The sequence below is a fragment of the Vibrio tubiashii ATCC 19109 genome (assembly GCF_000772105.1).
GTDB lineage: Bacteria > Pseudomonadota > Gammaproteobacteria > Enterobacterales > Vibrionaceae > Vibrio > Vibrio tubiashii.
Genome location: NZ_CP009354.1, coordinates 3111853 through 3227195, shown reverse-complemented (window position 1 = coordinate 3227195; position 115343 = coordinate 3111853). Strand labels below are relative to the sequence as shown.

The window sequence follows — 115343 nt, the reverse complement described above, 5'->3', positions numbered from 1 at the left end:
AAAGACACTGCTTTATGTTGAAGGTTTGGGCCGCCAGCTCTACCCGCAACTTGATTTGTGGGAGACAGCTAAGCCATTCTTAGAAGAGTGGATGATGAACCAAGTTGGTCCACAAGCGGTAATTAATGCGGTTAAAGATCGTGCGCCGTTTTGGGCCGAGAAACTACCCGAGTTGCCAGAGCTTCTCTACGATAGTTTGCGCCAGGGTAAAATGATGAACCAGCGTATGGATCAGCTTTACCAAGGTTATCGCTCAAGCAAGCGTCAGCAGGCGACAGGTAAATTTTTATTTGGTGTTGGAGCCACATTAGTCGTATGCTCGGCAATATTGGTCAACAGCACTTATGAGCAACTTTCACTGGCCAGTGCCCTAGGTGGGGTCACATTTTGGTTGCTTAGTTGGCGAGCTTACCGTCAATAGACGTTAAACTCTTGAAATAAATTTGTTTAATAAGACCCGAGGTAAAAAGAATGGGTGGTATTAGTATTTGGCAACTTCTGATTATTGCTGTCATCGTCGTTCTACTGTTTGGTACTAAGAAGCTACGTGGTATCGGTGGCGATCTAGGTGGAGCAGTAAAAGGCTTCAAGAAAGCAATGAGCGAAGATGAGTCGGACAAAGATAAGAAAGACGCAGACTTCGAACCTAAGAATTTAGAGCAGCAGAAAACAGACGCAACTGCTGAAACTAAGAAAGACAAAGAGCAGGCGTAGATCGTGTTTGATATCGGTTTTTGGGAACTGGTATTAATATCTGTCGTTGGGCTGGTGGTTCTTGGTCCGGAGCGTTTGCCTCATGCCATTCGTAGTGTTTCCAAGTTTGTTGGTGCGGCGAAAAACATGGCAAACAGTGTGAAAGATGAACTTTCACATGAGCTTAAGGTTCAAGAGCTACAAGAAAACTTGCGCAAAGCCGAGAAGATGGGCATGGAAGATTTATCTCCAGAGCTCAAATCTTCGGTGGAGCAATTAAAGCAAGCTGCGCAAGATGTTCAACGCCCATACGCGAGCAAAAGCGAATCAGCGACGAACAGTGCTGAAGCGGCCAACGAAGTTGAGCCTGCTCAGAACGCCAATGACTCAGTAGGGGTGGTTGAGAGTCTAAACACTCAATCAGCGCCGCAGGCAGATAAAAAAGCCGAATAGTCTCGCATATAGGAGGAGCTGCTATGGAGTAGCTCCTTTTCGATCTTTATGAGTAGAGGTTTCCATGTCTTCTGTTGAGCAGACACAACCTTTGATCAGCCATTTACTAGAGCTGAGAAATCGCCTGTTACGTGCAATTGTAGCGGTATTGGTGGTTTTCATCGGGCTGATCTATTTTGCCAATGACATCTATGAGTTTGTCTCTGCACCTTTGGTAGAGCGTCTACCTGAAGGGGCAACCATGATTGCTACTGATGTGGCATCACCCTTCTTTACCCCGTTAAAGTTGACCTTGATTGCGTCTATCTTTATCGCCGTTCCGTTTATTCTCTATCAGGTATGGGCATTTGTCGCACCTGGCTTATATAAACATGAACGCCGTTTAATCATGCCACTAATGTTCTCTAGCTCACTGCTGTTCTATTGCGGTGTCGCGTTTGCGTATTTTGTGGTGTTTCCACTGGTGTTTGGCTTCTTTACCGCCATTTCACTGGGTGGAGTAGAGTTCGCCACGGACATATCGAGCTACCTCGATTTTGTTCTCGCGTTGTTCTTAGCCTTTGGTATTGCCTTTGAAGTGCCAGTGGCCATCATCTTGCTATGTTGGACTGGTGCCACTGATCCTAAGAGCTTAAGTCAGAAGCGCCCGTATATTATTGTTGGTGCGTTTGTGGTCGGGATGATGCTGACACCGCCAGATATGATCTCGCAAACGCTATTGGCAATTCCTATGTGCCTACTGTTTGAGGTTGGTTTGTTCTTTGCGCGCTTTTATGTGCGTAAAGGGGATAGTGAGGAACAGGTGGAAGAGTAGAGTTTCCACTAAGCCATATAGAGCAACGGGGTTGATAGCTAGCTATCAACCCCGTTTTGTTTATGGAGAGCTGGAGAACTAAAGACTAAACAGCGTTTTGGCATTGTCAGTGGTGAGGTCATCCACTTGTTCGATGCTTATTTCTCTTAGGTCAGCGACGCGCTGAGCAACAAGTGAGGTATACGCAGGTTCATTGCGTTTGCCACGATGAGGAACCGGAGCGAGATAAGGGCAGTCAGTTTCTAAGATAACGTAATCCATATCTAGATGCGGAATTACTTTATCCATGCCACCATTTTTAAACGTCGAAACGCCACCAAGCCCAAGATGAAAGCCGAGATCATTGATCGCTTGGGCTTCTTCAACACTGCCACCAAAACAGTGGAATACTCCGCTTAATGAACCATCTTGTTCTTGGCGAAGTAGTGTGAGGGTCTCTTCTATAGAGTCTCGTGTGTGAATGACCACTGGCAGTTTCATCTCTTTTGCCCAATTGAGCTGAGTAATAAACGCCATCTCCTGCTCGGCTTTGAAGGTTTTATCCCAGTACAGATCGATACCAATTTCACCTACGGCGATGAAGTTGTGCTTATCAAACCAAGAATGAATGATGTCTAGGCTCTGTTTAACATTGGCGTCGACGTAACATGGGTGTAGTCCCATCATCGAGCGGCAAACGTCTGGATACTCAGCCTCGGTGCGCAACATCGGCTCAATCGATTCTAAATCAATGTTTGGCAGTAATATCTTATCAATGCCTTGTGCCAACGCACGCTGGACGACTTGGTCGCGATCAGAATCAAATTCAGTGGCATAAATATGTGCGTGGGTATCAATCATTGCTTATCTCACTCTCTATCCGAGCTGAGAGTATACGGCAGTGTGAGCATTTGGTCATTTTTTGCATTTTTCTCGACTCTCTCTGGCGTCGTCGGCTTGGAGTGATATTATGCAATTCAAGCACTTTCACCACACAAGGAGAATAGAGTGTCAGTTTCGATTCAAGGTCAATTCCCTGGCCGTCGTATGCGCCGCCTGCGCAAGCATGACTTTAGCCGCCGCTTGATGGCTGAAAACCAATTGTCTGTTAACGATCTGATTTATCCAATGTTTATTCTTATGGGTAAAGATCGCCGCGAAACCGTGGAGTCAATGCCGGGTATCGAACGTTTGTCGATTGATCTAATGCTAGAAGAGGCGCAGTACTTAGCTCAGCTAGGTGTTCCTGCGATCGCTCTATTCCCTGTGGTCAACCAAGATGCAAAAAGCCTATGTGCTGCTGAAGCCTACAACCCTGAAGGTTTGGTTCAGCGTGCGGTTCGTTCTCTGAAAGAGCATGTGCCAGAAATCGGTGTGATCACTGATGTTGCGCTTGACCCATTCACGACTCATGGCCAAGACGGCATCATTGATGAAGAAGGTTACGTGCTAAACGATGAGACAACCAAAGTCTTGGTTAAACAGGCTCTGTCTCATGCGGAAGCTGGCGCTGATGTTGTTGCCCCTTCAGACATGATGGATGGACGTATTGGTGAGATTCGTAAAGCGCTTGAGCAAGCGGGTCACATCAATACCCAGATCATGGCTTACTCTGCCAAATACGCCTCTTGTTACTATGGGCCTTTCCGTGATGCGGTCGGTAGTGCAAGCAACCTTAAAGGTGGTAATAAGAAAAACTACCAGATGGATCCTGCTAATAGCGATGAAGCGATTCATGAAGTGGCGATGGATGTGAATGAAGGCGCTGACATGGTCATGGTTAAGCCTGGTATGCCTTACCTTGATATTGTTCGCCGCGTTAAGTCGGAACTTGAAGTACCAACCTTTGCTTATCAAGTCTCTGGTGAGTACGCGATGCACAAAGCGGCATTTGCCAATGGTTGGTTAAAAGAGCGTGATACCGTGATGGAATCGCTACTGTGCTTTAAGCGTGCAGGAGCGGACGGTATCCTGACTTATTTTGCTAAAGACGTCGCAGAGTGGTTAGCGGAAGAAAATGCGCAAGCAGCGACGTTCTTAAAAGAAGACTAAGCATAGCGCAAGCTAAATAAAGAATACCAAAGGCTGGCGTTTGTCAGCCTTTTTTAGTTTTGGAGAATATCGATGAGTATTATTTATCGTTTAGGAACGCTAGAAGAGTGTGTTCAAGTCGTTGAGCAGATCGCGGAGTTTGCCCATAAAGAAAGTGTCGAGAGTTTGTCTGCACGTTTAGAAGGGAAGAAGCGCTCTTTGATCCAGGTAGCGCAACAAGGTGACGATATCTTAGGGTTCAAGATTGGCTACCAGATCGACGAAATGACTTTCTATAGCTGGTTTGGTGGCGTGTCTTCTTTAGCGAGAAACAAAGGGGTGGCGCAAAAATTATTAGATATTCAGGAGCAATGGGTAACAGAACAGGGCTATAAACAGCTTAAAGTGAAATCACGTAATCAATTTCCTGCCATGCTCAGACTGCTGATTAAAAATGGCTATCTTATTGAAAATTATGAACTAAAAGAGCCGTTATTAGAGAGCCGAATTCACTTTGTAAAGCAGTTAGGCGAGTGTCATAAAAATTAAATGAGATTTTTTCTCATTTAGGTGTTGACGCATTAAATGAGAATGGTTATTATTTATCTCGTCTTAGGGAATGAGAGAAGTTCACAAGGACGTTGAGTTACCAGATTCACAATTGGAGACGGTGATGACACTGAACTTAATCGAACTTGCACGAGTTCTTTTTGACACGACATTGCTCACATTGCTTCCAGTGTAATTTATAGCTTTATGGCAAAGCACCTCATTCACCTGAATTGCTTTGACCCCTTTTTGCTAGGCGACATCGAAAGATGTCGCTTTTTTTATGCCTGCTATTTCGCTCCGAACAAAAGGACACCAGTAGTCTTTTCCACAACGCAAGATCATTTCAGGATCGATCTTTAAACGATCGATCGGATAATTTATTTATTATTTACAAAGGCTTGTGGTCTATTTTGAGTTTTTTGTGCACTGTTTTATATCCTGTGGGTAAATAATATAAACAGAGTTATCCACAGAAGAGTGGGTGGGGTGATAAAGGAATAACCAAATGTGTGAGTAGAGTTCAAAGAGTTAAAATGGATTCGCTGAACCAGTCATGGCATCCTAAGCAGATCTTTTTTGCATTTTCTTTGGATACGTAAAGACTATGGCCAACATTCCTGATAATCCGTTGATTTTGATTGACGGTTCTTCTTATTTATACCGCGCATTCCACGCTTATCCAGAAACGATGAGTAATGGCGAAATCCCAACTAATGCCGTTTATGGTGTGGTCAACATGCTGCGTAGCATGATGCGTCAGTTCTCTTCAGATCGTATCGCGGTTGTCTTTGATGCAAAAGGAAAAACCTTCCGTGATGATATGTACCCAGAGTACAAAGCTAATCGTCCTCCAATGCCCGATGATCTGCGTTGTCAGATCGAGCCTTTGCACAATGTAATTCGCGCTATGGGTTTGCCATTGATCTGTACTCCGGGTGTAGAAGCCGATGATGTGATTGGTACGCTCGCTTACCAAGCATCCCAAGCGGGTATGCCTGTGTTAATCAGTACCGGTGATAAAGATATGGCTCAGCTGGTGGATGACAATGTTACCTTGATCAACACCATGACCAATGTGGTGATGGATCGTGAAGGTGTGGTTGAGAAGTTTGGTATCCCACCAGAGCTGATTATTGATTACCTCGCATTAATGGGCGATAAGGTCGATAACATTCCTGGTGTACCGGGTGTTGGTGATAAAACCGCAACGGCTCTGCTACAAGGTATTGGCGGTATTAACAAACTGTATGACAACCTCGACGACATTGCTCCACTAGGTTTCCGCGGTTCGAAAACCATGGCGAAAAAGCTACTCGACAACGAAGAAAATGCACGTCTGTCGTATGAACTTGCGACGATCAAGCTAGATGTTGAGTTAGAAGAGACGCCTGAATCTCTGCTTAAAAATGAGCCTAACAAAGATGAGCTGATCAAACTGTATGGTCAGTTGGTGTTTAAATCGTGGCTAAACGAACTTCTTGATGGTGGTACTGGTGTGGTTGAGGCTGATGAGAAGTCGGGCAACCAGAGCAATGCATCTGCCAGTGCTGCGGCAGATATCGACACATCGGCAGTGACTATCGACCGTAGTCAGTATGAAACCATCCTAGATGAGTCTTCATTCAATGCTTGGCTAGAGAAGCTAAAATCTGCTGAGGTATTCTCCTTTGATACTGAAACCGATAGCTTGGATTACATGGTTGCAAACCTTGTTGGCCTCTCGTTTGCAACCGAAGAAGGTATTGCAGCCTATGTTCCTGTTGCCCACGATTACCTAGATGCCCCCGCGCAGCTAGAGCGCGATTGGGTGTTGGCGCAACTAAAACCTATTTTAGAAGATGATGCTCAAGCGAAGGTAGGTCAAAACCTTAAGTACGATGCGAGCGTGTTAGCGCGTTACGGCATTGAGATGAAAGGTATTAAGCATGACACCATGTTGGCCTCTTACGTCTATAACAGCGTGGGTGGTAAACATGATATGGACAGCTTGGCGCTGCGTTTCCTTCAGCACAGCTGTATTTCATTCGAACAGATTGCAGGTAAAGGCAAGAACCAGCTAACCTTCAATCAAATTGACCTTGATGAAGCGTCACCTTACGCGGCAGAAGATGCCGATATTACGCTACGTCTTCATAACCGCTTAATGAGCAATATTGAGCAGGATGAAAAGCTGAAAGGTATCTACCAAGATATCGAGGTTCCTTTAGTGCCTGTGCTTTCTCGTATCGAACGTACTGGTGTTCTAATCGATGACATGAAGCTGTCTGCACAGTCTCAAGAGATTGCCCAACGTCTGGATGAGTTAGAGCAGAAAGCGTTTGAAATTGCAGAGCAAGAATTCAACATGAATTCGCCAAAGCAGCTTCAAGCTATTCTGTTTGAAAAGATGGGTCTACCAGTAATCAAGAAGACACCTTCAGGTACGCCTTCGACTAACGAAGAAGTGTTGCAAGAGCTGGCGTTGGATTACCCATTACCTAAGCTGATCCTTGAATACCGTGGTCTAGCTAAACTTAAGTCTACCTACACAGATAAACTACCTAAGATGATTAACCCAGAAACTGGGCGTGTGCATACTTCGTATCATCAAGCGGTAACCGCGACTGGGCGCCTTTCTTCAACCGATCCTAACTTACAGAATATTCCAATTCGCAATGATGAAGGTCGACGTATCCGACAGGCATTCATCGCGCCACATGGCTATAAAATTATGGCTGTCGATTACTCGCAGATTGAACTGCGTATTATGGCGCATTTATCTGGTGATAAAGCCCTGTTGGATGCTTTCCAGCAAGGTAAAGATATCCACTCTGCGACCGCCGCAGAAATTATGGGTACGACCATTGACCAAGTGAGCACAGAGCAGCGCCGCCGTGCGAAGGCAGTTAACTTCGGTCTTATCTATGGTATGAGTGCTTTTGGTTTGGCTAAGCAGCTAGGTATTCCTCGTGGCGAAGCGCAAGACTACATGAACAAGTACTTCGAGCGTTACCCTGGTGTGATGCAGTATATGGAAGATACACGCAGTGCAGCAGCAGAGCTGGGCTATGTTGAAACTATCTTTGGTCGTCGTTTACACCTTCCTGAAATTAAGTCACGTAACGGTATGCGTCGTAAAGCGGCTGAACGAGCAGCGATCAATGCGCCAATGCAAGGTACGGCAGCTGACATTATCAAGAAGGCGATGCTGTTAGTCGACGAGTGGATTCAAACTGAAGGTGACGGGCGAGTGAAACTGCTTATGCAGGTTCACGATGAATTGGTATTTGAAGTTCAAGAGTCAGCTTTAGCCGAAATTGAAAGTAAAGTACAACAATTGATGGAATCCGCAGCACGGCTAAATGTCCCTCTTGTTGCTGAGGCAGGGCATGGAGATAACTGGGATCAGGCGCACTAGGCAAAAAATCGCCTAAAATACCTATTTTGTATGAGCCAGCGCACAAACGCTGGCTTTTTTTTATCTCTAAAAAAGTTAACTGGCATTTAGCTTAAATGTAGTTTAATAAAATTTTAATGAAAAAAACTTACGAAAAGAGTTTTCATTTCTGACCAATTGTTGTACATTAATCTGCGTAGGGTACAGAGGTAAGATGTTCTATCTTTCAGACCTTTTGTTTCACGTTATTGGATTAGGCTGATTCAGCCGCCCCAGTCAGTTTTTGACTGGGGCGTTTTTTATTGTGCCAAAGAAAAATCCCTACTTATCAAAAAGCTACATACCAAGCGAATCCTTTCCCTGATATTTCCCCTGATGCTATCTAAAAACCATCAAAACAATTATGGTTATTGGCCTTGGTGTAATTTGGCCAAAGTTTGTAAATTTATACCAGTCACAGTTTGGTTATTTTGATAGAAAAACCAAAACCAAAATAGGCCAGAAAAGATAGCTTTAATTTCGGTTTTTATGTTTGTTTTTCAATGAGATGGCTGGTGTTTGGGTGTGGTTTATCTGAGCGGGTACCCCTCTGTTGGAAGTGTTGATTTACGCCTTTAGATACATAATCCTAAGCGCATAATTAATAATAACTACTATTTCTCTCCCGTTGCCCCGCCAGGAAGGTGGGGCTTTTATTTTTCTATGCCGATAAAAAAAGCCCTACCATTTTAGCGGCAGGGCTTTAGCAATCATTGTCTGGTCGAGTGTTTACTCTGACTCGCTATCAAGATTCTCTTCTTCGATGATCTCTTCAGCAACTGATTCCGCCAGCGCTGGAGCGAACCACTCATCGAGCTTGCTACGCAGTGTATCGACACCGATGCCTTTTAGCGATGAAAAAGCGGCGACGCTGACATCGCCACCAAAGCCCACCGCGTCTTTTTTGATCTTCAGAACTTGTGCTTTGCGCGCACCGCTCTTTAGTTTGTCTGCTTTAGTTAGCAGCACTTGAACAGGAATACCACTGTCTACTGCCCAAAAAATTAGCTGCTGGTCGAGGTCTTTCATTGGGTGACGAATATCCATCAGAACCACTAAGCCTTTTAGACATTGGCGTTTTTGTAGGTACTCACCCAACGATTTTTGCCACTTCTTCTTCATTTCTAGTGGTACTTGAGCAAAGCCGTACCCCGGAAGATCGACAATATGACAGCCATCGGTAACCTTAAAAAGGTTAATAAGTTGTGTACGGCCTGGCGTTTTACTGGTTTTCGCTAAACTACGTTGGTTCGTCAGGCGGTTTAGAGAACTCGACTTACCCGCATTGGAGCGTCCTGCAAACGCAACTTCGATACCTTCATCTTCTGGCAAGGCGCGGATATCCGGCGCACTTGTGATGAAATGGGTGTTTTGATAATGAATTTTTACGCTCACTGTTAACTCCATCTCGACTTTGTGTAGTCGATTGATTACTTTTTTGTGAAATTGTGTAAAATAACCGTGCTCGGCATAAGGTCGCCTATTGTACCATGAGTGGCAACGCAGAGTGGTACCGGAAGCTTGATAATTATAATGGAATGTCATGAAGAAATTAGCGCTAATCTTGAGTCTTTTAGCCAGCTGCTCCGTGTGGGCCCAAGGTAACATTGAAGCTGGTAAAGCAAAATCCCAAACCTGTGTTGCCTGCCATGGTGCTGACGGCAACAGTCAACTCGCTATGTACCCGAAAATTGCAGGTCAGCATGCTAAGTATATTGAAAAGCAGCTGAAAGAATTCAAGTTGGGTATGACTAGTAATGGTAAGCAAGGTCGTATGGATCCTGTGATGAGTGGCATGGCTATGCCACTGTCTGAGGAAGATATGAAAGACCTAGCGGCTTACTATGCGTCTCTACCAATTGCTCACAACACAACGCCAGAGAACGTGGTTGATGCAGGTAAAGTTCTTTACACTGCTGGCGATGCAGAGCGTGGCCTAACGGCATGTATCGCTTGTCATGGTCCACGTGGTAACGGTACAGAACTTTCTGGCTTCCCGAAAATTTCTGGCCAGCATGCTGATTACATTAAGGCTCAGCTTGAAAAATTCCGTGATGGTTCTCGTGGTAACGATATGAACGAGATGATGCGCGATATCGCGAAAAAACTAACGGATGAAGATATAGATACACTTTCTAAATATGTTGGTGGCCTACACTAAGCCCTACTTATTCGTTCGAGCATAAAGTTGTATTGAAAAAGCCCAAGCCGTTGCTTGGGCTTTTTCGTTTGAGCACGATCACATGACTCGCGTGGCCTTGATGAGTCATCTTTCCTCGTTGCTTGTAGGAGATCGCCCATACTTGAATGTGCAAGTTTCTATCAGTTGTTTGTAACTCATTGAAAAATAGGGTGCTGAAATTGTGGGAGTAAAAAAGTGCACTTTTTTAGCTTGAGTGGATTGTTCAAAATGACCAAAGCGATAAAGTGTACTCATCGGCAGGGCGCTGATAACGGATTTAAGACTAGGAAGTCTCCACGGACGCAAGTAATGGAAACTTGGTAGTTATAGAAAGGATGCAAGGGTAGGTAGGAAACCTACTTGATAAGGATGGTCGACTTGTCTAATGGTTTAAGACAGTGAAACGGATCAGGCTAAGGACTAGCCCAGACATCAGGAAGTAAATGGAAAGCCAAAACTCACCAGGATGGTGGCAAACAACACTTTTGGCAGGGAAAGCACTAAAAACAAATGGAATATTGGTGCACTGAAGTAAGTGCAACACAGTTTTGCCGTAAGGCATTTAGAAAGCGATAGATAACTCTATCGCTTTTTTTATTGCTATTTTTTATGAAGTGATGATTATTTGCACAATAGTGCTCCACTCTAACGCCAGTTTCTGGTATGTTTCGCATCCCGTTTGAGGATATGTTAAACGCACCCAATATGCATAGTTGCCCCCTTTGTCAAAGCTTGGAGACTCAGCACTACTACCAAGACAAACGTCGAGAGTATTTACAGTGCCTGCAATGTGAGCTTGTGTTTGTTAATCCAGATCAGCGTTTGGATGCAAAACAGGAAAAAGCCCACTACGATTTGCATGAGAATGACCCAAATGATCAAGGGTACCGACGCTTTTTATCTCGGGTTGCAGACCCCATATTAGAGCGTATTGAGACCAATTCTCACGGGTTAGATTTTGGCTGTGGTCCTGGCCCAACATTGTCACTAATGTTGGAAGAACGGGGACACACCATGAGTCTTTACGATATCTACTATCACCCGAATCCTTCGGTGTTAGAAAATTCGTATGACTTTATTACTGCTACAGAGGTTATAGAACACCTCTATGAACCGAATAAGGTGTGGCAGCAATGGTTGAATTTAGTTAAGCCAGGTGGCTGGATTGGTCTTATGACTAAGATGGTCATCGATGTTGAAGCGTTTGCCTCATGGCACTATAAAAACGATCAGACCCATGTGGTGTTCTTTAGTCGTAAAACGTTTCAGTATTTGGCAGAGCGGGATCAGCTCAAGCTTGAATTTATTGGTAATGATGTAATTTTACTGAGGAAAGCCCAGTAATGAGCCGTAGTAAGAAAGCAAGATCGGGTGGCAATGGCGACGTAGTTGTTGTTCGCAACCGAACTCAATCAGACGTTGAAGGACGTCTACGTAAGAAAGACAAAAAGCGCAAAGGTCTAAAGACTGGCGGTCGTAACTCTGAAGCAAAAGATCAGAAGCAGCAGACTGCCGCGCAAAAGCGCGATCCGCGTTTAGGCAGCAAGAAGAAAATTCCTCTTGTGGTTGAAGCTGCCAAGAAGCCAACTAAGGCTGAGCGTCGTATTTATGCAGAGAAAGAGCTAGAAATGCTAGAGAGCGATGCACAACTGAATGTGTTGCTCGATCGTCTAGACAATGGTGATAGCCTAGGTGCTGGTCTACAGAAATACGTTGACGAAAAATTAGCTCGTATCGAAGTGCTGATGAAGCAGCTAGGTATCTACGAAGAAGAGCCTGAAGAAGAACTTGAGGAAGAGATCGTAGAACAACCTGTTGCGCAGAAGAAGACCAGCAAGAAAGCAGGCTCAGATGATGAGTTACTTTCTCAGTTCGAAGACTTAGACTTGAACCAATTTAAAGGATAATCGAGCATTATGAATGTAACCTTGTTAGCCATTGCGGGCGGAGCCATCATCCTCGGTCTAGCGTCATATGCAGGTTACCTTCTGCTCAAGCTCAAGAAGCAAAAGGAATTGCAACTGCAGCATCAAAAGTTAGCCATTGAAAAACGCAATGCCAACATATTTGAAAGCGTGCATGTTCTTTGCTTAGCGGGTATTCAAGAGCAGTGTGATCTGTCAGAAATCAGCATTCGTCTTTATAACATCATGGATTATGTTCAAGGTGAAGAGCGCGTTGATTTTGAAAAAGAATTTCCAGCGACGTCAGAGCTTTTCCACATCGTTAAAGATATGGCTCGTGGCGAAGAGCGTCAGGCGTTAGCGAAAAAAGAGCGCATGAAGCAAAACCTTGAGCGCCATAAAGCAGAGTCTCGTCTTCAAGATGCCATCGTTGAAGAGCTGAAGTTTCTGCAGAAAAAGGTTCAACCTCTCAACAATCAGATCAACATTCAAATGATCTAGATTGGCTTTATAGCTCGATCGACTACCCTTTAGAGGGAGTGATCGAGTTATCAATTCTGAGTATTGCTACTCAAAAAGCAGCCTGTCCCACAACCAGTGATATCGAGGTGTGGCAAAATAGCCTGCTAACGATAATGGCTCGTGTAGCCAAACGAAGCATTATAGCCCAAACGGAAATACCATCATGTCGCAGCATGTCGTCGCAAGCCAGCAAATAGTCTGGGACCAAGCCATCCTTGATAAGTACAACTATTCGGGTCCTCGTTACACTTCATACCCAACTGCTTTGGAGTTTCATGAAGCGTTTACGGTAGCGGACTACGATATGGCGTGCACTCAGTACCCAGACAGACCGCTGTCTATTTATATCCATATCCCTTTCTGCCACAAGCTTTGTTACTACTGTGGTTGTAATAAGGTGATCACCCGTCATGCCCATAAAGCGGATGAGTACTTGGATGTATTAGAGCTTGAGGTTCGTACTCGTGCGGCATTGCTGCAAGGGCGCAAAGTGACCCAACTGCACTTCGGTGGTGGTACGCCAACGTTTCTGACCAAGGCACAAATCAGCCGAGTGATGAATATCTTGCGTGATGAGTTTAATTTCGAAGGTGATGCTGAAATCAGTATCGAAGTTGACCCGCGTGAAATCGAACTCGATATGCTTGATCACTTACGCGGTGAAGGCTTTAATCGCCTCAGTATTGGTGTACAAGACTTCAATAAGGAAGTTCAAAAGTTAGTAAATCGTGAGCAGGATGAGGAATTTATCTTTGCCATGGTTGAACGTGCTAAACAATTGGGTTTCCTTTCGACTAACCTAGATTTGATCTATGGCTTGCCAAAGCAGACCCAAGCGCGCTTTGCTGAGACTTTAGCTCAGGTATTACAAATGCAGCCTGGCCGCTTATCGATCTTTAACTACGCGCACATGCCTCAGCTATTTGCAGCGCAGCGCAAGATTAAAGATGAAGACCTGCCAGTAGCAGAAGAGAAGATGGCGATTTTGCAAGATACTATTTCGACACTGACTGGTGCAGGGTATCAGTTTATCGGTATGGATCACTTTGCTCAGCCAGATGATGAGCTTGCGGTTGCTCAGCGTAATGGTGTGCTCCACCGCAACTTCCAAGGTTACACCACTCAAGGCGAAGCAGACTTAGTGGGCTTTGGTGTGTCAGCAATTTCCATGATTGGCGATGCGTACGCGCAAAACCAAAAAGAGCTCAAGAAGTACTACGCGCAAGTGAACGACTTACGTCATGCTCTATGGAAAGGGGTAGCCCTTGATAGTGATGACTTACTTCGTCGTGAAGTCATTAAACAGCTTATCTGTAACTTTAAACTTGATAAGACCATGATTGAGTCTGAGTTTAAGGTGACGTTTAACGACTACTTTAAAGAAGACTTGCAGCTACTACAGACGTTTATCAATGATGAACTGGTGGAAGTGGATGATAAAGAAATTCGCGTTACACTGCGTGGCCGCCTACTGATCCGTAACATCTGTATGTGTTTCGATAAGTATTTAAGGGCTAAGGCGCGTCAGCAGCAGTTTTCCCGAGTAATCTAATCTTATAGTCATTCCCGATAGCGACGAAGTCGTGTAGTCGGGAATCTCATCAAACGATCAGAGATTTCCAACTCAGTCGTTCCTCCTTCTCGGAAATGACAGCTTAATTTTGGAAAACAAGTTGAAGTATGAAAGCCACCGTTATTCTTTCGATCTGAAAAAGCGGTGGCTTTGTTGTATCTGGAGTAATACTAATGAGTTATGGGGCGATATAGGTATCGTGAGCCATCTCCCACAGTGCTTTTACCAGTGGGTTATCAAGCTGCGAGCGTTTGCAGCACACGCCGAGTTTAAAGGGTTTTATTGAAGCGACTTTTAAGCGCTCGATTTTTTCCTTAACAGGGCTGTTATTTATCACTACATCTGGGGCGATTCCCACACCACAGCCAAGCGCTACCATACTGACGATCGCTTCATGACCAGAAACTTGGGCGTAGATATTCGGCTTAATCTTCATTGCCTTAAACCAAGCGTTGGCACGGTCTCGGGCGGTACCCGACTCAGGAACAATAAATGGAATTGTCGACCAATCCGGCTGCTCTTTTTGCAGCTCCTTAGCAAAATTACTGACCCCGACCGGAGCAATCACGGAAAGGGGAATTTCACTGATGGTTTCAAACTCAATTCGAGCGGGCAGTTGTTCGGGCTGGGCAGAAATCGCGATATCCACTTCATCACTCAGTACCTTGTTGATTGCTTGTGCTGGATCTCCGGTTGAAAGCTTAAATTCAATAAACGGGTGCTGAAGACGAAATTCGGACAAGAGTTCAGGCAGATGGCTGTAACTGGCCGTCACCGAGCAAAATAGACGAATTTCACCTTTCAATTCTTCTTCATGGCCCTTGAGTTGGGCATTGTAGTTTTGCCACTCACCAAGAATGTTTAACGCGACAGGCAAAAGCTTTTTCGCAGCTGGGGTCAGTTCAACGCTGCGATTGTCTCGCACGAACAGTACTTGAGCAGTGTCGCTTTCCAATTTTTGTATCTGTCGACTCAGGGCCGACGGGCTAATATGCATCGCCGAAGCCGTCTTAGCGAAGCTCTTACTATCACACAGATGAATGAACAACTGCAGACACTTAATGTTCATGAAATGGTCACATCCTTGTTGCATTAATTGCAATTACTAATTGTGAATATATCACTTTAAGCAACTAAATACCTGTTTTAGTATGGACTCATTCGGTACCCAAGCTACCGACCTCAACGGAAAAATTCTTTAAAGGAGCGCCCTGATGGCTAACTATTTCAACACTTTAAACCTACGCGAGCAGCTAGACCAACTAGGTCGTTGTCGTTTTATGGATCGCAGCGAGTTCGCAACTGAAGCTGATTACCTGAAAGGTAAGAAAGTGGTGATTGTTGGTTGTGGTGCTCAAGGCCTAAACCAAGGTCTAAACATGCGTGACTCAGGCCTAAACGTAGCGTACGCACTACGTCAGGCGGCAATTGACGAGCAGCGTCAATCTTACAAGAACGCAAAAGAGAACGGTTTTGAAGTAGCAAGCTACGAAACGCTAATCCCTGAAGCAGACCTAGTGATCAACCTTACGCCAGACAAGCAGCACACTAACGTAGTTGAAACAGTAATGCCGCTAATGAAAGAAGGCGCTGCACTAGGTTATTCACACGGCTTCAACGTGGTTGAAGAAGGTATGCAAATTCGTAAAGACCTAACAGTTGTGATGGTTGCGCCTAAATGTCCAGGTACAGAAGTACGTGAAGAGTACAAGCGTGGCTTCGGTGTACCAACGCTAATCGCTGTTCACCCAGAGAACGATCCAAAAGGTGAAGGTTGGGATATCGCGAAAGCATGGGCAGCAGGTACAGGCGGTCACCGCGCAGGTTGTCTAGAGTCTTCATTCGTAGCGGAAGTTAAATCTGACCTAATGGGTGAGCAAACTATCCTATGTGGCATGCTACAAGCAGGTTCAATCGTATCTTACGAGAAGATGGTTGCTGACGGTATCGACCCAAGCTACGCAGGTAAACTTCTACAATACGGTTGGGAAACAATTACTGAAGCACTGAAGTTCGGTGGCATCACTCACATGATGGATCGTCTATCTAACCCAGCGAAAATCAAAGCATTTGAGCTTTCTGAAGAGCTAAAAGAGCTAATGCGTCCGCTTTACAACAAGCACATGGATGACATCATCACTGGTGAGTTCTCAAGCACTATGATGGCTGACTGGGCTAACGATGACGCAAACCTACTAGGCTGGCGTGAAGAGACAGGCGAAACAGCATTTGAAAACTACCCAGCAGGCGATATCGAAATCTCTGAGCAAGAGTACTTCGACAACGGTATCCTACTAGTGGCAATGGTTCGTGCAGGTGTTGAACTAGCATTCGAAGCAATGACAGCATCAGGCATCATCGATGAGTCTGCGTACTACGAATCTCTACACGAGCTACCACTAATCGCAAACACAGTAGCACGTAAGCGTCTATACGAAATGAACGTAGTAATCTCAGACACAGCGGAATACGGTAACTACCTATTCGCTAACGTAGCAACTCCGCTACTACGTGAGAAGTTCATGCCTTCAGTAGGTACAGACGTAATCGGTAAAGGTCTAGGCGAGACGTCTAACCAAGTAGATAACGCAACGCTAATCGCAGTTAACGATACTATTCGTAACCACCCAGTAGAGTACATCGGTGAAGAGCTACGTGGTTATATGACTGATATGAAGAACATCGCGGTAGGCGGCTAATCTTCTTCGCTAAGGAGCTTAATTTCTTTGTCGGTAATACTCATTTGCTCGCGCAAACTCCGTGTTACCTCCGCGAACTTAAGCTCTTAGCTGTGAACATTAATTCACTGCGTCATTCACTAACCTAGGTTAGTAAAGAACTCCAGGCAGACTGGGGTGATAAATACAAAATAAAACACAACATCTAATTAAAAGGCTTGGTCTCCGTTGACCAAGCCTTTTTGTTTTGCGCTTAGCGCTTGGAACGGGCTTCGCCCTGCTAGAACGCTTCGCTACTGGAAAACTGGATCAGGCTTCGCCTTTCTGGAGGTGGGGGCTGGTAGCAAAGTAATGGGACTCTTGTTCTTGAAGGTGTTGACAGGACTTGTTCCTAAAGGGAGATAATCAATCAGCTCTCCAGCTCTCCAGCTCTCCAGCTCTCCAGCTCTCCAGCTCTCCAGCTCTCCAGCTCTCCAGCTCTCCAGCTCTCCAGCTCTCCAGCTCTCCAGCTCTCCAGCTCTCCAGCTCTCCAGCTCTCCAGCTCTCCAGCTCTCCAGCTCTCCAGCTCTCCAGCTCTCCAGCTCTCCAGCTCTCCAGCTCTCCAGCTCTCCAGCTCTCCAGCTCTCCGTAGGACGAAGTCCGTTCCCGCATCCAAACTCCGTAGCAAAGCGTTCACAAACAAAAAGGGCTGATGTTCTCACGTCAGCCCTCAGGATTCTCTAGCCTTTCAGCTTACTTATCCGCAAGCTTCTCTTCTAAATCCGCGAGCTTCTTTTCCATCTCAGTCAGTTTTTGACGAGTGCGTAGTAGGACTTGAGTCTGAACATCAAACTCTTCGCGGCTGACTACGTCTAGCTTATTAAGTTGGCCTTGGATTACTTGGCGAACTTTTTGGTCAACGTCTGCACCAAGCTCTTTGACTGGTGCTGGCATTGAATCGTGAATTTGTTTAGCGATTTGCTCTAGTTTCTTTGGGTCAAACATAGTGACTAAAACTCCTTTCAATTTGTGCTCATTCTATGTAATTGATACGTGAAAGTCGCTACTTCGATATTAAAAATTCGAAGCTGTTATACCATTTAGAATAAATAGTTGTTCAGCGACTAAGCCGGGTAGGCACTCAAGTTACAGGTATAAAAAAAGGCCACCGAAGTGGCCTTAGAGGAGTGACAGGTTACTTGTTCTCTGCTAGTTCACGTTGAGCGGCTTTCGCTTCATCAACACGTGCTAGCTTTTCCAAGTCTTTGTCTTCAACAAACACTGGTAGAGGCTTATGTTTTTCAGCTAGGTAGCTGTAAATCACAGGCAGTACGAATAGCGTAAAGATAGTACCAATCGCTAGACCAGCAACGATTACGATACCGATACTAAAGCGCTGAGCTGCACCTGCACCTGTTGCGTACATTAGCGGGATAAGACCAGCAATCATCGCTGCTGTTGTCATCAGGATAGGGCGTAGACGAACTTTTGCCGCTTCCATTACCGCTTCTGTCTTGCTCAGTTTGTTGTGTAGCTGCTCCTCTTTCGCTACCTCACAGATCAAGATACCGTGCTTGGTGATAAGACCAACCAGAGTAATCAGACCTACCTGAGAGTAGATGTTCATGGTAGCTGCACCCCAAGCTAGAGCAATCAAGGCGCCACAGATCGCCAGTGGTACAGAAACCATGATAACCAATGGATCTTTCAGTGATTCAAACTGGATTGCCAGTACTAAGAAGATGATCGCTAGTGCCAAACCGAACGTCGCGTATAGTGCGCTACCTTCCGTTACGTACTGACGAGCTTCACCCATATAGTCATGGTTGTAGCCAGCTGGCAGCTTAGTTGAAGCTATGTCTTCAAACCATGCAATTGCATCACCCATAGCCGCACCAGGAGCAGGAACCGCACCAATAGTGGCTGAGTTGAGCTGGTTGAAGTGAGGCAGTGAACGAGGCTCTGCGACAACATCAATCGTAATCAAGCTACCTAGAGGTACCGCTTTACCATCAGCCGCTTTAACGTAGAAGTTGTTCATCGACTCTGGGTTTAGGCGCCACTTACGCTCTACCTGAGGGATAACTTCGTACGAACGGCCGTTAAGGTCGATGCGGTTTACATAGCCATCGGACATCATCGCACTTAGCGTAATACCGATATCTTGCATGGTTACGCCGTAAGCACCCGCTTTATCTTTGTCGATGCTGATTTTCATCGTCGCTGAGTCGTAATTCAGGTCGATCTCTGAGTATACGAACAGTGGGTTAGTTTGAACTTCTGCAAGAATATCTGTGGTTACTGCGAATAGGCTTTCAAACGCATTCGGCGTTGTAACAACAAACTGAATCGGTAGGCCTGAACCTGCACCTGGCAGTTCTGGCATCTGGAATGCTGTTACAGCCATTCCAGGTACGTTCGATACCAATCCACCCACTCGGTTTGCCACTTCAGACTGACTGGCTTCACGCTCACTCCAAGGCACCATAGAGGCAATACCAAATGCTTGGTTTGAGTTTGGTACACCAGTAAACACTTGGGCAAACGCAACTTCTGGCTGGTCAGACAGAATCTTGTTGACGTCATTCATGGTGTTTTGCATGAAGTCCAAGTTTGCGTTTGATGGTGCGGTACCCATCAGCATCACTACGCCTTTATCTTCCGATGGTGCCAGTTCACTTGGGATGAACTTAAACAGCATTGGTAGACTGGCAAATACGATGATAGCGAAAGCAATCACCACAGGGCGATGCTGCATAACTGCGCCAAGCATTTTTGCATAGCGGTTAGTCATTCCATCAAGCACACTATGTACTTTCTGTTCGAACTTGCTTGGCTCTTCATTAGCCTTAAGCATTTTCGAACACATCATAGGTGAAAGGGTCAGTGCTACAATACCGGATACAAATACTGAACCTGCTAGGGTTAAGGCGAACTCTTTAAATAGAGCACCTGTGATACCACCCATCAAGGCAATTGGCGCATATACCGCACCCAGAGTAAGGGTCATTGCAATAACAGGAATTGCAATCTCACGAGTACCGATAATCGCCGCGCGGAATGGTGATTCACCCAGCTTGATGTGACGGTCGACGTTTTCCAGTACAACGATCGCATCATCTACTACCAGACCGATGGCGAGTACCATTGCCAGTAGCGTCATCAGGTTCCATGAGAAGCCCATCGCTTGCATTACCATTGCCACACCAATCAGAGAGAGTGGGATAGTAACGATAGGGATTATTACCGCACGGAATGAACCTAGGAACAGGGTAATAACAACTAGTACGATCAGTGCTGCTTCAACAATCGTTTTGATTACTTCGTTAATCGACTCGTTGATCGCAATCGTTGAGTCGTACATCACGTTCATTTTGATGGTACTTGGCAGGTTACGCTCTAGTTGAGGTAGCAAATCAAGTACATCGGCTGCGATGTTGATTGGGTTGGCACTTGGCGCTGCGTTAATCGCCGCAACGACTGCCTCTTGTCCGTTAGCACTTGCACGGTAAACATCGTGGCTCTTCTCAAGCGATACTTTGGCAATATCACTTAGACGAGTAACGTTACCTTCGTCAGTACTCACAACTAGGTTAGAGAGCTCTTCTACGTTAGATACCTGAGTATCTGCGCTACCGTTGTAAAGTACGAACTCACCAATTGCCTGACCAGTTGCTGACTGGTAGTTGTTGGCATTAAGCACATTCATTACGTCGGTTGCGGTCAAGCCTAGCGCCGCCATCTTGGCAGGATCTAGCCAAATACGCAGTGCGTATTTCATACCACCGTAGAGGTCAACCTTAGACACACCGTTAACAGTGAATAGCTGCGGGTTGATTACACGCTCTAGGTAATCGGTAATTTGACTTGATGATAGCTCGTCACTGGTGAAACCAATGTAGAGTACCGCCGTTGTTGAACCTGTCGACATGGTTACGGTTGGGTCTTCTGCTTCTTTTGGAAGTTGAGAGCGAACCGAGTTAGTCTTGGCCAGAATGTCAGACAGCGCCGCATTCGGGTCGGTATTGAGCTTCATGTTGACGGTAATGGTGGATTTACCCAGTACCGAAGACGAAGTCATATAGTCTATGTTGTCTGCCTGAGCGACCGCTTGCTCCAGTGGCTGAGTAATAAAGCCTTGGATCAAATCGGCACTCGCGCCGTAGTAACTGGTATCTACGGTGACAACTGTGTTTGTCATTTCAGGGTATTCGCGAACCTGCATCTTGAACACCGCTTGGAGACCAAGCAGGGCGATCAAGAAACTGATCGATACCGCTAAAACTGGACGTTTAATAAAAACATCAGTAAAGCGCATGAGGCCTCCAATTACAGCATTGGTGTTTCAGCTGGTGGAGTAGTTGCATCGCTTTCTACTACACGAACTTTCGCGTCGTTACTTAGACGAACCTGACCGGAAGTCACCACAACATCACCGGCTTTCACACCTTCTAGGATGTGAGCGATATCTTTAGTACGTTCACCTACTTTAACCACCTGTTGCTTAACGCGCTTCTCGCCGTTCTCTTCGCTAATGATGTACACGTTGTCACCGTATAGCGTGAAAGTAATGGCGGTTTGAGGTAGCGTTACTTGGTTTTCTAGTTTAGGCAGAATGATATTTGCACGTGCGAACATACCACTACGTAGCTTACCGTCACTGTTCGGGATATCCGCTTGTACCTGAATCAGACCACTTTGAATGTTTACCGCAGGCTCGATCGCTGAGATAGAACCCTTAAATGGTTTCTCAGGGTAAGCATCAACAAAGATATCGACTTCCTGATCAAGAGAGATGCGTGAGATATCCGTTTGTGGCACTGTGAAGCGTAGGCGCATAACGCTCGTATCTTCTAGACGAACAATATCGGTACCCGATTGCAGGTACTGACCTAAGTAAACGTTACGAATACCAACCACACCCGCAAATGGTGCTTTGATTTCACGGCGATCGATTGATGCTTTTAGGCTTTCAATATCCGCTTTAAGCGAGAAGTAGTTTGCTTCCGCTTCATCATACGCTTCTTTAGAAATAGAGCCTTTCTTGTACAGACCTTGGTAGCGTTTGTATTTAGCTTCGGCTGCCGGTAGCTTAGCTTGCGAGCTCTTAAGGTTGGCTTTCTCTACATCAGAGTCAAGCAAAACCAATGGCTGGCCTTCTTCAACTTGAGTGCCTGATTCAAAAGCAATTTTGTCGATCACACCGCTAGTTTCGTTAGCAATGGTCACACCTTGGTTGGGCTCGATGAAGCCGATCGCTTCAATCACAGGTACCCAGTCAACAGGGTTTACTTCGGTTACCGTGACAGGAAACTCTGGCTCAGGACGATTCGCCATGTATTCAGCGATCTTCTGTTGTTTGAATAGATTGAAACCTATCACACTGCCGAACAGCAGTATCGCGATAAGTAACATAAAGAAAGTCCACTTTTTCATTCTGATTAGAACTCCAAATTAGTGTTTTATAATCGCATCCCAACTTGCTTCGATCGCTGCGTCAATAGCGTCTTGGTCAAGTTGGTAATATCCGAGAGATTGCTTACGTGCCAGAGTGACACTGACTTCTAAACTAAGTGCAGCCAACACTGGGTTTTCTAGGGGCTTAAATACCCCTTGTTCTCGCCCTTCAGTGAAGAGTTGATCCACTTTGCTAAACATCTTGCGTTCGATCTCTTTGGTTTCATGGCTTCGGACGCAGGGTAAAGAGTCGTACTGAGCACGATTCTTTAAGTTGCCGATGTTTGACCCCGAGAGATCGAAAATGTTTAACCACATTTTGCGAAATCGTTCTTTTAACGGCATAAATTCTTCAACACCATCCTGAATGGCTTCAGCATTGCGTTGGATGACCGCTAATCGAACCTGTTGCAGTAAATCTTCTTTATCAGAGAAGTAGCGATATATCGTTCCTGCTGCGACCCCAGCTTCCTTGGCCAACTTATGCATCGAGAGACCTTGAAAGCCTGATTCTGCAATCAGTTTTTCTGCGGCATCTATGATTTGTTGTCTTTTATCTACCATAAAATGAGAACCAGACAGTGACATATAGTGGGTTGATGAATGAACGTTCATTCATTATAGCCTAAGAAGTCATCAAATATGCAACAAACTATCGAATGATTTATGAAAAAAGTTGTTATTCACACTTGTTGAGAAACATTTAGCCGACGTTGTCTTGGCTATAAACATAGCAATCTGTCTGTTGCACTATTATTATATGCGCCACATTTTTCCTACCGCTGAGATGATCATGAAGCTGAACCCCAATCAAGATGAAGCAGTCAAATACGTATCTGGCCCTTGTTTGGTGCTTGCTGGAGCAGGGTCGGGTAAAACGCGTGTTATTACCAACAAAATTGCTTATCTGGTTCAGCAGTGCGGTTATAAAGCGCGTAATATCGCGGCGGTGACTTTTACCAATAAGGCGGCGCGTGAAATGAAAGAGCGCGTTGGCCAGACATTAGGTAAAAATGAATCAAAGGGGTTAATGGTCTCAACCTTCCATACTTTGGGCCTCAATATCATTAAGCGTGAATACAAATCATTAGGTCTAAAATCCGGATTTTCACTGTTTGATGATCAAGACCAAATGGCGCTACTTAAAGAGCTGACAGAAAAACAGCTCGATGGTGATAAAGATCTACTGCGTCAGTTGCTCGGCACGATTTCTAACTGGAAAAACGACATGCTTACGCCTGAGCAAGCCAAGGCGCAGGCGAAGGGCGAGCAGCAACAGTTGTTTGCCTTCTGTTTTGAGATGTACCAGAAGCAGATGAAAGCCTATAACGCTCTCGACTTCGATGATTTGATCTCATTACCTGTTCTTCTACTGCGTACTAATGAGGAAGTTCGTCAGCGTTGGCAAAATCGAATTCGCTACTTGTTGGTCGATGAATACCAAGATACCAATACCAGTCAATACGATCTGGTTAAACTGATTGTCGGCGAACGAGGCCGATTAACCGTAGTAGGGGATGATGACCAGTCAATCTACTCTTGGCGTGGAGCGAAGCCACAAAACTTGGTGTTGCTGGGTGAGGATTACCCAAACCTGCGCTTGATAAAGCTAGAGCAAAACTATCGCTCAACCAGTCGCATCTTGCGCGCTGCCAATATCCTTATCGCGAATAACCCACACGTGTATGAGAAGTCCCTGTTCTCAGAAATTCCTGATGGTGAAAAGCTCAAAGTTCTGCTGGCAAAAAATGAAGAGCATGAAGCTGAGCGAGTTACTGGTGAGCTTATTGCGCACAAATTCCTTAATCGCACGGAATATAAAGATTATGCGGTTTTGTATCGTGGTAACCACCAATCGCGCTTGATTGAAAAGTCTTTAATGCAAAACCGGGTGCCATATAAGTTATCTGGGGGCACCTCGTTCTTTGCTCGCGCTGAGATCAAAGACATCATGGCGTATTTGCGTGTCTTGGTTAACCCAGATGATGACAACGCTTTTCTGCGTATTGTTAACACACCAAGACGTGAAATTGGCCCAGTAACATTAGAAAAACTCGGCAGTTACGCCAATATGCGTGGCAAAAGCCTATTTGAGGCCAGTTTTGAGCTAGGCTTGGAGCAGTCATTGAGTGGACGTGGGTTAGAGAATTTGCGTCGCTTCACTGCTTGGCTAGTTAAAATTGCCGACCAAGCAGAGCGTGGTGATACCGTTGAAGCGGTGCGCTCATTGGTGCGCGATATCAATTATGAAGATTGGTTATACGAAACATCATCAAGTCCTAAAGCTGCCGAAATGCGCATGAAGAATGTGTCCGATCTTTACTCTTGGATAGTGGCTGACCTTGAAGGAGATAACTATGACCAAGAAGAGAAGAGTATCAAAGAGGTGGTTCAGCGCCTGACATTACGTGACATGATGGAGCGAGGCGAAGAGGACGAAGATAGCGACGCGGTTCAACTAATGACGCTACATGCCTCTAAAGGTCTAGAGTTCCCCTACGTTTATCTGATAGGAACAGAAGAAGGAATCTTGCCGCATCAAACTAGTATTGATGAAGAGAACGTTGAGGAAGAGCGCCGCTTAATGTACGTAGGAATCACACGTGCGCAGCGAGAACTGACCTTCACTATGTGTAAAGAGCGTCGTCAGTTTGGTGAGTTAATTAAGCCGACACAAAGTCGTTTTCTCGACGAGTTACCATTTGATGATGTGGAATGGGAGCAGGTTAAGAAGCCAGTGACGCAGGAAGAACGTATGGCGAAAGGCCAAGCACATATTGCCAACATAAGATCGATGTTCAATAAGAAATAGTGTTGTGGCAGATACTAAAAAGGCTTGGTGAAAACCAAGCCTTTTCTCTATATATAGAGAGAGCTTTATAGACCAGCAATCATATGTTCGATAGCTGCGACGATTTCATCGTCAGAACAATCCATACATGAGCCTTTCGCTGGCATTGCATTGAAGCCGTTGATAGCGTGATCTTTCAGCACGTCATTACCCTGAGCAATACGCGGTGCCCAGTCGCCAGCATCGCCTGTTTTAGGCGCGCCGCTAACACCAGACGCGTGACACGCAATACAGAAAGTACCGTAAACAGTTGCACCATCGCGAGGGCCAGTTGGCTCAGCTTTAACTGGCTCTGCTCCTGCTAGGTAAACATCACCAACAGGTTTAATACGTTCTGCAATTGCATCATATTCTTCTTGGCTTACATTTGCTGCAAAAGTGGCGCTAGAAAAAGTGATCGCAGCGACCAAAGCGGTTAACATTTTTCGAGACATATCCATTAAACTCACTTTACATTCCTGAAGGTAAGTTCGTGCTTACCCATTATTAGAGTGTGGCTTGACCAACAGTCAGACCTTGCCAGAAAGCATGCTTGGCTGTTAAATCAATGTAAATAATGGGTGATTATATCCTGTTAAGTTGTTGCAATAAACAACAAGTTACCCGCTTTCAGGGGGGTATCTAATGGGAAATAGGGGTTTATCACACTTTAATTGCCGAAAAAGGCACCAAACGATAAAAAAAGTTGAAAAAGTACTAGACGGCATAGTGTGATATACGTATTATTCCACTCCGCCGATAGGGCATGCGCCCGTAGCTCAGTTGGATAGAGCGTTGGCCTCCGGAGCCAAAGGTCGAAGGTTCGAATCCTTTCGGGCGTGCCATTCGCCTAAAGGTATATCGGTAAAAATTTCAGTGGTGGCTATAGCTCAGTTGGTAGAGCCCTGGATTGTGATTCCAGTTGTCGCGGGTTCAAGTCCCGTTAGCCACCCCATTATTTAAGGTAACCTAGGTTTCCTGTTCGGATGAATGTCGGAACGAAACATAAGTCGGTGAATAGCGTTGTTTGTAGCGCATCTCGGCTCTTGGAATAAGCGGGACCAGAGGGTTAACCCTCTATAACGTAAACCAAGTAAAAAATAACTCGTCGGTGAATAGCGCAGCTTGGTAGCGCATCTGGTTTGGGACCAGAGGGTCGGGGGTTCGAATCCCTCTTCACCGACCACTATTTAGTTTAACGCGAATAGCGGTAAACAAAGGCAAAGCCAGTGGTGGCTATAGCTCAGTTGGTAGAGCCCTGGATTGTGATTCCAGTTGTCGCGGGTTCAAGTCCCGTTAGCCACCCCATTTATTTAGGTAACTTAGGTTTCCTGTTCTGATAAGTCAGAACAAAACACAAGTCGGTGAATAGCGCAGCTTGGTAGCGCATCTGGTTTGGGACCAGAGGGTCGGGGGTTCGAATCCCTCTTCACCGACCACTATTGAAGCCCTAGTCGAAAGACTAGGGCTTTTTACTTTCTAGCGTTTGAGCTTTAGTTTTAACCCAAAGTGGGGTTCGCCTGATGTTCAAAATATGCTCTTCACCAAATTACTATTAGAAAGCCTCGTCAGAAATGACGAGGCTTTTTTGCATTTTGGAACGGGCTGCGCCCTACAGAACGCTGCGCTTCTGGAAAACGGGATCGGGCTTCGCCCTGCGAGATAAATATTTGCCATGAGATCCCCAATTCTCTCGTTCCTCGCTATTGAGGATGACAATGTAATTTAATGAACAAGACTTGTCACTTGGTTCTAATTCTGCAAACGTTCTCCAGTTCTCCAGTTCTCCAGTTCTCCAGTTCTCCAGTTCTCCAGCATCCCTCATACTTAAGCATTAACCAGTTTCTGCAAGGCGACAAAAACCGTAGATAATAGATTTGCCATTTTGGGTTTTGGGTTTGATTTAATTCTGTATAAATAAAAATAGATGGATTAAACGACCTGATTTGAACTTATGTTTGGAGTTATGTTTTAAATTTGTTAATGATGGTGGGGTTTGAGTGACTGAATGGTTATTCTATTTTGGTTATAACTAAATGCGATGTTAAATAACCAAAAGTTACGTTTTTATTGGTCTGGGATGTGTTTTTGGCGCAGGTACGACCAATGGAAGATATAGCTCTATTGCATATTTATTTTGCTATGCTGCTTGGTTTTTGTTCGATCTCGACTTTTTATCCTATCTTTGTTGCTTTTCTGTGAATTTTTTGCCAAATTGATGACCTTGTAATTTGCCAGAATGATATTCTGGTACGAATGGATTCACTTTTCAGACAGGGCAGAAAGCTGCCGAAGCAGTAGAGGTCTGGTAATGTCACTTTTAGAAGTTAAAAATCTTCGAATAGAGTACCCTTCGCGTCATGGTGTTCATGCCGCAGTTAAATCACTCTCCTTTAATATTGAACGTGGAGAGATCGTCGGCGTTGTTGGCGAGTCTGGTGCCGGTAAGTCGACCGTTGGTAATGCGGTCATCGATTTGCTGAGCCCACCTGGTCGTATCGCTAGTGGCGATGTTTACTTAGACGGTGAGCAGATCTCTGGTTTATCCCCAGAACAGATGCGCAGCGTTCGAGGTTCTAAAATTGGATTCATCTTCCAAGATCCAATGACTTCTCTAAACCCACTTTTTACCGTTGAGCAGCAACTGAAAGAAACCATTCATGCCAATATGAAGGTTTCTGATGAAGAGGCGTATCAGCGTGCGCTGTCATTAATGCAGCAAGTTGGTATTCCTCAACCAGAGAACCGCTTAAAGCAGTACCCACACCAGTTTTCTGGTGGTATGCGTCAACGTGTGGTTATCGCGATTGCTTTGGCGGGTGAGCCTGATCTGATTATTGCCGATGAACCGACGACTGCATTGGATGTGTCTATCCAAGACCAGATTTTGAGTTTGATCCGTGAGTTGTGTATCAAGAACAATGTTGGTTGTATGTTGGTTACCCATGATATGGGAGTAGTTTCCAACGTAACGGATCGCGTTGCGGTGATGTACCGTGGTGATTTGGTTGAGTTTGGCCCAACGGCAAAAGTACTCGGTGATCCAGATCATTCCTACACACGCAGTCTGATTTCAGCGGTACCTCGCTCTGATATGAAGCTTGATCGCTTCCCGCTGGTTAGCTACATCGAAGAAGCGCACGAGATGGAGCCGCTCGATGTTAAAAGCCACTGGCTAGGTCAAAGCCAAGACCATCGCGATTACACAGGTTCGTTACTCAATGTTGAGAACGTTAACCTGCGCTTTGTGACCAAAGATTCCTTGTTCGAAAGTCGTCGTGAATATGTTCAAGCTTCTAACAATGTCAGCTTTGAAGTCTTTGAGGGTGAAACTTTCGGTCTTGTGGGTGAGTCGGGCTCTGGTAAATCGACCATTGCACGAGTGATCGCAGGTTTGTATGCGCCGAACTCGGGCAAGGTAACGTTTGAAGGGATCGACCTAACGTCTTTGAAATCAGAGAAAGAACGTCGCCCACTGCGCCGCCAAATGCAGATGGTGTTCCAAAATCCTTACACTTCAATGAATCCGCGTATGAAGATTTTTGACATCATCGCGGAACCTATCCGATTCCATAAGTTGACCAATAGCGAAACGGAAACACGTCAGATCGTCAACGATCTACTTGATCACGTTGGTCTGGGCAAAATGGCAGGGGTGAAATATCCACATGAGTTTTCAGGTGGTCAGCGTCAGCGTATTTCGATTGCACGTGCACTCGCAACACGTCCGCGTCTGCTGATTTGTGATGAGCCGACCTCAGCATTGGATGTGTCGGTACAAGCGCAAATTCTTAACCTGCTGAAAGATTTACAAGATGAGTTAAATCTAACCATGCTGTTTATCAGTCACGATTTACCCGTTATTCGTCAGATGTGTGACCGAGTGGGAGTGATGCAGATGGGGACGCTACTGGAAGTGGCGCCTACCGAGCAGCTATTTAGATCGCCTCAGCACGAATACAGTAAACAACTGATTTCTTTAATGCCTGAATTTACGGGCTTAAGAGAAGAAGTAAAAACGGCGTAAGTCGTGATTCTTTCCCGTTTTGACGGGCAATAAACAGAAGCAAACACAACAACTAGGGATAGAAAATCCCGCATAAGGAGTTATGCAATGAAAACCATGAAAAGCAAACTAGCAGTGGCTTTAATGGCAGCTGGCCTTAGCTTTGGTGCAGCGGCAGCAGATATTACCGTCGCTTATGACGCTGACCCAGTGTCACTTGACCCGCATGAGCAGCTATCTGGCGGTACACTGCAAATGTCTCACATGGTATTTGATCCGCTTATCCGCTTTAACCAGAAGATGGAATTTGAACCTCGTCTAGCGGAGTCTTGGGAGCGTATTGACGGCGAAACAATGCATTTCAACATTCGCCAAGGCGTTAAGTTCCACTCAGGTAACACGCTAACTGCTGACGATGTAGTTTGGACGTTTGACCGTCTGAAGAGCTCACCAGACTTTAAAGGTATCTTTGGCCCAATCGTTTCGATTTCAAAAGTTGGCGAATACGAAGTAGAAGTAAAGACTGACGGTGTTTACCCACTAGTAGAAAACGTCATGACTTACCTATTCCCAATGGATAGCAAGTTCTACTCAGGTAAAACGGAAGACGGCAAAGATAAAGCTGAGCTAGTTAAGCACGGTAACTCTTTCGCATCGACTAACGTATCTGGTACTGGTCCTTTCATCATCACTCAACGTGAGCAGGGTGTAAAAGTGACTTTCGAACGCTTCAATGATTACTGGGATAATGGTTCAGGCGGTAACGTTGATAAGCTAACGCTAGTGCCAATCAAAGAAGATGCAACTCGTGTTGCAGCACTTCTATCTGGTGACGTAGATATGATTGCGCCAGTAGCGCCAAACGACTACAAGCGTATCAAGAAAGCTGACAGCGTAGATCTATACACTATGCCTGGTACGCGTGTTATTACGTTCCAAATGAACCAAAACAGCAACCCAGCACTGAAAGATGTACGTGTTCGTCAAGCGATTACTTACGCAATCAACAACGAAGGCATCACTAAGAAAGTCATGAAGGGTGCAGCTACTGCGGCAGGTCAACAGAGCCCAGTTGGCTTCGTTGGTTACAACGCAGACCTAAAACCTCGCTACGACCTTAAGAAAGCAAAAGAGCTGATGAAAGAAGCGGGTTATGAGAACGGCTTCTCACTGACTATGATGGCGCCAAACAACCGTTACGTGAACGATGACAAGATCGCTCAAGCGTCGGCGGCAATGCTGTCTAAGATCGGTATCAAGGTTGATCTGAAGACAATGCCTAAAGCTCAGTACTGGCCTGAATTCGATAAGTGTGCTGCAGACATGCTAATGATCGGCTGGCACCCAGATACAGAAGATTCAGGTAACTTCACTGAGTTCCTAGCAATGACGCGTAATGCTGAAACGGGTAAAGGTCAGTACAACTGTGGCCACTACTCAAATGCAGAAGTTGATAAGCTAATCGAAGATACCAACAAGATGACTGATCTTAAAAAACGTAGTGCATCTTTGAAGAAAGTTGAAGAGATTCTATACAATGAAGCGGCATTCGTTCCTCTACATTGGCAAGATCCTTCATGGGCAGCGAAAGGCAACGTCGAGATTGGTCCAATCATCAACGGCATGAACTTCCCATACTTTGGTGACCTAGTAGTTAAATAACTACTAGTGAGCTAGACCAAGTGCTCAATGAAGTGAGCGCTTGGTCGACTTTTGGTGCTTAGCTTTGTTTCAGTCGGGTTAAGTGCCATTTTTAAGACTGAAAGTTGCAGCCAGTTTTGTCTGGTTCTGCAGACTGAAATCTATGGAAAGTTAAAGGGGCAAGGAATGTTTTCGTTTCTGGTCAAGCGCCTGTTTCAGGCACTGATAGTGATGTTTGTGATCAGTCTAGTGGCGTTTGCCATTCAGGATAACCTCGGCGACCCATTGCGTGAGCTTGTTGGTCAGTCGGTTTCCGAATCAGAGCGCCAAGCTTTGCGTGACGAACTAGGTTTGAATGATCCCTTCATTACAAAATACACTCGCTTTGTTGGCAATGCGCTACAAGGTGATCTCGGTACTTCTTACTTCTTCAAGCGCCCTGCGGTTGAAGTGATTCTAGATAAGTTAGTGGCAACGCTTGAGCTCGTGTTCGGCGCTACGCTAATCATTGTATTCTGTTCAATCCCACTTGGTGTTTACTCAGCCATTCACCCAAAAAGTATATTTACCAAAATTGTCATGGCTGGCAGTAGCATCGGGATTTCGATTCCGGTTTTCTTAACCGCAATCATGTTGATGTATGTGTTCTCTATTGAGCTCGGTTGGTTACCATCTTATGGCCGAGGCGAGACCGCCAATCTGCTTGGCTGGGAATCGGGCTACTTTACTCTTGATGGTTTAGCGCACTTGGTTTTACCTTGTATTGCTCTTGCTTCCATCATGTTGCCACTCTTTATTCGTCTTGTACGTTCTGAAATGCTCGAGGTACTGAGTTCTGAGTACATCAAGTTCGGCAAAGCAAAAGGTCTGGCTCTCAATAAAATTTACTACCAGCACGCATTGAAAAATACCATGCTACCTGTGCTTACCGTTGGTGGTGTTCAAATTGGTACCATGGTTGCCTATACCATCCTAACCGAAACCGTTTTCCAGTGGCCTGGAACGGGCTTTCTTTTCCTTGAAGCAATCAACCGTGTAGATACACCGTTAATCACCGCTTACGTTATTTTCGTTGGTCTGATTTTCGTTGTCACTAACACCATTGTTGACTTGCTATACGGCATCATCAACCCGACCGTAAATCTAACAGGTAAAGGAGCTTAAACATGAGTCAAACTGCAGCAGCTCCTTCACGCTGGGAGCGATTTAAACAATCGGATTTCTTGTACTACTTCAAGCGCGACAAAGTGGCGATGGCCAGCTTTACCGTGTTTATGTTGTTCTTGGTGATGGCTTTGGCAGCGCCAATTCTGTCACCGACTGACCCGTATGACTTGTCGTCAATTGATATTATGGATTCAGAGCTTCCTCCAGCATGGATGGAAGATGGCGACGAGAAGTTTCTGCTAGGGACCGATGAGCAAGGTCGAGATATCCTTTCGACGATTCTTTATGGCTCGCGTCTATCTCTGACCATTGGTTTCCTAGCGGTAGGTTTACAGCTTGTGCTAGGGATTGTGATTGGTCTTTCGGCGGGTTACTTTGGCGGCCGTATTGATAGCTTCTTAATGCGTTTCGCGGATGTCCAGTTATCGTTTTCAACCATGATGGTGGCAATCATTGTCTCGGCTATCTTTAAAGCCAGCTTTGGTAGTGATTTCTACAGCCAGTATGCGGTCGTTATGCTAGTGGTGATCATTGGTGTGGCTGAATGGCCTCAGTATGCACGTACTATTCGTGCTTCAGTGTTGGCTGAGAAGAAGAAAGAATACGTAGAGGCGGCACGTGTGATGGGCTTTAAAGCTCCACGCATCATGTTCCGTCACATCCTACCAAACTGTTTATCGCCTATCTTGGTGATTTCGACGGTACAGGTGGCAAACGCCATCATGTCGGAGGCGGCACTTTCTTTCCTAGGTTTAGGTCTACCGGTAGACCAACCTTCTTTGGGCGCACTGATTAGCATTGGATTTAACTACATTTTCTCTGGTGCATGGTGGATTACGGCATTCCCGGGTATCGTACTGGTCACTTTAGTCTTGGTTATCAATTTACTTGGTGACTGGTTACGTGACGTATTTAACCCAAAAATCTACAAAGGGTGATCCAAGCCTAAGATTTGATTATAAAAACCTATCTAAACTAAGAGCCGTAATTAATTACGGCTCTTTTTTTGCATTCTCATTTTCAGGGCAGTGAACCGTCAAGAAAGTCACTATAGTGATCCACGTAGATGGATAAACTCGAAGTTAAGTTTATAGAGTATGGATATCAATATGGCCTCAAAGCCTAAACAAACTTTTTTGAAGTGTTGGAGTCTTGTTGCAGCATTAGCCTTGCCCGCTTTGTCAGCCCCAACGCTTGCTGAAGAATTTTTATGCGATGCAACTCAGGCATCAACCAATGAGTTGCCATTGTTAGATAAGTCGTGCCCGATTGGTAAAGGATTATGGGGTAAATCTCAGCCGCGTGGCCAAGAGTCAACCTTCTGGATTCAGTGTGGTGTGTTTAGCAAGCCACTGCCTCTTACAAAGGCGAAAAAGCTCTACCAACATATATCAACCGATGTGTGGGCAAAGCCAGAAGCAAAAGCTTACCGTTGCCTGATTGGCCCATATAAAGACTTTGCTCAAGCAAATATAGAATTGGCAAAAGTGAAAACTGAGCCAGGCTATAAAGAAGCATTTGTTCGAGAAGTGGTCAAGGGGGCTCCTGTAAAGCAGGTGAAAGCAAAACCGGCAACACCTAAGCCTGTCGTAAAACAGCAGCAGTCTACTACTGTGATACCTGCGCCAGTGAAAGCGAAGCCAGAACCAATTAAACCTATGGCTCAAGAGCCTAAGCAGCGTCAATCTGATGTTTCTATTCGTTTAACAGCGACGGTTTCTGGTATTGAGTACAAGGTGCCATACACCATGTTCAGCAATGACCAGTTTTATATGGAACACGAGCTGCCGTGGAATAGGCTCGACTACGAAGGAGCCTATAAAACCTGTTATCGTTTAGGCATGCGCTTAGCAACATCAACTGAGTGGCAAGCACTGCTTGCTTCTAACGTGATGCAGAAAGACAAATGGCCAATGCATCTACCTTATTGGGGCGCAGAAAAGTCAGGGTTATTTACCAGTGGCAAAACCAATAAGCTAAAAGGCACTTCACTATTGAATGTCATGTGTGTGAAATAAGCTAAGAAATCAGTAGCCTCGTGCTACTGATTTTTTTGTTCTGCTTCTTGCAACAGCTCCAAATACTTTTTCTCAACAAAATCTTTCTCTTTAGTCATATGGTGTAGTTGCTGTTTAGAGGCTTCAAGTTCTGCCGCTAAACCAGCCACATCGCCTTGTGAGCCTGCTTGCTGTTTATACTCTTCAAGCTGATCGAGCAGTTGCTGCTTCTCTTGTTGGAACTCTTTGGCAAGGGTTGCCGACCCACCAGATTCACTGATTTGAATGTACTCTTGCTCAAGTTGTTCAAATTGCTTTTCTAACTGCTCTTTTTCCAACTGTAAGCTTTCCACTGTATCGGTCTGTTTAAGTAGGCGGCTTTTGGCATTTCTTAAGCCTTTAACACTTCTGTCTAAATCCCCTTTTAATTTTTTGATGAGGCGGTGGGATTTATTGAGTTTTTGATTCAACTCGTCAATTGATTCTTTCTCCTGCTCACTGAGCTCTCCTTTCGCGGCTTTGATTTGTGATACCTGACTTTCCAGAGCTTGCTGAATCAGAATTAAGTCGTTGAGCGTATCACCATTGTCCGCTGTGTAGCTGAGTGCCTTATCGACAGATTGCTGACACAGCTCGTAGGTGTTTCTGTCCATATCACGGCCACTGACGACCTGGCGGGCAAACTGACGGAACTCGCGCAAAATCAAAAGCAATATGATAAACCACACCAAAAGTATCAGTAGTCCAAAGTCGACCGCGAGGGCAATTAGGTTTTCTAGGGTTAATCTCGGTAATAAATCCATCTATCAAATACGTAAGTTGGGACATTCATCGACTGTAAGTTTAGTTGTCAGTGGAAAATATGCCTATAATTTAGACAGTTCAGTATGGGAGGTGACGGCGACCTGTGAAAATTTTGATTGTGGACGACAGTAAGGCAACTTTGGAGATAGTTAGGCGGGGCTTAGAGAGCTTTGGTTATTGTCGTTTATCGATCGAGAAAACCTGCAGTGCGACTCAAGCATTAGAGCTGGCAAAAGAATGGCATCCAGATATTGTGCTAACAGATTGGTACATGCCGGATATGACAGGTCTAACACTCACTGAAGAGCTTATGAAGCTTGGGGTTGGGATAAAGGTCGGCATGATTACTACGGTTGATGATGAGAGCCAAATCAAGCAAGCTCAAGCGGCTGGTGCCAGCTTTGTTTTAACCAAGCCTTTCGAAGACAGTGAATTGCATCGTTACTTGCTTCCTTTAGTGCAAGGCGTGGAAGAAAGTAAGAAAACACTCGATTCGATCACTGAAGTGCAAAAAGAGTTAGCTTTGCCTAAGTTATCGCAACTTGAGAAACTGCTGCAAAGGGAGCTCGGTGATAGTTTAACTCTCAACAATATTGCCCCACAATTGTTCGATGAGAGCAAGATTCCGTGCCTTTTAGCCGTATATGAAGACACTGCAACCCAGCGCCCTCGTGCGGTAGCAATGCTTGACCTGCACGCGATCTGTGTTTTTGCTCAGGCGAGTTCTGCTATCTCGAAGGGGGACATCCAGCAAGTGATTCAGAGTAAGCTCGCGAGTAAGGGGGTATTAGATGCTTGCCACCAAGTTCTAGACCGTTCAGCTTTGGCATTTTTGGACAGCCAAACTCGTAAGAGCTTACGTCTAAAAAATATCAGCTTTGTTCCTAGTGCGTTTGATAAGTTGAAAACTTTATACGATAAAGACGCGGATAAGCGGGTGGATTTCACATGCCAACTAGATGGAGCTCTACAAGGGAAAGTCACCTTAGTCGGCTTTTAACTGGCAAACAAAAAGCAGACACAAGGTCTGCTTTTTATGTTTGATGTCGTGCATCAGCGATTAACGCATGGTAACGAACTCTTCTGAGCCAGTCGGGTGGATAGCAACGACAGAATCGAAGTCTGCTTTTGTTGCGCCCATCTTCATCGCGACACCGAAGCCTTGAATCATCTCATCGACTGTGAAGCCGATGCCATGTAGGCCCACAACGGTTTCTTCTTCACCAGCGCAGACTAATTTCATCTTACATGGCTGACGGTGTTTAGTTACGGCGGTGTACATCGCTGTAAAGCCAGATGTGTAAACTTTCACATTGTCTTTGCCGTACTTCTCTTCCGCTTCTTGTGTTGTTAGACCAATGGTGCCGATTGGCGGGTGGCTAAATACCACGGTAGGCACTAGGTTGTAGTCCATCTTCGCGTTTGGCTTGTTGTTAAACAGGCGCTCAGATAATTGACGACCTGCTTTAACTGCAACTGGAGTTAGCTCGATACCGCCTTCCATGATGTCGCCAACACAGTAGATCCCTGGAACGTTAGTCGCTTGGAATTCATCGACCTTGATGTAGCCGCGGTCGTTGGTTTCTACACCTGTTGAAGCTAGGTTGATTGCATCGGTTGCTGGGTGACGACCAATAGCCCAGATGAGTTGGTCAACGTTTTGCGTGTTGCCGTTCTCTAGGTGCAGAGTCAGGCTACCGTCTGCTTCTTTAACCACTTCCTTTGGAATTGAGTGAGTATGCAGTTTAGGCCCCTCAGCCTCCATTACTTCAACCAACGTTTCGATGATCATTGGATCAAAACTACGTAGTGGTGATTCTTTACGTACGTAAAGGTGCGTTTCAGTGCCAAGTGCATTCAGTACGCCTGCAATTTCTACTGCGATGTAGCCTGCACCGATAACTGCGACGCGTTTTGGTTGCTCTTGTAGGTCGAAAAAGCCATTTGAGTCGATGCCGTATTCAGCACCTGGAATGTTAGGAATCGTCGGGCGTCCACCTACTGCAATCAGGATGTGGTCAGCGGTGTAATGTTCGCCATTCACTTCGACTGTTTTCTCGTCAACAAACTTAGCAAAGCCTTTGATGACATTAACCTTGTTGTTGCCCAGTACACGATCGTAAGACTGGTGAATACGACCAATGTAAGCCTGACGACTCTCTACGAGTTTGCTCCAATCAAAGCCTTTAACGTCAATGTCAAAGCCGTAATCTTCAGCGTATAGGTTCATTGCATCTGCAACTTGAGCACCGTGCCACATAACCTTTTTTGGTACACAGCCTACGTTTACACAGGTGCCACCTAGGTCTTGAGCTTCGATAAGTGCAACTTTAGCGCCGTACATAGCTGCGCGGTTTGCTGATGCGATACCGCCAGAGCCACCGCCGATACAGATGTAATCAAAATGAGTCGCCATTACTTTCTCCAAGATTATTAATTTTTCTGATAACAATTACATTGGGGTGAAAGTGAACGAACTCAATATCACCAAAATGATTTGTTATTTATCCCACCCTCTATCATAAATCGAGTCTAGCCATTTCCTAAATGGGAAAAAGTGACATTTTTTATGACAAATAACGATGAGTAGTTAGGTCAACAGACCCTAGTATAGCGGAATAAGGTGCTATTCCGCTTTATGTATGAAAGGCTTAATCGCAGCAGCTAGTAGGGCCACAGCAGCCTTGGGTTTGAATATCTTTTCCTTCACCTAGGTAAGTATTGGTGAGGTAAAAGCTGTGGAATTTATCTTCAAAGTCACTGGAAACGGTCTTTTCTACCAGACCAGTGTCTAATAGGTTACGCTGCCAAGCCTGCATTTTAGGTAAACCGCATAAGAAATCGTACCCAGAATGCGCTTTTACGATGGCTGCTCGATGTAATAGTGGCAACCACGCCATATCGACATTGCTTAACTGGTTTGACTTAAAGAACTTATTGCCCTCACTGAGCTGATTTTCTGCTTTTCTAAACGCTGTTAGTAGTTTTCCTTCGCGTTGCTCAAAAGTCTCTTGGTCTTTACTACTCATTGTGCCGCATTGTGCTAGATAATGTTTAGAACCTAGGTAACTCCATGCTCGATCCAGCGCACGTTGCTCGTTGGTCACCCCCTGTTCAAGTGGGCCGTACTCATCCTCAATGTATTCAATGATGGCGTCTGATTCGAACAGAGCAGTTCCTGATTCTGTGACCATGACGGGTACCTGCCCATTAGGCGAGATATCTAAGAACCATTGTGGCTTGTTTTTTAGTTCGATGTATTCAATTTCATAAGGGATTTGCTTGGCTTCTAATGCCGCGGTGACACGTTGAACAAATGGACAAATTTTAAAGCTAACAATCTTAAGCATGGTGTTTTCCTTAATTAGTGGAGTATTTACACTTACTAAGACGATGGAGAAAAACAAAAGACGACATTTAATTTTAAAAATATCGAAATATTTTCTTTGCTCAATAAAAAAGGCGTAACCTCAATAGGTTACGCCCTTAAAAATTTAGCCAGATTTACTCTGGCACTATCCATTCGACTTTAAAGTGCCCAGTTGCTGGAGCAATGGCCTCTTTCAAGAAGGGGAGAATCTGGTTCATTTGGCTTTCTAGTTTCCAAGGAGGGTTGATAACTATCATGCCTGATGCAGTCATACCACGCTCGTTGGTATCAGGGGTCACGCCCAGTTCTATTTGCAGTATCTTGCGAATGCCAAGACCTTCTAGGCCTTCAATCATATCTTCGATATCGCAGCGATTGACCACAGGGTACCAAATCGCGTAAATACCGGTCGCCCAACGTTTATGGCTTTGGTAAATCGCCTGTACCACGTCGCGATACTCTTTTGCTAGCTCGTAGGGCGGGTCAATCAAGACTAAGCCGCGACGCTCTTTAGGCGGTAAACTCGCTTTCAGACGTTTAAAGCCATCTTCTTTATAGATGCTTACTTGGCGGTCACGATGAAATTCTTGTTCAAGTAACGGGTGATCGGCTGGGTGCAACTCAGTCAGTACCATGCGATCTTGCTGGCGCAGGTGAGCACGAGCGACGCGAGGGGAGCCAGGGTAGTAACGCAGTGAATCACCATTGTTAAGCGTTTTAATCGCTTCTAAATAGCTCTGAATATCTTCTGGAATATCATTTTGTTGCCAAACTCGGGCGATACCTTGCTTGTATTCACTGGTTTTCTCTGACCACTCGTGGGTTAAGTCATAACGACCGACACCTGAGTGAGTATCGTGATAAACAAACGGCTTTTCTTTCTGCTTCAGTGAGTTAAGAATAAGACTCTGAACGATATGTTTAATCACGTCTGCGTGGTTGCCGGCGTGAAAACTGTGGCGATAACTTAACAAAATGACACTCTCGAAATGGTCTTTAAACCATATTGAAGTTAGTACGAACGATTCGCCGATTATATACTCAGTGGCTTTGGGATGCTCGCATTTAGCAACAACTTAGCGAATCCCTTCTATTGAAAAATGACGACGCCACCTATATTTAATCTATAAGACGTTGAATATACTTAATAGACGAACCCGTCAGTTCGCTTGCCAATAAAAGGAATGATTTATGTCTAATCCACTTCTTAGCTTTACCGATTTGCCTCCATTTTCTCAGATCAAACCGGAACACGTTAAGCCAGCTGTTGAACAAGCGATTGCAGATTGCCGCGCTAAAATCGACAGCGTACTAGAGGGTAACAGTCAACCGACTTGGAACAGTGTGGTAGCGCCAATAGAAGAAGTGGATGACCGCTTAAGCCGTATTTGGTCACCAGTGAGCCATATGAACTCGGTGGTGAACAGCGATGAGCTACGCGAAGCCTACGAAAGTTGTCTGCCTCTGTTATCTGAGTATGGTACTTGGGTTGGGCAGCACAAGGGCCTATTTGAAGCCTACAAGGCAATCAAAGCGAGCGAAGAGTTTGCCGCTTTGACTCAGGCACAAAAGAAAACTATCACTGACTCACTGCGTGACTTTGAACTATCAGGCATTGGTCTGCCTGCCGATGAGCAACATCGCTATGGTGAAATCAGCAAGCGTATGTCGGAGCTAGGCTCTAAGTTCTCTAACAATGTGCTCGATGCCACTATGGGTTGGACTAAGCATGTTGAAGATGAAGCGCAACTAGCAGGTATGCCAGAATCTGCGCTGGCGGCAGCAAAAGCGGCAGCTGAAGCAAAAGAGCTTAATGGTTACCTGCTGACTTTAGATATCCCTTCTTACTTGCCTGTAATGACCTACTGTGACAATCAAGAACTGCGCAAAGAGTTATATGAAGCGTATGTCACTCGCGCCTCGGAGCGAGGTCCAAAAGCGGGCGAGTGGGACAATAGTGAGATCATCAATGAGCAACTGAAACTGCGTCATGAAATCGCACGTATGTTGGGTTTCAATACCTACAGTGAAAAATCGCTTGCGACTAAGATGGCGGAAAACCCTTCTCAGGTTCTTAGCTTCTTAAATGATTTAGCGAGCAAGGCTAAGCCTCAAGGTGAGCGTGAAGTAGAAGAGTTGCGTCAGTTTGCTAAGAGTGAGTTTGGCGTTGAAGCACTTAACCTTTGGGATATTGCTTACTACAGCGAGAAGCAAAAACAACATCTATTCCAAATTTCTGACGAAGAGTTGCGCCCTTACTTCCCTGAAGCAAAAGCGGTCAGTGGTCTATTTGAAGTGCTAAATCGTGTCTTCGGTATGACGGTCACTGAACGTGAAGGTGTTGATACTTGGCATGAATCGGTACGCTTCTTTGATATCTTTGATGCAGATAACAACCTACGCGGTAGCTTCTATCTTGATTTGTATGCTCGTGAACACAAACGCGGTGGTGCTTGGATGGATGAGTGCCGCGTGCGTCGTAACAATGAAAGCGGCGAGCTGCAAACACCAGTGGCGTACCTAACCTGTAATTTCAACCGTCCTGTCGGAGATAAGCCAGCACTGTTTACCCATGATGAAGTTGTGACTCTGTTCCACGAGTTTGGTCATGGTATTCACCATATGCTGACTCAAGTAGAGACGGGAGCAGTATCTGGTATCAATGGCGTGCCTTGGGATGCGGTAGAGCTGCCAAGTCAGTTCCTTGAGAACTGGTGCTGGGAAGAGGATGCATTAGCGTTTATCTCTGGTCACTTTGAAACAGGCGAACCACTGCCGAAAGAAATGTTAGAGAAGATGCTAGCAGCGAAAAACTTCCAGTCGGCGATGTTCATTCTTCGTCAGCTAGAGTTTGGTCTGTTTGACTTTACTCTGCACACGGAGTTTGACCCAGAAGTTGGCCCACGTGTCTTAGATACACTGGCAGAAGTGAAATCAAAAGTCGCGGTGTTGCCGAGCTTAGAGTGGAACCGTTTCTCGCACAGCTTTAGTCACATCTTTGCTGGTGGTTACAGTGCCGGTTACTACAGCTACCTATGGGCAGAAGTGCTATCTTCTGATGCGTTCTCACGTTTTGAGGAAGAAGGCATTTTCAATACCGAAACCGGTCAAAGCTTCTTGAACAACATTCTTGAAATGGGCGGAAGTGAAGAACCAATGGAGCTGTTTAAACGCTTCCGTGGTCGTGAGCCGCAGATTGATGCGTTACTGCGTCATTCAGGTATTGCTGCCTAACTTGAAAGTAAGAATTTAATCAATTCGAAACCGCCCCTCTGATACAGAGCGGCGGTTTTTGTTATTATGCCTCCCATTAATTGCATGGAGGTTTTATGTTGTTGAACAAAGTTTTGTTAGGTGCTGGTTTAGCAGTGGTTATGTCAGGATGTGCTGAGCTAAAAGAGGCGGGAACAGCGATTGGTCACGCGACTCGTGACACCACTACAGCGATAGGTCATGCAACCCGTGATACAACAAAGGCGATCGGCCATGCATCACGAGATGCGGTTAACTCTGTCAAAGAAGACTTATCTTCAGAACATTAGCCAAGCTTACTACGTAGTACTTTATCGGCTGAGATAACACCAGGCCCCCAAACCACGACATTTAAGATCATTAAGCCCCATAGCTGGTGATCATAAAAGCCTTTGTCCCAAAGTACGGGATAAGACACCACGGCGATAATGTTAAACACAAACAGGATCGCTGCCATTGGGCGTGAGAAAAGTCCTAAAGCAAGAAAAACAGGCAAGATCAGTTCAGCGGCTGTACCCATATAGGCAGCCATTTCCCAAGGTAAAATCGGAACCTGATACTCGTACTCAAATAGGAATAGGGTACTGTCCCATGAGGCTATCTTGGTTAGCCCAGAATTAAAGAATACCCAAGCCACCCAAAGTCGACAAAACAGTAGCAGTAGCGGGACAAAGCCAGCTTGAAATTTGGCGACCCAGTTATCATAGCTCTCGAGCATATTCTTAATGGCGCTAGACATATTATTATCCTTCTAATGTGGCGAGCGAAAAACCTGCCAGTAGGTCATGTTGAGTGAGGAAGTCCAAATGGGCCAGTAGTGCTGGTGGGACTTCAGTGAGCATGCAGCCAGACAACAAATAATTGAGCAGTTCATAAGGCTCAGCGGTGAGAGCCAAAGTCCACACTCCGCTTTCTGCTGAGTAGGCAATAATCCCTTGTTCTGCTTGCTCTAAACTTAAACCATCAAAGTTGTTACTGTTGATGGCTTTCTGGAGTGAGAACAGCGCGTAAGATGACTGAAACGCAATCACTCCGGGTTTCAGGTGCAATTGAATCTGGGGTTGCTGATCTTCTGCCACATGAGCAAGTTGAGCCAATGGCAGTAAATCGTCAGCGAGACTTATCTGATTCCCCAGCTGCTGAGCAAGGTCGATATGCCATTCGAAACGAGCTACTTCTAAGCTATAAGGCGCTGCTTCAATCACCGCCGGAAAGCGTTCGATAGTCTGTTCGAAATGTTCCCCATAGTGGCTGACATCCCCGGCTTGCAACGGGTAGTTAAGTACGTGTTGGCGGGCAACTTGCTCAAAGCACTCTTCCCCCCACAGGGCGTGTAGCATAGGGTAGGTTGCTTGCAGGACTTCACTCAGGCTGATGATGAAGTTATTGCGATAAATCTGCATTCTCTCATCGGCACTGAAATCATCGCTACAAATATTGCAATCTTCACCAGAGGCTTGGTAGTGCAGCGCTTTGGCAAAGGCGCTTTGTAATTCGCTTAGGGAAGGTGAAGCATTTGATGTCATGACACTTTCCTCTTCGCGGCTTGCCACTGATTGAGTTGCTCGCTAGCTTTGGCTGCTTCCGCGAGCAAGACTTCTGGCTGTGGAATATCGAGATCCCACTCAATCAAGGTATGTCTTTCGCCATAGTGTTCTAACCAGAATTGATACAGTTGCCACACTTCATCACTGACAGGGCGGCTATGGGTATCGATCCACACTTCTCCCTTATCGAGCTGCTTGACAGTAAAACCTGCCAAGTGAATTTCATCCACAGCCTCGGCCGGAATTGAAGCTAAATAATGATGGCTATCAAAGCCATGGTTGAATGCAGATACATGAATATTGTTTAGGTCCAACAGTAGCCGACAATCAGTGCGCTTTTGGACTTCAGTTAAAAAGTCCCATTCACTAATCGTCGAGTGATTGAATTTCACATAGCTTGATGGGTTTTCAATCAGCATTGGCCGTTGCAGCGTATCTTGAACCTCAAGCACGTTGCGGCAAAAGATCGCTAAGGCTTCTTCGGTGTAAGGCAAAGGCAGCAAGTCATTGAAGTAATGGCCACCATTTTCACTCCAGCTTAAATGATCAGAAACCAGAAAAGGGTTTATCTCACTGATTAGAGCTTGCAGCTGTTTGAGGTGACGACGGTTAACGCGTTCAACACTGCCTAATGATAGCCCGATACCGTGACAGCTAATTTGATAGTCGTTAGCAAGCTTACGTAGTGTTTGACGTGATGCCGAATAGGGTTGGAAGTAGTTTTCACTATGAATTTCGAGCCATGACAGTGATGGTTTCTCTTGGCTGAAATAATCTAGGTGCGGTGAACGTAATCCCACCCCGACTTTATTATGAAAATGATCTGCATTCACTGGGCGTTCCTTGAAAGTAGAAGCGGCAGAAGTAAGGCGGCCGATTGAGCCTCAGGCCGCCTAAAATTTTTATTATGAAGATTGAGTGCTGCCGCCTGTTAGCTTGCCACATAGACCTTTTGGTACGACTACGAAAGCATCCGTTTGGTTGTCTTCTTTTGATGTACCTGCACATGAGCTGGTTTTAGTTGCACAGTCATTTTTACCTGCTTTTGCCACGCCGTAGCATTTTTCTTTCTCTGCTGCGACCGCTGGAGCAGCCGTTAACATTGTGCCACCAAGAGCAATTAAACCAGTAACAGCGGCAGTAACAGCAAGATTAGACTTTTTCATAGTAATTTCCTCAGACTTTATTCCTTTACTTTATGTGGGCAAGCGAATCATGAAGTAATTCATCAACTTGCTTAATTAAAAGGATAGAAAACTCGCCTAAAAACTTTCAAATAAATTATAGAAAATGACGTTATTATTATTTTTGGTTATTTAATTTATTGATTTAACAGACTTTTAACAGTTGGTTTTTTTCTATTTTTTTTTGTTGGCAGCCTAAAAAGTACCAATAGTGGCAAATTCAGTTGCTTATCCCTGCACCTAGCATCTTGAGGTCACTCGGGTATAATGCCATTTCATGTATAGATAACCAGTAACTGAGCACACAATGGATCCTTCCTTACTTCTCGATGGTCTGAATGACAAGCAGCGTGAAGCTGTTGCTGCACCGCTAGAAAACTTACTCGTATTGGCCGGCGCAGGCAGTGGTAAAACACGTGTGCTAGTGCATCGTATTGCGTGGTTGATGTCTGTTGAGCAAGCTTCGCCGTTCTCCATTATGTCGGTGACCTTCACTAACAAAGCGGCGGCGGAAATGCGCGGTCGTATTGAAGAGCTAATGATGGGTAGCGCTTCGGGTATGTGGAATGGCACATTCCATGGTATTTGTCATCGTATCCTTCGTGCTCACTATCTGGATGCCAAGTTACCTGAAGATTTTCAGATCATAGATACAGACGATCAGCAGCGCCTATTGCGTCGCTTGATAAAAGCGCAAAACCTTGATGAAAAACAGTGGCCAGCGCGTCAGGTTAGTTGGTGGATCAATGGCAAAAAAGATGAAGGTCTACGCCCGAATCATATAGATGCTTATCACGATCCCGTCACTAAAACTTACTTGCAGCTTTACACGGCTTATCAAGAAGCTTGTGATCGAGCAGGTCTTGTCGATTTTGCTGAAATACTGCTTCGTGCTCATGAGTTATTGCGTGATAACAAGTTTGTTCGAGAGCATTATCAAGCTCGTTTCAAGCATATCTTGGTCGACGAATTCCAAGACACCAACAATATTCAGTATGCTTGGTTACGCATGATGGCTGGACCTGACTCTCATGTCATGATTGTGGGTGATGACGATCAGTCTATCTATGGTTGGCGCGGAGCAAAAATCGAGAACATTGAGAAATTCACCCGAGAGTTCCCAAGCGTTAACACCATTCGTCTTGAGCAAAACTATCGCTCAACAAAAACCATCCTAGAGGCGTCGAACACCCTGATTGCCAATAATACTGAGCGAATGGGTAAAGAGCTGTGGACGGACGGCGCGGAAGGTGAGCCAATTTCTGTGTACTCAGCCTATAACGAGTTGGATGAAGCTCGCTTTGCCGTGAATAAGATAAAGGAATGGCAAGACAAAGGCGGAGCGCTGAATGATGCCGCTATGCTATATCGAAACAACGCCCAGTCACGTGTACTCGAGGAAGCGTTGATTCAGGCAGGCTTACCTTATCGTATTTATGGTGGTATGCGATTCTTCGAACGCCAAGAAATCAAAGATGCACTTAGCTATCTGCGCTTAATGGCTAATCGTAACGATGACGCGGCTTTTGAGCGAGTGGTGAACACGCCAACTCGTGGCTTAGGGGATAAAACGCTAGAGACGATTCGTTTTGCTGCTCGCGATCGCGGTTGCACTATGTGGGAAGCTAGCGTTGCGCTCCTTGATGAAAAAGTCTTAGCTGGTCGTGCTGCTGGAGCTTTAAGCCGCTTCGTTGAATTGGTTAACGCCTTAGAAGATGACACATGTGAGTTGTCATTGCATGAGCAAACCGACCATGTCATCAAGTACTCAGGTTTGTTCGCTATGTACGAGCAAGAAAAAGGTGAGAAGTCTAAAGCTCGTATTGAGAACTTGGAAGAGCTGGTAACGGCGACCCGACAGTTTGAAAAGCCAGAAGAAGCGGAAGAAATGACCCTACTGACGGCTTTCTTGACTCATGCCGCGTTGGAAGCGGGTGAAGGTCAGGCTGACGAGTTTGAAGATGCCGTTCAGCTTATGACACTGCACAGTGCAAAAGGTCTAGAGTTCCCGCTTGTGTTTATGGTCGGTGTTGAAGAAGGCATGTTCCCAAGCCAGATGTCTGCGGAAGAAGCAGGGCGTTTGGAAGAGGAGCGCCGCCTATGCTATGTCGGCATGACGCGAGCAATGGAAAAACTCTACATCACCTATGCAGAGATGCGCCGTTTATACGGTCAGGATAAGTACCATAAGCCATCCCGTTTTATTCGTGAACTGCCAGAGACCTGTCTTGATGAAGTGCGTATGAAAGCGCAGGTGAGCCGTCCGGCAAGCTCAGGTCGCTTTAGCCAGACTGTGGTTAAAGAGAGTTTCAATGAAACTGGCTTTAGTTTGGGCTCGCGAGTTATGCACCCCAAGTTTGGTGAGGGTACCATTATCAACTTTGAAGGCAGTGGTCCACAAAGTCGCGTACAAGTCGCCTTTAACGGTGAGGGTATTAAGTGGTTGGTGACTGCTTACGCCAAACTAGAAACGTTATAAACGCTAAGTTTATTTTCTCAAAATAGTTGGACTTGTAGACAAGGCGACAATTGAACGAGTCCCCTGAGCATAGGGAACCTATGTGATGGGGCGAGTGAAAGCAGACAACGCAGTCTAAAGTTCAAATATGAAGAGAAAAAGATAAAGAAAAACCCCGAGGGCGCAAGCCCATCGGGGTTATAGTCTTACTCGCAGCAATCCGGCTACTATAGGTGCTCCATGCATCTAATCCTTGATAGTATGCTGACGTCCTTCAGCTTAGTCCATTCATCGCCATCCTAGCGGTGTCCTTGACCCTATCCTGGTCTGCTAACAATCCTCGTTAGCTCACTTCGCTTGTTCCTTGAGCGGTGTCCTTTTCATCGTCCTGATGATAAGTCCTTTCCTCATCCAGAGGTGTCCATTTCCAATCCTTAGTAGCAACCATCCTAGTTACTATTGCGTCCGTTCAATGTCCAATTCGCTTTCCATGCCGATTACTCATCCTAAGCAACCGTATCTTCTTCCTGAAGATTACCTAATCCGTGGTAATTTCCTGTTCCGTGTCAGCATCCTTCCGACACCATTCATATTACTCGTCTAACGAATTTCAGCAATATAAGGCAAACGTTTTTCTACATAAAAATTCGTTTATGTTTTATACGTATCCTTATAAAACAGTTGCTTAGGTTTTGTTGTTTACATTTTTCTCAGCCAAAAAGCTATTTTTACTCACTTGCTTGTGAGAGATCTCGCACAAGCAAGTGAGTCGATCTACTCTATTTACCGATTGCTGTACCTTCTCGTCGTGGATCAGCGGCACCTTGCAATTGATTATCTTGCAGTAAAATAGCGTGTAATCCTGAATTCAGATCGCGAACATTGACCTTAAAGCCCATTTCCTCTAGTTGAGGTTTGAATTTTTCCGCGCTAGTACCTTGCTCTACGTCTAAAGTGCCGAAACGGTTCAACAGGTGAGGTTGGTTGGTTGCTTGCTGAATATCCATTCCCCATTGAGTGTGGGCAATAATGGCTTGTGCGACATAACCAATAATACGACTGCCACCTGGTGAGCCAATAGCCATATATGGTTTGTCATCTTGCATGATGATGGTTGGTGCCATTGATGAACGTGGACGTTTTCCTGGTTCTAAACGGTTTGCAATTGGCTTACCTTCTTTATGGGAGCGGAAAGAGAAATCGGTCAGCTCATTGTTAAGTAGGAAGCCATTGGTCATCAAGCGTGAGCCAAATGCATTCTCAATTGTTGTGGTGATGGAAACCACGTTACCTTGTTTATCGACGACATTGAAGTGGCTGGTTGAAGGTAGCTCGATGGATTCATCCATGCTTTGACGTTGTGCATAGCTCCAAGGTGGGCTACCTGCACTCACAGACTCTAGAGCTTTACCCGGTTGAATGAGTTGTGCGCGCTGTTTTAGATACTCTTTATCGAGCAGACCTTGGGTTGGCATTGGCACAAAGTCTTCATCTGCCATATACATACCGCGATCGGCAAAGGCTAAGCGAGAGGCGTCTGCAATCACTTGCCATGATTTTGCATTATCCGGCCCCCACGATTTGAGATCGAAGTTCTCAGTAATCGCTAAGATTTGGCCAACAGTCAGAGCACCTGAACTTGGTGGTCCCATTCCACAGACATCAAAGCTTTGGTAAGCCGAACATACTGCGTCTCTTTGCTTTATTGAGTACGCATCTAGGTCTTTCTGTGCGAGTACCCCTGGGTTACCCGGGGCACTTTGTACCGTTTCGATAATATCTTCCGCGATTTTACCTTGGTAGAAAGCTTGCGCACCACCTTTAGCAATCGCAGTGAGTGTTGCTGCATACTCTGGGTTTTTGAGTAAGGTACCCGCCGTTTTAGGTGAGCCATCTGGATTGAAGAAGTAAGCTTTCGTGGTGGCAAAGCGGCTTAGACGCTCGGCATCTTTCTCTATTAGTGTCGCTAGGCGTGGACTGATCTCAAAGCCTTGTTTGGCAACGTTGACAACTGGTTGGATAAGATCTGCCCAAGCAAGTTTGCCGTATTTTTGGTGTGTATCCCACATCAACTTGACGGTACCCGGCGTACCTACTGATCGTCCGCCTACCACTGCGTCGTAAAACTTCAGTGGTTCGCCATTGACGTCTTGGAATAGACGAGGTGTCGCATCGAGTGGAGCTGTTTCTCGGCCGTCATACGTGGTGAGTTGCTGATTTTTGGCGTCCCAATAGACAAGGAACGCGCCACCACCAATACCTGAAGATTGTGGTTCAACCAAACCTAGCATTAGCTGGGTGGTGACCATAGCATCAATCGCGTTACCCCCTTTGGCAAGAATATCTGCGCCCGCTTGGGTAGCGATTGGGTTCGCTGCAGTCACCATCCACTCTTTGGCGGTGACCAATTGTTTGTTCTCTAGGCCACTACTGTGCTCGGGCGCTACAGAATCGGCTGCTTGGTTGGCCCAAGTTGTTGCTGACGTTGCAAGCAAACATGTGGTTAGAAATTTGAGTTTCCACTGCATCTTGTTCTCCTTTTTTTATGCAGATCAAGAGTGACAGTGGAAGAGGTTTAGGTCTAAGGGTTTGTTATCAAATTGTAATCTTGAATCAAATTTTAGACACCAATGGATTAAAACAGAGCAGTGATCGCCGTGGTAGATTGCCAAAGAATGCCAAGTCCAAGCACGGTAAACAGAATGCCGCATAACCCATCAACGTAGTGGGCTGTCGCTTTTATCTTGCGTTGCATACGTTGCGTGGAGAGAGCCCAAGCGAGAAAGGAAAACCACAGTAATGAGATACTCCATAAGATCATCAGTGCTAGCCCTTTTCCGGTTAGTGACATGCTGGCTGGTACAAGGCTCGACATAAGGCTGACAAAAAACACCAGTGCTTTTGGGTTAAGGATGTTGGTTGCAAAGCCGCGCGAAAAAGCTTCGCGTTTGTTGCCGAGGAGCAGGCTTGGCTGCTCTGCAGAGGTGCTTTCGTTTGCTTTCGCGTTACGCAAACTTGCCCAGCTCGCTTTAAGGGCGCCATAGCCAAGATAGAAAAGGTAGCTACCGCCAGCGAGCTGAAGCAAAGCAAACAGAGTTAGCTGTTGGTGAACCAGATAGCTGATGCCAGTTAGGCTAAGAATGGAGTGCAGTAAGATGCCACACGAAAGACCCAAAGCAATATACAGCCCAGTTTGCCGACCATAGCGTGTCGCATTCTGTACCACTAAGGCAAAATCAGGGCCTGGGCTCATAAGAGCAACAAAGTGAACCACGGCTAAGGTGGTGAGGATAGTTAATTCGTTCATCGGACTCGATTGATGATTTTAGATAGCTTTAGTGTGCTATGGATTGCCTGTGAAAGATTGTAAAAAACTGACACTAGCTGATTTGAGAAGGGTTAACGCCGTAAGTGGACTTAAACGCTTTGCTAAAATGGGCCTGATCATAGAAACCTACTTGATGTGCCACTTCAGTTCCGCTCACTCCGGATTTTAGCAGTTTCATTCCTTGCTCCATGCGCAGACGGCTCAGCCATGCGTAGGGGGTTAAGCCGACTTTGGCTTTAAAATGGCGTTGAAACTGGGTTGGGCTCAGCTCACACAGCTGTGACAGTTGCTCTAATCGTACTGGCTGATCGAGATTGTCTAACAGATACTCTTTTAAGGTAGCCATAGATTGGTTACCTAAAGGGACTGCGCGCTTTTGCTCTAAACTGCCGTAGTGGCTAAACAGGCGTTCAAAACCTTCGTAAGGTAAGCAATCTTTTGCCAGTTGGCTGACGTTATTGTCTGTTAGCAATTGGTGCAGTTGGGAAAGTGGCTGAAACACTTTCTGATCGGAAATTATCAGCTGCTTGAAGTGAAGTAAGTCACTCGGTTGCTTTAGTTGAGCAAGGTCGCTAAACCACGCAGGATCAAGTGCAAACACTCGGGTTTGATAACCGGACTCCAACATGGATTTTCCATCATGCAGTTCATCAGGAGGCATGATGACTAATTGCCCTTCACCAACATGATGGCTTGCACCTTTATAGTGGAACTTTTGTTGTCCGCCCGTGATAAGACCAATATGAAAATCAAGATGATAGTGGCGTGAAAAAGCGAACGACTGATAGTTCGCTTCAATCAGGCTGATCTCTTTGTTCTCAGTACTGTGGTAGCTGACCTTATCCATAAAACTAAAAAAAGCTTGATGAGTATTTCATCAAGCTTATATGTGGGTAAGCGATTTGTCTTGTAAAAAACGATCAGTACGCTTTTGTCGCTTTCTTCGACTGCCTGTTATTTCTTAGGCCGTCAAAACTGAAGATAACTAAGGCGCCCCAAATAAAGGCGAAGGTAATCGCTTTATCGAGAGTGAAAGCTTCGCCATATACAAGTACGGCAAGCAAAAACATCAAGCTAGGGCCTATGTATTGGAAGAAGCCTAAAGTCGATAGCTTTAAGCGCGTTGCTGCACCAGTAAAACAAAGTAGTGGCAAGGTCGTGACGATACCTGCTGAAATGAGCAGTAAGTTCAGGTCGAGCGAGTTCTCGGTCAAGTGTGACGTTGGGCTGTCAGCAATCCACAGCAAGTAGATAGCTGCGGCTGGTAGTAGCACCAAAGTTTCTATAAACAGGCCAGTTTGCGCTTCAAGGCTGACTTTTTTACGCAATAGACCGTAGAAACCAAAAGTCAGCGCCAAAGTGATAGCAACAATCGGGATTGAGCCAAACACAAACAGTTGGACCAACACTCCACAAGCGGCGAGTGCGACGGCAAACCACTGTAGTTTACGTAACCTTTCTCCCAAAAAGAGCATCCCCAACAGCACGTTAATCAATGGGTTGATGTAGTAACCCAGACTGGCGTCGAGCATATGATCGGAATTCACTGCCCAAATGAATATCAGCCAGTTAGCACCAACTAAAACCGCCGTAGTCACTAAATAAAGCAGCTTTTGTTTCGACTTGATCACGTCGCGTACATTTCTCCAACGACGACCAAAGTGAAGCAGGGCAGCGAGTAAGAAGAAAGACCACACAACGCGGTGACTTAAAATCTCTAATGGGGAGACTTCGGCCAAAGCCTTGAAGTAGATAGGTGCGATGCCCCACATGGTGTATGCCCCAATGGCAAGAAAGACACCCTGTTTCGCTCGCTGTTGTTCTTCTGGAGTCATTTATCTTTACTCGATCATAATTTTTACAAATTGAAACACGCAGTATAAGGAGCATAATCCGATTCACCTAACAATTTGCGGTTTTATTCACCTTTAAACCCCACTACAATGTGCCTCTTGCGTTCGACGCGCACTCATCCTGCAACTCTATTGAGATAGTTCATGACCTCGACACTTTTAGCCCTGTCACCTTCAGCCGATTTGCCGACGCCGCAACGCATCTTAGAAGATGTTTTTGGTTATCAGAGCTTTCGTGATGGTCAGCAAGAAGTGATTGAGTCGGCTGTCGCTGGGCAAGATAGCCTAGTGATCATGCCAACGGGTGGCGGTAAATCTTTGTGTTATCAGATCCCTGCCTTAGCACGTGAGGGGCTAACTTTAGTTGTCTCACCGCTGATCTCATTGATGAAAGATCAAGTAGACCAACTGAAAGCGAATGGTGTGGCCGCTGAGTGTGTCAACTCCACCATGCCACGAGAAGAGCTGATCTCCGTCTATAATCGCATGCATTCTGGCGCGTTAAAGTTGGTTTATGTTTCTCCAGAACGAGTACTGATGCGCGATTTTATTGAGCGTCTGGAAAACATCTCATTGTCGATGATAGCGGTTGATGAAGCGCATTGTATTTCTCAGTGGGGGCATGATTTCAGACCTGAATATGCCTCGTTAGGTCAGCTCAAACAGCATTTTCCTCATATCCCTGTCATGGCGCTGACGGCAACCGCAGATGACGCGACGCGCAAAGATATTATGCAGCGCCTGCAACTCGACGAGCCGCATACTTATCTTGGTAGCTTTGATCGCCCTAATATTCGTTACACCCTAGTCGAGAAACATAAGCCAGTTTCTCAGGTAGTTCGCTTTCTTGAAGGCCAACGTGGCAGTTGCGGCATTATCTATTGTGGTAGCCGCAAGAAAGTAGAGATGGTAACCGAAAAGCTGTGTAACAACGGCTTACGTGCTGCAAGCTACCACGCAGGTCTTGAAGCGGATGAGCGTGCTTACGTTCAAGAGGCGTTTCAGCGTGATGATATCCAGATCGTTGTTGCCACTGTCGCTTTTGGCATGGGGATCAACAAACCCAACGTTCGCTTTGTGGTGCACTTTGATATTCCGCGCAATATTGAATCCTATTATCAGGAGACAGGTCGAGCCGGGCGAGATGGATTGCCTGCCGAAGCGATGATGCTTTACGACCCTGCCGATATCAGTTGGTTGCGCCGTATGTTGGATGAAAAAGACGACGGTCCGCAGAAGCAAGTTGAAGCGCACAAGCTAAACGCAATGAGTGCTTTTGCTGAAGCGCAAACCTGTCGTCGCCAAGTGCTGCTTAACTATTTTGGTGAGTACCGTGAGAAGCCATGTGGCAACTGCGATATCTGCCTCGATCCACCTAAGCACTTTGATGCCACTGAGCAAGCACAAAAAGCACTCTCTTGTGTGTATCGTGTCAATCAAAGCTTTGGTATGGGTTACGTGGTCGAAGTATTGCGTGGTATGCAAAACATCCGAGTGCGTGAAAATGGTCATGACAAGCTGTCGACTTATGGGCTAGGGCGTGAAAATAGCCATGACTATTGGGTCAGTGTTTTTCGTCAGTTGATTCATAAAGGTTTGTTGTTCCAAAACATCACTCGCAACTCCACCTTGCAACTGACTGAAGAAGCAAGACCGCTTTTACGTGGTGAAATGTCGTTAGAACTTGCTGTTCCACGCCTTGATACCGCTGCTCGCGCTGCTAAATCAGACAAGCTTTCGAGTAAAAACTACGATAAGAAGCTATTTGCTAAATTGCGTAAGCTTCGCAAATCCATTGCGGATGAAGATGGCCTACCACCATACGTAGTGTTCAGTGATGCGACATTAATTGATATGGCAGAGATACTACCGACCTCTTACGGTGAAATGCTTGCCGTCAACGGAGTGGGGCAGCGCAAGTTAGAAAAGTACGCCGACCCATTCTTAGATCTTATTCAGGAGCACTTAACAAATCATGGCTGATGTCACACCACAAACGGAATTTGGTCTGCTTGATTATCAGGTAGAAGAGGGGCGCATCATCATTCGTGCTCCGCGGTTTGATTTTGATAGCTTTCCTCAGTTAGCTGACAAACTGGTCAAACTGCTATCAGCTTCAGTAGTCGAAAAGCAGTGGGATGCAGATATCCACTCTTGGTTAATTGATTTTGAAGGTTGTCAGCTATTCTTAAAATCAGAGCACTACAGTGAGAGTATCTGGTTGGAAGCACTGGCTATTGAAGAATCTAAACCAGAGCTCGATTTTCTGGCTGCACTGTTTAACAAAGGTTTCTAAGCCGATTTTTATACGCTAACGATTGCGTAGCCTTAGCCAGTTGCAGCTCAAATTGGTTAATGTATAATCGCCCGCCGCGATAGTTATCACAAATATATCGCGGCTAATTTCTTTTAACATTGTTGGTAAGAGTCTTTCCTTGGCTTGGAATGGATTCGATTTGGGTTCCCTCACCCCCAAACCAAACTAAAAAGGTATCGCATGAGTAACTTTACCCCTGCGCAGCAGCGCAAAGCCCTTTTTCTATTAGTTCTGTTCCACCTGATCATTATTGCATCGAGCAATTACTTAGTTCAGCTGCCCTTTACCGTTTTCGGTTTCCATACCACTTGGGGCGCATTTACTTTCCCATTTATTTTCTTAGCGACTGACTTAACCGTTCGTATTTTTGGTGCTCAGCTTGCTCGTCGCATCATCTTCTTAGTCATGTTGCCAGCACTGGCGGTTTCTTACGGCTTATCTGTTCTGTTCTATGAAGGTTCATTCCAAGGCTTGAATCAGCTTGGGGAATTTAACCTGTTTGTTGCGCGCATAGCGATCGCAAGCTTTATGGCTTATTTGCTGGGTCAGATTCTGGATGTGCATGTTTTTAACCGCCTGCGTCAGCTAAAGCAGTGGTGGGTTGCACCAACATGTTCAACGCTATTTGGTAATGCGTTAGATACCATTGCTTTCTTCGCGATTGCCTTCTATCAAAGCCCAGATCCGTTTATGGCAGAGCATTGGACAGAGATTGCGCTGGTGGACTACGGCTTCAAATTAGTCATCAGCTTGGGTCTGTTTGTTCCTATGTATGGCGTATTGCTGAATTACTTAGTCAAGAAACTCACCGCAGTGAACCCTGACTTTAAAGTGGTTGGCGCTAAGTCGTAATTGAAATGACTAACAAGAAAAAGCCCGAGGAATACTATTCCTCGGGCTTTTTTGTATCTTTCGCATTTTTACTCAGTAGAGATTAGTACTCAACAATCGAGAGTGGCCAACCAATATCACTTTGACGGTTTGCTTCTATTTCGAGCTCAGCAGCAGTCAAAGGGTTGTCTTTAAGCCACTGGGCTTTTAGCGTTAGGGTCAGCTTATCATCGTTAGAGCTTAGGGTAATGTTAGGCTCAAGCTCAGGGTTACGACGATGAGTTAATAACACCGCTAAACGCAACAGGCGCAATACACGTTTGGCACTGTTACTGGATAAGGCATGCTGCTCCGGAAGGGAAGTTAGCTGCTCACGATAGCGGCGGGTGAGCTCACCTAAGAGGTGCTTTTGCGCTCGCGTGTAACCAGGTAAATCCAAGTTTTGCAGCAGGTAAGCACTATGCTCGCCACCTTTTTTGAAATCGATAGTCAAACCGATCTCATGTAGCTTGGCTGCGGTTTCAAGCAGTACACTACCGTGCGACTCTGCGATCCAATCAGACTGACATTCAGCGAGCAGTTTAGCTGCCATGTTGGCAACTTGCTGACCGTAGGCGACGTCAATTTGGTAGCGGCTCTGAACGCTACAGATAGTGCGAGCACGAATGTCGTCTTGCTTTAGCTCATCAACCATTTCATACACTAAGCCTTCACGAAGTGCGCCACCCGCAAGCGTCATTGAATCAATTTCAAGTAGCTCAAAAATAGCGATGAGAATAGAAAGACCACTAGGGAAGACTAATGCACGCTCTAGGGTCAGTCCTTCTATCTCAAGCTCTTCAAGGTGATCGGCTAACATTGCTTGTTTTTGCAGGCGTTTCAGTTTGGCGTGAGTAATAACCTCATCCATCCCTTGCGCTAGCATGATTTCTTGTAACGCCTGAACAGTGCCAGATGCACCGACACATACATCCCAACCAATTTGAGTGTACTGCTCCAAGATAGGTTGCAGTGTCTCTTTGGCTGCTTGAATCGCATTGTTGAAGTTGGTGACGGTTAACTGACGATCTTTAAAGTGGCGCTCAAGCCAAGTGACACAACCCATTTTCAGGCTAGTCAGTGCTTTGGCTTCAAAACCTTCACCAATAATAAGCTCGGTGCTTGCACCACCAATATCAACCACTAAACGTCGACCACTACCACCAGAGGTATGTGCGACCCCTTTATAGATAGTCGCTGCTTCCTCTTCACCGCAGATCACTTCAATCTTATGACCAAGTATCTGATTGGCCTTTTCGAGAAACACGTCCACGTTAGTTGCGGTACGCAGCGTAGCAGTACCCACGATGCGAATGTTCTCTTTAGGAATATCTTGCAGTCGTTCTGCAAATAGACTCAAGCAGTCCCAGCCGCGTTGCATGGCTTCTAGGCTTAGCGCGTTGTTTTCGTCTAAGCCTGCGGCAAGGCGAACTTTGCGTTTGATTTTAGCCATCGTTTGTACGCTGCCATCAATGTGACGCACAACGAGCATATGAAAACTGTTCGACCCGAGGTCGATGGCTGCGTATAGCGGAGATGAAACTGCTTGGCTCATAGACGACTTAAGATTCCTTTTGTTGACGTTGACGAGAGCGATTGTTGTTACGACGGTTGCCTGAACGAGAACCACCTGTATTGGTGCGACGTTGCTGCGGACGGCTTGAACGCATACGTAGCGGTGCAGGTAAATCTTCAATCAATGCACTTGGGTCGTAGTCTGACACAGGAATCGCGTGCTCGATGTACTCTTCAATCGGAGGAAGGTTAATCGCGTAGTCTTCACAAGCAAAGCTAATAGAATGACCGCTTGCACCTGCACGACCAGTACGGCCTATGCGGTGTACGTAATCTTCGCAGTCATCTGGTAGGTCAAAGTTAAACACGTGCGTTACTTGAGGAATATGTAGACCACGTGCTGCAACGTCTGTTGCCACTAATAGATCAACTTCACCTTTAGTAAACTGCTCTAAGATACGCTCACGTTTCTTCTGCGGTACATCGCCTGTTAACAAACCAACACGATGGCCGTCAGCAGCCAAGTGGCCCCAAACCGATTCACACTTATGCTTCGTGTTAGCAAAGATGATCGCGCGCTCAGGCCACTCTTCTTCAATTAAGGTTTGTAGCAGGGCCATCTTATGTTCATTTGAAGGGTAGAACAGCTCTTCTTGGATGCGATGACCGGTCTTAACTTCTGGCTCAACCACAACATGCTCTGGATTATGCATGTGCTCGAATGCCAACTCTTGAACGCGGTAAGAAAGCGTTGCTGAGAAAAGCATGTTCAAACGCTCTTTTGGTTCAGGCATACGACGGAACAAGAAACGAATGTCTTTAATAAAACCAAGATCGAACATGCGATCGGCTTCATCAAGAACAACCGCTTGAATGTTGTTTAGGTTAAATACGCGTTGCTTGTAGAAATCGATAATACGACCGGTAGTACCGATCAGAATATCCACACCATCTTCAAGCTTAGCTAGCTGCTTGTCGTAGCTTTCGCCGCCGTAGGCAAGCGCAGCTTTAATGCCAGTGCTCGCAATGAGCGGCTCAGCATCGTTGTAAATCTGAATTGCCAACTCGCGTGTTGGTGCCATGATGATGGCACGCGGCTGATTTGGCTTACGACCTTCATGTTCTGAAGTCGTCAGTAGGTGGTTAAAAGTAGCAGTCAGGAAAGCGAGTGTCTTACCTGTACCCGTTTGGGCTTGGCCTGCGATGTCTTGGCCGGTGAGCAGTACCGGCAACGCCAAAGCTTGGATAGGGGTACAAAATTCAAACCCTTTCTTCTCCAAACCTTCAGTAATTTGAGGGTGTAAACCCAAATCGGCGAACTTTTGCTCTGTGATATGCGTCTTTTTCATGGTGATAGAATATCAGCTAAAGCTTGCAATAAGAAAGTAAATACATTCCAATAGGGCATCTATTTACTGGTTATCATCCAACCAGTTTCAAAAAACACATTGGAGTGGAAGATGAGTGATAAGATTTTGCAGCTTACGGATGACGGTTTTGAAAACGACGTAATCAATGCTGCAGGCCCTGTACTAGTGGATTTTTGGGCAGAATGGTGTGGTCCTTGTAAGATGATTGCTCCTATCCTGGACGAAATCGCAGATGAGTACGAAGGCAAGCTCACTATCGGTAAACTAAATATCGACCATAACGCAGGTACTCCACCTAAGTTTGGTATCCGCGGTATTCCAACATTACTTCTTTTTAAAGACGGTAATGTCGCAGCAACCAAAGTTGGTGCGCTGTCGAAGACTCAACTAAAAGAGTTCCTAGACGCAAATCTATAAGTAGTTACTGAGCAAACCGTGCGATTTGAAGAAATGCACGGTTTTGTTTTTGCTGCCTAACAAAATCTAGACTAGGCTAGTATTTAGTGCTAATTTATCGCACGTTAAATAAACAAGTTTCTCTTCTTGGTCGATCCTGTGACCAAATTCATCTTAACTAAATAACAGATCCTATTTTGACTAAAAAAGTATCCACCACCATGAATCTAACAGAACTGAAGAACAGACCTGTGTCTGATCTTGTTAAACTTGGCGAAAGCTTGGGCCTTGAAAACCTAGCTCGTCTAAGAAAGCAAGACATTATCTTCGCCATCCTAAAAGCTCACGCGAAAAGCGGCGAAGACATTTTTGGCGACGGGGTTCTGGAAATACTTCAAGACGGTTTTGGCTTCTTGCGCAGTGCAGACAGCTCTTACTTGGCAGGCCCAGATGACATCTATGTATCTCCAAGTCAGATCCGCCGCTTCAACCTTCGTACAGGTGACTCGATTGCCGGTAAGATTCGTCCACCAAAAGACGGTGAGCGATACTTTGCTCTACTAAAAGTCAATACAGTTAACGATGACAAACCAGACAATGCGCGTAACAAGATTCTATTTGAAAACTTGACGCCACTGCACGCGAACGAGCGTATGGTGATGGAGCGTGGTAACGGTTCGACAGAAGATATCACAGCACGTGTTCTAGACTTAGCTTCACCAATTGGTAAAGGCCAGCGTGGTCTGATCGTTGCTCCACCTAAAGCGGGTAAAACAATGCTGCTGCAAAACATTGCACAGAGCATTGCTTACAACCACCCTGAGTGTGAGCTAATGGTACTTCTTATCGATGAACGTCCAGAAGAAGTAACCGAGATGCAACGCCTAGTTAAAGGTGAAGTGGTTGCGTCTACGTTTGATGAGCCTGCATCTCGCCACGTACAAGTTGCTGAGATGGTTATCGAGAAAGCAAAACGTCTTGTTGAACACAAGAAAGACGTAGTCATCCTGCTTGATTCTATCACTCGTCTAGCTCGTGCATACAACACAGTTGTTCCATCATCAGGTAAAGTTCTGACTGGTGGTGTCGATGCTAACGCTCTACACCGTCCTAAGCGCTTCTTCGGTGCTGCACGTAATGTAGAAGAAGGTGGTAGCCTGACAATTCTAGCAACAGCGCTAGTAGATACTGGTTCTAAGATGGATGAAGTTATCTACGAAGAGTTTAAAGGTACAGGTAACATGGAAATTCACCTGAACCGTAAGATCGCCGAGAAGCGTGTCTTCCCTGCAATCGACTTCAACCGTTCAGGTACTCGTCGTGAAGAGCTTCTAACTAAGAATGAAGAGCTACAGAAGATGTGGATTCTACGTAAGATTGTTCATCCAATGGGTGAGATCGACGCGATGGAGTTCCTAATCGACAAGCTAGCAATGACGAAGACTAACGATGAGTTCTTTGACGCGATGCGTCGCCAATAGTCGATAGATTGAATTATCAAACGCCACCATATTTGGTGGCGTTTTTGTTTGCATTATCTATTGATAGCGAGCACAATGGTGCAATATGTTACAAGGAGGTTAACATGCAACAAGGAATGTTGTCGTCGGTACTCCTGTCTATCGCACTTCTTACCGGAGTACCTACCGTCGCTGCAACTGAGATGGAACCTCAGCGTGTTGAGCAATGGTTACAAGAATCTCAAGTTCACGACAAAGTCGCTGAGCTCCTACAGTATGTGGTTGAAGATGATACTGATGGCCTTAATTTCGCGTTGCAAAGGCTCTCTCTTCCCGTACAAGAAGTTTCCCGTTATTTACTGCTTAAGAAAATTGAAGACCAAAACCTGATTCTGACACCTAAGATGGCGCTGTTTGTTGAGCAGCAACAGTCAATGGTGCCAACCTACCAAGTGTTAGAAAGAGGGGATGGCTATGAGTTTTCAGTCCCTGCTTTTAATTACCCAGCGATTGCCAACCGCTTACTCAAACAGTGGCGTCAAGATCAGTCTACGCTTGCCTTTGTTTTAGATGCTGAGCGTGGTGAGCTAGATTTGAAAGATTGGCTGACTGGTAGCGATTACCAAGTACAGACTCGTGAAGCTCTGCTGATCCGCGAACTCGATAGCCTCTCACCTGAAGCAGTGAATAACCTCGCTGAACAGTTGACCAAAGCTCCGGTAGTCAGTTGGTTGCCTTCATCTCAGGTTATGGTGCGATTAGCTCAAGTCAGTGAAAATCCAGATGTCTACAAACTGCTGTGGCTGATGAAAGCGGACTTTAACAGTGAGTCCGAACTGGTGCGACTGGCTAAAGTGGCAGATAGCTTTTCTTTAGAGCAAGTGATGCAAGCCTCGAATAACCCAAGTCTCAAAGAGCGAGCGATTACCGAGCTGACCAAAGTTAGGCCGATGTCGAGCGATGTAAAAGAGTTTCTTATCGCACGAATGGCGGCATCAGATGATGCAAGGTTTATTGCAGGTGAACTCGCACGCCAAGGTTACTCATCGTGGTTAGAGGAATTAGCCAGTAGCAATCAAAAAGTAAATAGCCGCGCGATACTCAGTGTGATCGGGCAGTAAGGCTAAGACATATAACCACACGAAAAAGAGGGATTGAATGATTCCTCTTTTTGTTATACTGCGTGCAGATTAACCAGCCCACAATTAGGTCTATGAGTTTTAAGGATTTACGCGACTTTGTCGCTCATCTAGAAAAAGAAGGGAAGCTAAAACGCATCTCTCATCCCGTTGATCCCGACTATGAAATGACGGAAATCAGTGACCGTACCTTAAGGGCTGGCGGTCCAGCTCTACTGTTTGAAAACCCAATCGGTTATGACATGCCTGTACTGACCAACCTGTTTGGTACTCCGGAGCGTGTCGCGATAGGTATGGGGCGACAAGATGTCAAAGAGTTACGTGAAGTCGGTAAGTTGCTCGCTTATTTGAAAGAACCTGAGCCACCAAAAGGTTTTAAAGACGCATTAGATAAGTTACCAGTGTTCAAACAAGTATTGAACATGCCTGCTAAACGTCTACGCAAAGCCCCTTGCCAAGAGATCATTTGGCAGGGTGAAGAAGTCGATTTGGATAAAGTGCCAGTCATGAGTTGCTGGCAAGGTGATGTCGCGCCGTTATTGACTTGGGGACTGACCGTTACCAAAGGGCCGAATAAGAAGCGACAGAACCTAGGTATTTACCGCCAGCAAAAAATCGCTAAGAACAAAATCATCATGCGTTGGCTAGCTCATCGTGGTGGCGCATTAGATTTACGTGACTGGATGGAAACCAACCCAGGTAAACCCTTTCCTGTTTCCGTGGCTTTTGGAGCCGACCCAGCAACCATTCTCGGCGCAGTAACACCAGTGCCAGATACATTATCTGAGTACGCATTTGCGGGTTTGCTGCGCGGCAAAAAAACCGAAGTCGTCAAATCGGTTAGCAATGACTTAGAAGTCCCAGCTAGCGCTGAAATCGTTATGGAAGGCTACATTGATCCTAATGAGTTCGCTGACGAAGGGCCTTACGGTGATCACACCGGGTACTACAACGAAAAAGAAAAGCACCACGTCTTTACTATTACCCACATCACAATGCGTAACGAGCCTATCTATCACAGTACCTATACTGGTCGCCCACCTGATGAACCAGCAGTTCTGGGCGTAGCGCTCAATGAAGTGTTTGTACCGATTCTGCAAAAGCAGTTTCCTGAAATAGAAGACTTCTATTTACCACCAGAGGGTTGCTCTTACCGCATGGCGGTAGTGACAATGAAGAAACAATATCCGGGCCATGCCAAACGAGTCATGATGGGAGTCTGGTCCTTCTTGCGTCAGTTCATGTATACCAAGTTTGTTATTGTGTGCGATGAAAAGGTCAATGCACGCGATTGGGATCAAGTGGTAACAGCGATGACCGAACATATGGATCCGGTCAGAGATACATTGTTTATTGATAATACTCCAATTGATTCATTGGACTTCGCTTCTCCGGTCGTTGGCCTCGGCTCGAAAATGGGGCTAGACGCAACAGTGAAATGGGATGCTGAGTTGGTTGGCTCGGAGCAATCCGCAAAACAACATACTCAACTGAGTGAAACAGAACTTGAGAGCTTTATTGAGCATAACCCAGAAGTTATCGATATCTATATCCCATCGACAGCTAAGAATAACAGCTTTGCTATTGTCACCATGAATAAGCAGCACGCTGGTCAATCTAAGCAGCTAGTACAAAAGGTAGAGCAGTTCTTGATCGACCGTGGCACACCTAAATTCATCGTTGTTTGTGATGGTGATGTGAATGCAAAAGATTGGAACGACATTATCTGGGCTGTGACTACTCGCATGGACCCAGCGCGAGATACCAAGCGAGAAGCGGGCACTAATCTGTCTTGCTCTCGCCTTGTATTGGATGCCACTAATAAGGTGGAAGGAGAGGAGGTTGTCAGAGAATGGGGCACACCTATCAAGAAAGATCCTCAACTTGTGGCAAAAATTGATGCGATGTGGGATAAGTTGGGTATTCTATGAATCATTCCGTCATCTTGTTGCCAGATAACATAGAATTCGAAGTACAAGATGGACAAACGGTGTTGGAAGCGGCGCTCAACAATAATATCCGCTTTCCTCACCGATGCCAGGTTGGTGCATGCGCTGCCTGTTTGTGTCGTAAACTAGAAGGAACAGTCTCTTATCACCTTGAACCTATGCTCACAGAGAAAGAGCAACAACAAGGATGGATATTTGCTTGCCAAGCCTTCGCAGAAAGTAAATTAGTGCTTACTTTTGAAGAGTAAGTAAGAGGAAACCATGACTATTCAATGTAAAGTAAAGTCAATCCAGCCGTTGGCTTGCAATACTTACCAAATTCTATTGCACCCAGAAAGCCCAGTAAGTTTTAAAGCTGGCCAGTACCTGATGGTTGTTATGGGTGAAAAAGATAAAAGACCATTTTCTATTGCGAGCAGCCCATGTCGCCATGAAGGTGAACTGGAACTGCATATCGGTGCTGCAGAACACAATGCTTACGCTCACGAAGTAGTAGAAGCGATGAAAACTGCACTGGAGCAAGACGGTGAGATTACTATCGACGCGCCACACGGCGATGCTTGGATCCAAGAAGAGAGTGAGCGTCCTATTTTGTTGATCGCAGGTGGTACTGGCTTTAGTTATGTGCGTTCTATCCTCGATCATTGCATCGCACAAAACAAAACTAACCCTATCTACTTATATTGGGGTGGGCGTGACGAATGCCAGCTATACGCGAAACCAGAACTTGAAGAGATTGCGGCGAATAATCGTAATGTTCAGTTTGTACCTGTAATAGAAGATGCTCCTGCGGAATGGCAAGGAAAAGTAGGTAATGTTCTTCAAGCGGTAGAGCAAGATTTCGATTCGTTAGCAGAGTATGACATCTATATCGCTGGACGCTTTGAAATGGCGGGCGCTGCGCGCGAGAAATTTACCCTCAATAAGCAAGCTCAAGCAGAAAGAATGTATGCCGATGCTTATGCTTTTATATAAAGCTTAAGAATTCAGGTTAAAAAGGGAGCGTTTTGCTCCCTTTTTTTATGCTTTTGCATACAAATTCAACGAACGGTCATTTTTTTCAATTTTATTTGAAAAAGGGCTTGCGCTTAAATCTCAACTCCCTATAATGCGCTTCCACTGACACGGCAGACGCCACAAGGCTTCAGCGAAAAGTCAGTAAAGCCAACTAGCGAAGTTTCAACTCAAATTTAGTGAAACAAAAAATTCAAAAAAGTGTTTGACACTTCAAATTGAAACGCTAGAATGGCTGCCTCTTCCGAAGTGATGTAAGTCACAAAGAAGAAAGCTCTTTAACAATATAAACCTATCAATCTGTGTGGGCACTCGTTGATGATAATCCAAATAGATATTTCTCTAAATAAAGAGGGGTATCAATTTAGGTTTCAATGATACGAAGTGACCATTGAATCTTCGGATTCAGCACAGTCAATTCAAACATTACTTATGTAATGTTCAGTATTCATTGAGCCGACAAAATCTTAAATTGAAGAGTTTGATCATGGCTCAGATTGAACGCTGGCGGCAGGCCTAACACATGCAAGTCGAGCGGAAACGAGTTAACTGAACCTTCGGGGAACGTTAACGGCGTCGAGCGGCGGACGGGTGAGTAATGCCTGGGAAATTGCCCTGATGTGGGGGATAACCATTGGAAACGATGGCTAATACCGCATAATAGCTTCGGCTCAAAGAGGGGGACCTTCGGGCCTCTCGCGTCAGGATATGCCCAGGTGGGATTAGCTAGTTGGTGAGGTAAGGGCTCACCAAGGCGACGATCCCTAGCTGGTCTGAGAGGATGATCAGCCACACTGGAACTGAGACACGGTCCAGACTCCTACGGGAGGCAGCAGTGGGGAATATTGCACAATGGGCGCAAGCCTGATGCAGCCATGCCGCGTGTATGAAGAAGGCCTTCGGGTTGTAAAGTACTTTCAGCAGTGAGGAAGGTGGTGTCGTTAATAGCGGCATCATTTGACGTTAGCTGCAGAAGAAGCACCGGCTAACTCCGTGCCAGCAGCCGCGGTAATACGGAGGGTGCGAGCGTTAATCGGAATTACTGGGCGTAAAGCGCATGCAGGTGGTTTGTTAAGTCAGATGTGAAAGCCCGGGGCTCAACCTCGGAATTGCATTTGAAACTGGCAGACTAGAGTACTGTAGAGGGGGGTAGAATTTCAGGTGTAGCGGTGAAATGCGTAGAGATCTGAAGGAATACCGGTGGCGAAGGCGGCCCCCTGGACAGATACTGACACTCAGATGCGAAAGCGTGGGGAGCAAACAGGATTAGATACCCTGGTAGTCCACGCCGTAAACGATGTCTACTTGGAGGTTGTGGCCTTGAGCCGTGGCTTTCGGAGCTAACGCGTTAAGTAGACCGCCTGGGGAGTACGGTCGCAAGATTAAAACTCAAATGAATTGACGGGGGCCCGCACAAGCGGTGGAGCATGTGGTTTAATTCGATGCAACGCGAAGAACCTTACCTACTCTTGACATCCAGAGAACTTTCCAGAGATGGATTGGTGCCTTCGGGAACTCTGAGACAGGTGCTGCATGGCTGTCGTCAGCTCGTGTTGTGAAATGTTGGGTTAAGTCCCGCAACGAGCGCAACCCTTATCCTTGTTTGCCAGCGAGTAATGTCGGGAACTCCAGGGAGACTGCCGGTGATAAACCGGAGGAAGGTGGGGACGACGTCAAGTCATCATGGCCCTTACGAGTAGGGCTACACACGTGCTACAATGGCGCATACAGAGGGCGGCCAACTTGCGAAAGTGAGCGAATCCCAAAAAGTGCGTCGTAGTCCGGATTGGAGTCTGCAACTCGACTCCATGAAGTCGGAATCGCTAGTAATCGTGGATCAGAATGCCACGGTGAATACGTTCCCGGGCCTTGTACACACCGCCCGTCACACCATGGGAGTGGGCTGCAAAAGAAGTGGGTAGTTTAACCTTCGGGGGGACGCTCACCACTTTGTGGTTCATGACTGGGGTGAAGTCGTAACAAGGTAGCCCTAGGGGAACCTGGGGCTGGATCACCTCCTTATACGATGATTATTGCGATGAGTGTTCACACAGATTGATATGTTTATACACGTTAAGAGACGATACTGGGTCTGTAGCTCAGGTGGTTAGAGCGTTCGCCTGATAAGCGAGAGGTCGGTGGTTCAAGTCCACTCAGACCCACCAATCTTCCTCCCAGAAGAATTGGCACACAGTATCAACACCTGATGGGGCTATAGCTCAGCTGGGAGAGCGCCTGCCTTGCACGCAGGAGGTCAGCAGTTCGATCCTGCTTAGCTCCACCATCTTTAAGCGCATTTGCGTAAGTGTTCTTAAAAATGGTTTCGAAAGAAATCTAGCTCTTTAACAATTTGGAAAGCTGACGAATAACAACAATCCCCATCTCTTTGAGATGCGTTGTTATTCAAATTAAAAGTTCTCAAATCCTAATTCTATGAATTAGGTACCAACACACATTCAAGTGTTCTTGGAAACATCCTTGCGATGTTTAATATTTGAGTCCGGCAAAATCGTGTCTGCACATGTATAAAAATGCAGACAACTTTGGTTGTTTAAACAGAGACCCTTTGGGGTTGTATGGTTAAGTGACTAAGCGTACACGGTGGATGCCTTGGCAGTCAGAGGCGATGAAAGACGTAGTAACTTGCGATAAGCCCAGATTAGGTAGTAACAACCATTTGAGTCTGGGATTTCTGAATGGGGAAACCCAACTGCATAAGCAGTTACTGTTAACTGAATACATAGGTTAACAGGGCGAACCGGGGGAACTGAAACATCTAAGTACCCCGAGGAAAAGAAATCAACCGAGATTCCGAAAGTAGCGGCGAGCGAAATTGGACTAGCCCTTAAGCTTTTAATGAGACAGGTGAATGAGCTGGAAAGCTCAGCGATACAGGGTGATAGCCCCGTAACCGACATCTCATCATCAGTGAAATCGAGTAGGGCGGGACACGTGATATCCTGTCTGAATATGGGGGGACCATCCTCCAAGGCTAAATACTACTGACTGACCGATAGTGAACCAGTACCGTGAGGGAAAGGCGAAAAGAACCCCTGTGAGGGGAGTGAAATAGAACCTGAAACCGTGTACGTACAAGCAGTAGGAGCACCTTCGTGGTGTGACTGCGTACCTTTTGTATAATGGGTCAGCGACTTATATTCAGTAGCAAGGTTAACCATCTAGGGGAGCCGTAGAGAAATCGAGTCTTAACTGGGCGTCGAGTTGCTGGATATAGACCCGAAACCAGGTGATCTAGCCATGGGCAGGTTGAAGGTTGAGTAACATCAACTGGAGGACCGAACCGACTAATGTTGAAAAATTAGCGGATGACTTGTGGCTAGGGGTGAAAGGCCAATCAAACCTGGAGATAGCTGGTTCTCCCCGAAATCTATTTAGGTAGAGCCTCGGACGAATACTACTGGGGGTAGAGCACTGTTAAGGCTAGGGGGTCATCCCGACTTACCAACCCTTTGCAAACTCCGAATACCAGTAAGTACTATCCGGGAGACACACGGCGGGTGCTAACGTCCGTCGTGGAGAGGGAAACAACCCAGACCGCCAGCTAAGGTCCCAAATTATAGCTAAGTGGGAAACGATGTGGGAAGGCTTAGACAGCTAGGATGTTGGCTTAGAAGCAGCCATCATTTAAAGAAAGCGTAATAGCTCACTAGTCGAGTCGGCCTGCGCGGAAGATGTAACGGGGCTAAGCTATAAACCGAAGCTGCGGCAATGCGATTTATCGTATTGGGTAGGGGAGCGTTCTGTAAGCCGTTGAAGGTGGATTGTAAAGTCTGCTGGAGGTATCAGAAGTGCGAATGCTGACATGAGTAACGATAAAGGGGGTGAAAAACCTCCTCGCCGGAAGACCAAGGGTTCCTGTCCAACGTTAATCGGGGCAGGGTAAGTCGACCCCTAAGGCGAGGCCGAAAGGCGTAGTCGATGGGAAACGGGTTAATATTCCCGTACTTCTTACAATTGCGATGGGGGGACGGAGAAGGCTAGGTGGGCCTGGCGACGGTTGTCCAGGTTCAAGTGCGTAGGCTTGAGAGTTAGGTAAATCCGGCTCTCTTTAAGGCTGAGACACGATGTCGAGCTACTACGGTAGTGAAGTCATTGATGCCATGCTTCCAGGAAAAGCCTCTAAGCTTCAGATTGTAAGGAATCGTACCCCAAACCGACACAGGTGGTCGGGTAGAGAATACCAAGGCGCTTGAGAGAACTCGGGTGAAGGAACTAGGCAAAATGGTACCGTAACTTCGGGAGAAGGTACGCTCTTGACGGTGAAGTCCCTTGCGGATGGAGCTATTGAGAGTCGCAGATACCAGGTGGCTGCAACTGTTTATTAAAAACACAGCACTGTGCAAAATCGTAAGATGACGTATACGGTGTGACGCCTGCCCGGTGCCGGAAGGTTAATTGATGGGGTTAGACGTAAGTCGAAGCTCTTGATCGAAGCCCCGGTAAACGGCGGCCGTAACTATAACGGTCCTAAGGTAGCGAAATTCCTTGTCGGGTAAGTTCCGACCTGCACGAATGGCGTAATGATGGCCACGCTGTCTCCACCCGAGACTCAGTGAAATTGAAATCGCTGTGAAGATGCAGTGTACCCGCGGCTAGACGGAAAGACCCCGTGAACCTTTACTACAGCTTGGCACTGAACATTGACCCTACATGTGTAGGATAGGTGGGAGGCTTTGAAACCGGTACGCCAGTATCGGTGGAGCCGTCCTTGAAATACCACCCTTGTAGTGTTGATGTTCTAACTTAGACCCGTTATCCGGGTTGAGGACAGTGCCTGGTGGGTAGTTTGACTGGGGCGGTCTCCTCCCAAAGAGTAACGGAGGAGCACGAAGGTGGGCTAATCACGGTTGGACATCGTGAGGTTAGTGCAATGGCATAAGCCCGCTTGACTGCGAGAATGACAATTCGAGCAGGTGCGAAAGCAGGTCATAGTGATCCGGTGGTTCTGTATGGAAGGGCCATCGCTCAACGGATAAAAGGTACTCCGGGGATAACAGGCTGATACCGCCCAAGAGTTCATATCGACGGCGGTGTTTGGCACCTCGATGTCGGCTCATCACATCCTGGGGCTGAAGTCGGTCCCAAGGGTATGGCTGTTCGCCATTTAAAGTGGTACGCGAGCTGGGTTTAGAACGTCGTGAGACAGTTCGGTCCCTATCTGCCGTGGGCGTTGGAAGATTGAAGGGGGCTGCTCCTAGTACGAGAGGACCGGAGTGGACGAACCTCTGGTGTTCGGGTTGTGTCGCCAGACGCATTGCCCGGTAGCTAAGTTCGGAATCGATAACCGCTGAAAGCATCTAAGCGGGAAGCGAGCCCTGAGATGAGTCTTCCCTGACCCCTTGAGGGTCCTAAAGGGTTGTTCGAGACTAGAACGTTGATAGGCAGGGTGTGTAAGCGTTGTGAGGCGTTGAGCTAACCTGTACTAATTGCCCGTGAGGCTTAACCATACAACACCCAAAGGGTTTTGATGGACTCAAAGCAAGAACTTTGAATGTGTAACTACAGAACTTAAAACAGCTTTCCGAATTAAAGAATTTGCTTGGCGACCATAGCGATTTGGACCCACCTGATTCCATGCCGAACTCAGAAGTGAAACGAATTAGCGCCGATGGTAGTGTGGGGCTTCCCCATGTGAGAGTAGGACATCGCCAGGCTTTAATTTCGACTTTGTCTGCTTTGTAGACAAGTCACCATAAATCTTTAAGTTTTCTTAGAGTTTTATGTTGACTTACTGAGTCAATAGCGTATTATACGCGTCCTGCTTAAGTACTAAGGTACTGAAAGCAAAGCTCTTTAACAATATAAACCTATCAATCTGTGTGGGCACTCGTTGATGATAATCCAATTAGAAACTTCGGTTTCAAATTAGGTTTCAATGATACGAAGTGACCAACGAGTCGAAAGACTCAGCACAGTCAATTCAAACATTACTTATGTAATGTTCAGTATTCATTGAGCCGACAAAATCTTAAATTGAAGAGTTTGATCATGGCTCAGATTGAACGCTGGCGGCAGGCCTAACACATGCAAGTCGAGCGGAAACGAGTTAACTGAACCTTCGGGGAACGTTAACGGCGTCGAGCGGCGGACGGGTGAGTAATGCCTGGGAAATTGCCCTGATGTGGGGGATAACCATTGGAAACGATGGCTAATACCGCATAATAGCTTCGGCTCAAAGAGGGGGACCTTCGGGCCTCTCGCGTCAGGATATGCCCAGGTGGGATTAGCTAGTTGGTGAGGTAAGGGCTCACCAAGGCGACGATCCCTAGCTGGTCTGAGAGGATGATCAGCCACACTGGAACTGAGACACGGTCCAGACTCCTACGGGAGGCAGCAGTGGGGAATATTGCACAATGGGCGCAAGCCTGATGCAGCCATGCCGCGTGTATGAAGAAGGCCTTCGGGTTGTAAAGTACTTTCAGCAGTGAGGAAGGTGGTAGTGTTAATAGCACTATCATTTGACGTTAGCTGCAGAAGAAGCACCGGCTAACTCCGTGCCAGCAGCCGCGGTAATACGGAGGGTGCGAGCGTTAATCGGAATTACTGGGCGTAAAGCGCATGCAGGTGGTTTGTTAAGTCAGATGTGAAAGCCCGGGGCTCAACCTCGGAATTGCATTTGAAACTGGCAGGCTAGAGTACTGTAGAGGGGGGTAGAATTTCAGGTGTAGCGGTGAAATGCGTAGAGATCTGAAGGAATACCGGTGGCGAAGGCGGCCCCCTGGACAGATACTGACACTCAGATGCGAAAGCGTGGGGAGCAAACAGGATTAGATACCCTGGTAGTCCACGCCGTAAACGATGTCTACTTGGAGGTTGTGGCCTTGAGCCGTGGCTTTCGGAGCTAACGCGTTAAGTAGACCGCCTGGGGAGTACGGTCGCAAGATTAAAACTCAAATGAATTGACGGGGGCCCGCACAAGCGGTGGAGCATGTGGTTTAATTCGATGCAACGCGAAGAACCTTACCTACTCTTGACATCCAGAGAACTTTCCAGAGATGGATTGGTGCCTTCGGGAACTCTGAGACAGGTGCTGCATGGCTGTCGTCAGCTCGTGTTGTGAAATGTTGGGTTAAGTCCCGCAACGAGCGCAACCCTTATCCTTGTTTGCCAGCGAGTAATGTCGGGAACTCCAGGGAGACTGCCGGTGATAAACCGGAGGAAGGTGGGGACGACGTCAAGTCATCATGGCCCTTACGAGTAGGGCTACACACGTGCTACAATGGCGCATACAGAGGGCGGCCAACTTGCGAAAGTGAGCGAATCCCAAAAAGTGCGTCGTAGTCCGGATCGGAGTCTGCAACTCGACTCCGTGAAGTCGGAATCGCTAGTAATCGTGGATCAGAATGCCACGGTGAATACGTTCCCGGGCCTTGTACACACCGCCCGTCACACCATGGGAGTGGGCTGCAAAAGAAGTGGGTAGTTTAACCTTCGGGAGGACGCTCACCACTTTGTGGTTCATGACTGGGGTGAAGTCGTAACAAGGTAGCCCTAGGGGAACCTGGGGCTGGATCACCTCCTTATACGATGATTATTGCGATGAGTGTTCACACAGATTGATGGTTTATGTAGTTTAAGAGATAGAACATCCCCCAAGATGTTCAACTTAGTGTCCCGTTCGTCTAGAGGCCTAGGACACCGCCCTTTCACGGCGGTAACAGGGGTTCGACTCCCCTACGGGATACCATTGGGTCGTTAGCTCAGTTGGTAGAGCAGTTGACTTTTAATCAATTGGTCGCAGGTTCGAATCCTGCACGACCCACCATTCTTCTCCACGAAGAATTAAAACTTATGTGGGCGATTAGCTCAGTTGGGAGAGCACCTGCCTTACAAGCAGGGGGTCACTGGTTCGAGCCCGGTATCGCCCACCATTCTCTAAGTATTTTTGGATTAGGATTTCCAAACCACTTCAGTAAATAGTATGTGGTTGGAATTTTCGACGCCGAAAGTCTTTAGAAAATGTACTTCCTTGTGAAGAAACATGCTCTTTAACAATTTGGAAAGCTGACGAATAACAACAATCCCCATCTCTATGAGATGCGTTGTTATTCAATTAAAAGTTCTCAAATCCTAAAACTATGTTTTTAGGTACCAACACACATTCAAGTGTTCTTGGAAATTTGAGTCCGGCAAAATCGTGTCTGCACATGTATAAAAATGCAGACAACTTTGGTTGTTTAAACAGAGACCCTTTGGGGTTGTATGGTTAAGTGACTAAGCGTACACGGTGGATGCCTTGGCAGTCAGAGGCGATGAAAGACGTAGTAACTTGCGATAAGCCCAGATTAGGTAGTAACAACCATTTGAGTCTGGGATTTCTGAATGGGGAAACCCAACTGCATAAGCAGTTACTGTTAACTGAATACATAGGTTAACAGGGCGAACCGGGGGAACTGAAACATCTAAGTACCCCGAGGAAAAGAAATCAACCGAGATTCCGAAAGTAGCGGCGAGCGAAATTGGACTAGCCCTTAAGCTTTTAATGAGACAGGTGAATGAGCTGGAAAGCTCAGCGATACAGGGTGATAGCCCCGTAACCGACATCTCATCATCAGTGAAATCGAGTAGGGCGGGACACGTGATATCCTGTCTGAATATGGGGGGACCATCCTCCAAGGCTAAATACTACTGACTGACCGATAGTGAACCAGTACCGTGAGGGAAAGGCGAAAAGAACCCCTGTGAGGGGAGTGAAATAGAACCTGAAACCGTGTACGTACAAGCAGTAGGAGCACCTTCGTGGTGTGACTGCGTACCTTTTGTATAATGGGTCAGCGACTTATATTCAGTAGCAAGGTTAACCATCTAGGGGAGCCGTAGAGAAATCGAGTCTTAACTGGGCGTCGAGTTGCTGGATATAGACCCGAAACCAGGTGATCTAGCCATGGGCAGGTTGAAGGTTGAGTAACATCAACTGGAGGACCGAACCGACTAATGTTGAAAAATTAGCGGATGACTTGTGGCTAGGGGTGAAAGGCCAATCAAACCTGGAGATAGCTGGTTCTCCCCGAAATCTATTTAGGTAGAGCCTCGGACGAATACTACTGGGGGTAGAGCACTGTTAAGGCTAGGGGGTCATCCCGACTTACCAACCCTTTGCAAACTCCGAATACCAGTAAGTACTATCCGGGAGACACACGGCGGGTGCTAACGTCCGTCGTGGAGAGGGAAACAACCCAGACCGCCAGCTAAGGTCCCAAATTATAGCTAAGTGGGAAACGATGTGGGAAGGCTTAGACAGCTAGGATGTTGGCTTAGAAGCAGCCATCATTTAAAGAAAGCGTAATAGCTCACTAGTCGAGTCGGCCTGCGCGGAAGATGTAACGGGGCTAAGCTATAAACCGAAGCTGCGGCAATGCGATTTATCGTATTGGGTAGGGGAGCGTTCTGTAAGCCGTTGAAGGTGGATTGTAAAGTCTGCTGGAGGTATCAGAAGTGCGAATGCTGACATGAGTAACGATAAAGGGGGTGAAAAACCTCCTCGCCGGAAGACCAAGGGTTCCTGTCCAACGTTAATCGGGGCAGGGTAAGTCGACCCCTAAGGCGAGGCCGAAAGGCGTAGTCGATGGGAAACGGGTTAATATTCCCGTACTTCTTACAATTGCGATGGGGGGACGGAGAAGGCTAGGTGGGCCTGGCGACGGTTGTCCAGGTTCAAGTGCGTAGGCTTGAGAGTTAGGTAAATCCGGCTCTCTTTAAGGCTGAGACACGATGTCGAGCTACTACGGTAGTGAAGTCATTGATGCCATGCTTCCAGGAAAAGCCTCTAAGCTTCAGATTGTAAGGAATCGTACCCCAAACCGACACAGGTGGTCGGGTAGAGAATACCAAGGCGCTTGAGAGAACTCGGGTGAAGGAACTAGGCAAAATGGTACCGTAACTTCGGGAGAAGGTACGCTCTTGACGGTGAAGTCCCTTGCGGATGGAGCTATTGAGAGTCGCAGATACCAGGTGGCTGCAACTGTTTATTAAAAACACAGCACTGTGCAAAATCGTAAGATGACGTATACGGTGTGACGCCTGCCCGGTGCCGGAAGGTTAATTGATGGGGTTAGACGTAAGTCGAAGCTCTTGATCGAAGCCCCGGTAAACGGCGGCCGTAACTATAACGGTCCTAAGGTAGCGAAATTCCTTGTCGGGTAAGTTCCGACCTGCACGAATGGCGTAATGATGGCCACGCTGTCTCCACCCGAGACTCAGTGAAATTGAAATCGCTGTGAAGATGCAGTGTACCCGCGGCTAGACGGAAAGACCCCGTGAACCTTTACTACAGCTTGGCACTGAACATTGACCCTACATGTGTAGGATAGGTGGGAGGCTTTGAAACCGGTACGCCAGTATCGGTGGAGCCGTCCTTGAAATACCACCCTTGTAGTGTTGATGTTCTAACTTAGACCCGTTATCCGGGTTGAGGACAGTGCCTGGTGGGTAGTTTGACTGGGGCGGTCTCCTCCCAAAGAGTAACGGAGGAGCACGAAGGTGGGCTAATCACGGTTGGACATCGTGAGGTTAGTGCAATGGCATAAGCCCGCTTGACTGCGAGAATGACAATTCGAGCAGGTGCGAAAGCAGGTCATAGTGATCCGGTGGTTCTGTATGGAAGGGCCATCGCTCAACGGATAAAAGGTACTCCGGGGATAACAGGCTGATACCGCCCAAGAGTTCATATCGACGGCGGTGTTTGGCACCTCGATGTCGGCTCATCACATCCTGGGGCTGAAGTCGGTCCCAAGGGTATGGCTGTTCGCCATTTAAAGTGGTACGCGAGCTGGGTTTAGAACGTCGTGAGACAGTTCGGTCCCTATCTGCCGTGGGCGTTGGAAGATTGAAGGGGGCTGCTCCTAGTACGAGAGGACCGGAGTGGACGAACCTCTGGTGTTCGGGTTGTGTCGCCAGACGCATTGCCCGGTAGCTAAGTTCGGAATCGATAACCGCTGAAAGCATCTAAGCGGGAAGCGAGCCCTGAGATGAGTCTTCCCTGACCCCTTGAGGGTCCTAAAGGGTTGTTCGAGACTAGAACGTTGATAGGCAGGGTGTGTAAGCGTTGTGAGGCGTTGAGCTAACCTGTACTAATTGCCCGTGAGGCTTAACCATACAACACCCAAAGGGTTTTGATGGACTCAAAGCAAGAACTTTGAATGTGTAACTACAGAACTTAAAACAGCTTTCCGAATTAAAGAATTTGCTTGGCGACCATAGCGATTTGGACCCACCTGATTTCCATGCCGAACTCAGAAGTGAAACGAATTAGCGCCGATGGTAGTGTGGGGCTTCCCCATGTGAGAGTAGGACATCGCCAGGCTTTAAATTTAGACTTAGAGTCTAACCAGTGCGGAGCGGTAGTTCAGTTGGTTAGAATACCGGCCTGTCACGCCGGGGGTCGCGGGTTCGAGTCCCGTCCGCTCCGCCACTTATTCTAGACCTCAGCAGCAATGCTGAGGTCTTTTTGTATCTACGGGATTATTTTGCTCTGCGACCAACGAGTCCCGCTTGCCCGCAAGCCCGGCCGTCAGCCACTTATTTAGAAAGCCTAGTCTTACGACTAGGCTTTCGTCGTTTTAGAAGCCCGTTGCTGACGCAACGGGCTTCTTGCGTTTAAGGGGGAATGGAACGGGCTACGCCCTATGGAAATCGGGAACCGCTTCGCTGCTGGAATGGACTTCGTCCTGCGAGAGGTGAGTGTTGATATTAAGTTGGTAGAGCCGATAGTTTCGAAGGTGTTGACAGCACTCGTCTCCTAAAAGACACAATCCTCCAGTTCTCCAGTTCTCCAGTTCTCCAGTTCTCCAGTTCTCCAGTTCTCCAGTTCTCCAGTTCTCCAGTTCTCCAGTTCTCCAGTTCTCCAGTTCTCCAGTTCTCCAGTTCTCCAGTTCTCCAGTTCTCCAGTTCTCCAGTTCTCCAGTTCTCCAGTTCTCCAGTTCTCCAGTTCTCCAGTTCTCCAGTTCTCCAGTTCTCCAGTTCTCCAGTTCTCCAGTTCTCCAGTTCTCCAGTTCTCCAGTTCTCCAGTTCTCCAGTTCTCCAGTTCTCCAGTTCTCCAGTTCTTCGTAGGACGAACTCCGTGCAGCCCTTAATGTTTTTCGAATCGCGCCGTATTGATTAGATATAAAAAAAGCCACTCGATCGAGTGGCTTGGTTATTGGTATTTGCTTTACTAAGCAGCAGGATCTTTGATAAGCGTGAGTGCCTTCTTCGACACTTCATGAGCTGCTTTAGTTAGGTTCTGCTTTTCTAGTGCGTCAGAAAGGTAACCGTAGTCTGATACATTAGAGCGTACAGACAGTGCCTTCTCTAGGTGCTGCTGAGCCTCACTCCATTCTTCATTGCGTAAATGGAACTGAGCGATGGCGCTGTGCGCTTCCGCATTATTCGCGTCTTTACGTAGAGCGCCTTCTAGGAAAGTCACTACTGGGTGATTATCGGCAAGCTTAAGCTCTGGCAATAGAGCGTAGAGGTCAGAGTTAGGGTGCTTTTTAAGTGTCTCTTTGATTAAAGTAAACGCTTCATTATCTGCTTGGCGCGAGATCAGCTGCTTAGCGAAACACTCAACAAGGTGAGCATCTACTTTCGCTTTACGCGGTAGACCATTCCAATGGGCAATGAGGCCTTCACTGCCTTTCTGTTCTGCTACATCGCTAAGCAGTCCGCATTGTGCGCGTTGCATCAAAGGCTCTTGCTCTTCTTTAGAGACAATTTTGTTTTTGACTAACTTAGGCAGTAGATCTAACAGCGGCTGCCATAGCTTTAGCTCAATATACACTTGCTTAAGAAGGTTCAAGACAATGGCGTTATTGGGATAGCTGCCCTTTATGTTCGAGAGCGTATCGAACGCATCGTTGTAGTTAGCATCACGGATCTGCTGCTTAGCGCGGGTAAGTTCTACGGCTAACTGCGAATCTTTCTGCTGAGAAGCTAACTCTAGGTAATGGTCACGCTGTTGGTTGTTACCCATACCTTGCGCTGCTTCCGAAGCGACTAAGTAGCAGAGCAGTGGCATGTCGTGATGGTTTGCCCAGCGAGTGACCTTTTTCTCTGCCAATTTGAAGTCACCCTCTAGCAACTTGATGATGCCTTCATTGGTATAACGGCGTGAGCGGCGCATTTTACGCACGCTGAACCAGTTCCAGGTTGCTGAACTCGCGCTAAGAGCTCGTTTAATCAAGAACTCTAAACCAAATAGAGCGGCGAGTGCGGCGATAACAAAGATAACCAGAGTCGTAACGCTCATCTCGATGGTTTTATTTGCCACCGAGATTAATACGTAGCCTTGTTGGCCCGCGTATTGAGTCCCGGCAAACAAGCCTAAGCCTAGAACGACAAAGAGGAAAATAATTCGAAACATTAGTTTTCCTCCGTCACTAGGGTGGTGACTTCTCGGCGTAAGCGGTCACGAATCACATCAGAGAGCTGCTGCTGTGTTTCCAGTTTGACTGGGTACTCAACTTGCACCGTCTGTTTGCTTAACAGTTCAAGCGCCTTATTGAACTCTTTTACTTCATTAGAATCTTGGTTAAAGAAGGTCGCTGACCATTTATCCGCAGTCGTTAATGCTGTGCTGTAGATATCTTGCTGCTCGACGTAAACAGCTTTGATTGCGGTCTCTAGCTTAGCTTTAATATTCTCTTTCAAGTAAAAGTGTTGCTGTGGAGAAAGTAGTGGGATGACATTGCCATCACGAGTTCTAAACGTTATGAAGTTCTCTGAGAAATCTTTTAGAGACGTCATTAAGTTATTTTGCCAGTCGTTCACATCTTCAGAAACAACCTGTTTTTCAACTTGTTGTGCTTCTGGTAATAGTGCATTGGCCAATGGCAGGCTATCTACTTGCTGTTGCAGTGAAGTGATACGTAGTACTAAGCCTTCTCTGTCGACCAGAGGAACCGTTTTTAGTTTGGTGATGTCGTTAGCCATAGATTTACGCAAAGGCACTAGGCTTGGGTCATTAAGCGCCGCAATTCTTTGGTCGGCACTTTCCATCAGTTTGGTCGCACTAACGGCATCGTGCTCTAAGAACAGTTTTCTACCCGCTAGTTTAACTAAGTAATCGGCTTCTGCGAGCAGCCAGTCATTTGGTCGGCGACCTTTCACGTCAGCTACCGCAACTTGTAGGCTTTCGATACTTTTTTGCTGCTGCTCAAGAACGGTTTCAGCACGGTGGGTAATTTCTGTCGCTTTGGCAATAGCTTGTTGCTTAGTTGAATCGAGTTCTGACTGAACACTGGTTTGAGTTTGCTTTAGCTGAGCTTGAAGAGCATCTATCTGCGCTTGATATTGAGCATTCTTTTGCTGCATTTGGAAAGTGAGACCGCCGCCTATCAATAAAGAGATGACAATGCCGATAGTGCCAAGTTTTACGCCGCGCTTACCTTGCTTCTCTTCAAACTCAGGTTGTTTAGTTGCGGCAGACTTGGCTTCAGGCTGAGAGGCTTGTTCAACGGCCGGTTGTTCCGCTTTTGTTTCAGTAGTATCAGACGCGTTTGTTGCTTTGCTTATTTCCTCTGCCGATTTTTTTTCTTGGTCAGGGATATTGTTATCGTTGTTATTTTTTTTGGTCATTACTTATTGTCCTGTTTCACTTGGCCGGAGAGCAGCCAGTAATACTTTATTAGAGGCACTGAAGGTGTTGGTAACAACTTTAAAACCGACTTCTCGTGCTTGTTGCGCTATCCGCTCACTGGGTACATACAGATGGAGCGTAAACAGCCAGGCCTTATGCTCATCAGTTAGTTGAGAAATAAAATAACTAAGCTGACCTGAACTGGTGATGACTAATTGAGTTATTTTTTCATTTTGCCAGATAGGTACGAGCAAATCTGAGCGGAAAGCTAGGTTTTCTCGTTTATACACCTCGCGATATTCAACTTGAGCGCCACGGGCGACTAGAGTATCGAATATCAACTCTCGCCCTCCATTGCCACGCAGAATCAGGATCTTTTTGTTGGCGATAGAGAGTAAGGCGTCTTGTAGTAGCAGATGTTCACTATCACTGACTTCTGGGTAGTGTACTGTTTGTCGGGTTGCTTTGCTTAAAACGTGTGCAGTTTTTTGACCAACGGCAAGGTAGGTCGTGCCATTGGGCCAACTTTGCTCAAGTTTTTGCAGGTATCTATCGGTAGACGTCACCGCATGCTGACTGACGGCGATGATAATATCGAAATGAGAAATGGAAGTTTCCAGCCCTTCGAGTTGCTCTCCGGGCTGAATGTCTATCAAAGGTTGGTGATGGCTTTCAATACCAACCTCTGACAGCTTGTTACATAGCGAGCGGCCTTGTTGTCCCGGCCGAGTGACCAGTACTGCCATAAGGTGTTACTCGTGCTCAGCGTATAGCTTGGTTAAGATCTCTTTCGCACCTTGGTCGAGTAGCTGGTTGGCAAGCTCAATACCTAGAGCTTCAGCATCAGTACGAGAGCCACGAATCTCACCACGAACGATCTTTGAACCATCAGGTTCGCCGACCAAAGCGCGTAACCAGATGTTGTCGCCATCAATTAGAGAGTAACTACCAATCGGTACCTGACAGCCGCCCTCTAGAGTGAGGTTCATCGCACGCTCACACAATACGCGATCGGCGGTTTCTTTGTGGTTGAGTGGTTCTAGTAACTTAATTAGGCGTTCGTCATCAAGACGACATTCAATGCCTACAGCGCCTTGTCCTACCGCCGGTAGAGATTGTTCTGGTTCGATAAAGCTCTTGATGCGCTCTTCTAACTCAAGGCGTTTCAAGCCAGCGGCAGCAAGAATGATGGCATCGTATTCGCCTGCGTCTAGTTTACCTAGGCGAGTGCCGAGGTTGCCACGTAGCTCTTTGATTACTAAATCTGGGCGAGATTCTTTTATCTGACATTGACGACGTAAGCTGCAAGTACCTACTACGGCACCCTGAGGTAGCTCATCAATATTGTTATAGGTATTTGAAACGAATGCGTCACGAGGATCTTCACGTTCACAGATCGTCACTAAACCAAGACCTTCAGGGAAATCGACAGGGACATCTTTCATTGAATGAACGGCAAGGTCGGCGCGTCCTTCTAACATAGCCACTTCTAGCTCTTTAACGAACAAGCCTTTACCACCTACCTTTGCTAAAGGTGTATCTAGGATGATGTCGCCTTTGGTTACCATCGTCACTAGCTCAACTTCTAAACCAGGGTGAGCAGCCATTAAAGCGTCTTTAACATAGTGAGCTTGCCAAAGGGCAAGAGGGCTTTTGCGCGTCGCAATTCGAATTGGAGTTTGTTGAGTCATAGTGTTCTGCAGATAACAAAATAATGGCTTAATCCTACCATTGTCAGCTAGAAAAGTATTATTGCTTATTCGACCGCATGAGGCTTAGGTGTTTGCTAGCACAAAATGATTAAAAGAGTGTGACTAAGGTCTCGTTTGTAAAATAGGCTATTATTATTAATAGAAGTTACGTACCACACTAAGAGCGACAACTTCGGATGGGCAAAATTGTGTCGAATCGATCGTACATTTCTTTACCAACTCAAAGAAAAGTGATAGATTGATCACGTTTTGTTGGTGCTTTAGAACAATTAATAGTCAAAGTGCCATCTAGGATATGAACCAAGGAAACCCCCTTGCAGGCTTACACCAAGACGCTAATTAAAAGACTTGATAACCTAAACCAGCAACGTGTTGAGCGTGCGCTGGCTCTTATGGATTTGCCAAGTCAGCGTGTGTTCCATCTGATCCCAACACTGCTTCATTTCAATCATCCAGTTATTCCTGGTTATTTTGACGCGCAAGTACCATTCGGTGTTCGCGAGTTTGAATTGAATGACATCCAGCAACAGTTTGTTGAAGATACTCAGTTAACGATTGGTCAGCCGCTTACTACCAGTGACAACCCAGCGATCTTGGGTCTGTACACTATGGGCAGTACTTCCTCGATTGGTCAAAGTACTTCCAGTGATCTAGATATCTGGGTGTGCGTTTCGCCAAGCATGAGTTGTGACGAACGTGAAAGTCTTACTAACAAATGTTTGCTGATCACCGATTGGGCTCAAACGCAGGGTGTGGAAGCCAACTTCTTCTTAATGGATGAAGAGCGATTCCGTTCAAATCACTCAGAAGAGATGACGGGTGATAACTGTGGTTCTTCTCAACACTTACTGCTGCTCGATGAGTTCTATCGCAGCGCAGTGCGTCTCGCCGGTCAACGTCTACTGTGGCAAATTGTTCCTCCTGAAATGGAAGAGTGCTACGACGAATACGTGAAAGACCTCTGTGGCAAAGGTTATATCGATTGTTCGAAATGGATTGATTTCGGTCAGCTTAATCGAATCCCTGCAGAGGAATATTTTGGCTCTAACTTATGGCAGTTATATAAGAGTATCGACTCGCCATATAAGTCAGTTTTAAAAGCCATATTGCTTGAAGCTTATTCGTGGGAGTACCCTAACACTCAACTCCTAAGCCTAGATACTAAGCGCCGTTTCTTTGCGCATGAGCCTGACCTTTATGGTATGGATGCGTATTATCTGATGCTAGAAAAAGTCACTCGCTATCTAGAGCGTATTGGTGATACCACTCGCTTAGATCTTGTGCGTCGTTGTTTTTATCTTAAAACGCACGAAAAGCTCTCTCGTGAGCCAAGTGTTGGCTCTGTTGCTTGGCGACGTGAAGCACTCTCTGACATGGTGCAGAAGTGGGATTGGGATAGCTCAGTGATCGCTGAACTTGATGACCGCCGTAATTGGAAGGTGGAGCAAGTAAAAGTGGTGCATCATGCGTTACTTGATGCCTTGATGCAGAGCTACCGTAACTTGATTCAGTTTGCGCGTCGTAATGACATTACTTCGGCGATCAGTCCGCAAGACATCAGTATTTTAGCGCGTAAATTGTATGCGGCATTTGAAGTACTGCCAGGCAAGGTGACACTACTTAACCCGCAGATTTCACCTGATTTGCACGAGTCAGACTTAACTTTTATTGAAGTGAGACCAGGGCGTACTAACCAGTCTGGCTGGTATTTGTATAAGCAACCTCTTACGCCACACCGTATTCTTGGTCAGGCGCCATTAGAGCACAACGAATATCTCAGTAAGCTTGTTGCTTGGTCTTTCTTTAACGGTCTAATCACTGAATCGACTCGATTGCATTCTGTTATCCGCGATGCGCATCTTGATATCGACAAGTTCTATCAGATGGTAAGTGATTTGCGTAATACCTTCTCACTTCGTAAGCGTCGTCCGACGATGCAGGCACTAGCTAGCCCGTGTGAGATTAGCCAGTTAGCGATGTTTATCAACTTCGAGAATGATCCAACGTCGGAGTTAAGCGGCAAATCACTTAAGCTTGATCCTAAAACGACCGATATTTTTAGTTTTGGTTCTGAGCAGAAGTGTTTAGTCGGCAGTGTCGACTTGGTTTATCGTAACTCTTGGCATGAAGTGCGTACTCTGCATTTTAAAGGCGAAACCGCCATGTTGGATGCCTTGAAAACGGTATTAGGTAAAATGCACCAAGATGCGATTCCGCCAGAGTCAGTTGATGTGTTCTGTTACAGCAAAAACCTGCGTGGTGTGATGCGTAATATGGTGTATCAGCTTCTTGCTGAATGTATAGATTTACGCTTAAAACCTGTTGAGCAAGAAAAGCGCCGCCGTTTTAAAGCTTTGCGTATTGGTCAGCAAACTTATGGTTTGTTCTTTGAGCGTCGTGGCGTTTCGGTACAAATGCTGGAAAACTCGGTCGACTTCTATCGCAGTATCTCAACCAATAAGTTGAAGGGTTCACCGCTGCTAATGCTTGATAAAGAGCAAGATTACCAGTTACCTGAAATTGTTGATGGGTTTGCCAGTGAGGGTCTGATTCAGTTCTTCTTCGAAGACAGTGAGCAAGGCTTTAATATCTATGTACTGGATGAAGCGAATCGCGTTGAAGTCTACCATCAGTTCAAAGGTGAGAAAGACGAGATGATCGCGAGCGTGAATAGTTTTTACACCTCGGTACAAGATGAGAATCCATTGTCTTCTAAGCTGATTAACTTCAACTTACCGCAGTATTATCAGATTGTTCACCCGGAAGATGATGAGTCTTACATTGTTCCGTATCGTAATGATGGGGCAAGCTACTCAAGACCGAGCAAAATCGTTAACGCCTAGATACAAAAAAAGAGCATCCACAGATGCTCTTTTTTATTGTTCTTAATGGGTGGTTATTCCCACTCAATGTCTTCATCGCAGTGCTTTTCACACTCTTGCTTAACCATGGCAATCAACTCAAGACCTGTTTTCGAGCAAGTCCACTGCTCTTCAACGAGCGCAAAGTGGAAACCGCCGGATTTAGAGGCTAGCCAGATCTCTTTCATTGGCTCTTGGCGGTTGATAATGATTTGACTACGGTCTTCAAACTCCAGTGTCATTACGTTTCCAGAAGTCTCGTAGTCGATGTCCGCACCTGAATCATCAATCATTTCCTCGATGATTTGCATTTGAACATCTACTAACTGATGAAATTCAGTATCGTTCATCTAATCTATCCTATTGCTTTTCTTGAGTGTGGTGCGATTATAGGGGGCATTGACAGAATAATCACGATAGAACCCATGAAAAAATCAATCTTAGCGCTATTTATCTTTTCAGTCCTTGGCTTAGCTGGCTGTGGTCAAACTGGACCTCTATACATGCCTGAAGACGCTCCACAAAAAGAGCAACCTTCACAATAAAACGATAATCAGAATATAAGGGAAAGTACTTTGGATTACTTCAACTATCAGGATGATGGCCAGCTATGGGCCGAAGACGTCTCATTGACTGAACTGGCGCAGCAGTTTGGTACACCACTTTATGTATACTCGCGCGCGACTCTAGAGCGCCATTGGCATGCTTTTGATAAGTCAGTCGGTCAGCACCCGCATCTTGTCTGTTACGCAGTCAAAGCGAACTCTAACATTGGTGTACTAAATGCTTTAGCACGTTTGGGTTCTGGCTTTGATATCGTCTCAGGTGGCGAGTTAGAGCGTGTGATTGCTGCTGGTGGTGAGCCAAGCAAAGTGGTGTTCTCAGGTGTCGGTAAAACCGCAGCTGAAATGAAGCGCGCGCTAGAGCTAGGCATTAAGTGCTTCAATGTAGAGTCTGAGCCAGAGTTAGAGCGCCTGAACAAAGTAGCTGGCGAGCTTGGTGTGAAAGCGCCAATTTCACTGCGTATTAACCCAGACGTTGATGCGAATACTCACCCTTATATTTCGACAGGTTTACGTGATAACAAATTTGGTATCGCGTTTGACCGTGCGCCTGCGGTTTACAAGTTTGCGCAAAGTCTAGAAAACCTCAATGTTCAAGGTATTGATTGCCATATCGGTTCACAGCTAACCGACATCGAGCCTTTCATTGATGCGACCGATCGATTGCTTGCGCTAATTGATGATCTTAAAGCACAAGGCATTACCATTAAGCACCTTGATGTGGGTGGTGGCTTAGGCGTTGTCTATCGTGATGAACTGCCACCAGAGCCTTCAGATTATGCTAAAGCACTGCTTGGCCGTTTGGATAACCATCAAGACCTTGAATTGATTTTTGAGCCAGGCCGAGCCATCGCTGCAAATGCCGGGCTGCTGCTGACTAAGGTTGAATTCCTTAAGCATACTGAGCATAAAAACTTCGCTATCATTGATGCCGCGATGAATGACTTGATGCGTCCTGCTTTGTACCAAGCTTGGCAAGATATTGTGCCAGTTGTGCCGCGTGAAGGCGAAGCCGTGACTTATGACCTAGTAGGGCCTATCTGTGAGACGGGCGACTTCCTAGGTAAAGACCGCGCATTAGTGCTGCAAGAGAACGATCTCTTGGCTGTGCGCTCTGCTGGAGCCTATGGTTTTGTGATGTCATCGAACTACAACACGCGCTGCCGAGCGGCAGAAGTGATGGTTGATGGTAAGCAAGCACACCTAGTTCGCCAGCGTGAAGAACTCTCTAGCCTATGGGCGCTTGAAAACGTACTTCCGGAGTAATTGGAGTCTTATGCATTTCCATTTTTCTAAAATGCACGGTCTGGGTAATGACTTCATGGTCGTTGATTGCATTACCCAGAACATTTTCTTTTCCCCTGATCTGATCCGCCGCTTAGCGGATCGTCATACTGGGGTGGGTTTTGACCAACTACTCGTGGTTGAAGCGCCATATGATCCAGAAACAGACTTCCACTATCGGATTTTTAATGCTGATGGCAGTGAAGTAGAACAATGTGGAAATGGCGCGCGCTGTTTTGCTCGTTTTGTGCGCATGAAAGGGCTGACCAATAAGTACAGCATCAGTGTCAGCACTAAGAAAGGCAAAATGGTTCTTAACATCGAGGAAGATGATCAGGTCACGGTTAATATGGGTGTGCCTGAATTCGAACCGAGTAAGATTCCATTTAAAGCTAAGCAAACGGAGAAGACCTACATCCTTCGTGCAGAAGACAAGACGCTTTTCTGCGGCGCAGTCAGCATGGGGAACCCTCATGTGGTGACTGTGGTTGATGATGTCGCGACGGCGGATGTTGATACACTGGGACCACTATTGGAATCTCATGAACGTTTCCCTGAACGCGTTAACGCTGGTTTTATGCAGATCGTAAGTCGCAATGAAGTGAACTTACGAGTGTACGAGCGCGGCGCAGGAGAAACTCAGGCTTGTGGCAGTGGTGCATGTGGTGCGGTTGCCGTTGGCGTTGTTCAGGGATTACTGGATGAGAAAGTCACGGTTAACTTGCCGGGTGGCTCGCTTAAAATAGCGTGGCTGGGCGAGGGAAAACCTCTCTATATGACAGGGCCTGCTACCCATGTGTTTGACGGTCAACTAAGCTGCTAATAGCCCCAACTATTATGGGTAGATAATAAGAAACAATAAGGAACAGACGTGTCTCAAATTGAAGCGGATGCGCTTACGGCAGAAGTGGTTGCCGAATACTTACGTGACAATCCGGACTTTTTTCATCATCGTCGAGATTTAGTCGATAGACTGGCGTTACCTCATCAAGAGCAAGGTGCTGTTTCATTAGTGCATGTACAAATGAACCGCCAACGCCAGCGTATTGAAGAGTTGGAAGAAGAGATCACCGCTTTAATGTCATTGGCAAAGAGTAATGATCGTACGTTCCATGAGTTTATGCAGCTCCAGGAACAAATCCTTAAGTGCGATTCATTGCTTTCGGTGGTGAAAGCGATTGAAGAAATGGCTAAATCACTCGATCTCATTGCTTATGTTCGTCTGTTGGATAACGAATCAAGTTACTATTCATTAAGCAAAGAAAATTACCAACGCTTTGCGACCAACCATCTCAATGGCAAGGGCGCTTACCTAGGCCGTATGCGTAAAGTGGATCGCGAATTGTTGTTTGGTGACAATCAACGTGCTCCGGAAATGGGCTCCTACGTGGTGTTACCACTACAGAAGAAATCCCTACAAGGTGTTCTGGTCTTTTCGAGCAGCGATGGCGGACACTTCCAACCGCATATGGATACTTTATTCTTGCGCCATCTAGCCTTAGTTCTTTCCCACCTAGTCGACAGCCTACCTTGGCAAAGCGAAGACCATGAGCGAATCACTAGCACCTCTGCCTAATGGTCTCCAACGGCCCCTTGAACGTTTCTACGAATATTTGCGTAGTGAAAAGGGGCTGAGCTTACATACTCAACGTAACTACAAACAACAACTTGAAACCATGGCGCAGCATCTGGCTCATTTGGGGCTAAAAGAGTGGCAACAGGTTGATGCGGGTTGGGTGCGTCAGTTAGCCAGTAAAGGTATGCGAGAAGGTATGAAAGCCAGCAGCTTGGCGACTCGATTATCTTCGCTGCGTAGCTTCTTTGATTTCTTGATCTTGCGTGGAGAAATGACGGCAAATCCTGCTAAAGGTGTCTCGGCACCGCGTAAGAAACGTCCACTGCCTAAAAACCTAGATGTGGATGAAGTGGGTCAACTACTTGAAGTGAACGAAGACGATCCATTAGCGGTACGCGATAGAGCCATGATGGAACTGATGTATGGGGCCGGTTTACGCTTGGCGGAATTGGTCAGTATTAATGTTAAAGATGTCAACTTCTCCGCTGGTGAACTTAGGGTTGTCGGTAAAGGTGACAAAGAGCGAAAGGTGCCTTTTTCCGGCATGGCGGCAGAGTGGGTTGCCAAGTGGTTGAAGCTAAGAGCTAGCGTAGCCAATAGTGATGAGAATGGTTTATTTGTCTCTAAACTAGGCGTAAGGATCTCACATCGCAATGTGCAGAAACGAATGGCAGAGTGGGGACAAAAGCAGTCGGTAGCCAGTCATATCAGCCCGCATAAATTGCGCCACTCTTTCGCCACGCATATGCTGGAATCGAGTAACAATCTGCGTGCGGTGCAGGAATTGCTCGGGCATGAGAATATCTCGACCACGCAAATCTATACTCACCTAGATTTTCAGCATCTTGCCGAAGTGTACGACCAGGCCCACCCAAGAGCGAAGAAGAAGGATAGCGAGTAATGCAGTTTTTCCGCCATTTGAAACCGATCCAAGCGATGACCTTCGACCTTGACGATACCCTTTATGATAATCACCCGGTCATTCGTCAAGTAGAGGCAAAAATGGTGGCTTGGCTGCATAAGCATCACCCTATCTCTGCAACGAAGACGTTGCGCTGGTGGTATGACTTAAAGCGCTCATTGGCGGAGGACGATCCTTGGCTGCTCAATGACGTCACGCTGTGGCGCTTTAAGCAGATTGAAAAGGGTTTATATATTCTTGGCTATCAGCCGCAGCAGGCAGAGCAGGCGGCGAACGAGGCTATTGATGAGGTGCTTCGCCTGCGTAGTGACTTTACTGTCCCGCAGGAGTCACATGAGGTAATGGCAGAACTCGCTAAGCGCTTACCATTAGTTGCGATAACCAATGGTAATGTTGATGTTGAGAAGATCGGCTTATCTGATTACTTTTCTTTAGTATTAAAGGCTGGACCAGATGGTTACGCAAAGCCACATCCACAGCTATTCAATAAAGCTCAATCTTTCTTATCTGTGCCTGACGAGAATATTTTGCATGTCGGAGATCACTTAATTTCTGATGTGGTAGGGGCGAAGAAAAGTGGCTTTCAAGCCTGTTGGTATAATGATCAAGGTGTGAACATTTACCAGGTCAATAAAGCTCGCATACTACCAGATGTTGAAGTGAATCGTTTACATGACTTATTGCTATTGAGTGAGATATAAATAACATCTGACCAAAACAACACTTTTCATATTGGTTTAGTTGGATTACGGTATAGCAAAACATAAATCTAATTAAACAACGTCTTAGGCTTTTGAATGCGCACATATTCAGCGCTGGTTAACAACAATCAGCAATTACAAGCGCATCTAAGGGATATACCGACGGAGAAATACTCTTCGTTTCTTGTTCAGCTTCTGTCTACGGATCCGGAACAGGTCGCATGTGATTATGCGGACCAAATTTTAGAGCATATTCCTGGATGCCACATCATAGGTCATAGTACTCGCCATACTATTTTTGATGGTCAAATTGTCCATCGAGGTAGCTTGGTGTCAGTTTCCTGCTTTGAACACTCTTCCATTACGTCTACTTGTGTCCCCATTACCAATAACCCGCTCTCTGAAGCGAAAGATATCGTTAATGGCTTAGCACTAAACCACCAAACTAAGTCTATTATTAGCTTCTCACAGCATGTCAGTTCCCTCGATTTTAATCTCTACCAAGCGTTAGGCTCTCTCACCGATGTACCGATCAGCGGTGGCGTAGCAGCCAATGTTGACGACAGAGATGAGTGGGTTCTATGTGGCAACCAAACCTTCCAGAAAATGACGGTGTCAGCTGCGCTGCATGGGGACAAATTACAGGTTTGGCGTAGCGCGTTCTCTGAGTGGACACCGATAGGTGGACCGCTTCGGGTAACAGATGCGCAAGGGACTCAATTACGTTCGTTGGATTACCAACCTGCTTATGAACTCTATCAAACCCGTCTCTCTGAAGGTCGGACACTGGCTTTAGAGCAGATGCTGAGTTTCCCCCTTAAAAGCAGCACTGGTGTGGTCAGCTGCCCTAGAGAGCTTTATCCCGACGGCAGTATTGAAGTCGATAATGCGGTGACTATTGGTGATGAAGTGCGTATTTGCTATAACCACCCGTCGTTGACCTTAGAGCAAGTTAGGCATGATGTAATCGGTTTAGCCCAGCATAACCCAGAGTCTATCTTCATCTATAACTGCGAGTCGCGATTGGAATTTATTGAAGGCGTCAGTGAAATCCAACTGTTCGATGAATTCGAAAGTTGTTGTGGCTCTTTCTGTTTGGGCGAGTTCTACCGAGGTGACTCTCAGCAATCACTTCATCACAGCATGACTTATGTTGCTTACAGTGAAGACTCTGCTCGTCCGGCGCTGACTTTTAACGAAAAAGCCGAGTTTCCGGTTTCTCCTTTGTTTCATTTAATTAGCTATACGATTGATAACCTGAATCAAACGCAGAAGAGTATGGAGCTAAAACTTGCTGAGCAAACCGAGAAGCTGATCAATAGTTACCGCCTGGACAAGCATACCGGGTTAAAAAATCGCGTTGCTTTGCAAGAAAGGCTCAAAGTCGTCAATACGGATGAGCATGTGGCGACATTGAAACTGTCTAATTTTCATCAGATTAATGAAAAGTATGGTTATCAAGTTGCGGATGAGCTTATCCGCGACTTAAGTGATTACTTTACGGATAACCTCTCCGATCTGCATTGGGCCCCATTTGTTCAGCAGCTCTACTATATTGGCACCGCAGAGTGGGCTTTGGTATTTTCATCGGATATCGCCACCAATGAGCTCCAACAAGAGCTGTCACAGTTTGCTGATAAGGTAGAACATATTAACTTTGAGCCTTATGGATTACCTGAGGTCGATTATCTGTCGGTGTCTATTTCTGGTGGCATCGCCAGTAAGCGCGATTTCCCGACGATCTCTGGTGATGAACTTTTACTGAAGTCGATCGATGCACGTCGGATTGGTAAAGCGCGTAATACCCACTTTATTAACGCCAAAGATTATTCTATCAGTGAGTTAGAGCAAAGGGACAAGCTCGATTTGATGGGAGTAGTCAGCCGCGCCATTCTCAATAAGCGGATTATTACCTATAGCCAACCGATTTTTGCCGCTCATACCCGTGAGCAGGTATCCCAAGAGTGCTTAGTTCGTATTGAAGATGATGGTGAGATAATCGCGCCAGGGCGCTTTTTACCCATCGTTGAGGGTACGCATCTTTACACTCGTTTAAGTCGCCATATGCTGACATCAACCATAGCGCATATGGCCGACAAGCAAGCCTCATTCTCAGTCAATTTATCTCCACAGGATATGCTCAGTGACAAGACGCTTTATCTCCTTGAGCAGGCGGTTGCGAAGATGAATGACCCATATCGCTTAGGCATTGAGGTGTTGGAATCTGAACGGATTAAGGATTTTGGCCGTATGGCTGAGATTTGCGGTCACTTTAAGCAGCTTGGTGCTCGCTTACTGGTGGATGATTTTGGCTCAGGTTACTCCAATATTGATGAAATTATTCGCCTAGAGCCGGATGTGATTAAACTCGATGGGAGTTTAATTAAGACGATCGATACGGATCATAAACAGCGTCAGATTACTGGTCAGTTGGTTAAGCTATGCCAAGTGCTCAACGCAAAAACCGTCGCGGAGTTTGTTCACAATCAAGAGGTGTGCAATATCGCGGAAAGTATTGGTGTCGACTATCTGCAAGGGTTTTACCTCGCAGAGCCTAGTCGCTTGTTTTAGTCCTTAAAACGTGACCGCTTTTGTCGGCTTTGAAAGCCAGCATATAGCGGTCAAAAAACTGCAAGAGTTGCTCTGCTTGTTGTACTTGCTCAGCTTGCTTTAGCACTTCGCAGCCAACTTCTAACGTACATAAATGACCTTGCTCTTGGTTGCGACGTAATTGATAACTTGACGCTTGAGTCGGGTTTATATGCACTAAAGGTAGCAGCCTGAGCCACGGACTCTTACGCAGCATCTTTTTCGCTTCCTGCCATGTCCCGTCAAGGATGATAAACAAAGGTCGTTTCTCGCTCACTGCTGTCTCATCTATTGCCTGCGACACTGGAATACTTCCGTCATCAGGAAACAGCAAGTAGGCTTGATAATCTTCACTTTGTATTAAGGCCATTAACTTGTCACAAGGCTGAGTGCGTTGCCAAATATGCACGCTCGTCGCAGACAGGCTTTTCTCTAACCACTGGCCAGTATTGGTCTCGCGGTTAATTTCATTTTCATGGGTTACCAGTGCAAGGTGGAAGCGAGTCTTGATGCTTGGTAGGTAGTGGCATACGCATTGATGTTGCAACTTGCACTGAGGGCAGCGATTGCCCTCAGTTGATTTAGTTTGGCTCACATTACTACGCCTTGCTGATGAGGTGTTTGACCGTCAGAAAACAACTGGACAGGGCTAATCTGATCGTAGTTAGCGACGGGAGCAGAGCTTGGGTTTAGCGGATAGCTGTCACCTTGATATTTTAAGACGTGTTGGTTCGGTGTTGCGCCACCACCGCTAACAAATAGGATTAAATCTTGCCAGCCATTTGTTTGCTCTAGACCTAAGTTAATCGGTGTTCTTACTAGAGTAATGCGAGAGTTAAACTGCCATTGCTGTTGCTGATTTTCAAACAGCAGTACGGTACAGCCGCCAGAGCCACACCAGTTCAGTTGAACCAAGAGTTCTTTATTGCCATCGCCATTTAAATCGTACTCCAACCAACGGTACTTAGTATCAGCTGGATCGATGTTGTCCGATTTAAAATACTCACGTATGGCATTGTCGACTTTAGGGTTGAACTCAGCGCTAGAAGGGATGGCTTGCGGATTTGAAGTCGCCTTCGAAGTGGCACTTTGCGTGTCTTGCTGAGCTTTAAACAGAGTCAATCCACCATCGGCAATCGGATAGATAAGACTACCTACCTTCTCTTGGCTAGCGCTTAGTTGGTAGCCATCACGAGTGAAGATTCGCTCTGACAATAATGCTTGCTGTTGATGACGAGTCATCACTACTTGAATCTGGTCGTTGTTAAGCTGCTGCCAGTAGCCACTCTCAACGGAATCCGCTTCTCCTGTCGTGTAGCTGTAGGTGGTTGTCGCTGAGTGATCCGGAAAGATTTTTAATGCGACGCTAAAGTTGCTCGATTTGGTTGAGGCCGCTTGATAGAGACCAGTCCAATCCTGAGTGACGTCTTGATTAGACAGGGTGGCACATCCTTGGTAGCTGTTGCCTTCAAGCTCAAGTGTCGCACTCCAGCCATAAAGTGAATCGCTCATCCCATCAACACAGCTTCGTTGGTTGAGCTCTAGTGACCCGCCTTCAAACTGGTAACGACGTCGATCAGATTCAATACGGCTACCTGAGAGCGCTAACTGGCGTTTATCTTCACCGATTTTCTGAAAAGTCAGCGCGTTGCTGGCGAAATCAATCGACCAGAAGGGCTCATTACCAAAAGCTCGCGTCGGTTTAAGCGCTTGATCGCAACGCTTTGGGTTCTCTGCACTAAGCAGGTTAATAGAGTCGACAACGAAGCGTGCACTGTAGTCAGCAACAAAACCATCCGCTTGGCCAGTTTCAAGGTGACCGATAACTTCACCATAAAGAGGAGCATAAGGAGAGCGAACTAACTTTAGCGCTTGATGAAAGCGATCGTCAGAGATATCGAGCCAATACTGTTGATTACTACCACAAGGTGTAATAGAGCGCACTTCATGGCCAAGCACCACTTCACCGCGCATAACAAAAGTTTGAGGCTTTATTGTGTCAGGCTTGTCTAAGCTCGCTTGCACGACGGGTTTAGATTCGCTGTCTTTGATGGTCGTTGACGTCGAACAGGCTTGCAATGCGAGTAAAATGATCACAGCCGCTGGGTTTCGGAGCGCCTTCATGCTATATCTTCCCTATTAAGAAACTGGCGGAGCCTATTATGGCATATTGGCTATTCAAAACTGAACCAGACACCTTTTCTATTGACACACTCCGAACACAAAACACCTCATGTTGGGAAGGAGTACGTAATTATCAGGCGCGTAACATGATGCGTGATCAGGTCAAACTCGGTGACTTGGTGCTGATCTATCACTCATCTTGTAAGAAAGTGGGAGTGGCAGGGATTGCGAAAGTGGTCAAGGAGTCATACCCCGACCATTTCTCATTTGATCCTGAAAGTGACTATTACGACCCGAAATCAACGCCGGATAACCCACGCTGGTTTATGGTTGATATCGAATTTGTGCGTAAGACCGAACGTTTGATCCCATTGTCTGTGATGAAAGCGATGCTAGAACTAGAAAATATGCCGTTGGTGAAAAGGGGCAATCGGCTGTCTATCATGCCAGTCACTGAGCAAGAGTGGGCAGCGATTTTAGATAAAGAAAAATTGCCTAGCCAAAGATAACTGCGATAACAAAACAGGCTGCACAATGCAGCCTGTATTGAATTGATAGCGATAGCCGCTATTTAAAAAAGATTATCGTGCAGGTAGTGAGCCACAGCATCATCTTCATTGCTGCCAATCACTTCATTGTTTGGTAGCGCTTCTTTCACTTTATGGTGCGAGGTGCCCATCACTAACCCTTTTCCTGCCATTTCTAGCATCTCTGCATCATTCATCCCGTCACCAAAGGCGATACAGTTCTCTAGGTTCAGATCTAACGATTTTGCGACGGCTTCAAGCGCGTGGCCTTTTGACACTTCAGCAGCCATGACTTCAAGGCACCAAGGTGTTGAGAAAGCAATGTTGAGTTGATCACCAAACTTTTCACGTAGTTTGTTTTCGAACGTCACAAGATGGTCGTGGTCTTGATCTGGGTGAGTGAAGAAGATTTTCGCAATGCCATCATTTGGCGCTGACGCTGCGTTAAAGCGTTTATAGCTAAAGCCAGATTCACTGTGGAATTTAGCTAGCATTTCATCTTCTCGATCGAGTAACCAATCTTCGTTTTGATACATGTGGATAAAAATGCCTGGATCTTCGCTGATCACATCGATCACTGGCTGGACTAATTCTTCAGGGACATTCTTGCTGTACATCAGTTGATCATTTTGGTCATGAACACGCGCGCCATTAGAGGTAATCATATAAGCGGGAATACCGGCGATCTCACGGATACCAGCAACATCGACATGGTGACGACCCGTGGCAAAGACAAAGGTGAAGCCTTTTTCATGCAGCGCTTTCAGGGTTTGTTTTGAAAACTCGCTCAGCTGGTGGTTTGGTGCGAGTAAAGTGCCATCGAGATCGGAGGCTACAATGTGAAAAGGAGTATCTTTGCGTGCTTCGGTCATATCACCCTCATATGTACAACATGAATTACCTAATAAGGTAGAGGGCCCAGTTTACTTGAACATAAAGGGGAAAAAGAGGGTAAAGATCACCCTCTAGTATTTCCTATTTTAGTACTGCTCGAAAAAGGTCAGGGTGGTATCTAGGGCTTGGTTGCGATACTCATCTTTTTCAAACAACAGTTCATGTTTCGCGCCATGTACTATTTTAAAGGCACACTGAGTGTTGGTCCGAGCAAGTTTCTTGATAAATTGGATTTGCGCTTGATTAGACACGATTTGATCTTCGCCTGCCTGCATGACCAATAAAGGGACTTTTAAGTGGCGAGTCATTAGATAACATTGTTTACAGGCCATCAGCCCTTGCCATACCCAACGCGTACTTGCGCCGCCAATCTTGAGCTCAGGTTGTTGCTCATAGAGATCGCGGAACCAGTGATAGCGAACATCACTTTGGCTGAGAAAGTTACCTTCAAACGGTTTAGGAAAATAAGCCACTTGGCCGGGAGCAAATGTTGGTTTGGGATAAATAGCCGTTAACAACTGGCCTAAAATTGTCGCAATCGGTTTTAGGTGCCAAGGGAGATCGACGCCATACATAGGCGCACTGAGCGAAACCGCATCAAATGGGTAGTCATAACTTTGAAGGTAGCGCGTGGCAATATTGCCGCCCATGGAGTGACCCAACAGATAACGCTTTTGGTATTGGTCCAAATTGAAATGGTGCAGCAACTTGTCTAAGTCTTTGACGTAGTCGTCGAATTCTTCCACATAGCCCATCTGCTTGTCTTCAATCAGGCGGTCAGACAAACCTTGGCCGCGATGATCGTAAGAATAAATATCGTAACCTTGGCGGAACAGGTCGTAAAACAGCTCTTGATACTTTGCGCAGCACTCAATGCGTCCGTTGACCACAACAATTGCTTTGGTGTGTTCTGGAGCGCTGAGTTTAATCCAGTACAGAGCGGTTTTGTCGAACGATTTTATATAGTCTTCCTCTCTAGACTCCCATAATTTAGCAATATTGCTATTGATTGCTTGCTCAAAATTGGACTCTTGAGTATAAGAAGGAGTAATGTTGAAGCTTGAATCATTCATGGTTGTTAAGCGCCTGATTACGATTTCATTTTTGCGACAGATTTAGATTATGTGTCTCTAGCTGCATTTAGTCGAGGGGAAATACGATGGATATGCATGTTTGGCTTGCTTATGTAGTCACAGCGATTGTTTTTAGCTTAGCTCCGGGGTCTGGTACGGTGAACTCAATCAGTAATGGCTTGAGTTATGGTACGCGACGCTCATTGGCGGCTATTGCCGGTCTACAGATAGGTCTGACTATCCATATTATGCTCGTTGGCGCGGGGATTGGCGCTCTGGTTGCTCAGTCTGCATTCGCCTTTAGTGTGATTAAGTGGGTGGGTGCCGCTTACTTAGTATGGCTTGGTATTCAGAAGTGGCGCGATCACTCTAGCTTAGCAGCCACGGAAGCGACTCAGCACCTATCGAGCATGAGTTTGATGCGCAAAGCGGTACTGATCAATCTGACTAACCCTAAATCGATAGTGTTTTTGGTCGCGCTGTTCCCTCAGTTTCTGGACCCAGCAAAAGATCAGTTAACTCAGCTTCTCGTGCTTGGAGTGACAACCGTGATCATTGATGCGTTTGTTATGTTAGGTTACACCAGTCTTGCGGCGCAGATGGGACGTTTTATTCGTTCAGATAAGATTATGTCGCGTATCAACAAAGTTTTTGGCTCTATGTTTATGGGTTGTGGTGCTTTATTGGCAGCAGCGAAGGCGTAATTCACCATCATGCAAAAACGGATGAGAGACACCTATGTGGCTCGCCAACCTATACTTAATGCCAAGCGGCAAACCTTAGGGTATGAGTTGCTTTTTCGCGACGGTGAGAACAACGCATACCCTGCGCATGTTGAATCCAATCGGGCGACATACCGCCTGATTGTTGAGAACTTTCTTTCCATAGGCACCAATCCAGCCTTGGCGACCTCACGCTGTTTTATCAACTTTCCTCACTCTAGTTTAGTGCGTCTGTTGCCTCTCTCTTTGCCTAAAGAACAAATCGTCGTTGAAGTGTTGGAAACCTGCACACCCAATGACGAGTTGTTTGCAGCAATCAAGCAGATTCACGCTAATGGCTACTTAATTGCACTGGATGATTTTGTTTATAAGCCAGAGTGGGAACGATTTCTGCCCTATGTGCAAATAGTCAAAATCGATATTATGGCGACGGGGCTGGAAGAGTCTTGTGCTTTGGTTAAGGAACGTTTAGCCAAGGGAGTAAAGCGTAAGTTCCTCGCAGAGCGAGTCGAAACTGAGGAAGAGTTTATTGCCACGCGCTCAGCGGGTTTCAGCTTTTTTCAGGGCTACTTTTTCAGCAAACCACAACTCGTCCGCCAACGCTACGTCAGCCCTCAACACGCCATCGCGATGGAGCTGTTTAAAGAGGTGTGTCAGCCGGAAGTGGATTTTGAAAAGGTTGAGCGAATTGTCGCTCGTGATGTTGCGCTGTCGTACAAGCTACTGCGCTTCGTTAATACCATGTCGAATCGCATTGAAGTGCCTATCTCTTCTTTCCGTCAGGCCTTGGTATACCTTGGTCAAGATAAGCTTAAAATCTTCGTCTCTTTAGCGGTGGCCTCGTTCGTTTCCGCCAACAAGCCGAAAGAAATCTATACCTTATGTCTGCAGCGAGCCCAGTTTTTCTTGCTGATGGCGAATGACAATCCTTTCAACCAATTCCGCGAACAAGCCTTCCTGATTGGGTTACTGTCTTTGTTGGATTCTATGTTGGATATGTCCCTTAAAGACTTGGTGGAGCAACTCCCTTTAGCGGCGGCAATCAAGGTCGCTTTGTTAGAGAGGCAAGGTCCTTTTGGCGACCTTCTCAGATTGGAAGAGTGCTACGAAAGCGCAGACTGGCAGGGGATGGAAGCCGCGTGTGATCAGTTGAATCTATCACTCAATGAAGTTATGCCGCGTATCTCTCAGGCTCAGCGCTGGAGCCAAGATCTCAACACCATCGTTTAGCTCCTTTATTTAGCTTTTATGACAATGCATATGTCAGGCTTGATCTAAGCTCATTTTTAAATAAATATATACGCATATCCATATATGAGTATGTTTTATGTTACCTCACCAATTCTTTAAGTTGTTGTCTGATGAAACCCGAGTTCGCTGCTTGATGTTGATTATGCGCGAAGAGTGTTTGTGTGTAGGTGAATTGACCGAAGCGCTGCAAGAGAGCCAACCGAAAATTTCTCGTCATCTGGCTCAGCTACGCTCAAATGGCATTTTGGTTGATGTCCGTCAGGGGCAGTGGGTGTTCTACCGTTTAGCTGCTGATTTACCGGGATGGATGAAAAAATTGATAGATGATCTTGTTGCTTCTAACTGCCTTAAAACAGAGTACCAACAAGATATTGAACGACTTCATGCAATTCAGGCTCGACCTGTTTGCTGTCAGTAATTAAGTAACAAAAGAGATAGAGTTATGGCAATTAAAGTAGGTATTAACGGTTTCGGTCGCATCGGACGTTTAGCGCTTCGCGCGGCTTTTGATTGGCAAGAGCTAGAGTTTGTCCAGATTAATGACGTAGCGGGTGATGCTGCGACGCTCGCACACCTGTTAGAGTTCGACTCAGTACAAGGCCGCTGGCACCATGAAGTGAAAGCCGAAGGCAACCAAATCTTAATCAATGGTCAGGTTATCAATACTACGCAAGAGAAAGATATCGATGCGATTGACTGGTCTGGCTGTGACGTAGTGATTGAAGCGACAGGTGTGCATCGTAAAACTTCATTCCTAAACAAGTACCTAGCTCAAGGTGTTAAGCGTGTTGTCGTATCGGCACCCGTCAAAGAACAAGGCATCGCGAATATTGTCGTTGGCGTAAATGACGAGATATTCGACCCAGCGGTTCACCAGATTGTAACTGCCGCCTCTTGTACCACTAACTGTATCGCTCCGGTTGTTAAAGTCATCAACGAGAAGCTAGGTATTGAGAACGCTTCGTTCACCACTATTCATGATTTAACTAACACACAAACCATTCTTGATGCGCCGCATAAAGATCTGCGTCGTGCGCGTGCTTGCGGTATGAGCTTAATTCCAACCACGACGGGCAGTGCGAAAGCGATTGTTGAGATTTTCCCAGAACTCGAAAATCGCATTAACGGCCATGCTGTACGTGTACCTCTGGCGAACGCTTCTCTTACCGACATCATCTTTGAAGTGAAGCAAGATACCACCGCAGAAGAGGTGAACGCGTTACTTAAAGAAGCTTCACAAGGTGAACTGAAAGGCATTCTCGGCTTTGAAGAGCGCCCATTGGTGTCGATTGACTACAAAGGTGACCAACGCTCTACGATTGTTGATGCGTTATCCACCATGTTGGTGGGTAAGCGTATGGTGAAAATCTACGCTTGGTATGACAACGAGATGGGTTATGCAACCCGTACGGCTGAGTTAGTCCGTACCGTTGGCTTGGCATAATACTCCTCATACTGAAGCGGCAACTCCAGTTATTTTGAATATTGGTTTAAAAATTTTTTAAGAGATTGATGACGATGACACATCCAACCTGGCAGCTCGATGTTGAAAATGGTGCGTTAGTACTTACTCCTTGTCCTGGTACTAAAGGCATTGAACTAGAGGCTTCTCTTGCGCAGTTAAAAGAGCAAGGCGTAGAAGCGATTGTGACCGCTTTAGACGATGCAGAGCTTGCAAGTAAAGATGTCTCTGAGCTTGGGGCTAAAGCGCAGCAACTTGGTATGCAGTGGTTCCAAATTGAGATTGAAGATGATTGCGCTCCAGGTGCTGAGTTTGCCGCTAAGTGGCAAGCCGCTAGCTCGGAGCTGCACAAAATCGTTGATAACGGCGGTAAAGTAGCGATGCACTGTATGGGTGGCTCAGGTCGTACGGGGCTTTTTGCGGCTCACCTATTGCTAGAGAAGCAGTGGAAACTGGAAGATATTGTGTGTGAAGTTCAAGCGCTGCGCCCAGGTGCCTTTACTAAACCAGTCCAAGTTGAGTACATCACCGCAGTAGCGGCCAAATAGTTGGGTCGAGAGCTTTTGGATCATAGGTGTCCAAAAGCTCTATCCGCTGTAACTAGTCGAGGATTTCACCTATGTTCTCTAATCTCAGCAAAAGTGTCCGTCAGTACATGCTGGTGACGTTCAATTACTGGAACTTCACCATTACTGACGGTGCTCTGCGTATGCTGGTGGTGCTGTATTTCTATGACTTAGGTTATAGCTCGCTAGAGATTGCTTCACTGTTCCTTTTCTATGAATTTTTTGGTGTCGTGACCAATTTGATTGGTGGCTGGCTTGGCGCGAGGTTGGGTCTCAATAAGACCATGAACCTCGGTTTGGGAATGCAGATCGTGGCGTTGACTATGTTAGCAGTGCCACATGCTTGGCTGACTATACCTTGGGTTATGGCCGCTCAAGCCCTGTCTGGTATCGCTAAAGATCTCAACAAGATGAGCGCCAAGAGCTCAATCAAAACCTTAGTTCCGGATGAACAGCAGGGTGCGTTGTACAAATGGATAGCGATCTTAACGGGCTCTAAGAATGCTCTTAAAGGTGCGGGCTTCTTTGTCGGTGGTTTTCTGCTTTCCACCATTGGATTCAAATATGCAGTGTTGACTATGGCTGGAGTGCTGACTCTAGTGTTTATCGGCAGTATGTTGAGCTTAGAAGCTGATTTAGGTAAAGCGAAAAGCAAACCTAAGTTTAAGCAGATATTCTCCAAATCGGAGTCGATCAATATCCTTTCCGCTGCACGAATGTTCCTATTTGGTGCGCGTGATGTGTGGTTTGTGATTGCACTGCCCATCTACCTTGGCAGTGTATTTGGTTGGGATCACTCATGGGTAGGTGGTTTCCTTGCTGTTTGGACGATTGCCTACGGCTTTGTCCAAGGTATCGCCCCTAAGATCACGGGTAAGGCTCAAGGTAAAGTGCCGGATGGCCATGCCGCTATGCTATGGGCGGGTGGGCTTGCTATTGTCACGGCGGGTGTCGCCTATGCTGTACAAGTTGGTTGGCAGCCACAATTAGTTATTGTTGGAGGCTTGATGGTTTTCGGTGCTATTTTTGCCGTCAACTCTTCGCTGCACTCTTATCTGATCGTCAGCTATGCAAAAGGCGATGGTGTATCGCTTGATGTCGGTTTCTACTATATGGCTAATGCGATGGGGCGTTTGATTGGTACTATCCTTTCAGGGTTTGTGTTCCAGATGGCCGGTTTAGCTGCGTGCTTGTGGGTCTCTTTTGCTTTCCTTGCTTTGACGACCGTCATTTCGATTAAGCTACCTAAGATTAAACAAATCGCGACAGCGTAGAAATTTCCCACTGTTTCATGACTAAAAGCTGACCAAGGTAATACTTAGGTCAGCTTTTTTATTGCTATATTCAATAGGTTATTAGTACAAGGGGAGTGGCATGAGAGAAAGAGTTCTGTTTTTTGACTTACTGCGATGCGTAGCTGCGGTTGCGGTGATTGCGATTCACGTTCTTGCTCCGTACCGCCACGAACTTGGGCAGATCCCTTTTGGCGAGTGGGCCACTGCGGTAGGCGTGAATAGCGTCAGCCGTTGGGCGGTGCCAGTATTTATCCTTATTACAGGCGCTTTGATGCTCAGCGATACACGCCCCTTCGATGCTAAATATTATGTCAAAAGGCGCTTGGGTAAAGTCCTTGTTCCATTCTTAGTTTGGTCATTGTTCTACGCTTATCTATCAGGTTGGAGCATCAACGGCTTTGATGCTTTGGAGGCTAAACAGGTACTCGCTGATAGCGCGACCCATGCGACTTATTACCACCTAGGGTTCTTCTATTATTTTATCCCACTTTATTTTGTGATTCCGTTTTTCCAATATGTGGTTAGGCAATATGGCGATAGCGCTCTATATGCCTTTGTCGCTATTTGGTTAGCGACGAGCTTACTGTTTTTACTAAGAGTTGATGGGCCTTGGAGTCATGAACTATGGCTATACAGTGGCTATCTTCCGCTTGGATACTTGTTGTATCAGCGAGTGCCACTCACTAAGTCTTATGTTGCCCTATTTACGTTACTTGGGGCAGCGGCACTATTTACTACCGGTTATATGGTGATCACTGACAGTATCGCGGCGCAGGAGTACACAGTCGGCCGATGGCTTTCGTATAAGACACTCAATGTTATTCTTGCGGCGAGTATGATTTTTATGCTTTGTCGTTACTTTGGCGAAGGGCTTTCACAAAAGTCTAATCAGGTGATTGGATTTATCAGCAAAAACAGCCTAGGTATCTATATTCTGCATCCGATTTTTCTCTGGCCAATGAAAGAGCTTGGCTGGCATCAAGGCCATCCGGCTTGGATCATTCCGCTATGGATAGTGTTAAGCGGTGCAGGAGCATTGGCTTTAAGTTGGTTGCTTTCTCAATCTTCTCGTACGCGCTGGTTATTGCCTTAGCGCTTCATGGCGAAGTGAAGAAACTTGTCTCCTTGGTAGGTTAGAGTACCTTGATCGCCTGGGTTTAGAGCGTGGAAATAGTGGATGCCTACCTGAAACTCACGCTTTGGCCCAATACGACCTTTCTGGACATAAATCCAATACTCTTGGTCATCTTGGCCTGGCTCGGCATCTTCGACCGCAATAGACTGCTTGTCGAGGACGGTAACTTCCGCGGTCTGTTCAGGTGCGTTTTCACCTTGAATGTGTTTACGATAGAAATGAACGAACGCCCAACCACTCGCCAAGGCGAAGATCACGATAAAAGCAAACAGTAATGGTAGTGACATGGTGGGGTCTCTCTTTCTCTCATCTCCTTATAGTTTATCGACATTCTATATAATGTGTTGGGCACGGCTCTTGCTATAAAAACAAAGTGATCAATAGCGTTAGAATCTTCGAGGCATATCACACACTAATAAGCGGCATGACGACGCATTTCTGGTTAGCTATTGATTCTTTTACACAAATTTACTTGAAACTTGCACAAAAAGTGGGACAGTAGATAGAAGAAAGATCAAACACCCCCTAAACTTAATAGCGATGGAGGGAAACTATGTCTGATATTGAAAAAGTGGTCACTCGAACACGTAGACTCGAGAAGCTCCTCCGAACGCAATATCATGCTGACGGTAAGGGAATGCATCAGCTTATTACCAGTTGTGAAGAGCGTTTGCCTCATGATGTGATTGATAAGCTGAGATATATCGCGACCATTCGTAACAAGGTGGTGCACGAAGAAGATTTTAAGCTCGATAGCCGTAGAGACTTTCTTACTGTGTGCGATGAATGTGAAAAAGAGCTCACACCAAGAAGCAGTCGATTCATTTGGAGAGCAGCAATTACCTTGATGACGCTAATAACCTTGGCGGCATTACTCTTTTATTATGCGCATTGGGATATTTTATCGAAGCATTTATAGCTTAAGCTTTAAAAATGGCACTTTTTATAAGTGCCATTTGTTTAACCAATTGGCTAACTTTTGGTAGATAAATGAGTGCTAAATCACCAGAAAGTGAAAAGGGACGCAATTGCGTCCCTTTTTTATTTTGTCTATTTTTCTTAGTACATCATCGGCAGTGTCATTAGACCAACGACTACTGCGATCATTACAAGTCCTTGTTTTTGTGAAGAAGAAATCATAGCACTGCTCCTTAAATTTGATGTTTTACGATATATTTTAAAGAATAGCAGCTTTTTGATGGTTAGATCAAGTAATTTAATGACTAAGCCTTAAAAAAGTAACTTTTCTTACTTTGATTAGGGCGTTTTGTCGTAACTATTTTGATTTTTAATGATGGGCTTTCTGTGTAAAAACTAGACTTTAGCCACTTGGCTATGATTATAAGTTGTTGTTTTTATATGTTTTTTCTTGTGTTTCAAACTTGTTGCTCTGCTAATTTTGTCGGTTTTGAATGCTTGGATCTTCTTGGGTTGGATGAGTGTCAATTTACAGTTTTACGACTTAATTCTGGCGTCATTTTAAATAAAGAGGTGTTGAAAAATGCCCTGAGTGCTCTTAGTTCAACTCTTAAAGTGCAAAGTGAAACTTTTCTCATCGCGATTTTGTTTGTAACTTATTGTTTATACTGGTTTATATTTCTTAACTGAGTGGTAGTGCATAGAATTGTGGTAATTTTGCCAGTTTGGTTAGCTAGGAATGAGCTAGGTTCTAAACAATAAATCATTATGAGCAGGTTGGTCCAAGTTGGTGCTTGGCTAGAATATCTTAGGGCTAGCTCTAGAGAGGTATTAGTATTATCGAGATCCAAGTTTTGCCTTTTGGCGGTAGACATCTATGACTCTCTGCCTACACTAGCAGCTCATTTTTATTGAGGTGTTCGAATGTGGAGCTGGCTATCTGTTGCCCTTTCTGGGTATATCAGTATTTCCGCTAATGAAAGTAATCACATAAGACAAGCAGCGATGTTTAAAACGATGTCGCTACTGATGCTACTCGTGATGCTCTGGAGCCAACAAGGGCTTGTAGGAGCGGCCGCTTGGTGGGTATCACTCGGTCTTATCATTTCAATGTTTGCTGATGGACTCTACATCTTTAAAAAACACCTTAAGCTCTGCTTTGCTGGTTTTATTGCTGCGCAGCTTTGCTACAGCGCATCGTTTTGGTTCAAGCTTTCTGGCGAGATTGTTTGGTGGCTGCCAGCGATGTTGCTCGGTATAGGCGTGGTGAGTTTTTTCTTACTGCTGCCTAAAATAGACCGATTGATTTTTCCTGTAGTAATGATGGGCATTGTCTTGCTGCAACTAAACTGGGCGGCAGGGGAAGTGTGGTTAATTAATGGTGGTCTTGCTAGCCTTGCTGGGTTTATTGGTTCTATTACCTTAACGTTCTCAGCCGCTTTGTTAGCCATTCATGATTACCGACACTCTATAGTTAAAGGCCGTTATCTTATATCTGGTAGCTACCTACTCGCGCACTCTTTAATTACTGCGTCACTGATTATCTAAAATCAAAGAAACTTTTCTTATTGAAGGTATCCTCAATACAAACACATTATTGAGGATGGTTCATGTCAACTGAAATTCATGCCCATAACGTTCTAAACTTGCTAAGAGAACGTCCGATGTCTAAGCCAGAGCTAGAACAGGCGGTAAGTGAAGCATTTGGTGAGCAAGCGCGTTTTCGTACTTGTAAGTGCAATGGCTTCAACCTTGATAGCTTGCTTGAGTTCTTCATTGAGCGCGAAAAAGTGATCGTTAAGGATGGAATTTGGAGTGTGAATGCTGAGCGAGTGTGTAGCCACTAGGTTATAGGTTAGCCAACTCCTTGCTTGTGTCGATACTCATTTTATTGGCAAGATAAATTGCATTGATGCCTCCAAATCCTTGAACGAGATTGCTATACTTCGCCGACTTTTTATGCGCTTAGATTTATCCCGTTTTTTGGAGGCTTTTTATGGACATACTTTCCGCAGCGACCATGTTGTTCTTAATCATGGATCCGCTTGGCAATCTTCCTATTGTCCTATCTATCCTGAAACACTTAGATCCTAAACGTAGACGTAAAGTCCTGGTTCGTGAGTTGTTCTTTGCCCTGGGCATCTTGCTGCTGTTCTTGTTCGCAGGTAAGAGCATTCTCAATTTCTTACATGTCCAGCCAGAAACGTTAAGTATCTCGGGTGGTATTATCCTGTTTATCATCGCCATTAAGATGATTTTCCCAAGCGGCGGTAGTATTACTGGCTTAGCAGCAGGTGAAGAGCCATTTATCGTTCCCATGGCGATCCCTATGATTGCTGGTCCGTCAGTGATTGCTGCGCTGCTGCTACTTTCTAGCCAACACCCAGATAACCTAGTCGAGTTATCAGCGGCGGTTCTTCTGGCTTGGGGCGTGACCTTCTTTATCTTAATGTTCTATAACTTCTTCCACCGTATATTGGGTGAGCGAGGTCTAAAAGCGGTAGAGCGCTTGATGGGATTACTACTGATTATGATCTCCACCCAGATGTTCCTAGATGGTGTGAAGGGTTATCTAGCCTAGGGCTGACAGAGACAAAAATGCCGCTTTCAACAGCGGCATTTTTTATTTTCTTAAGTCATGTACTTACGACGGATATCGAGTAGGGCGAAAATACCGAAGATAAGAATTGACCACTTCTCCCATCGAGTCATCTTAATCTTGTCGCCAAAGGCACCAATGAAAATAGCCATTTGTATGCCGTGCATGATAAATAGGAATGCAGTCATGATGTAAAGTGCAATGGCTGCTTTACCTGGGAAAGGCATGAAAAAATTAAGAATAAGAATAAACCAAACAAAACCAATCGCGGCTTTGGCTAACATAATAAGTGCTTTCATTTAAGGTTCCTTATTAGCTTTGTTGTCTTTCAAACAGTCTGAAGCTGACCTGGCCTGCGTGCTTTTCTCTATGCAGATGCCAGTGGGCAGGGATTCCGTCAAGGCTCAGCTCTTTTTCTGTTTCAACATAGATCATCGCATCTTCGGCTAACCAGCCATTTTTCTCAAGTAGGGAAATTGTTTCGTTAAGTAACCCTTTACGAAAAGGGGGATCAATGAACACGACATGATGCGGTGTTCCAGGTTGCTTCAGATAACTTAGCGCATCGGTGTTGTGGGCCTGAAGGTTGATTGCTTTCAATGCCGCGATGTTCTTTTTAATCTGATTGAACGCATTGGCATTGAGTTCAATTAAAGTCACCATTTCAGCTTGGCGAGAGGCAGCTTCAAAACCAAGTCCACCCGACCCCGCAAACAAATCTAAGCATTTAGCTCGAGGAATGTCCTGTGCTAGCCAGTTAAATAGTGTCTCTTTTACGCGATCGGTTGTCGGTCTTAATCCTTCAGCATCATGAACAGGGAGTTTACGTCCTCTCCATAAGCCGCTAATAATACGAACAAAGCCAGTTGAAGGCTTTTTTTGTGATGTGTTTTGCTGGCGACGTCTTACCATAGATTTTTTGACCGCTAATAAAGTGATACTATAGCCAGTCGCTCTGCTGTGAGCGCTAACATACAGCCCAAATTTGTTGATGACAAAGTGTATACCATCCCATAGGTAGTTAAAAACTTTTCACTGTGTTGTCATTTTTCTTTTCTGTGCGTGGATAATCCGTGCGGAAAAGAGTCTGAGTTAAAATAAGACGATCTAGGATAGCCCCAGATGACGGAAAAAAAGAAGCGCGGATTACTTTCTTGGCTTGGTTTCGGCGATGAAGAGCAAACCAAGCAACCCGCTGAAGAACAACAAAATACCATTGAAGATGCTGTCGAAGAGACACCAGTTGTTGACGAGCAAGTTGAACAATCTAAAACTGAACTAGCAGAAGCAGAAGCAGAAGCAGAAGCAGAAGCAGATGCAGAAGAGGTTGTTGAAGTTGTCGAGCAACCAACTGAGCCACGTGTCGTTGAACAAGAAAAACCGACAGAAAGCTTTTTCGCTCGCTTAAAACGCAGCTTGGCTCGTACTAAAGCCAATATTGGCGCAGGTTTCTTTGGCTTGTTTAAAGACAAGCAAATCGACGATGAGCTATTTGAAGAGCTGGAAGAGCAGTTGCTTATTGCTGATGTGGGTATGGATACTACGCTCAAGATCATCGATAACCTGACCGAGAAAGCGTCCCGCCAGGATCTTAAAGATGGTGAAGCTCTATACGGCTTGCTCAAAGAAGAGATGGCAGAGATCCTATCTAATGTTGAGAAGCCACTGGAAGTCGACACCTCTAAAACCCCTTACGTGATTCTTATGGTCGGTGTGAACGGGGTTGGTAAAACGACAACCATTGGTAAGCTAGCGAAACAGTTCCAAGCTGAAGGCAAAAAAGTCATGCTTGCTGCGGGTGATACGTTCCGTGCCGCGGCGGTTGAGCAGCTACAAGTTTGGGGTGAGCGAAACAATGTCCCTGTTGTCGCGCAGCATACTGGCGCAGATAGTGCTTCCGTTATCTATGATGCAATTGAATCAGCTAAAGCGAAAGGCGTTGATGTGGTCATCGCTGATACCGCGGGCCGCCTGCAGAACAAAGCGAACCTGATGGAAGAGCTGCGTAAGATCGTTCGTGTAATGCAGAAGGTCGATGGTTCTGCGCCGCATGAAATTATGCTGACTTTGGATGCAGGTACCGGTCAAAACGCTATCAGCCAAGCCAAGCTGTTTAGTGATGTCGCGCCGCTAACGGGTATTACCCTTACTAAGCTAGACGGCACAGCGAAAGGTGGCGTGATCTTCGCACTTGCCGATCAGTTCCAAATTCCAATTCGATACATTGGTGTGGGTGAAGGGATTGATGATCTGCGCCCATTTGAAACTCAAGAGTTTATTGATGCGCTGTTTAGCCGCGAAGACTAATCCCCGTCATATTTGAAGCAGCAGCGTTGTTGACGGCAACAATTTCGCCCTAATCAAATAGAGCACCTATGCTCATAGGGCTGAATGGATTTGTCGCCTAGCTGCAACTCCAACTATTTAGGGGATAAATACAATAGAGAAGTTCATAAGAGGGATTTCGGGTGATAAAATTTCAGCAAGTGAGTAAGGCTTATCGTGGTGGACGACAAGCCTTACAGAAGGTCGATTTTCATCTTCGTCGTGGTGAAATGGCTTTTCTTGGCGGACATTCAGGTGCCGGGAAAAGTACCCTGCTAAAGTTAATCTGTGCCATTGAGCGACCTACGGATGGCAAAATCAGCTTTAACGACCACGATATCACTCGAATTCCTAACAAGGATATCCCCTTCCTACGTCGCAATATCGGCATTGTGTTTCAGGATCATCGTTTGCTGATGGACCGAAGCGTGTTTGATAACGTCGCTTTGCCGATGCGGATTGAGTCAATCTCTGAGAACGAAATTAAGCGTCGTGTATCTGCGGCTCTGGATAAAACTGGGCTGTTAGACAAGGCGAAATGCTTGCCAAGCCAACTGTCTGGTGGTGAACAGCAGCGTGTCGGTATCGCGCGTGCTGTGGTTAATAGACCAACTTTACTATTAGCGGATGAGCCTACCGGTAATTTAGACCCAGAACTCTCTAGCCGGGTACTGAAGCTATTTGAAGAGTTTAACCGTGCTGGTGTCACCATCCTATTAGCAACGCACGATATTGGGTTAGTGAACACTCGCCCACAATACCGCCATCTAGAGCTAAACCAAGGTTTTTTGAGTGAGGTGGAAGATTATGGGCACTAATAAGCGTAACAAAAACGCCAACGCCTCTCGTGCTAAAAATCGCGTCAAGAAAGACAGCTTTTTCACGGTTCATTTCAAGCAAGCTAGACTTTCTCTCGCTGAATTTTGGCAGCGGCCACTGGGTAATATTCTTACTTTAGCGGTTATCTCGATGGCATTAGCCATGCCTTCTGCTTTGTACCTATTGGGTAAGAATATTTCTGCGGCTTCAACCAATGTCACTAGTCCGTCGCAAGTAAGTGCTTACATAGAAGAGCGCACACCTGAAGCCCGGATCATGGTGCTCAAAGATGAGCTAGAAACATCGCTTGATGTGGCTAAGGTTGAATACATCTCCCCGCAGCAAGGGCTAGACGACCTCAGCCAATACTCCGGCTTTGAACAGGCACTGAGCTTGTTAGACGATTACGCACTGCCTGGCGTATTGGTGATTACACTGAGTAAAGATGATAAACAAGCGATTAAACGTCTCGCTGAGCGCGTCGCTAATGAAGACGGTATTACCGATGTTCGCTTGGATGAAGATTGGTTAACAAGACTCGACGCGATCAAAAATCTGGTCAGTGGCATCGTGATTACCTTATCAGTATTAATGCTTGGCTCTGTGTTCTTAATTGTTGGCAACACATTACGCTTTAACGTGTTAGCTAATAAAGAAGAGATCCAAACTATGAAGCTGATAGGGGCGACCAATAGCTATATTCTTCGCCCATATTTGTACTCTGGTATGTGGTTTGGTCTGCTAGGTGCGATTACAGCGTGGGTTTTAACAGCGGTAATTACAGTTCTACTTAATAGCAGCGTAGAAAAGTTGGCGCTTCTGTATGATAGCCACTTCAGATTGGTGGGTCTAAGTTGGGATGAGTCTTTACTGCTGGTGATGCTAGGAACCTTCCTTGGCTGTTTAGCGGCAAAGGTTTCAGCGCAGCGTCATCTCAAAGAAATTGAACCTGTTTAATTGAACCGGATTATTTTGTTGTTGTCATACTATTGAAAAAAGTAGACGCTACCGTATACTTTTCCTCTTGTATAGACGAATTGTTTATGCATAATAACCTTCCCCTGCTTGAAACCTGTTCATTTTAGGTTCAAGATTGGTGGGCTAAAACATACTCCAGATCAGAGATTGATGAGGACTTGAATGACTAACCAAGCATACCCAATGGCTGTAGTGACACAAGATAGCTTAGACAGCTATATTCGTTCAGTGAACAGCTATCCAATGCTAACTCCTGAAGAGGAGCGTGGACTTGCAGAGCGTCTGCATTACGACGGTGAAATCGAGGCTGCAAAAGGCTTAATCCTTTCGCACCTGCGTTTCGTTGTACACGTTGCTCGTGGTTATTCAGGTTATGGCCTTCCAATGGCTGACCTTGTTCAAGAAGGTAACATTGGCTTGATGAAGGCTGTGAAGCGCTTCAACCCTGAAGTTGGTGTTCGTTTGGTTTCATTTGCAGTGCATTGGATCAAAGCAGAGATTCATGAGTACGTTCTGCGTAACTGGCGTATTGTGAAAATTGCGACCACCAAAGCGCAACGTAAATTGTTCTTCAATCTGCGTAAGTCGAAAAAGCGTCTAGGTTGGTTTAACAACGGTGAAGTTGAAACTGTTGCGCGTGAGTTAGGTGTTGAGCCTTCAGAAGTTCGTGAAATGGAATCTCGCTTGGCTGCGCAAGATGCGACATTTGAAATGCCAACCGATGATGATGACTCAAATGCTTCTTACACTGCACCTATGGTGTATTTAGAAGACAAGTCTTCTGATGTTGCCGACAATGTTGAAGCAGCAAACTGGGAAGCACACACTAACAACCGTTTGAGCTTAGCACTAAAGAGCTTAGATGAGCGTAGTCAACATATTGTTCGTTCACGTTGGTTAGATGATAATAAGTCGACGCTGCAAGAACTGGCAGAAACGTATAGCGTATCTGCAGAGCGAATTCGTCAGCTAGAAAAGAACGCGATGAAGAAATTGAAAGCGGCGGTTGGTGAATTCTAACCTCTGACTTTTCAAAAAGAATTTAGAAAGCCGAGATCATATGATCTCGGCTTTTTTATTGCTGATCATTTATTGAGTTATTTGGATGATTATAGATCGAGTTTGTCTCATCTTGCCTGTGGGTAACTCTGTGGTAAATTTCTTTGCTATCTGTCAGAAAGCGGGGTAGATAAAGGCATCTCGACCCATTGTTCCGTGGGGATAGTTTTACTTTTACACACAATAAAATAATGATCATCACTACATATAGTGGATCAAAAATCACCGAGATACTTTATCAACGCAATCCACAGATTTATCCACAGTTGGTGGATTTATGATCGCTGGTGGATAACCTTACTGCCCTCGTGTACTTGTTGACCACTGGATAGGTTACAATGGCGTTAGATAATTACGATATAAAAGAGAAAGTTCATGGATCAGTTTAAGCATATTGATGTGGGTAGTGCGCAAAGTCTTCTTGAGCAAGGAGAAGCGCGAATGGTGGATATTCGTGACCCTCAATCTTTTGCTGTGTCTCACGCCAAAGATGCCTTCCATTTGACCAACGATACGATCGTCACCTTTATGGACGACGTGGAGTTTGAACAACCTGTGTTGGTTATGTGTTATCACGGCATTAGCAGCCAAGGTGCTGCACAGTATTTGGTTAACCAAGGCTTTGAGCAGGTGTATAGTGTTGATGGCGGCTTTGAAGCATGGCAAAGAGCCGAACTTCCGACAGAATCCAACTTAGGATAGCTTTATGTATCGACTCATCTCCCTCAATAATCCACGTATGGCACAAGCATTTATCGACTATATGGCCTCGCGCCAGATAGATATTCAGATGATGCCGGAGGGAGAAGGGCAGTTTGCATTGTGGTTGACCGATAGTCAGCATCAAATAGAGGCGGAGTCAGAGCTGCAGCAGTTTTTATCCGACCCGAATGCCAACAAATATCAAGCGGCGTCATGGGATATGGCCGAAAGCCGCAAGAATCACTTTACCTATCAATCGCCAAGTATGTTAGCCATGATTAAGGCCAAAGCTGGGCCGATAACATTATCTGTTATGGTGATCTGTTTGGTGATTTTTACCATGCAGCAACTTGGCTCTGGTAAAGGGGTGTTTGCCGCTTTGCACTTCCCAGCATTTGCAGGACAAGAATGGCAACTTTGGCGCTGGGTAAGCCATGCCGTTCTTCACTTTTCTATCATGCATATCGCCTTTAACTTACTCTGGTGGTGGCAGCTTGGTGGTGATATTGAGCAAAGGCTCGGCTCGGGCAAATTACTGCAGTTGTTTGTAGTTTCTGCTGCGCTCTCAGGGGCGGGGCAATACTGGGTTGAAGGCGCTAACTTTGGCGGCTTATCTGGTGTGGTTTATGCACTGGTTGGCTACTTATGGATGTTGGGCTACAAAGCGCCACAACTTGGACTCAGTATGCCTAAACCTATGATAGGTTTTATGCTGGTGTGGTTGGTGCTTGGTTTTGTTCAGCCGTATATGGCGATTGCCAATACAGCCCATTTAGTTGGTCTGTTATCTGGTGTGGCTCTGGGTTTGTTCGATGCAAGCCGAGCGAAAAAGTAGCAATAAAAAAACGGCGCGATAAGCGCCGTTTGATTAGCTAGTACACATTACTGATACAAGTATTTGGTAAACAGTAAGTCAGCGATAATGGTTTTGCCTGTTTCGGGTAACAGCGTCGCGTTGAGCTGCTCAACTAAGGTCTTACGTAAATCTTCACGCCCCGCCAGGGAGGTAATGGTATCTTCTGACTGTTTACCAAGCAGTTCAATCACAGCGTCGCGAATTAATGGCTGGTGCAGTTCGATCACGCCAAGGTCCGCTTCATTAGCAACCATAATATCGATTCGAACTTGGATATAGCCAAGTTTCTTGCCTTTGGTATAGAAGTTGGTGGTGAGATCTGGCTCTAGCGTAAAGTAGGCAAGTTTCGGAGCACCTTCTTCTTCGGCTAAAACAGGTAGGCTGATAAGTAAACCCAAAGCGATAAATATTTGGGCTAGGTAACGTTTAATCATATTTATAACTTTTCTTTCTTCCAATCACGATACTCGAATCGCCTGAGTCTTGTTACAATAGAGCATCTATTTGTAATAAAAATGCGTTAAGCACTCATTGTAGTGGTTAACTTTTGAGATTGAAGCTTTATTGTACGCTGATAAGGCTACTTATTGAATATTAGTATGAATCAACCAACTGCGCTTTATTTATCTGCTCTTCGCCAAGTTGAATGGCAACAACCAGAGCATTTTAGCTTTCCTACGCAAAGTGCAAAAAAATGGCTGCTAGAACAGGGCTCGTTGTCACGTTTATTAGAGTCTTATTGCCAAACGTTAAGTGTCGACCTTCTGCATAATAAAGTGATTCGAGCTGAAAAGCTAAATACGCAGGAAATAGAACTGCTGGCACGAGAAGAATGCTTGTTGAGAAAGGTGGTGCTGAAAGGAGATGGAGAGCCGTGGGTATTGGGTCGAACCTTAATTCCGCACTCTTCAATGCAAGGCCAAGAGTATGATTTAGCTCGCCAAGGTGAAATACCGTTAGGCTTGACGGTGTTCAGTGCCAATGATGTTAAACGCGATGCTTTGCAAGTTGGTTTGGTTGAGTTGGATGGCAAGCAGCTGCTTGCGCGTCGTTCGCGACTATGGATGAATCGTAAACCTATGTTAGTGGCAGAGCTTTTTCTGCCGACCGCGCCAATTTATGCAAAGGAGAGCGTTTAAAATGACGGCAGATAAAGCAGTCGCTTACTGGCAGTTAATGCGCATGGATAAGCCGATTGGGACCTTATTATTGCTTTGGCCGACATTATGGGCGTTGATTATTGCAGCTGAGGGTGTACCGAGTTTAAAAGTTTTATTTGTTTTTGTTCTTGGCGTTATCTTTATGCGAGCGGCTGGATGCGTAATCAATGATTTTGCCGACCGTAAAGTTGATGGTCATGTAAAGCGCACTAAGCTACGCCCGTTACCATCAGGAAGAGTGACCTCTAAAGAAGCTATCGGGCTGTTTTTAGTCTTAGCGATCAGTTCGTTCCTACTTGTGCTGAGTATGAATGCGTTAACCATTCAGCTCTCATTTGTTGGCATCTTCCTCGCGTTCATTTACCCATTTATGAAGCGCTATACTCATCTGCCACAGCTGTTTCTTGGTCTCGCTTTTAGTTGGTCAATTCCTATGGCTTGGGCTGCCGAGGCGAACGAAGTCACCATGATGACATGGTTTATCTTTACTATTAATGCCCTATGGACTATCGCCTACGACACCCAATATGCCATGGTAGATAGGGATGATGACCTGAAAATTGGCATTAAATCGACGGCAATCTTGTTTGGTCGGTTAGATAAAATGGTGATTGGTGTCTTGCAGCTCGCCACTCTTGCCATGTTGATGTACGTCGGGATTTGGTTTGAGCTTGGTGCAAGCTACTACTGGAGCTTGCTGATTGCTGGCGCTTTATTTGTGTTTCAGCAGCATCTTATCCGACATCGAGAGCGAGACTTGTGCTTCAAGGCATTTCTCAATAACAACTATGTCGGCATGATTGTCACCATAGGCTTGTTTATTGCTTTCTGGTAAACAAAAAGGGCATCCATTGGATGCCCTTTTTCGTACTTAGTTGGTTTTATTTAGTCCCAGTCGCCTGACAGATACTTTCTTTGATGGTTAGGCGAACTTCTGGGTAGAGCATAGAGTAAAGCAGGTTGGCTAATTCTGTGCTCTTATCACTATCGCAGTTACCGTCATTGTCGAGGTAAGCTTGTTGTTTCAATGCCGTAAACAGTGCAGAGAAAACGCCCTTATCAAAGAACTCTGGGGCATTAATGCCATGTAAACGACCTAAGCGTTGCGCGATATCTTGGCTCTTAAGCTCTAAGTCGGCTTTACCCAGCTCTGGGTTTGCCACTAACAGGTTAAGTGCAATCGCATAGCGTTGCAGTGTTTCGGTAATGGTGCGACCAAGCAGAACCAAGACTTGGTTGTTCGCTTGGTTAATCGCCACATTTTGCTCGCTATCGATGGTCACTAAGCCTTGGTGAGCGATCTCTTCGATGTACGCCTCAGTCAGTTCACCGAGCTTCTCTTCCTCAATACTTAAGAACAGCTCTTGTTTTAAGAATGGATAAACGAGAGCCACATTTTGCTTGATCTGCTCTAATGACAACTGCTGATGGCGAACCAACATTTGAGCGATTAATGACGGCAGCGCCAATAAATGGATGATGTTGTTGCGGTAGTAAGTCATTAGAATCGATTGATTTCGATCCAGCGAGACAATTTCACCCATGCTGTCTGTTTCGATAAGGAACTTATCCAATGTCTCGGCATGTTTGACCAACGCTTGTGCATCATCTTCAGGCACCGTGTAGGTTGAAGAGTAAGGCACATTCTTAAGGATCGATAAGTAACAATCGATCTGATTGACTAAGCTATCGCGGGACAAAGCACGTTGGCGTGAAGCGAGCAGGGCGGTTGCACATAATGTGAGTGCGTTAGTCGCAGCCGCATCGTTAATGTGTGTCATCATCTTGGTGGCTAAGCCATTGACTACTGGGTTGAGCCATTGTGGTTTAGTTGCACCCATAGGATCGATATCTTTAGTCCACTCTGGTGCATGCTCGTTCAGATATTGGTTCAGTGGAATCGGCTCACCGAAGTTAACGTACCCTTGGCCGAAGTTGCGTAGCTTGCGAATCGTGCGCAGCACTAAGCCGGCATTTTCTTTTTCTTTGCGCTTACCACGTAGCTCTTTGGCGTAAGTCCCCACCTCCATAACATGCTCATAGCCGATGTAAACCGGAACCAGTGTTACTGGGCGATTTAGACCACGCAGCATGGCTTGGACTGTCATAGCTAGCATACCGGTTTTCGCTTGTAGTAAGCGGCCAGTGCGCGAACGTCCGCCTTCACTGAAGTATTCTACTGAGTAGCCTTTAGCAAACAGCTCTGCTAGGTACTCACGAAAGATAGTCGAGTACAGTTTATTGCCTTTAAAGCTACGGCGAATAAAGAACGCGCCACCACGGCGGAAGATAGGTCCCGCAGGGAAGAAGTTAAGGTTAATGCCTGCCGCAATGTGTGGAGGAACCATCCCTTCTCGGTAAAGCACGTAAGAAAGCAGCAAATAGTCCATATGGCT

At 45.9% G+C, this 115343-nt stretch carries 99 protein-coding genes, 11 tRNA genes, 6 rRNA genes and 1 pseudogene (2 of these 117 only partly in view); 79 read left to right on the top strand and 38 right to left on the bottom strand.

What is annotated here, in order from left to right:
• The 4 genes from ubiB to tatC form a co-directional block, all read left to right on the top strand.
• A protein-coding gene (gene ubiB, locus IX91_RS14810; RefSeq protein WP_004745385.1) for a ubiquinone biosynthesis regulatory protein kinase UbiB crosses the window boundary here: on the top strand, nucleotides 1-421 show its end. It extends 1214 nt beyond the left edge of the window; only the last 421 of its 1635 coding nucleotides appear in the window; the start codon falls outside the window, past its left edge; it ends in the stop codon at nucleotides 419-421.
• Nucleotides 422-471: 50 nt separating this feature from the next.
• Entirely contained in the window at nucleotides 472-714 is a 243-nt protein-coding gene (tatA, locus tag IX91_RS14805; protein ID WP_004745386.1) for a Sec-independent protein translocase subunit TatA, read from the top strand.
• A 3-nt stretch (nucleotides 715-717) separates the two neighbouring features.
• A complete protein-coding gene (gene tatB / locus IX91_RS14800) occupies nucleotides 718-1146 on the top strand; it encodes a Sec-independent protein translocase protein TatB (protein WP_004745388.1) in 429 nt (142 codons plus the stop codon).
• Between the two features lie 64 nt (nucleotides 1147-1210).
• Nucleotides 1211-1960 (top strand): twin-arginine translocase subunit TatC, encoded by a 750-nt coding sequence (tatC, locus tag IX91_RS14795; RefSeq protein ID WP_004745389.1) that lies wholly within the window; start codon nucleotides 1211-1213, stop codon nucleotides 1958-1960.
• A 78-nt stretch (nucleotides 1961-2038) separates the two neighbouring features.
• Here tatC and IX91_RS14790 read toward each other — a convergent pair whose 3' ends face one another.
• Nucleotides 2039-2800, bottom strand: a complete 762-nt coding sequence (locus tag IX91_RS14790; protein WP_004745391.1) for a TatD family hydrolase — start codon at nucleotides 2798-2800, stop codon at nucleotides 2039-2041.
• A gap of 147 nt (nucleotides 2801-2947) precedes the next feature.
• On the opposite strand from IX91_RS14790, the gene hemB reads away from it, so the two are divergent.
• The 4 genes from hemB to IX91_RS27060 all read left to right on the top strand — a co-directional run bounded on the left by hemB (nucleotide 2948) and on the right by IX91_RS27060 (nucleotide 8160).
• Nucleotides 2948-3991, top strand: coding sequence for a porphobilinogen synthase (hemB, locus tag IX91_RS14785; protein WP_004745392.1), 1044 nt, complete (start codon nucleotides 2948-2950; stop codon nucleotides 3989-3991).
• Between the two features lie 72 nt (nucleotides 3992-4063).
• A complete protein-coding gene (locus IX91_RS14780; RefSeq protein WP_004745394.1) occupies nucleotides 4064-4519 on the top strand; it encodes a GNAT family N-acetyltransferase in 456 nt (151 codons plus the stop codon).
• Between the two features lie 607 nt (nucleotides 4520-5126).
• Entirely contained in the window at nucleotides 5127-7919 is a 2793-nt protein-coding gene (gene polA, locus IX91_RS14775; RefSeq protein WP_004745396.1) for a DNA polymerase I, read from the top strand.
• 193 nt (nucleotides 7920-8112) lie between these two features.
• Complete coding sequence (locus IX91_RS27060) at nucleotides 8113-8160, top strand: hypothetical protein (protein WP_438356636.1); 48 nt, start codon at nucleotides 8113-8115, stop codon at nucleotides 8158-8160.
• A gap of 506 nt (nucleotides 8161-8666) precedes the next feature.
• Here the strand turns inward: IX91_RS27060 and yihA are convergent.
• Nucleotides 8667-9332 (bottom strand): ribosome biogenesis GTP-binding protein YihA/YsxC, encoded by a 666-nt coding sequence (yihA, locus tag IX91_RS14770; RefSeq protein ID WP_004745397.1) that lies wholly within the window; start codon nucleotides 9330-9332, stop codon nucleotides 8667-8669.
• Between the two features lie 148 nt (nucleotides 9333-9480).
• Here yihA and IX91_RS14765 point away from each other — a divergent pair, with 148 nt between their 5' ends.
• The 5 genes from IX91_RS14765 to hemN all read left to right on the top strand — a co-directional run bounded on the left by IX91_RS14765 (nucleotide 9481) and on the right by hemN (nucleotide 14097).
• A complete protein-coding gene (locus IX91_RS14765) occupies nucleotides 9481-10098 on the top strand; it encodes a c-type cytochrome (protein WP_004745399.1) in 618 nt (205 codons plus the stop codon).
• A 726-nt stretch (nucleotides 10099-10824) separates the two neighbouring features.
• Complete coding sequence (locus IX91_RS14760; RefSeq protein ID WP_004745400.1) at nucleotides 10825-11463, top strand: class I SAM-dependent methyltransferase; 639 nt, start codon at nucleotides 10825-10827, stop codon at nucleotides 11461-11463.
• Nucleotides 11463-12026 (top strand): Der GTPase-activating protein YihI, encoded by a 564-nt coding sequence (gene yihI / locus IX91_RS14755; RefSeq protein ID WP_004745402.1) that lies wholly within the window; start codon nucleotides 11463-11465, stop codon nucleotides 12024-12026. The genes IX91_RS14760 and yihI overlap by 1 nt, the downstream gene beginning before the upstream one ends.
• 9 nt (nucleotides 12027-12035) lie before the next feature.
• Nucleotides 12036-12524: a DUF2489 domain-containing protein gene (locus IX91_RS14750; protein WP_004745404.1), complete on the top strand. Its 489-nt coding sequence runs from the start codon at nucleotides 12036-12038 to the stop codon at nucleotides 12522-12524.
• 184 nt (nucleotides 12525-12708) lie between these two features.
• Complete coding sequence (hemN, locus tag IX91_RS14745) at nucleotides 12709-14097, top strand: oxygen-independent coproporphyrinogen III oxidase (RefSeq protein WP_004745405.1); 1389 nt, start codon at nucleotides 12709-12711, stop codon at nucleotides 14095-14097.
• Nucleotides 14098-14296: 199 nt separating this feature from the next.
• Here hemN and ilvY read toward each other — a convergent pair whose 3' ends face one another.
• Nucleotides 14297-15187 (bottom strand): HTH-type transcriptional activator IlvY, encoded by an 891-nt coding sequence (gene ilvY / locus IX91_RS14740; protein ID WP_004745408.1) that lies wholly within the window; start codon nucleotides 15185-15187, stop codon nucleotides 14297-14299.
• A 145-nt stretch (nucleotides 15188-15332) separates the two neighbouring features.
• Here ilvY and ilvC point away from each other — a divergent pair, with 145 nt between their 5' ends.
• Nucleotides 15333-16817 carry a ketol-acid reductoisomerase gene (ilvC, locus tag IX91_RS14735; RefSeq protein ID WP_004745409.1) on the top strand — a complete coding sequence of 495 codons (1485 nt, stop codon included), beginning with the start codon at nucleotides 15333-15335 and terminating at the stop codon, nucleotides 16815-16817.
• 384 nt (nucleotides 16818-17201) lie between these two features.
• On the opposite strand, the gene IX91_RS26580 is transcribed toward ilvC, so the two are convergent.
• From IX91_RS26580 to IX91_RS14710, 5 genes are all read right to left on the bottom strand, one after another.
• Nucleotides 17202-17447 carry a hypothetical protein gene (locus tag IX91_RS26580; protein WP_038550605.1) on the bottom strand — a complete coding sequence of 82 codons (246 nt, stop codon included), beginning with the start codon at nucleotides 17445-17447 and terminating at the stop codon, nucleotides 17202-17204.
• 81 nt (nucleotides 17448-17528) lie between these two features.
• Entirely contained in the window at nucleotides 17529-17780 is a 252-nt protein-coding gene (ubiK, locus tag IX91_RS14725) for a ubiquinone biosynthesis accessory factor UbiK (protein WP_004745538.1), read from the bottom strand.
• A gap of 190 nt (nucleotides 17781-17970) precedes the next feature.
• On the bottom strand, nucleotides 17971-21093 hold the full coding sequence (locus IX91_RS14720; RefSeq protein ID WP_004745537.1) for a multidrug efflux RND transporter permease subunit: 3123 nt from the start codon (nucleotides 21091-21093) through the stop codon (nucleotides 17971-17973).
• 11 nt (nucleotides 21094-21104) lie between these two features.
• Nucleotides 21105-22211, bottom strand: coding sequence for an efflux RND transporter periplasmic adaptor subunit (locus IX91_RS14715; protein ID WP_004745536.1), 1107 nt, complete (start codon nucleotides 22209-22211; stop codon nucleotides 21105-21107).
• A gap of 18 nt (nucleotides 22212-22229) precedes the next feature.
• Nucleotides 22230-22847 (bottom strand): TetR/AcrR family transcriptional regulator, encoded by a 618-nt coding sequence (locus IX91_RS14710; protein WP_004745535.1) that lies wholly within the window; start codon nucleotides 22845-22847, stop codon nucleotides 22230-22232.
• Between the two features lie 178 nt (nucleotides 22848-23025).
• Here IX91_RS14710 and rep point away from each other — a divergent pair, with 178 nt between their 5' ends.
• On the top strand, nucleotides 23026-25044 hold the full coding sequence (gene rep, locus IX91_RS14705) for a DNA helicase Rep (RefSeq protein WP_004745534.1): 2019 nt from the start codon (nucleotides 23026-23028) through the stop codon (nucleotides 25042-25044).
• Between the two features lie 65 nt (nucleotides 25045-25109).
• Here rep and IX91_RS14700 read toward each other — a convergent pair whose 3' ends face one another.
• Nucleotides 25110-25523: a c-type cytochrome gene (locus IX91_RS14700; protein ID WP_004745533.1), complete on the bottom strand. Its 414-nt coding sequence runs from the start codon at nucleotides 25521-25523 to the stop codon at nucleotides 25110-25112.
• Between the two features lie 307 nt (nucleotides 25524-25830).
• Between IX91_RS14700 and IX91_RS14695 the strand changes: the two genes are divergently transcribed.
• The 10 genes from IX91_RS14695 (at nucleotide 25831) to IX91_RS14650 (ending at nucleotide 33894) form a co-directional block, all read left to right on the top strand.
• Nucleotides 25831-25907: transfer RNA gene (locus tag IX91_RS14695), tRNA-Arg, on the top strand.
• A 34-nt stretch (nucleotides 25908-25941) separates the two neighbouring features.
• Nucleotides 25942-26017, top strand: a tRNA-His gene (locus tag IX91_RS14690).
• Nucleotides 26018-26171: 154 nt separating this feature from the next.
• Nucleotides 26172-26248, top strand: a tRNA-Pro gene (locus IX91_RS14685).
• Nucleotides 26249-26294: 46 nt separating this feature from the next.
• A tRNA-His gene (locus IX91_RS14680) sits at nucleotides 26295-26370 on the top strand.
• Nucleotides 26371-26424: 54 nt separating this feature from the next.
• Nucleotides 26425-26501: transfer RNA gene (locus IX91_RS14675), tRNA-Pro, on the top strand.
• Between the two features lie 872 nt (nucleotides 26502-27373).
• Nucleotides 27374-29089, top strand: coding sequence for a dipeptide ABC transporter ATP-binding protein (locus IX91_RS14670; protein ID WP_004745532.1), 1716 nt, complete (start codon nucleotides 27374-27376; stop codon nucleotides 29087-29089).
• Between the two features lie 87 nt (nucleotides 29090-29176).
• Entirely contained in the window at nucleotides 29177-30730 is a 1554-nt protein-coding gene (locus IX91_RS14665) for an ABC transporter substrate-binding protein (protein WP_004745531.1), read from the top strand.
• A 165-nt stretch (nucleotides 30731-30895) separates the two neighbouring features.
• Nucleotides 30896-31873, top strand: a complete 978-nt coding sequence (locus IX91_RS14660) for an ABC transporter permease (protein ID WP_004745530.1) — start codon at nucleotides 30896-30898, stop codon at nucleotides 31871-31873.
• Between the two features lie 2 nt (nucleotides 31874-31875).
• Nucleotides 31876-32814, top strand: a complete 939-nt coding sequence (locus tag IX91_RS14655; RefSeq protein WP_004745529.1) for an ABC transporter permease — start codon at nucleotides 31876-31878, stop codon at nucleotides 32812-32814.
• Nucleotides 32815-32985: 171 nt separating this feature from the next.
• Entirely contained in the window at nucleotides 32986-33894 is a 909-nt protein-coding gene (locus IX91_RS14650; protein ID WP_004745528.1) for an SPOR domain-containing protein, read from the top strand.
• 23 nt (nucleotides 33895-33917) lie between these two features.
• Here IX91_RS14650 and IX91_RS14645 read toward each other — a convergent pair whose 3' ends face one another.
• Nucleotides 33918-34676, bottom strand: coding sequence for a hypothetical protein (locus IX91_RS14645; protein ID WP_004745527.1), 759 nt, complete (start codon nucleotides 34674-34676; stop codon nucleotides 33918-33920).
• Between the two features lie 104 nt (nucleotides 34677-34780).
• Here IX91_RS14645 and IX91_RS14640 point away from each other — a divergent pair, with 104 nt between their 5' ends.
• Nucleotides 34781-35677, top strand: a complete 897-nt coding sequence (locus IX91_RS14640; RefSeq protein WP_004745526.1) for a response regulator — start codon at nucleotides 34781-34783, stop codon at nucleotides 35675-35677.
• A gap of 60 nt (nucleotides 35678-35737) precedes the next feature.
• Here IX91_RS14640 and gorA read toward each other — a convergent pair whose 3' ends face one another.
• The 3 genes from gorA to IX91_RS14625 all read right to left on the bottom strand — a co-directional run bounded on the left by gorA (nucleotide 35738) and on the right by IX91_RS14625 (nucleotide 39021).
• On the bottom strand, nucleotides 35738-37093 hold the full coding sequence (gorA, locus tag IX91_RS14635) for a glutathione-disulfide reductase (RefSeq protein ID WP_004745525.1): 1356 nt from the start codon (nucleotides 37091-37093) through the stop codon (nucleotides 35738-35740).
• 235 nt (nucleotides 37094-37328) lie between these two features.
• A complete protein-coding gene (locus tag IX91_RS14630; RefSeq protein ID WP_004745524.1) occupies nucleotides 37329-38027 on the bottom strand; it encodes a glutathione S-transferase family protein in 699 nt (232 codons plus the stop codon).
• A 154-nt stretch (nucleotides 38028-38181) separates the two neighbouring features.
• A complete protein-coding gene (locus IX91_RS14625; RefSeq protein WP_004745523.1) occupies nucleotides 38182-39021 on the bottom strand; it encodes a 23S rRNA (adenine(2030)-N(6))-methyltransferase RlmJ in 840 nt (279 codons plus the stop codon).
• 217 nt (nucleotides 39022-39238) lie between these two features.
• Here IX91_RS14625 and prlC point away from each other — a divergent pair, with 217 nt between their 5' ends.
• Both prlC and IX91_RS14615 read left to right on the top strand, forming a co-directional pair.
• The gene (prlC, locus tag IX91_RS14620) at nucleotides 39239-41281 is read left to right on the top strand and encodes an oligopeptidase A (protein WP_004745522.1); all 2043 of its coding nucleotides are present in this window, start codon (nucleotides 39239-39241) and stop codon (nucleotides 41279-41281) included.
• Between the two features lie 95 nt (nucleotides 41282-41376).
• Nucleotides 41377-41589 carry a hypothetical protein gene (locus tag IX91_RS14615; RefSeq protein ID WP_174329861.1) on the top strand — a complete coding sequence of 71 codons (213 nt, stop codon included), beginning with the start codon at nucleotides 41377-41379 and terminating at the stop codon, nucleotides 41587-41589.
• Here IX91_RS14615 and IX91_RS14610 read toward each other — a convergent pair.
• From IX91_RS14610 to IX91_RS14595, 4 genes are all read right to left on the bottom strand, one after another.
• Nucleotides 41586-42038, bottom strand: a complete 453-nt coding sequence (locus IX91_RS14610; RefSeq protein WP_004745520.1) for a DoxX family protein — start codon at nucleotides 42036-42038, stop codon at nucleotides 41586-41588. The two genes, IX91_RS14615 and IX91_RS14610, sit on opposite strands and share 4 nt — an antisense overlap.
• Nucleotides 42039-42042: 4 nt before the next feature.
• The gene (locus tag IX91_RS14605; protein ID WP_004745519.1) at nucleotides 42043-42825 is read right to left on the bottom strand and encodes an HvfC/BufC N-terminal domain-containing protein; all 783 of its coding nucleotides are present in this window, start codon (nucleotides 42823-42825) and stop codon (nucleotides 42043-42045) included.
• A complete protein-coding gene (gene bufB, locus IX91_RS14600) occupies nucleotides 42822-43679 on the bottom strand; it encodes an MNIO family bufferin maturase (protein ID WP_004745518.1) in 858 nt (285 codons plus the stop codon). Before bufB ends, IX91_RS14605 begins: the two co-directional genes overlap by 4 nt.
• A 72-nt stretch (nucleotides 43680-43751) precedes the next feature.
• Entirely contained in the window at nucleotides 43752-44012 is a 261-nt protein-coding gene (locus tag IX91_RS14595) for a BufA1 family periplasmic bufferin-type metallophore (protein ID WP_004745517.1), read from the bottom strand.
• Nucleotides 44013-44337: 325 nt separating this feature from the next.
• Here IX91_RS14595 and uvrD point away from each other — a divergent pair, with 325 nt between their 5' ends.
• Entirely contained in the window at nucleotides 44338-46509 is a 2172-nt protein-coding gene (gene uvrD, locus IX91_RS14590) for a DNA helicase II (RefSeq protein ID WP_004745516.1), read from the top strand.
• 758 nt (nucleotides 46510-47267) lie between these two features.
• Here the strand turns inward: uvrD and ggt are convergent.
• The 4 genes from ggt to rarD all read right to left on the bottom strand — a co-directional run bounded on the left by ggt (nucleotide 47268) and on the right by rarD (nucleotide 51651).
• Nucleotides 47268-49016 (bottom strand): gamma-glutamyltransferase, encoded by a 1749-nt coding sequence (gene ggt / locus IX91_RS14585; protein WP_004745515.1) that lies wholly within the window; start codon nucleotides 49014-49016, stop codon nucleotides 47268-47270.
• A 107-nt stretch (nucleotides 49017-49123) separates the two neighbouring features.
• On the bottom strand, nucleotides 49124-49795 hold the full coding sequence (locus tag IX91_RS14580; RefSeq protein ID WP_004745513.1) for a LysE family translocator: 672 nt from the start codon (nucleotides 49793-49795) through the stop codon (nucleotides 49124-49126).
• Between the two features lie 73 nt (nucleotides 49796-49868).
• Complete coding sequence (locus tag IX91_RS14575; protein WP_004745511.1) at nucleotides 49869-50663, bottom strand: AraC family transcriptional regulator; 795 nt, start codon at nucleotides 50661-50663, stop codon at nucleotides 49869-49871.
• A 73-nt stretch (nucleotides 50664-50736) separates the two neighbouring features.
• Entirely contained in the window at nucleotides 50737-51651 is a 915-nt protein-coding gene (gene rarD, locus IX91_RS14570; RefSeq protein ID WP_004745509.1) for an EamA family transporter RarD, read from the bottom strand.
• A 162-nt stretch (nucleotides 51652-51813) separates the two neighbouring features.
• Between rarD and recQ the strand changes: the two genes are divergently transcribed.
• From recQ to IX91_RS14555, 3 genes are all read left to right on the top strand, one after another.
• Nucleotides 51814-53652 carry an ATP-dependent DNA helicase RecQ gene (gene recQ, locus IX91_RS14565; RefSeq protein ID WP_004745508.1) on the top strand — a complete coding sequence of 613 codons (1839 nt, stop codon included), beginning with the start codon at nucleotides 51814-51816 and terminating at the stop codon, nucleotides 53650-53652.
• Complete coding sequence (locus tag IX91_RS14560; RefSeq protein WP_004745507.1) at nucleotides 53645-53965, top strand: DUF3630 family protein; 321 nt, start codon at nucleotides 53645-53647, stop codon at nucleotides 53963-53965. Before recQ ends, IX91_RS14560 begins: the two co-directional genes overlap by 8 nt.
• Nucleotides 53966-54166: 201 nt before the next feature.
• A complete protein-coding gene (locus tag IX91_RS14555) occupies nucleotides 54167-54838 on the top strand; it encodes a 7-cyano-7-deazaguanine/7-aminomethyl-7-deazaguanine transporter (RefSeq protein ID WP_004745505.1) in 672 nt (223 codons plus the stop codon).
• 82 nt (nucleotides 54839-54920) lie between these two features.
• Here the strand turns inward: IX91_RS14555 and gppA are convergent, their stop codons facing one another.
• Complete coding sequence (gene gppA / locus IX91_RS14550) at nucleotides 54921-56411, bottom strand: guanosine-5'-triphosphate,3'-diphosphate diphosphatase (protein WP_004745503.1); 1491 nt, start codon at nucleotides 56409-56411, stop codon at nucleotides 54921-54923.
• A 7-nt stretch (nucleotides 56412-56418) separates the two neighbouring features.
• The gene (gene rhlB / locus IX91_RS14545) at nucleotides 56419-57720 is read right to left on the bottom strand and encodes an ATP-dependent RNA helicase RhlB (RefSeq protein ID WP_004745502.1); all 1302 of its coding nucleotides are present in this window, start codon (nucleotides 57718-57720) and stop codon (nucleotides 56419-56421) included.
• Between the two features lie 111 nt (nucleotides 57721-57831).
• On the opposite strand from rhlB, the gene trxA reads away from it, so the two are divergent.
• From trxA to IX91_RS14455, 19 genes and pseudogenes are all read left to right on the top strand, one after another.
• Nucleotides 57832-58158, top strand: coding sequence for a thioredoxin TrxA (trxA, locus tag IX91_RS14540; RefSeq protein WP_004745500.1), 327 nt, complete (start codon nucleotides 57832-57834; stop codon nucleotides 58156-58158).
• A 200-nt stretch (nucleotides 58159-58358) separates the two neighbouring features.
• On the top strand, nucleotides 58359-59618 hold the full coding sequence (rho, locus tag IX91_RS14535) for a transcription termination factor Rho (RefSeq protein ID WP_004745495.1): 1260 nt from the start codon (nucleotides 58359-58361) through the stop codon (nucleotides 59616-59618).
• Nucleotides 59619-59722: 104 nt separating this feature from the next.
• A complete protein-coding gene (locus IX91_RS14530; RefSeq protein ID WP_004745493.1) occupies nucleotides 59723-60718 on the top strand; it encodes a hypothetical protein in 996 nt (331 codons plus the stop codon).
• Nucleotides 60719-60810: 92 nt separating this feature from the next.
• Nucleotides 60811-62194, top strand: a pseudogene (ubiD, locus tag IX91_RS14525) (4-hydroxy-3-polyprenylbenzoate decarboxylase); the annotation flags it as partial.
• Nucleotides 62170-62667 carry a UbiD family decarboxylase gene (locus IX91_RS27030; protein ID WP_408068358.1) on the top strand — a complete coding sequence of 166 codons (498 nt, stop codon included), beginning with the start codon at nucleotides 62170-62172 and terminating at the stop codon, nucleotides 62665-62667. The pseudogene ubiD and the gene IX91_RS27030, both read left to right, overlap by 25 nt.
• Nucleotides 62664-62933 carry a 2Fe-2S iron-sulfur cluster-binding protein gene (locus IX91_RS14520; RefSeq protein WP_004745490.1) on the top strand — a complete coding sequence of 90 codons (270 nt, stop codon included), beginning with the start codon at nucleotides 62664-62666 and terminating at the stop codon, nucleotides 62931-62933. The genes IX91_RS27030 and IX91_RS14520 overlap by 4 nt, the downstream gene beginning before the upstream one ends.
• Before the next feature lie 13 nt (nucleotides 62934-62946).
• A complete protein-coding gene (gene fre / locus IX91_RS14515) occupies nucleotides 62947-63660 on the top strand; it encodes an NAD(P)H-flavin reductase (RefSeq protein WP_004745489.1) in 714 nt (237 codons plus the stop codon).
• 508 nt (nucleotides 63661-64168) lie between these two features.
• Nucleotides 64169-65721: ribosomal RNA gene (locus tag IX91_RS14510) — 16S ribosomal RNA — on the top strand.
• A gap of 66 nt (nucleotides 65722-65787) precedes the next feature.
• Nucleotides 65788-65864: transfer RNA gene (locus IX91_RS14505), tRNA-Ile, on the top strand.
• Between the two features lie 43 nt (nucleotides 65865-65907).
• Nucleotides 65908-65983, top strand: a tRNA-Ala gene (locus IX91_RS14500).
• A 294-nt stretch (nucleotides 65984-66277) separates the two neighbouring features.
• Nucleotides 66278-69167 (top strand): 23S ribosomal RNA (locus tag IX91_RS14495).
• Between the two features lie 91 nt (nucleotides 69168-69258).
• Nucleotides 69259-69374, top strand: a 5S ribosomal RNA gene (rrf, locus tag IX91_RS14490).
• A gap of 316 nt (nucleotides 69375-69690) precedes the next feature.
• Nucleotides 69691-71243 (top strand): 16S ribosomal RNA (locus IX91_RS14485).
• A gap of 88 nt (nucleotides 71244-71331) precedes the next feature.
• Nucleotides 71332-71407: transfer RNA gene (locus IX91_RS14480), tRNA-Glu, on the top strand.
• 2 nt (nucleotides 71408-71409) lie between these two features.
• A tRNA-Lys gene (locus IX91_RS14475) sits at nucleotides 71410-71485 on the top strand.
• 30 nt (nucleotides 71486-71515) lie between these two features.
• Nucleotides 71516-71591 (top strand) — tRNA-Val (locus IX91_RS14470).
• A gap of 333 nt (nucleotides 71592-71924) precedes the next feature.
• Nucleotides 71925-74814: ribosomal RNA gene (locus IX91_RS14465) — 23S ribosomal RNA — on the top strand.
• Nucleotides 74815-74905: 91 nt separating this feature from the next.
• Nucleotides 74906-75022: ribosomal RNA gene (gene rrf, locus IX91_RS14460) — 5S ribosomal RNA — on the top strand.
• Together the 16S, 23S and 5S rRNA genes with 6 tRNA genes alongside form the textbook arrangement of a ribosomal RNA operon.
• A 31-nt stretch (nucleotides 75023-75053) precedes the next feature.
• A tRNA-Asp gene (locus IX91_RS14455) sits at nucleotides 75054-75130 on the top strand.
• A 205-nt stretch (nucleotides 75131-75335) separates the two neighbouring features.
• Here the strand turns inward: IX91_RS14455 and IX91_RS26775 are convergent.
• The 5 genes from IX91_RS26775 to hemC are packed head-to-tail and all read right to left on the bottom strand — an operon-like array spanning nucleotide 75336 to nucleotide 79965.
• The gene (locus IX91_RS26775; RefSeq protein ID WP_038550600.1) at nucleotides 75336-75836 is read right to left on the bottom strand and encodes a hypothetical protein; all 501 of its coding nucleotides are present in this window, start codon (nucleotides 75834-75836) and stop codon (nucleotides 75336-75338) included.
• Nucleotides 75837-75871: 35 nt separating this feature from the next.
• A complete protein-coding gene (locus IX91_RS14445) occupies nucleotides 75872-77059 on the bottom strand; it encodes a heme biosynthesis protein HemY (RefSeq protein WP_004745012.1) in 1188 nt (395 codons plus the stop codon).
• Nucleotides 77059-78273, bottom strand: a complete 1215-nt coding sequence (locus IX91_RS14440) for a uroporphyrinogen-III C-methyltransferase (RefSeq protein WP_004745013.1) — start codon at nucleotides 78271-78273, stop codon at nucleotides 77059-77061. The genes IX91_RS14445 and IX91_RS14440 overlap by 1 nt, the downstream gene beginning before the upstream one ends.
• A 3-nt stretch (nucleotides 78274-78276) precedes the next feature.
• On the bottom strand, nucleotides 78277-79020 hold the full coding sequence (locus tag IX91_RS14435; RefSeq protein WP_004745014.1) for a uroporphyrinogen-III synthase: 744 nt from the start codon (nucleotides 79018-79020) through the stop codon (nucleotides 78277-78279).
• Between the two features lie 6 nt (nucleotides 79021-79026).
• Nucleotides 79027-79965, bottom strand: a complete 939-nt coding sequence (hemC, locus tag IX91_RS14430; protein WP_004745015.1) for a hydroxymethylbilane synthase — start codon at nucleotides 79963-79965, stop codon at nucleotides 79027-79029.
• A gap of 335 nt (nucleotides 79966-80300) precedes the next feature.
• Here hemC and IX91_RS14425 point away from each other — a divergent pair, with 335 nt between their 5' ends.
• The gene (locus IX91_RS14425; RefSeq protein WP_004745016.1) at nucleotides 80301-82829 is read left to right on the top strand and encodes a class I adenylate cyclase; all 2529 of its coding nucleotides are present in this window, start codon (nucleotides 80301-80303) and stop codon (nucleotides 82827-82829) included.
• 53 nt (nucleotides 82830-82882) lie between these two features.
• On the opposite strand, the gene cyaY is transcribed toward IX91_RS14425, so the two are convergent.
• The gene (cyaY, locus tag IX91_RS14420; RefSeq protein ID WP_004745017.1) at nucleotides 82883-83197 is read right to left on the bottom strand and encodes an iron donor protein CyaY; all 315 of its coding nucleotides are present in this window, start codon (nucleotides 83195-83197) and stop codon (nucleotides 82883-82885) included.
• Between the two features lie 75 nt (nucleotides 83198-83272).
• Between cyaY and lptM the strand changes: the two genes are divergently transcribed.
• The 7 genes from lptM to IX91_RS14385 all read left to right on the top strand — a co-directional run bounded on the left by lptM (nucleotide 83273) and on the right by IX91_RS14385 (nucleotide 90464).
• The gene (gene lptM / locus IX91_RS27025; RefSeq protein ID WP_004745018.1) at nucleotides 83273-83392 is read left to right on the top strand and encodes an LPS translocon maturation chaperone LptM; all 120 of its coding nucleotides are present in this window, start codon (nucleotides 83273-83275) and stop codon (nucleotides 83390-83392) included.
• A gap of 30 nt (nucleotides 83393-83422) precedes the next feature.
• Nucleotides 83423-84676, top strand: coding sequence for a diaminopimelate decarboxylase (lysA, locus tag IX91_RS14410; protein WP_004745019.1), 1254 nt, complete (start codon nucleotides 83423-83425; stop codon nucleotides 84674-84676).
• 10 nt (nucleotides 84677-84686) lie between these two features.
• Nucleotides 84687-85517, top strand: coding sequence for a diaminopimelate epimerase (gene dapF / locus IX91_RS14405; protein WP_004745020.1), 831 nt, complete (start codon nucleotides 84687-84689; stop codon nucleotides 85515-85517).
• Between the two features lie 48 nt (nucleotides 85518-85565).
• Nucleotides 85566-86270 carry a DUF484 family protein gene (locus IX91_RS14400; protein ID WP_004745021.1) on the top strand — a complete coding sequence of 235 codons (705 nt, stop codon included), beginning with the start codon at nucleotides 85566-85568 and terminating at the stop codon, nucleotides 86268-86270.
• Nucleotides 86242-87171, top strand: coding sequence for a tyrosine recombinase XerC (gene xerC / locus IX91_RS14395; protein ID WP_004745022.1), 930 nt, complete (start codon nucleotides 86242-86244; stop codon nucleotides 87169-87171). The genes IX91_RS14400 and xerC overlap by 29 nt, the downstream gene beginning before the upstream one ends.
• Nucleotides 87171-87893, top strand: coding sequence for a 5-amino-6-(5-phospho-D-ribitylamino)uracil phosphatase YigB (gene yigB, locus IX91_RS14390; RefSeq protein ID WP_004745023.1), 723 nt, complete (start codon nucleotides 87171-87173; stop codon nucleotides 87891-87893). Before xerC ends, yigB begins: the two co-directional genes overlap by 1 nt.
• Nucleotides 87894-87989: 96 nt before the next feature.
• Nucleotides 87990-90464 (top strand): bifunctional diguanylate cyclase/phosphodiesterase, encoded by a 2475-nt coding sequence (locus IX91_RS14385; protein WP_004745024.1) that lies wholly within the window; start codon nucleotides 87990-87992, stop codon nucleotides 90462-90464.
• Here the strand turns inward: IX91_RS14385 and IX91_RS14380 are convergent.
• Both IX91_RS14380 and IX91_RS14375 read right to left on the bottom strand, forming a co-directional pair.
• A complete protein-coding gene (locus IX91_RS14380) occupies nucleotides 90448-91077 on the bottom strand; it encodes a tRNA-uridine aminocarboxypropyltransferase (protein ID WP_004745025.1) in 630 nt (209 codons plus the stop codon). The genes IX91_RS14385 and IX91_RS14380 overlap by 17 nt on opposite strands.
• Complete coding sequence (locus tag IX91_RS14375) at nucleotides 91074-92606, bottom strand: COG3650 family protein (protein WP_004745026.1); 1533 nt, start codon at nucleotides 92604-92606, stop codon at nucleotides 91074-91076. Before IX91_RS14375 ends, IX91_RS14380 begins: the two co-directional genes overlap by 4 nt.
• Before the next feature lie 38 nt (nucleotides 92607-92644).
• Here IX91_RS14375 and IX91_RS14370 point away from each other — a divergent pair, with 38 nt between their 5' ends.
• The gene (locus IX91_RS14370; RefSeq protein WP_004745027.1) at nucleotides 92645-93115 is read left to right on the top strand and encodes an EVE domain-containing protein; all 471 of its coding nucleotides are present in this window, start codon (nucleotides 92645-92647) and stop codon (nucleotides 93113-93115) included.
• Nucleotides 93116-93177: 62 nt separating this feature from the next.
• Here the strand turns inward: IX91_RS14370 and IX91_RS14365 are convergent, their stop codons facing one another.
• Together IX91_RS14365 and IX91_RS14360 are read right to left on the bottom strand one after the other, a co-directional pair.
• On the bottom strand, nucleotides 93178-94005 hold the full coding sequence (locus tag IX91_RS14365) for a Cof-type HAD-IIB family hydrolase (protein ID WP_004745028.1): 828 nt from the start codon (nucleotides 94003-94005) through the stop codon (nucleotides 93178-93180).
• Nucleotides 94006-94113: 108 nt separating this feature from the next.
• Nucleotides 94114-95100: an alpha/beta fold hydrolase gene (locus IX91_RS14360; protein WP_004745029.1), complete on the bottom strand. Its 987-nt coding sequence runs from the start codon at nucleotides 95098-95100 to the stop codon at nucleotides 94114-94116.
• Nucleotides 95101-95186: 86 nt separating this feature from the next.
• On the opposite strand from IX91_RS14360, the gene rhtB reads away from it, so the two are divergent.
• The 7 genes from rhtB (at nucleotide 95187) to IX91_RS14325 (ending at nucleotide 101489) form a co-directional block, all read left to right on the top strand.
• Nucleotides 95187-95804, top strand: coding sequence for a homoserine/homoserine lactone efflux protein (gene rhtB, locus IX91_RS14355; protein ID WP_004745030.1), 618 nt, complete (start codon nucleotides 95187-95189; stop codon nucleotides 95802-95804).
• A gap of 21 nt (nucleotides 95805-95825) precedes the next feature.
• Nucleotides 95826-97052, top strand: a complete 1227-nt coding sequence (locus IX91_RS14350; RefSeq protein WP_004745031.1) for an EAL and HDOD domain-containing protein — start codon at nucleotides 95826-95828, stop codon at nucleotides 97050-97052.
• A gap of 97 nt (nucleotides 97053-97149) precedes the next feature.
• Complete coding sequence (locus IX91_RS14345) at nucleotides 97150-97491, top strand: metalloregulator ArsR/SmtB family transcription factor (protein WP_004745032.1); 342 nt, start codon at nucleotides 97150-97152, stop codon at nucleotides 97489-97491.
• A gap of 24 nt (nucleotides 97492-97515) precedes the next feature.
• The gene (locus tag IX91_RS14340; RefSeq protein WP_004745033.1) at nucleotides 97516-98517 is read left to right on the top strand and encodes an ArsJ-associated glyceraldehyde-3-phosphate dehydrogenase; all 1002 of its coding nucleotides are present in this window, start codon (nucleotides 97516-97518) and stop codon (nucleotides 98515-98517) included.
• Between the two features lie 74 nt (nucleotides 98518-98591).
• Nucleotides 98592-99083, top strand: coding sequence for a cyclin-dependent kinase inhibitor 3 family protein (locus IX91_RS14335; RefSeq protein WP_004745034.1), 492 nt, complete (start codon nucleotides 98592-98594; stop codon nucleotides 99081-99083).
• 71 nt (nucleotides 99084-99154) lie between these two features.
• Nucleotides 99155-100375, top strand: a complete 1221-nt coding sequence (arsJ, locus tag IX91_RS14330; RefSeq protein ID WP_004745035.1) for an organoarsenical effux MFS transporter ArsJ — start codon at nucleotides 99155-99157, stop codon at nucleotides 100373-100375.
• Nucleotides 100376-100475: 100 nt separating this feature from the next.
• Nucleotides 100476-101489, top strand: a complete 1014-nt coding sequence (locus IX91_RS14325; RefSeq protein WP_004745036.1) for an acyltransferase — start codon at nucleotides 100476-100478, stop codon at nucleotides 101487-101489.
• Here IX91_RS14325 and IX91_RS14320 read toward each other — a convergent pair.
• Entirely contained in the window at nucleotides 101486-101818 is a 333-nt protein-coding gene (locus tag IX91_RS14320; RefSeq protein WP_004745037.1) for a DUF2500 domain-containing protein, read from the bottom strand. The genes IX91_RS14325 and IX91_RS14320 overlap by 4 nt on opposite strands.
• Before the next feature lie 266 nt (nucleotides 101819-102084).
• On the opposite strand from IX91_RS14320, the gene IX91_RS14315 reads away from it, so the two are divergent.
• The 4 genes from IX91_RS14315 (at nucleotide 102085) to IX91_RS14300 (ending at nucleotide 105030) form a co-directional block, all read left to right on the top strand.
• Nucleotides 102085-102450: a hypothetical protein gene (locus IX91_RS14315; RefSeq protein WP_004745038.1), complete on the top strand. Its 366-nt coding sequence runs from the start codon at nucleotides 102085-102087 to the stop codon at nucleotides 102448-102450.
• A gap of 923 nt (nucleotides 102451-103373) precedes the next feature.
• On the top strand, nucleotides 103374-103997 hold the full coding sequence (locus IX91_RS14310) for a lysoplasmalogenase (protein WP_004745039.1): 624 nt from the start codon (nucleotides 103374-103376) through the stop codon (nucleotides 103995-103997).
• A 62-nt stretch (nucleotides 103998-104059) separates the two neighbouring features.
• Nucleotides 104060-104296: a YecH family metal-binding protein gene (locus IX91_RS14305; protein ID WP_004745040.1), complete on the top strand. Its 237-nt coding sequence runs from the start codon at nucleotides 104060-104062 to the stop codon at nucleotides 104294-104296.
• Between the two features lie 149 nt (nucleotides 104297-104445).
• On the top strand, nucleotides 104446-105030 hold the full coding sequence (locus IX91_RS14300) for a YhgN family NAAT transporter (RefSeq protein WP_004745041.1): 585 nt from the start codon (nucleotides 104446-104448) through the stop codon (nucleotides 105028-105030).
• 50 nt (nucleotides 105031-105080) lie between these two features.
• On the opposite strand, the gene IX91_RS14295 is transcribed toward IX91_RS14300, so the two are convergent.
• Together IX91_RS14295 and rsmD are read right to left on the bottom strand one after the other, a co-directional pair.
• On the bottom strand, nucleotides 105081-105347 hold the full coding sequence (locus IX91_RS14295; protein WP_004745042.1) for a DUF1145 domain-containing protein: 267 nt from the start codon (nucleotides 105345-105347) through the stop codon (nucleotides 105081-105083).
• Nucleotides 105348-105360: 13 nt separating this feature from the next.
• On the bottom strand, nucleotides 105361-105960 hold the full coding sequence (gene rsmD / locus IX91_RS14290; protein ID WP_004745043.1) for a 16S rRNA (guanine(966)-N(2))-methyltransferase RsmD: 600 nt from the start codon (nucleotides 105958-105960) through the stop codon (nucleotides 105361-105363).
• 210 nt (nucleotides 105961-106170) lie between these two features.
• Between rsmD and ftsY the strand changes: the two genes are divergently transcribed.
• The 6 genes from ftsY (at nucleotide 106171) to glpG (ending at nucleotide 111766) form a co-directional block, all read left to right on the top strand.
• On the top strand, nucleotides 106171-107355 hold the full coding sequence (gene ftsY, locus IX91_RS14285; protein ID WP_004745044.1) for a signal recognition particle-docking protein FtsY: 1185 nt from the start codon (nucleotides 106171-106173) through the stop codon (nucleotides 107353-107355).
• A 161-nt stretch (nucleotides 107356-107516) separates the two neighbouring features.
• A complete protein-coding gene (gene ftsE / locus IX91_RS14280) occupies nucleotides 107517-108191 on the top strand; it encodes a cell division ATP-binding protein FtsE (RefSeq protein ID WP_004745045.1) in 675 nt (224 codons plus the stop codon).
• The gene (ftsX, locus tag IX91_RS14275; protein ID WP_004745046.1) at nucleotides 108181-109149 is read left to right on the top strand and encodes a permease-like cell division protein FtsX; all 969 of its coding nucleotides are present in this window, start codon (nucleotides 108181-108183) and stop codon (nucleotides 109147-109149) included. The genes ftsE and ftsX overlap by 11 nt, the downstream gene beginning before the upstream one ends.
• Before the next feature lie 183 nt (nucleotides 109150-109332).
• Nucleotides 109333-110190, top strand: coding sequence for an RNA polymerase sigma factor RpoH (gene rpoH, locus IX91_RS14270; RefSeq protein ID WP_004745047.1), 858 nt, complete (start codon nucleotides 109333-109335; stop codon nucleotides 110188-110190).
• 414 nt (nucleotides 110191-110604) lie between these two features.
• Nucleotides 110605-110931, top strand: a complete 327-nt coding sequence (glpE, locus tag IX91_RS14265) for a thiosulfate sulfurtransferase GlpE (RefSeq protein ID WP_004745048.1) — start codon at nucleotides 110605-110607, stop codon at nucleotides 110929-110931.
• A gap of 4 nt (nucleotides 110932-110935) precedes the next feature.
• Nucleotides 110936-111766, top strand: coding sequence for a rhomboid family intramembrane serine protease GlpG (gene glpG / locus IX91_RS14260; protein ID WP_004745049.1), 831 nt, complete (start codon nucleotides 110936-110938; stop codon nucleotides 111764-111766).
• 47 nt (nucleotides 111767-111813) lie between these two features.
• Here the strand turns inward: glpG and IX91_RS14255 are convergent, their stop codons facing one another.
• Nucleotides 111814-112221 carry a flagellar basal body-associated protein FliL gene (locus tag IX91_RS14255; protein ID WP_004745050.1) on the bottom strand — a complete coding sequence of 136 codons (408 nt, stop codon included), beginning with the start codon at nucleotides 112219-112221 and terminating at the stop codon, nucleotides 111814-111816.
• Between the two features lie 165 nt (nucleotides 112222-112386).
• Between IX91_RS14255 and IX91_RS14250 the strand changes: the two genes are divergently transcribed.
• Both IX91_RS14250 and ubiA read left to right on the top strand, forming a co-directional pair.
• Nucleotides 112387-112926, top strand: a complete 540-nt coding sequence (locus IX91_RS14250) for a chorismate lyase (RefSeq protein ID WP_038197373.1) — start codon at nucleotides 112387-112389, stop codon at nucleotides 112924-112926.
• Between the two features lies 1 nt (nucleotide 112927).
• Nucleotides 112928-113782 carry a 4-hydroxybenzoate octaprenyltransferase gene (gene ubiA, locus IX91_RS14245; RefSeq protein ID WP_004745052.1) on the top strand — a complete coding sequence of 285 codons (855 nt, stop codon included), beginning with the start codon at nucleotides 112928-112930 and terminating at the stop codon, nucleotides 113780-113782.
• A gap of 46 nt (nucleotides 113783-113828) precedes the next feature.
• Here the strand turns inward: ubiA and plsB are convergent, their stop codons facing one another.
• A protein-coding gene (plsB, locus tag IX91_RS14240; protein ID WP_174329858.1) for a glycerol-3-phosphate 1-O-acyltransferase PlsB crosses the window boundary here: on the bottom strand, nucleotides 113829-115343 show its 3' portion. 921 nt of this gene lie beyond the right edge of the window; the window shows 1515 of its 2436 coding nt (coding positions 922-2436); its start codon lies off the right edge, out of view; the stop codon is at nucleotides 113829-113831.

Coding starts and splice junctions, on each gene's coding strand:
- tatA (WP_004745386.1), top strand. CDS start 472: ATGGGTGGTATTAGTATTTGGCAACTTCTGATTATTGCTGTCATCGTC.
- tatC (WP_004745389.1), top strand. CDS start 1,211: ATGTCTTCTGTTGAGCAGACACAACCTTTGATCAGCCATTTACTAGAG.
- IX91_RS14790 (WP_004745391.1), bottom strand. CDS start 2,800: ATGATTGATACCCACGCACATATTTATGCCACTGAATTTGATTCTGAT.
- IX91_RS14780 (WP_004745394.1), top strand. CDS start 4,064: ATGAGTATTATTTATCGTTTAGGAACGCTAGAAGAGTGTGTTCAAGTC.
- polA (WP_004745396.1), top strand. CDS start 5,127: ATGGCCAACATTCCTGATAATCCGTTGATTTTGATTGACGGTTCTTCT.
- IX91_RS14765 (WP_004745399.1), top strand. CDS start 9,481: ATGAAGAAATTAGCGCTAATCTTGAGTCTTTTAGCCAGCTGCTCCGTG.
- IX91_RS14760 (WP_004745400.1), top strand. CDS start 10,825: ATGCATAGTTGCCCCCTTTGTCAAAGCTTGGAGACTCAGCACTACTAC.
- yihI (WP_004745402.1), top strand. CDS start 11,463: ATGAGCCGTAGTAAGAAAGCAAGATCGGGTGGCAATGGCGACGTAGTT.
- IX91_RS14750 (WP_004745404.1), top strand. CDS start 12,036: ATGAATGTAACCTTGTTAGCCATTGCGGGCGGAGCCATCATCCTCGGT.
- hemN (WP_004745405.1), top strand. CDS start 12,709: ATGTCGCAGCATGTCGTCGCAAGCCAGCAAATAGTCTGGGACCAAGCC.
- ilvY (WP_004745408.1), bottom strand. CDS start 15,187: ATGAACATTAAGTGTCTGCAGTTGTTCATTCATCTGTGTGATAGTAAG.
- ilvC (WP_004745409.1), top strand. CDS start 15,333: ATGGCTAACTATTTCAACACTTTAAACCTACGCGAGCAGCTAGACCAA.
- IX91_RS26580 (WP_038550605.1), bottom strand. CDS start 17,447: ATGCGGGAACGGACTTCGTCCTACGGAGAGCTGGAGAGCTGGAGAGCT.
- ubiK (WP_004745538.1), bottom strand. CDS start 17,780: ATGTTTGACCCAAAGAAACTAGAGCAAATCGCTAAACAAATTCACGAT.
- IX91_RS14720 (WP_004745537.1), bottom strand. CDS start 21,093: ATGCGCTTTACTGATGTTTTTATTAAACGTCCAGTTTTAGCGGTATCG.
- IX91_RS14715 (WP_004745536.1), bottom strand. CDS start 22,211: ATGAAAAAGTGGACTTTCTTTATGTTACTTATCGCGATACTGCTGTTC.
- IX91_RS14710 (WP_004745535.1), bottom strand. CDS start 22,847: ATGAACGTTCATTCATCAACCCACTATATGTCACTGTCTGGTTCTCAT.
- rep (WP_004745534.1), top strand. CDS start 23,026: ATGAAGCTGAACCCCAATCAAGATGAAGCAGTCAAATACGTATCTGGC.
- IX91_RS14700 (WP_004745533.1), bottom strand. CDS start 25,523: ATGGATATGTCTCGAAAAATGTTAACCGCTTTGGTCGCTGCGATCACT.
- IX91_RS14670 (WP_004745532.1), top strand. CDS start 27,374: ATGTCACTTTTAGAAGTTAAAAATCTTCGAATAGAGTACCCTTCGCGT.
- IX91_RS14665 (WP_004745531.1), top strand. CDS start 29,177: ATGAAAACCATGAAAAGCAAACTAGCAGTGGCTTTAATGGCAGCTGGC.
- IX91_RS14660 (WP_004745530.1), top strand. CDS start 30,896: ATGTTTTCGTTTCTGGTCAAGCGCCTGTTTCAGGCACTGATAGTGATG.
- IX91_RS14655 (WP_004745529.1), top strand. CDS start 31,876: ATGAGTCAAACTGCAGCAGCTCCTTCACGCTGGGAGCGATTTAAACAA.
- IX91_RS14650 (WP_004745528.1), top strand. CDS start 32,986: ATGGCCTCAAAGCCTAAACAAACTTTTTTGAAGTGTTGGAGTCTTGTT.
- IX91_RS14645 (WP_004745527.1), bottom strand. CDS start 34,676: ATGGATTTATTACCGAGATTAACCCTAGAAAACCTAATTGCCCTCGCG.
- gorA (WP_004745525.1), bottom strand. CDS start 37,093: ATGGCGACTCATTTTGATTACATCTGTATCGGCGGTGGCTCTGGCGGT.
- IX91_RS14630 (WP_004745524.1), bottom strand. CDS start 38,027: ATGCTTAAGATTGTTAGCTTTAAAATTTGTCCATTTGTTCAACGTGTC.
- prlC (WP_004745522.1), top strand. CDS start 39,239: ATGTCTAATCCACTTCTTAGCTTTACCGATTTGCCTCCATTTTCTCAG.
- IX91_RS14615 (WP_174329861.1), top strand. CDS start 41,377: ATGTTGTTGAACAAAGTTTTGTTAGGTGCTGGTTTAGCAGTGGTTATG.
- IX91_RS14610 (WP_004745520.1), bottom strand. CDS start 42,038: ATGTCTAGCGCCATTAAGAATATGCTCGAGAGCTATGATAACTGGGTC.
- IX91_RS14605 (WP_004745519.1), bottom strand. CDS start 42,825: ATGACATCAAATGCTTCACCTTCCCTAAGCGAATTACAAAGCGCCTTT.
- IX91_RS14595 (WP_004745517.1), bottom strand. CDS start 44,012: ATGAAAAAGTCTAATCTTGCTGTTACTGCCGCTGTTACTGGTTTAATT.
- uvrD (WP_004745516.1), top strand. CDS start 44,338: ATGGATCCTTCCTTACTTCTCGATGGTCTGAATGACAAGCAGCGTGAA.
- ggt (WP_004745515.1), bottom strand. CDS start 49,016: ATGCAGTGGAAACTCAAATTTCTAACCACATGTTTGCTTGCAACGTCA.
- IX91_RS14580 (WP_004745513.1), bottom strand. CDS start 49,795: ATGAACGAATTAACTATCCTCACCACCTTAGCCGTGGTTCACTTTGTT.
- IX91_RS14575 (WP_004745511.1), bottom strand. CDS start 50,663: ATGGATAAGGTCAGCTACCACAGTACTGAGAACAAAGAGATCAGCCTG.
- rarD (WP_004745509.1), bottom strand. CDS start 51,651: ATGACTCCAGAAGAACAACAGCGAGCGAAACAGGGTGTCTTTCTTGCC.
- recQ (WP_004745508.1), top strand. CDS start 51,814: ATGACCTCGACACTTTTAGCCCTGTCACCTTCAGCCGATTTGCCGACG.
- IX91_RS14560 (WP_004745507.1), top strand. CDS start 53,645: ATGGCTGATGTCACACCACAAACGGAATTTGGTCTGCTTGATTATCAG.
- IX91_RS14555 (WP_004745505.1), top strand. CDS start 54,167: ATGAGTAACTTTACCCCTGCGCAGCAGCGCAAAGCCCTTTTTCTATTA.
- gppA (WP_004745503.1), bottom strand. CDS start 56,411: ATGAGCCAAGCAGTTTCATCTCCGCTATACGCAGCCATCGACCTCGGG.
- rhlB (WP_004745502.1), bottom strand. CDS start 57,720: ATGAAAAAGACGCATATCACAGAGCAAAAGTTCGCCGATTTGGGTTTA.
- trxA (WP_004745500.1), top strand. CDS start 57,832: ATGAGTGATAAGATTTTGCAGCTTACGGATGACGGTTTTGAAAACGAC.
- rho (WP_004745495.1), top strand. CDS start 58,359: ATGAATCTAACAGAACTGAAGAACAGACCTGTGTCTGATCTTGTTAAA.
- IX91_RS14530 (WP_004745493.1), top strand. CDS start 59,723: ATGCAACAAGGAATGTTGTCGTCGGTACTCCTGTCTATCGCACTTCTT.
- IX91_RS14520 (WP_004745490.1), top strand. CDS start 62,664: ATGAATCATTCCGTCATCTTGTTGCCAGATAACATAGAATTCGAAGTA.
- fre (WP_004745489.1), top strand. CDS start 62,947: ATGACTATTCAATGTAAAGTAAAGTCAATCCAGCCGTTGGCTTGCAAT.
- IX91_RS14445 (WP_004745012.1), bottom strand. CDS start 77,059: ATGTTTCGAATTATTTTCCTCTTTGTCGTTCTAGGCTTAGGCTTGTTT.
- IX91_RS14440 (WP_004745013.1), bottom strand. CDS start 78,273: ATGACCAAAAAAAATAACAACGATAACAATATCCCTGACCAAGAAAAA.
- IX91_RS14435 (WP_004745014.1), bottom strand. CDS start 79,020: ATGGCAGTACTGGTCACTCGGCCGGGACAACAAGGCCGCTCGCTATGT.
- hemC (WP_004745015.1), bottom strand. CDS start 79,965: ATGACTCAACAAACTCCAATTCGAATTGCGACGCGCAAAAGCCCTCTT.
- cyaY (WP_004745017.1), bottom strand. CDS start 83,197: ATGAACGATACTGAATTTCATCAGTTAGTAGATGTTCAAATGCAAATC.
- lptM (WP_004745018.1), top strand. CDS start 83,273: ATGAAAAAATCAATCTTAGCGCTATTTATCTTTTCAGTCCTTGGCTTA.
- dapF (WP_004745020.1), top strand. CDS start 84,687: ATGCATTTCCATTTTTCTAAAATGCACGGTCTGGGTAATGACTTCATG.
- xerC (WP_004745022.1), top strand. CDS start 86,242: ATGAGCGAATCACTAGCACCTCTGCCTAATGGTCTCCAACGGCCCCTT.
- yigB (WP_004745023.1), top strand. CDS start 87,171: ATGCAGTTTTTCCGCCATTTGAAACCGATCCAAGCGATGACCTTCGAC.
- IX91_RS14385 (WP_004745024.1), top strand. CDS start 87,990: ATGCGCACATATTCAGCGCTGGTTAACAACAATCAGCAATTACAAGCG.
- IX91_RS14375 (WP_004745026.1), bottom strand. CDS start 92,606: ATGAAGGCGCTCCGAAACCCAGCGGCTGTGATCATTTTACTCGCATTG.
- IX91_RS14370 (WP_004745027.1), top strand. CDS start 92,645: ATGGCATATTGGCTATTCAAAACTGAACCAGACACCTTTTCTATTGAC.
- IX91_RS14365 (WP_004745028.1), bottom strand. CDS start 94,005: ATGACCGAAGCACGCAAAGATACTCCTTTTCACATTGTAGCCTCCGAT.
- IX91_RS14360 (WP_004745029.1), bottom strand. CDS start 95,100: ATGAATGATTCAAGCTTCAACATTACTCCTTCTTATACTCAAGAGTCC.
- rhtB (WP_004745030.1), top strand. CDS start 95,187: ATGGATATGCATGTTTGGCTTGCTTATGTAGTCACAGCGATTGTTTTT.
- IX91_RS14350 (WP_004745031.1), top strand. CDS start 95,826: ATGAGAGACACCTATGTGGCTCGCCAACCTATACTTAATGCCAAGCGG.
- IX91_RS14345 (WP_004745032.1), top strand. CDS start 97,150: ATGTTACCTCACCAATTCTTTAAGTTGTTGTCTGATGAAACCCGAGTT.
- IX91_RS14340 (WP_004745033.1), top strand. CDS start 97,516: ATGGCAATTAAAGTAGGTATTAACGGTTTCGGTCGCATCGGACGTTTA.
- IX91_RS14335 (WP_004745034.1), top strand. CDS start 98,592: ATGACACATCCAACCTGGCAGCTCGATGTTGAAAATGGTGCGTTAGTA.
- arsJ (WP_004745035.1), top strand. CDS start 99,155: ATGTTCTCTAATCTCAGCAAAAGTGTCCGTCAGTACATGCTGGTGACG.
- IX91_RS14325 (WP_004745036.1), top strand. CDS start 100,476: ATGAGAGAAAGAGTTCTGTTTTTTGACTTACTGCGATGCGTAGCTGCG.
- IX91_RS14320 (WP_004745037.1), bottom strand. CDS start 101,818: ATGTCACTACCATTACTGTTTGCTTTTATCGTGATCTTCGCCTTGGCG.
- IX91_RS14315 (WP_004745038.1), top strand. CDS start 102,085: ATGTCTGATATTGAAAAAGTGGTCACTCGAACACGTAGACTCGAGAAG.
- IX91_RS14310 (WP_004745039.1), top strand. CDS start 103,374: ATGTGGAGCTGGCTATCTGTTGCCCTTTCTGGGTATATCAGTATTTCC.
- IX91_RS14305 (WP_004745040.1), top strand. CDS start 104,060: ATGTCAACTGAAATTCATGCCCATAACGTTCTAAACTTGCTAAGAGAA.
- IX91_RS14300 (WP_004745041.1), top strand. CDS start 104,446: ATGGACATACTTTCCGCAGCGACCATGTTGTTCTTAATCATGGATCCG.
- IX91_RS14295 (WP_004745042.1), bottom strand. CDS start 105,347: ATGAAAGCACTTATTATGTTAGCCAAAGCCGCGATTGGTTTTGTTTGG.
- rsmD (WP_004745043.1), bottom strand. CDS start 105,960: ATGGTAAGACGTCGCCAGCAAAACACATCACAAAAAAAGCCTTCAACT.
- ftsY (WP_004745044.1), top strand. CDS start 106,171: ATGACGGAAAAAAAGAAGCGCGGATTACTTTCTTGGCTTGGTTTCGGC.
- ftsX (WP_004745046.1), top strand. CDS start 108,181: ATGGGCACTAATAAGCGTAACAAAAACGCCAACGCCTCTCGTGCTAAA.
- rpoH (WP_004745047.1), top strand. CDS start 109,333: ATGACTAACCAAGCATACCCAATGGCTGTAGTGACACAAGATAGCTTA.
- glpE (WP_004745048.1), top strand. CDS start 110,605: ATGGATCAGTTTAAGCATATTGATGTGGGTAGTGCGCAAAGTCTTCTT.
- glpG (WP_004745049.1), top strand. CDS start 110,936: ATGTATCGACTCATCTCCCTCAATAATCCACGTATGGCACAAGCATTT.
- IX91_RS14255 (WP_004745050.1), bottom strand. CDS start 112,221: ATGATTAAACGTTACCTAGCCCAAATATTTATCGCTTTGGGTTTACTT.
- IX91_RS14250 (WP_038197373.1), top strand. CDS start 112,387: ATGAATCAACCAACTGCGCTTTATTTATCTGCTCTTCGCCAAGTTGAA.
- ubiA (WP_004745052.1), top strand. CDS start 112,928: ATGACGGCAGATAAAGCAGTCGCTTACTGGCAGTTAATGCGCATGGAT.